Source organism: Paenibacillus allorhizosphaerae (genome assembly GCF_042659105.1).
Lineage (GTDB): Bacteria > Bacillota > Bacilli > Paenibacillales > NBRC-103111 > Paenibacillus_G > Paenibacillus_G allorhizosphaerae.
Genome location: NZ_JBHSRV010000001.1, coordinates 403,700 through 519,042, shown reverse-complemented (window position 1 = coordinate 519,042; position 115,343 = coordinate 403,700). Strand labels below are relative to the sequence as shown.

The 115,343-nt window shown below is 51.9% G+C and carries 91 protein-coding genes and 1 other annotated feature (1 of these 92 cut by a window edge); of the genes, 74 read left to right on the top strand and 17 right to left on the bottom strand.

Annotated elements, in window-relative coordinates; translation table 11 throughout:
- The 4 genes from ACFQI7_RS02140 to ACFQI7_RS02125 all read left to right on the top strand — a co-directional run.
- Positions 1-365, top strand: partial view of a family 43 glycosylhydrolase gene (locus ACFQI7_RS02140; RefSeq protein ID WP_230414591.1) — the 3' end only. The gene continues 1,789 nt to the left of window position 1, outside the view; 365 of the gene's 2,154 nt are visible here — the last part of the coding sequence; its start codon lies off the left edge, out of view; its stop codon occupies positions 363-365.
- A 186-nt stretch (positions 366-551) separates the two neighbouring features.
- Entirely contained in the window at positions 552-2,396 is a 1,845-nt protein-coding gene (locus tag ACFQI7_RS02135; protein WP_218096755.1) for a family 43 glycosylhydrolase, read from the top strand.
- 84 nt (positions 2,397-2,480) lie between these two features.
- Entirely contained in the window at positions 2,481-3,311 is an 831-nt protein-coding gene (locus ACFQI7_RS02130; RefSeq protein WP_230414590.1) for a helix-turn-helix domain-containing protein, read from the top strand.
- Between the two features lie 197 nt (positions 3,312-3,508).
- Positions 3,509-5,278 (top strand): glycoside hydrolase family 2 protein, encoded by a 1,770-nt coding sequence (locus tag ACFQI7_RS02125; protein ID WP_218096753.1) that lies wholly within the window; start codon positions 3,509-3,511, stop codon positions 5,276-5,278.
- Positions 5,279-5,589: 311 nt separating this feature from the next.
- Here ACFQI7_RS02125 and ACFQI7_RS02120 read toward each other — a convergent pair whose 3' ends face one another.
- Entirely contained in the window at positions 5,590-6,186 is a 597-nt protein-coding gene (locus ACFQI7_RS02120; RefSeq protein WP_218096752.1) for a CBO0543 family protein, read from the bottom strand.
- A 531-nt stretch (positions 6,187-6,717) separates the two neighbouring features.
- Between ACFQI7_RS02120 and ACFQI7_RS02115 the strand changes: the two genes are divergently transcribed.
- On the top strand, positions 6,718-7,113 hold the full coding sequence (locus ACFQI7_RS02115; RefSeq protein WP_218096751.1) for an HIT family protein: 396 nt from the start codon (positions 6,718-6,720) through the stop codon (positions 7,111-7,113).
- Between the two features lie 98 nt (positions 7,114-7,211).
- Here the strand turns inward: ACFQI7_RS02115 and ACFQI7_RS02110 are convergent, their stop codons facing one another.
- Entirely contained in the window at positions 7,212-8,651 is a 1,440-nt protein-coding gene (locus ACFQI7_RS02110; RefSeq protein ID WP_230414589.1) for an MDR family MFS transporter, read from the bottom strand.
- A gap of 187 nt (positions 8,652-8,838) precedes the next feature.
- Between ACFQI7_RS02110 and ACFQI7_RS02105 the strand changes: the two genes are divergently transcribed.
- Positions 8,839-9,258, top strand: a complete 420-nt coding sequence (locus tag ACFQI7_RS02105) for a MarR family winged helix-turn-helix transcriptional regulator (protein WP_218096750.1) — start codon at positions 8,839-8,841, stop codon at positions 9,256-9,258.
- Between the two features lies 1 nt (position 9,259).
- Here the strand turns inward: ACFQI7_RS02105 and ACFQI7_RS02100 are convergent, their stop codons facing one another.
- Complete coding sequence (locus tag ACFQI7_RS02100) at positions 9,260-9,685, bottom strand: MarR family winged helix-turn-helix transcriptional regulator (RefSeq protein ID WP_218096749.1); 426 nt, start codon at positions 9,683-9,685, stop codon at positions 9,260-9,262.
- 207 nt (positions 9,686-9,892) lie between these two features.
- On the opposite strand from ACFQI7_RS02100, the gene ACFQI7_RS02095 reads away from it, so the two are divergent.
- From ACFQI7_RS02095 to ACFQI7_RS01970, 26 genes are all read left to right on the top strand, one after another.
- Positions 9,893-10,720 carry an AraC family transcriptional regulator gene (locus ACFQI7_RS02095; RefSeq protein ID WP_218096748.1) on the top strand — a complete coding sequence of 276 codons (828 nt, stop codon included), beginning with the start codon at positions 9,893-9,895 and terminating at the stop codon, positions 10,718-10,720.
- A 127-nt stretch (positions 10,721-10,847) separates the two neighbouring features.
- Complete coding sequence (locus ACFQI7_RS02090) at positions 10,848-12,158, top strand: ABC transporter substrate-binding protein (protein ID WP_218096747.1); 1,311 nt, start codon at positions 10,848-10,850, stop codon at positions 12,156-12,158.
- A 237-nt stretch (positions 12,159-12,395) separates the two neighbouring features.
- Complete coding sequence (locus ACFQI7_RS02085) at positions 12,396-13,493, top strand: amidohydrolase family protein (protein WP_218096746.1); 1,098 nt, start codon at positions 12,396-12,398, stop codon at positions 13,491-13,493.
- A gap of 1 nt (position 13,494) precedes the next feature.
- Positions 13,495-13,866, top strand: coding sequence for a Rieske (2Fe-2S) protein (locus ACFQI7_RS02080; RefSeq protein ID WP_218096745.1), 372 nt, complete (start codon positions 13,495-13,497; stop codon positions 13,864-13,866).
- A gap of 46 nt (positions 13,867-13,912) precedes the next feature.
- Positions 13,913-14,965: an alpha/beta hydrolase family protein gene (locus tag ACFQI7_RS02075; protein WP_218096744.1), complete on the top strand. Its 1,053-nt coding sequence runs from the start codon at positions 13,913-13,915 to the stop codon at positions 14,963-14,965.
- A gap of 91 nt (positions 14,966-15,056) precedes the next feature.
- Positions 15,057-15,860, top strand: coding sequence for a DUF6528 family protein (locus ACFQI7_RS02070; protein WP_218096743.1), 804 nt, complete (start codon positions 15,057-15,059; stop codon positions 15,858-15,860).
- Positions 15,861-16,125: 265 nt separating this feature from the next.
- The gene (locus tag ACFQI7_RS02065) at positions 16,126-17,067 is read left to right on the top strand and encodes a metallophosphoesterase (protein WP_218096742.1); all 942 of its coding nucleotides are present in this window, start codon (positions 16,126-16,128) and stop codon (positions 17,065-17,067) included.
- A gap of 362 nt (positions 17,068-17,429) precedes the next feature.
- Positions 17,430-18,641: an ankyrin repeat domain-containing protein gene (locus tag ACFQI7_RS02060; protein ID WP_218096741.1), complete on the top strand. Its 1,212-nt coding sequence runs from the start codon at positions 17,430-17,432 to the stop codon at positions 18,639-18,641.
- A gap of 233 nt (positions 18,642-18,874) precedes the next feature.
- Positions 18,875-21,430 (top strand): glycosyl hydrolase family 95 catalytic domain-containing protein, encoded by a 2,556-nt coding sequence (locus ACFQI7_RS02055; RefSeq protein ID WP_218096740.1) that lies wholly within the window; start codon positions 18,875-18,877, stop codon positions 21,428-21,430.
- Between the two features lie 135 nt (positions 21,431-21,565).
- Entirely contained in the window at positions 21,566-23,485 is a 1,920-nt protein-coding gene (locus ACFQI7_RS02050; RefSeq protein WP_218096739.1) for a glycoside hydrolase family 97 protein, read from the top strand.
- 149 nt (positions 23,486-23,634) lie between these two features.
- Positions 23,635-24,828 carry a glucuronate isomerase gene (locus ACFQI7_RS02045; protein WP_218096738.1) on the top strand — a complete coding sequence of 398 codons (1,194 nt, stop codon included), beginning with the start codon at positions 23,635-23,637 and terminating at the stop codon, positions 24,826-24,828.
- Between the two features lie 328 nt (positions 24,829-25,156).
- On the top strand, positions 25,157-26,944 hold the full coding sequence (locus ACFQI7_RS02040; protein WP_218096737.1) for a sensor histidine kinase: 1,788 nt from the start codon (positions 25,157-25,159) through the stop codon (positions 26,942-26,944).
- Positions 26,922-28,400, top strand: coding sequence for a helix-turn-helix domain-containing protein (locus tag ACFQI7_RS02035; RefSeq protein ID WP_218096736.1), 1,479 nt, complete (start codon positions 26,922-26,924; stop codon positions 28,398-28,400). The genes ACFQI7_RS02040 and ACFQI7_RS02035 overlap by 23 nt, the downstream gene beginning before the upstream one ends.
- Before the next feature lie 288 nt (positions 28,401-28,688).
- Positions 28,689-29,549 carry an ABC transporter permease gene (locus tag ACFQI7_RS02030; protein WP_230414613.1) on the top strand — a complete coding sequence of 287 codons (861 nt, stop codon included), beginning with the start codon at positions 28,689-28,691 and terminating at the stop codon, positions 29,547-29,549.
- Positions 29,543-30,403, top strand: coding sequence for a carbohydrate ABC transporter permease (locus ACFQI7_RS02025; protein ID WP_218096734.1), 861 nt, complete (start codon positions 29,543-29,545; stop codon positions 30,401-30,403). Before ACFQI7_RS02030 ends, ACFQI7_RS02025 begins: the two co-directional genes overlap by 7 nt.
- 57 nt (positions 30,404-30,460) lie before the next feature.
- Complete coding sequence (locus ACFQI7_RS02020) at positions 30,461-31,996, top strand: type 2 periplasmic-binding domain-containing protein (RefSeq protein WP_218096733.1); 1,536 nt, start codon at positions 30,461-30,463, stop codon at positions 31,994-31,996.
- 178 nt (positions 31,997-32,174) lie between these two features.
- Complete coding sequence (locus ACFQI7_RS02015; protein WP_218096732.1) at positions 32,175-33,473, top strand: FAD-dependent oxidoreductase; 1,299 nt, start codon at positions 32,175-32,177, stop codon at positions 33,471-33,473.
- A 3-nt stretch (positions 33,474-33,476) separates the two neighbouring features.
- Entirely contained in the window at positions 33,477-35,033 is a 1,557-nt protein-coding gene (locus ACFQI7_RS02010) for an FAD-dependent oxidoreductase (protein WP_218096731.1), read from the top strand.
- A gap of 286 nt (positions 35,034-35,319) precedes the next feature.
- Positions 35,320-36,489 carry a glycoside hydrolase family 88 protein gene (locus ACFQI7_RS02005; RefSeq protein ID WP_218096730.1) on the top strand — a complete coding sequence of 390 codons (1,170 nt, stop codon included), beginning with the start codon at positions 35,320-35,322 and terminating at the stop codon, positions 36,487-36,489.
- 27 nt (positions 36,490-36,516) lie between these two features.
- The gene (locus tag ACFQI7_RS02000; protein WP_218096729.1) at positions 36,517-37,398 is read left to right on the top strand and encodes an AraC family transcriptional regulator; all 882 of its coding nucleotides are present in this window, start codon (positions 36,517-36,519) and stop codon (positions 37,396-37,398) included.
- Positions 37,399-37,687: 289 nt separating this feature from the next.
- Positions 37,688-39,025, top strand: coding sequence for an ABC transporter substrate-binding protein (locus tag ACFQI7_RS01995; RefSeq protein WP_218096728.1), 1,338 nt, complete (start codon positions 37,688-37,690; stop codon positions 39,023-39,025).
- 803 nt (positions 39,026-39,828) lie between these two features.
- Entirely contained in the window at positions 39,829-40,350 is a 522-nt protein-coding gene (locus tag ACFQI7_RS01990; RefSeq protein ID WP_218096727.1) for a sigma-70 family RNA polymerase sigma factor, read from the top strand.
- Positions 40,351-40,364: 14 nt separating this feature from the next.
- On the top strand, positions 40,365-41,519 hold the full coding sequence (locus ACFQI7_RS01985) for a hypothetical protein (protein WP_218096726.1): 1,155 nt from the start codon (positions 40,365-40,367) through the stop codon (positions 41,517-41,519).
- Complete coding sequence (locus ACFQI7_RS01980; protein ID WP_218096725.1) at positions 41,516-42,475, top strand: ABC transporter ATP-binding protein; 960 nt, start codon at positions 41,516-41,518, stop codon at positions 42,473-42,475. Before ACFQI7_RS01985 ends, ACFQI7_RS01980 begins: the two co-directional genes overlap by 4 nt.
- Positions 42,472-43,359: an ABC transporter permease gene (locus ACFQI7_RS01975; protein ID WP_218096724.1), complete on the top strand. Its 888-nt coding sequence runs from the start codon at positions 42,472-42,474 to the stop codon at positions 43,357-43,359. Before ACFQI7_RS01980 ends, ACFQI7_RS01975 begins: the two co-directional genes overlap by 4 nt.
- A gap of 211 nt (positions 43,360-43,570) precedes the next feature.
- On the top strand, positions 43,571-44,488 hold the full coding sequence (locus ACFQI7_RS01970) for an aldo/keto reductase (protein WP_218096723.1): 918 nt from the start codon (positions 43,571-43,573) through the stop codon (positions 44,486-44,488).
- A 15-nt stretch (positions 44,489-44,503) separates the two neighbouring features.
- Here the strand turns inward: ACFQI7_RS01970 and ACFQI7_RS01965 are convergent, their stop codons facing one another.
- On the bottom strand, positions 44,504-44,929 hold the full coding sequence (locus ACFQI7_RS01965) for a cupin domain-containing protein (RefSeq protein ID WP_218096722.1): 426 nt from the start codon (positions 44,927-44,929) through the stop codon (positions 44,504-44,506).
- 207 nt (positions 44,930-45,136) lie between these two features.
- Here ACFQI7_RS01965 and ACFQI7_RS01960 point away from each other — a divergent pair, with 207 nt between their 5' ends.
- Entirely contained in the window at positions 45,137-47,125 is a 1,989-nt protein-coding gene (locus ACFQI7_RS01960) for an alginate lyase family protein (RefSeq protein WP_218096721.1), read from the top strand.
- A gap of 190 nt (positions 47,126-47,315) precedes the next feature.
- Here the strand turns inward: ACFQI7_RS01960 and ACFQI7_RS01955 are convergent, their stop codons facing one another.
- On the bottom strand, positions 47,316-48,188 hold the full coding sequence (locus tag ACFQI7_RS01955; protein WP_218096720.1) for a pentapeptide repeat-containing protein: 873 nt from the start codon (positions 48,186-48,188) through the stop codon (positions 47,316-47,318).
- Positions 48,189-48,535: 347 nt separating this feature from the next.
- Between ACFQI7_RS01955 and ACFQI7_RS01950 the strand changes: the two genes are divergently transcribed.
- Together ACFQI7_RS01950 and ACFQI7_RS01945 are read left to right on the top strand one after the other, a co-directional pair.
- Positions 48,536-49,648, top strand: a complete 1,113-nt coding sequence (locus ACFQI7_RS01950; RefSeq protein WP_218096719.1) for a Gfo/Idh/MocA family protein — start codon at positions 48,536-48,538, stop codon at positions 49,646-49,648.
- Positions 49,649-49,887: 239 nt separating this feature from the next.
- The gene (locus tag ACFQI7_RS01945; RefSeq protein ID WP_218096990.1) at positions 49,888-50,709 is read left to right on the top strand and encodes a squalene/phytoene synthase family protein; all 822 of its coding nucleotides are present in this window, start codon (positions 49,888-49,890) and stop codon (positions 50,707-50,709) included.
- A gap of 199 nt (positions 50,710-50,908) precedes the next feature.
- Here ACFQI7_RS01945 and ACFQI7_RS01940 read toward each other — a convergent pair whose 3' ends face one another.
- The 3 genes from ACFQI7_RS01940 to ACFQI7_RS01930 all read right to left on the bottom strand — a co-directional run bounded on the left by ACFQI7_RS01940 (position 50,909) and on the right by ACFQI7_RS01930 (position 53,950).
- Positions 50,909-51,604 carry an RsiV family protein gene (locus ACFQI7_RS01940; protein WP_218096718.1) on the bottom strand — a complete coding sequence of 232 codons (696 nt, stop codon included), beginning with the start codon at positions 51,602-51,604 and terminating at the stop codon, positions 50,909-50,911.
- Positions 51,591-51,995 (bottom strand): RNA polymerase sigma factor, encoded by a 405-nt coding sequence (locus tag ACFQI7_RS01935; RefSeq protein ID WP_230414587.1) that lies wholly within the window; start codon positions 51,993-51,995, stop codon positions 51,591-51,593. Before ACFQI7_RS01935 ends, ACFQI7_RS01940 begins: the two co-directional genes overlap by 14 nt.
- 95 nt (positions 51,996-52,090) lie before the next feature.
- Entirely contained in the window at positions 52,091-53,950 is a 1,860-nt protein-coding gene (locus ACFQI7_RS01930) for an acyltransferase family protein (RefSeq protein WP_218096717.1), read from the bottom strand.
- Between the two features lie 473 nt (positions 53,951-54,423).
- On the opposite strand from ACFQI7_RS01930, the gene ACFQI7_RS01925 reads away from it, so the two are divergent.
- From ACFQI7_RS01925 to ACFQI7_RS01915, 3 genes are all read left to right on the top strand, one after another.
- Complete coding sequence (locus ACFQI7_RS01925) at positions 54,424-55,311, top strand: class I SAM-dependent methyltransferase (protein ID WP_218096715.1); 888 nt, start codon at positions 54,424-54,426, stop codon at positions 55,309-55,311.
- A gap of 365 nt (positions 55,312-55,676) precedes the next feature.
- On the top strand, positions 55,677-57,422 hold the full coding sequence (locus ACFQI7_RS01920) for an ABC transporter ATP-binding protein (protein ID WP_218096714.1): 1,746 nt from the start codon (positions 55,677-55,679) through the stop codon (positions 57,420-57,422).
- Positions 57,419-59,200: an ABC transporter ATP-binding protein gene (locus ACFQI7_RS01915; RefSeq protein ID WP_218096713.1), complete on the top strand. Its 1,782-nt coding sequence runs from the start codon at positions 57,419-57,421 to the stop codon at positions 59,198-59,200. The genes ACFQI7_RS01920 and ACFQI7_RS01915 overlap by 4 nt, the downstream gene beginning before the upstream one ends.
- Positions 59,201-59,340: 140 nt before the next feature.
- Here the strand turns inward: ACFQI7_RS01915 and ACFQI7_RS01910 are convergent, their stop codons facing one another.
- Positions 59,341-59,724 (bottom strand): nuclear transport factor 2 family protein, encoded by a 384-nt coding sequence (locus ACFQI7_RS01910; protein WP_218096712.1) that lies wholly within the window; start codon positions 59,722-59,724, stop codon positions 59,341-59,343.
- Between the two features lie 274 nt (positions 59,725-59,998).
- Here ACFQI7_RS01910 and ACFQI7_RS01905 point away from each other — a divergent pair, with 274 nt between their 5' ends.
- The 4 genes from ACFQI7_RS01905 (at position 59,999) to ACFQI7_RS01890 (ending at position 64,802) form a co-directional block, all read left to right on the top strand.
- On the top strand, positions 59,999-61,336 hold the full coding sequence (locus tag ACFQI7_RS01905; RefSeq protein ID WP_218096711.1) for an ABC transporter substrate-binding protein: 1,338 nt from the start codon (positions 59,999-60,001) through the stop codon (positions 61,334-61,336).
- Positions 61,337-61,557: 221 nt separating this feature from the next.
- On the top strand, positions 61,558-62,280 hold the full coding sequence (locus ACFQI7_RS01900; protein ID WP_218096710.1) for a metallophosphoesterase family protein: 723 nt from the start codon (positions 61,558-61,560) through the stop codon (positions 62,278-62,280).
- Between the two features lie 60 nt (positions 62,281-62,340).
- The gene (locus tag ACFQI7_RS01895; RefSeq protein ID WP_218096709.1) at positions 62,341-64,425 is read left to right on the top strand and encodes a glycoside hydrolase family 55 protein; all 2,085 of its coding nucleotides are present in this window, start codon (positions 62,341-62,343) and stop codon (positions 64,423-64,425) included.
- Positions 64,426-64,538: 113 nt separating this feature from the next.
- Positions 64,539-64,802, top strand: a complete 264-nt coding sequence (locus ACFQI7_RS01890; protein ID WP_218096708.1) for a hypothetical protein — start codon at positions 64,539-64,541, stop codon at positions 64,800-64,802.
- A gap of 151 nt (positions 64,803-64,953) precedes the next feature.
- Here the strand turns inward: ACFQI7_RS01890 and ACFQI7_RS01885 are convergent, their stop codons facing one another.
- Positions 64,954-66,318, bottom strand: coding sequence for an MATE family efflux transporter (locus ACFQI7_RS01885; protein ID WP_218096707.1), 1,365 nt, complete (start codon positions 66,316-66,318; stop codon positions 64,954-64,956).
- Between the two features lie 285 nt (positions 66,319-66,603).
- Here ACFQI7_RS01885 and ACFQI7_RS01880 point away from each other — a divergent pair, with 285 nt between their 5' ends.
- The 7 genes from ACFQI7_RS01880 (at position 66,604) to ACFQI7_RS01850 (ending at position 74,620) form a co-directional block, all read left to right on the top strand.
- Positions 66,604-67,344, top strand: coding sequence for a GntR family transcriptional regulator (locus tag ACFQI7_RS01880; protein ID WP_218096706.1), 741 nt, complete (start codon positions 66,604-66,606; stop codon positions 67,342-67,344).
- A 92-nt stretch (positions 67,345-67,436) separates the two neighbouring features.
- The gene (locus ACFQI7_RS01875) at positions 67,437-68,567 is read left to right on the top strand and encodes a mandelate racemase/muconate lactonizing enzyme family protein (RefSeq protein ID WP_329958199.1); all 1,131 of its coding nucleotides are present in this window, start codon (positions 67,437-67,439) and stop codon (positions 68,565-68,567) included.
- Positions 68,568-68,614: 47 nt separating this feature from the next.
- The gene (locus ACFQI7_RS01870) at positions 68,615-70,063 is read left to right on the top strand and encodes an aldehyde dehydrogenase family protein (RefSeq protein ID WP_218096704.1); all 1,449 of its coding nucleotides are present in this window, start codon (positions 68,615-68,617) and stop codon (positions 70,061-70,063) included.
- Between the two features lie 33 nt (positions 70,064-70,096).
- Entirely contained in the window at positions 70,097-70,996 is a 900-nt protein-coding gene (locus ACFQI7_RS01865; protein WP_218096703.1) for an NAD(P)-dependent oxidoreductase, read from the top strand.
- A gap of 33 nt (positions 70,997-71,029) precedes the next feature.
- Positions 71,030-71,752, top strand: coding sequence for a glycerophosphodiester phosphodiesterase (locus ACFQI7_RS01860; RefSeq protein WP_218096702.1), 723 nt, complete (start codon positions 71,030-71,032; stop codon positions 71,750-71,752).
- A 117-nt stretch (positions 71,753-71,869) separates the two neighbouring features.
- Positions 71,870-73,168, top strand: coding sequence for an ABC transporter substrate-binding protein (locus ACFQI7_RS01855; RefSeq protein ID WP_218096701.1), 1,299 nt, complete (start codon positions 71,870-71,872; stop codon positions 73,166-73,168).
- Positions 73,169-73,219: 51 nt separating this feature from the next.
- On the top strand, positions 73,220-74,620 hold the full coding sequence (locus ACFQI7_RS01850; protein ID WP_218096700.1) for an MBL fold metallo-hydrolase RNA specificity domain-containing protein: 1,401 nt from the start codon (positions 73,220-73,222) through the stop codon (positions 74,618-74,620).
- Positions 74,621-74,779: 159 nt separating this feature from the next.
- Here ACFQI7_RS01850 and ACFQI7_RS01845 read toward each other — a convergent pair whose 3' ends face one another.
- Positions 74,780-75,832 carry a LacI family DNA-binding transcriptional regulator gene (locus tag ACFQI7_RS01845; RefSeq protein WP_218096699.1) on the bottom strand — a complete coding sequence of 351 codons (1,053 nt, stop codon included), beginning with the start codon at positions 75,830-75,832 and terminating at the stop codon, positions 74,780-74,782.
- A gap of 147 nt (positions 75,833-75,979) precedes the next feature.
- On the opposite strand from ACFQI7_RS01845, the gene ACFQI7_RS01840 reads away from it, so the two are divergent.
- The 6 genes from ACFQI7_RS01840 to ACFQI7_RS01815 all read left to right on the top strand — a co-directional run bounded on the left by ACFQI7_RS01840 (position 75,980) and on the right by ACFQI7_RS01815 (position 84,193).
- The gene (locus ACFQI7_RS01840) at positions 75,980-77,539 is read left to right on the top strand and encodes an FAD-dependent oxidoreductase (protein ID WP_218096698.1); all 1,560 of its coding nucleotides are present in this window, start codon (positions 75,980-75,982) and stop codon (positions 77,537-77,539) included.
- Positions 77,540-77,558: 19 nt separating this feature from the next.
- On the top strand, positions 77,559-78,848 hold the full coding sequence (locus ACFQI7_RS01835; RefSeq protein ID WP_218096697.1) for an ABC transporter substrate-binding protein: 1,290 nt from the start codon (positions 77,559-77,561) through the stop codon (positions 78,846-78,848).
- 291 nt (positions 78,849-79,139) lie between these two features.
- Positions 79,140-80,201, top strand: coding sequence for an alpha/beta hydrolase family protein (locus ACFQI7_RS01830; protein ID WP_218096696.1), 1,062 nt, complete (start codon positions 79,140-79,142; stop codon positions 80,199-80,201).
- Positions 80,202-80,823: 622 nt separating this feature from the next.
- Positions 80,824-81,450 carry a chloramphenicol phosphotransferase CPT family protein gene (locus tag ACFQI7_RS01825; RefSeq protein ID WP_218096695.1) on the top strand — a complete coding sequence of 209 codons (627 nt, stop codon included), beginning with the start codon at positions 80,824-80,826 and terminating at the stop codon, positions 81,448-81,450.
- A 506-nt stretch (positions 81,451-81,956) separates the two neighbouring features.
- On the top strand, positions 81,957-83,192 hold the full coding sequence (locus ACFQI7_RS01820) for a cytochrome P450 (RefSeq protein WP_218096694.1): 1,236 nt from the start codon (positions 81,957-81,959) through the stop codon (positions 83,190-83,192).
- Positions 83,193-83,401: 209 nt separating this feature from the next.
- A complete protein-coding gene (locus ACFQI7_RS01815; protein ID WP_218096693.1) occupies positions 83,402-84,193 on the top strand; it encodes a nucleotidyltransferase domain-containing protein in 792 nt (263 codons plus the stop codon).
- 121 nt (positions 84,194-84,314) lie between these two features.
- Here ACFQI7_RS01815 and ACFQI7_RS01810 read toward each other — a convergent pair whose 3' ends face one another.
- Positions 84,315-85,364: an LLM class flavin-dependent oxidoreductase gene (locus tag ACFQI7_RS01810; RefSeq protein WP_218096989.1), complete on the bottom strand. Its 1,050-nt coding sequence runs from the start codon at positions 85,362-85,364 to the stop codon at positions 84,315-84,317.
- A gap of 164 nt (positions 85,365-85,528) precedes the next feature.
- Positions 85,529-86,167: a TetR/AcrR family transcriptional regulator gene (locus ACFQI7_RS01805; protein ID WP_218096692.1), complete on the bottom strand. Its 639-nt coding sequence runs from the start codon at positions 86,165-86,167 to the stop codon at positions 85,529-85,531.
- Between the two features lie 187 nt (positions 86,168-86,354).
- On the opposite strand from ACFQI7_RS01805, the gene ACFQI7_RS01800 reads away from it, so the two are divergent.
- Together ACFQI7_RS01800 and ACFQI7_RS01795 are read left to right on the top strand one after the other, a co-directional pair.
- Positions 86,355-88,553 (top strand): MMPL family transporter, encoded by a 2,199-nt coding sequence (locus ACFQI7_RS01800; RefSeq protein WP_218096691.1) that lies wholly within the window; start codon positions 86,355-86,357, stop codon positions 88,551-88,553.
- 53 nt (positions 88,554-88,606) lie between these two features.
- The gene (locus ACFQI7_RS01795) at positions 88,607-89,620 is read left to right on the top strand and encodes an SDR family oxidoreductase (RefSeq protein WP_329958193.1); all 1,014 of its coding nucleotides are present in this window, start codon (positions 88,607-88,609) and stop codon (positions 89,618-89,620) included.
- Between the two features lie 119 nt (positions 89,621-89,739).
- Here the strand turns inward: ACFQI7_RS01795 and ACFQI7_RS01790 are convergent, their stop codons facing one another.
- Positions 89,740-90,210 (bottom strand): DinB family protein, encoded by a 471-nt coding sequence (locus ACFQI7_RS01790; RefSeq protein ID WP_218096689.1) that lies wholly within the window; start codon positions 90,208-90,210, stop codon positions 89,740-89,742.
- A 261-nt stretch (positions 90,211-90,471) separates the two neighbouring features.
- On the opposite strand from ACFQI7_RS01790, the gene ACFQI7_RS01785 reads away from it, so the two are divergent.
- The 3 genes from ACFQI7_RS01785 (at position 90,472) to ACFQI7_RS01775 (ending at position 93,647) form a co-directional block, all read left to right on the top strand.
- Entirely contained in the window at positions 90,472-91,440 is a 969-nt protein-coding gene (locus tag ACFQI7_RS01785) for a Gfo/Idh/MocA family protein (protein WP_218096688.1), read from the top strand.
- A gap of 27 nt (positions 91,441-91,467) precedes the next feature.
- On the top strand, positions 91,468-92,235 hold the full coding sequence (locus ACFQI7_RS01780; RefSeq protein ID WP_218096687.1) for a TIM barrel protein: 768 nt from the start codon (positions 91,468-91,470) through the stop codon (positions 92,233-92,235).
- A 164-nt stretch (positions 92,236-92,399) separates the two neighbouring features.
- Positions 92,400-93,647, top strand: coding sequence for an MFS transporter (locus tag ACFQI7_RS01775; RefSeq protein WP_218096686.1), 1,248 nt, complete (start codon positions 92,400-92,402; stop codon positions 93,645-93,647).
- A gap of 529 nt (positions 93,648-94,176) precedes the next feature.
- On the opposite strand, the gene ligD is transcribed toward ACFQI7_RS01775, so the two are convergent.
- Positions 94,177-95,085, bottom strand: coding sequence for a non-homologous end-joining DNA ligase (gene ligD, locus ACFQI7_RS01770; RefSeq protein ID WP_218096685.1), 909 nt, complete (start codon positions 95,083-95,085; stop codon positions 94,177-94,179).
- Positions 95,086-95,153: 68 nt separating this feature from the next.
- On the opposite strand from ligD, the gene ACFQI7_RS01765 reads away from it, so the two are divergent.
- The 12 genes from ACFQI7_RS01765 (at position 95,154) to ACFQI7_RS01710 (ending at position 110,486) form a co-directional block, all read left to right on the top strand.
- On the top strand, positions 95,154-96,131 hold the full coding sequence (locus ACFQI7_RS01765) for an ATP-dependent DNA ligase (RefSeq protein ID WP_218096684.1): 978 nt from the start codon (positions 95,154-95,156) through the stop codon (positions 96,129-96,131).
- A gap of 113 nt (positions 96,132-96,244) precedes the next feature.
- Entirely contained in the window at positions 96,245-97,843 is a 1,599-nt protein-coding gene (locus ACFQI7_RS01760; protein WP_218096683.1) for a response regulator transcription factor, read from the top strand.
- The gene (locus ACFQI7_RS01755) at positions 97,830-99,599 is read left to right on the top strand and encodes a sensor histidine kinase (RefSeq protein ID WP_218096682.1); all 1,770 of its coding nucleotides are present in this window, start codon (positions 97,830-97,832) and stop codon (positions 99,597-99,599) included. Before ACFQI7_RS01760 ends, ACFQI7_RS01755 begins: the two co-directional genes overlap by 14 nt.
- 103 nt (positions 99,600-99,702) lie before the next feature.
- A complete protein-coding gene (locus ACFQI7_RS01750) occupies positions 99,703-101,064 on the top strand; it encodes an ABC transporter substrate-binding protein (protein WP_218096681.1) in 1,362 nt (453 codons plus the stop codon).
- 118 nt (positions 101,065-101,182) lie between these two features.
- Positions 101,183-102,130, top strand: coding sequence for a carbohydrate ABC transporter permease (locus ACFQI7_RS01745; RefSeq protein WP_230414584.1), 948 nt, complete (start codon positions 101,183-101,185; stop codon positions 102,128-102,130).
- On the top strand, positions 102,127-102,930 hold the full coding sequence (locus ACFQI7_RS01740; RefSeq protein ID WP_218096679.1) for a carbohydrate ABC transporter permease: 804 nt from the start codon (positions 102,127-102,129) through the stop codon (positions 102,928-102,930). Before ACFQI7_RS01745 ends, ACFQI7_RS01740 begins: the two co-directional genes overlap by 4 nt.
- A 235-nt stretch (positions 102,931-103,165) precedes the next feature.
- Positions 103,166-104,926 (top strand): ABC transporter ATP-binding protein, encoded by a 1,761-nt coding sequence (locus ACFQI7_RS01735; RefSeq protein WP_218096678.1) that lies wholly within the window; start codon positions 103,166-103,168, stop codon positions 104,924-104,926.
- A 15-nt stretch (positions 104,927-104,941) separates the two neighbouring features.
- Positions 104,942-106,999, top strand: a complete 2,058-nt coding sequence (locus ACFQI7_RS01730) for an ABC transporter ATP-binding protein (protein WP_218096677.1) — start codon at positions 104,942-104,944, stop codon at positions 106,997-106,999.
- A gap of 75 nt (positions 107,000-107,074) precedes the next feature.
- Positions 107,075-107,314, top strand: coding sequence for a hypothetical protein (locus ACFQI7_RS01725; protein WP_218096676.1), 240 nt, complete (start codon positions 107,075-107,077; stop codon positions 107,312-107,314).
- 441 nt (positions 107,315-107,755) lie between these two features.
- On the top strand, positions 107,756-108,205 hold the full coding sequence (locus ACFQI7_RS01720; RefSeq protein WP_218096675.1) for a MarR family winged helix-turn-helix transcriptional regulator: 450 nt from the start codon (positions 107,756-107,758) through the stop codon (positions 108,203-108,205).
- Between the two features lie 98 nt (positions 108,206-108,303).
- A complete protein-coding gene (locus tag ACFQI7_RS01715; protein WP_218096674.1) occupies positions 108,304-109,830 on the top strand; it encodes a DHA2 family efflux MFS transporter permease subunit in 1,527 nt (508 codons plus the stop codon).
- Between the two features lie 188 nt (positions 109,831-110,018).
- Positions 110,019-110,486 carry an SRPBCC family protein gene (locus tag ACFQI7_RS01710; RefSeq protein ID WP_218096673.1) on the top strand — a complete coding sequence of 156 codons (468 nt, stop codon included), beginning with the start codon at positions 110,019-110,021 and terminating at the stop codon, positions 110,484-110,486.
- A gap of 91 nt (positions 110,487-110,577) precedes the next feature.
- Here ACFQI7_RS01710 and ACFQI7_RS01705 read toward each other — a convergent pair whose 3' ends face one another.
- Both ACFQI7_RS01705 and ACFQI7_RS01700 read right to left on the bottom strand, forming a co-directional pair.
- Positions 110,578-111,804: an RNA polymerase sigma factor gene (locus tag ACFQI7_RS01705; protein WP_218096672.1), complete on the bottom strand. Its 1,227-nt coding sequence runs from the start codon at positions 111,802-111,804 to the stop codon at positions 110,578-110,580.
- 9 nt (positions 111,805-111,813) lie between these two features.
- Complete coding sequence (locus ACFQI7_RS01700; RefSeq protein ID WP_218096671.1) at positions 111,814-112,161, bottom strand: YciI family protein; 348 nt, start codon at positions 112,159-112,161, stop codon at positions 111,814-111,816.
- Between the two features lie 290 nt (positions 112,162-112,451).
- Between ACFQI7_RS01700 and ACFQI7_RS01695 the strand changes: the two genes are divergently transcribed.
- Together ACFQI7_RS01695 and ACFQI7_RS01690 are read left to right on the top strand one after the other, a co-directional pair.
- A complete protein-coding gene (locus ACFQI7_RS01695; RefSeq protein ID WP_218096670.1) occupies positions 112,452-113,249 on the top strand; it encodes a class I SAM-dependent methyltransferase in 798 nt (265 codons plus the stop codon).
- A gap of 76 nt (positions 113,250-113,325) precedes the next feature.
- Positions 113,326-113,576: a binding site (T-box leader), on the top strand.
- 74 nt (positions 113,577-113,650) lie between these two features.
- Positions 113,651-115,336, top strand: a complete 1,686-nt coding sequence (locus tag ACFQI7_RS01690) for a glutamine--tRNA ligase/YqeY domain fusion protein (protein ID WP_218096669.1) — start codon at positions 113,651-113,653, stop codon at positions 115,334-115,336.
- The last annotated feature ends 7 nt before the right edge of the window (positions 115,337-115,343 follow it).

Below are 115,343 nucleotides of genomic sequence, written 5' to 3'. Positions count from 1 at the left end.
AGACGACGGTGACGTTGGATACATATTCTTTTAAGATCGGCACGACGGTCCCACTCCTTTCATTGCCGCTAGGAACACATACGCTTGTGGTGTCTTCAGTCGACCTAGCCGGCAATTCAAGCAGTAAAACCGTGGTTTTCCATACCGTGGCAAGTATTAATTCATTAAAGGCATTAGTGACGCGTTTTGCGGGGAGCAAGGAAATCGATAATGCCGGCATTGCCAACAGCCTGCAGGTAAAATTGGAGAATGGCAATTTGCATAGTTTTATTAACGAAGTGCAAGCGCAAAATGGAAAACACATATCGAACGATGCGGCAAACTATTTACTTAGGGGCGCACGTTTCCTATTGTCCCAGCAATAATGAGAAGGAAGTATTAGAGGACCGTCAAAACCGGATTCGACCGTCGAATCCGGTTCATTTTCAGCTTGTTTACCTGCGTGAAGCAAGCGCTTTCGGTAACTTTCACAGTTGGTTTCGTTGTATCATTGTACTTGTTCGATCGCGATCGTAACAACCATCCTAATATGCCGGAGGTGTACGGAACTAATGCGCGCTGCTAAAGGAATCGGCTTGAAATTAACGGCGCTTGTTCTCATGCTTATGCTAATCCTGACTTCTTTTGGGGCTGATGATTCGTCCGCCGCATCCACTTCGACCTATTCGAATCCGATCAATACTGCCGGAGCGGATCCTTATGTGATGCTGCATACGGACGGATATTATTATTTTACCCGCACGTTAGGCAACAGATTGGATATTTGGAAATCGAGATCGCTGACCGCAATCGATCTGGGACAACGGAAAACGGTATGGACACGCCCTTCCGGCTTAAAAGACATCTGGGCTCCGGAAATCCATTATATTGAAGGTAAATGGTTCATCTATTATACGGCGAATACGGGCTGCGGAGATAAATGCCGCGGAGTGTACGTCCTGGAGAATGATTCCGCGGATCCGCTTTCGGGAGAATGGACCGACAAAGGAAAGCTGAACACGCAGTATTCCGGTCTGGACGGCACGGTATTTGACCATAACGGCCGATTGTACTTCCTGTATGCGGCATACGGGAATTGGTCCGGCGCTCATGGCAGTGCGATCGCCATAGCACCGATGTCCAATCCGTGGACGCTGGACGGCGAAAACGTGATTTTGACGAAGCCCGAATACGGCTGGGAGAAGAAAGGAATGCCGGTAAACGAAGGTGCAGTCATCCTAAAACGGAACGGAAAAATATTCCTCGTCTATTCCGCGAGCGCCTGCTGGGAGGACGATTATTCGCTCGGCATCCTGACTGCGAACGATACAAGCGATTTGCTTAATCCCGTATCGTGGACGAAGAGCGCGCAGCCGGTATTCGCCAAATCACCGAAAAACGGTGTGTTCGGCCCGGGCCATAACTCCTTCGTCCAATCCAAAGACGGCACTCAAGATCTGATCGTATACCACGGTAACAGCGGTCCCGGCAAAGGTTGCGGCGCCCGTCCGTCCCGTGTGCAGCCTTTTACATGGAACGATGACGGTTCTCCGAATTTCGGCGTACCGACGAACGGTCCGCTCTCCGTTCCGTCCGGCGACTACCGGATTGAAGCGGAGGAAGGCACGCCGGTTAAAGCGGAAGTGAAGGATAAGGCAGCCGCTTCCGGAGGTAAAATTGTGCGTCTGAATAACGAAAATAGCTCCTTGACGCTCAAGGATATCATTGTACCGGAGGAAGGGAACTACACATTATCGGTTCGATATTCGAACACCGCCGGCCCGGATGCTACAGTACAAGTTTCGGTGTACGGCAATCTAACGACGATGTCCTTCCCCCATACGGGAAGCAACCAGTTCGCAACAGCTTCATTACAAATCAATCTGAAAAAGGGCTATAACAACGTCATCGAATTCACGAAGGGCAAACATGCCGTCGAGATCGATTATATCGAGATGTCGGGAAGCAACACGTTCTCGGTCAAGTCCGGGGCTGAATATAAGCTCATCAACCCGGGCGGCGGCAAGGCGCTCGATGTGACCGGCGCAGGTACGGCCGATGGGACTTGGACCCGGATGTGGAACGATACCGACGGCGGGGCAGCACAGCGCTGGAAAATTGTCCGGAACGCGGACAAAACCTATTCGTTGATCAATCCAAACTCCGGCAAAGCGCTGACCGTCATGGATCCAGCTGCTTCTTGGGGAAGAGTGGCCGTCTCGGAGGATAAGGGGCTGGACACGCAAAAATGGAAGCTCGTCGACACCGGCAACGGCTATTGTAAATTGTTAAACGTGCGGACGGGCAAAGCACTCGACGTAGGCGGATCCAGCATCGACAGCGGAGCGAGCGTAGGGACTTGGCAGGATATCCCCGGCGGGGTCGCGCAATTTTGGCTCATGTACCGATTGGACTGAAGTTGTAAGCGCATCCAGAATCCATTACAATAAGGGAAAACCATTCACTTTAAAGGCATGGGATTCCCTATGAGCTGCGGATTTGTGGAAAGCATCGAATATTTTGCCCCTCATTCCTTTACGGGAGAGCAGGGAGCAGGACTGTTTCGTTCTCATTCGCATGGCGCCGACGAAATAACGCTTATTCTTGAGGGAGAAGGGTATTATACTTCGGCGGGGCAAAACGTATCGGTTGCGGCAGGCGACCTGATCCTGATTCCGGCCGGCATTCACCACGGATTCGTGTGCCTGAAAGCTTGGGCCGGGATCTCGGTACACTACGATTTCCGCGAAATCCCGGCCTACTGCCAATATTTGCTTCAGCGTGCATATAAGCAGCGTCCAAATCAAATTTTGAAATCGCGGTTATGCGGAGCTCATCACCATAGCGCCAAAGCGGCATTGCTGCAATTGGAGGAAGAAGGCCAGCGAGAGCGGCTGAACGAATTTTCGGACGATTTGATGCGCAATGCGCTAGAGACGCTGCTGCTGTCATACCATTCAAACGCGCCCCGAGCTTCGGAACCGGCTCTTACAGACGGGGATAGGGACGAACGGATGGTCCAGGACGTACTGCGAGAGATTCACAGGACTTATTTCACTTCCTTGAAGATAGCCGATTTGGCGGCGCGCCGCTTTCTATCCGAAAGCATTTTCCGCAAAAAATTTACGGAATGGGTCGGCGTACCACCGAAGCAGTACATCATCACTCTTCGCTTGAACGAAGCCAAAAGGCTGCTGAGAAATACCGACAAGCCGGTCGAGTTCATCGCTTCCGAAGTCGGATTTACTTCCTCGAGCCGCTTTCACGATCTGTTCATCAAGCATGCGGGCAAGACGCCGCTTGAGTGGCGCAAGAACTTCGATGCAAAATAGCTCAGTCCGGCCTTACGCCGGACTGAGCTATTTTTATTGCTGGACGCAGGAATATCAATGGCAGGATGAACTTTTTATATAACCAATTAGTTAACAATTAAACTTTTTGATTGACAAAAAAGAATGACTTGCCTATCATATTCACATGAAAGTAATTATATTAATTTATATGTTAATAAAATAAGAGGAGTGCAGACATGAATCAAGAGATGATCCAAAGACCGGAGTATCCGAGGCCACAGCTCGTAAGGGAGAAATGGCTTAACTTAAATGGAGCCTGGGAGTTTGAGTTCGATGATCACCGTGTAGGAGATGATCAGCAATGGGGCTCGGGCACCAAGGAATTTAGGAAACAAATTCAAGTTCCTTTTGCGTATCAGAGCCAATTAAGCGGAATTGGAGAGACCGGTTTTCACGATCTGGTGTGGTATAAGCGCAGCTTCACCATTCCTGCGGATTGGACCGGCAGCAGGATCATACTTCACTTCGGCGCGGTTGACTATGCGGCAACGGTGTGGGTGAACGGGAAAGAGGTCGCCTTTCATGAAGGGGGACATACACCGTTTCATGCAGACATAACAGCGTTTCTGCAGCAAGGAGAGAATACGGTTGTAGTTCGATCTGAGGATTTCAGCCGAGATGTCACTCTTCCTCGCGGAAAGCAATATTGGAAGGACAATTCAGCCTCTATATTCTATACACGGACAACCGGCATATGGCAGACGGTTTGGCTGGAGCCGGTCAACCAGTTGCATATTAAGAAACTCAAATTCAAGCCAGATATTGATAAGAACGAAATTCAAATCCGGACTTTCTTGAATCAAGCTCCAGCAGCCGATAAGATAGAGGCCCGCATCGATATTCGATTTAAAGATGAGTATTTCACCAGCACAACGTTAAGTTTTCATCATGCTGAAGAAACCAGAACCGTGGGGCTGCACGATTTTAACGATCACGGATTGGGGCGTTGGTGGTCGCCGCACAATCCTAACCTATATGACGTCACAATAACCTTGCTTGTGAATGGAGAGGCAGTGGACTCTCTGCAAAGCTATTTCGGCATGCGTAAAATATCCGTTGAAGCAGGCAAGGTCATGCTGAATAATCGGGTGTATTTCATGCGTCTTGTCCTTGATCAAGGTTATTTCCCGGACGGAAACCTGACAGCTCCAAACGATGAAGCACTGAAACGGGATATTGAATTGGCAAAGGAAATGGGCTTTAACGGAGCTCGTAAGCATCAGAAGATTGAAGACCCCCGTTTTCTATACTGGGCGGACAAATTAGGTTTTCTCGTATGGGGCGAAATGGCGAACGCTTATGATTACACGGAGGAGTACGTTCGGAAAATCACCGCTGAATGGCAGGAGGCCATTGAACGAGATTACAATCATCCTTCCCTTGTCGTCTGGGTACCCCTTAATGAAAGCTGGGGAGTCCCAAACATTCTGGTCGATAAGCGGCAGCAGCAGCATGCACTTGCAATGTACCACTTAACCAAGTCCTTAGATGATACTAGACTGGTTGTTTCTAACGACGGTTGGGAGCATATGCGAACGGATCTCTTGACCATTCACGACTACGAGTGGAGACGGGAAGAGCTGGAGGAGCAATATGCAACGCTGGAAAAAACGTTGGGTATGAAGCCTTCCCGCCGCGAGCTCCTGGTTGGAGGCAATGTGTATGAGAACCAGCCGATTCTTGTGACCGAATTTGGTGGTATTGCCTTTAAGAAAAACGAGCAGGAGGGTTGGGGTTATTCCGGAGCCGAGAATGAAGAGGATTTTCTTAAGAGGCTTGCTGATGTTGTCGAGCCACTGTTACAATCCCCACAGATTCAAGGCATTTGCTACACACAGCTAACCGACGTAGAACAAGAGATTAACGGGCTGCTGAGCTATGATCGTGTTCCCAAATCTTCACTGGAGAAAATTCGGAAAATATTTGGCGGGCGGGTCAAGTACTAATCGCGCAGACGTCGGCGAGATCCGGCGGCTGAAGCCAGCAAACCTATAAACCCCAAAGGTGAAATGGCAAGCTGCGGGAAGGGAGTCGGAGGGGGCCATACTACCGATGATCCGGTGGACAACATAACCCCGGGGAGGGAAGGGCGAGGGCCCAACAGTATGTTATAGCAGTCATACAATATGATACCCTTCATCGATGATAAAACCATCTTATCAATTTCAATGCCTCATTGCGTTCAAAAACGATAGAGGATCATAACAAAATCCCCATTTTTAGAGGGGAGGAGGATGAAACGCTAATAGCTATAAGCCTAGTTTATTTTTTCTTTCCTTCTAAACCAGTTAATGTTCAAATCATCGTCATGTTCATTGCGAGCTCTATTTTTTGATATGACATCAGTCAAGTACTTAACAACAATAGGTATGAAAAGCATTACTAAAAATGACCGGGTATATGTCCAAGTATTTAATTTATATATACCCAGAAGAACGAAAACCGGTTCACCAATGTAGGAAATAATAACCGAAAAAATTACGGTTGCCAATAAGAAAGATCTCCATCGTGTAAACCACTGATACATTAGCGCGATTATGCTGGGGATGGCAAAAAAATTTACGGCATTGAATCGAGCGCTGAACGGTACGAATTCGTACGGGTAACTCCACCAACCGAAATAAGTACCTGTTTCATCGAACAATCCAACAATTGATAAAGAAATTAAAAAAGCAATTGCAATGGCTGACGTTTTTCTCCGATCAGTAAGTAAGATTAACAACCCAAATAATACAGTGTTAAAAAGTAATATGATCCACCAATTAAAACTGAATAATTCATGGTTGATCCACTGATTTACATTCAAATTATTTAGTTGAGATCGCATAGATTCAAGTTCGTTTTGAGACATCATTATAACCTCCGCAACAATATTGCTACCTAGACATGAACAGTTTGTACTTATGATGGTTAATTTATACAAATATTTATTCTAGTTTATCGAAAAGCTTTGAATTGAGGTACATCACCCTGCGCGAAATAATAAATTTGCTGCATAATAACAAGTAAATGAACATACTTGGGGTGACATTAGATGCTGCGAAGAACAACAAATTCATTTGATCAAGAGTCACATGGACGCGCGATACTTCACGGAGGATGGGCATTCCGCCAACCAAACAAATTTAAAGGAAAATCCTGAAGCCAACGTAAAAGAAGCCGTATTGAAAGCGCTCGAGGAAGGCAATAACACTTGTTATACTTGGAAAGAGCTTGATTTTTTGTCGCGAACAAACCGATCTGCAGATATTGATCAAGGCATAACTGTATACTCGGATAGGAATTTGTATTAAAGCTCATCCGCATGACTTGCAGGATTACTTGAAAGCATGAGATTATTGTAAGAAGCTGATGCCTAATAAACCAAGCTGAAGGAGACCGAAACGTGGATCACTGTCCATTCTGCTGGCCGCAAGTAAGTAGTGAAACGATTATTGAAAGCAAGTACTGCGTGTTTATACGAAACGATGACGAAGTGCTGAAGGGCTCGGGCATGATCGTGCCGAAGGAACATCGTGAAACGGTATTTGATTTAACGGAAGAAGAAACGGTCGATACGTTTCGTCTGCTCAAGCAAGTCAAATTGCGCATGGACCAACTCTATAGGCCGGATGGTTACAATGTAGGCTGGAATTGTTATGAAGTCGGCGGACAGACCGTGTTCCATGCACATCTTCATATTATTCCGAGATTTGGCGACGAGCCGTTGGCAGGCAAGGGAATACGGCATCATTTGAAACAAAAGGAAAATAAAAGGTCGATCGAATTTGATAAAAAATGACATCCCACTGGAAAAATGCCCTTGCCGGTTATTCACGAATATCCGGAAAAGGCATTTTTTGCGTGCCTGGACTATCGGATGTGTTAAGAGATAACCGCCTAGCCGCTTTGCTCAGCAACAAGCTTTTGTTTGCTTCGTCTTTCCTTTAATATAAAGGTCAACGGGATGGCTGCCACGCAAATGACGGTGGCCGTCATGAACACATCCTGCACGCCTAAAGTCATGCCCATCTCTCTTGCGAGCGAGCTTCCGCCGAGTTCATTCTGATGCGTCAACGATCTGGCGGCGAGCATAGAGCTGAAAACGCCGATCGACAGTGCGCCGGTAGCCTGGCGCACCCAATTCGTCACCGACGAGGCGTGTCCCGACTTTTCCTTGGGGATCGAAGACATGCCGGCATTCATGACCGGCATAAACGCCAAGGCGATGCCGACATAGCGGAGCGTCATCCATGCCGCCACATACGTATGCGAAGCTTGCAGCGTGATATGGCTTAATTCCAAGTTGGATACGATCAGCAGCGCGATACCGCTCATAATAAGCCAGAAAGGCCCGATACGGGAGTACAATTTCCCGACGATAGGAGAGAACAGAGCCATCACCAGAGAGCCGGGCAGCAGCACGAGCGCCGTGTGCAGTGGGGTCGACTGCTGAATGTCCTGCAAAAACACGGGGATTAGAAACGTACCCGAGTATAACGAAGCCGTAATGATGCAATTGATGAGCAAGCTGTAAGTAAAGCGGCTCGATTGAAATACGCTCAGGTTGAGCAGCGGTTCTTCGAGTGAAAGTTCACGGCGAATAAAATAAGTCAGCGTCGATGCCCCTACAAGCAGGCAAGTCAGCGTTTTCCAGGAAGTCCATCCCCAGTGGTTCACTTCGCTGAACGACAAAATAAGGAGGGAGCTGCTGATCAGCACCGTTATGAAACCCGGCAAATCGAACGATTTGGATCGGAAAGCCCTCTGATAAGGCAAGCATTTGAACGCAACGGCAATGGCAGTAATGCCGATCGGCAAATTAAGCAGAAACAAAGATTGCCAGCCGAAATATTCGGTGAGCCAGCCTCCCAGGGTCGGTCCGAATGCAGGTGCCAGCATGGAAGATAAGCTCCACAAGCTCATTGCGAACGCCTGTCGCTCTTTTTCGATAAATTGGTAAATCATCGTCATGGTCGTCGGAATGATCAGACCGCTAAATACGCCTTGCATAATGCGAAACGATACAAGCGACTCAATGCTCCAAGCGACCGTACATAAGACGGAGAACAGGGTAAATCCTGTCAATGCTCCTATATACACTCGCTTATAGCTCCAGCGGTCGCCGAAATAACCGACAACCGGAGCAACAATCCCGGTTGCGAGCAAAAATCCGGTAATCATCCATTGAACCTCGCCCAGCTCGGCATGAAAATCCTTCAAAAAAATCGGAAAAGCTACGTTGATCGTTGTCGAACTGAGAATAGACATAAAATTTCCGAAAAAAATCGATAAAATAATGAACCAAAATGCCGATTTGCCTGATGCGCTGTGTGCCACTTCATCGCCGCCTTTTTTTGTTGAAAAGCTTCATCCTTGCAAATAAGAATACTCACCCGTACATACCAGGAGCTGCTTGAGATGCTGGGTTTCCTTGTATATAGTTGTATGATACAATCATTTGGCAGTATTTGTATTATACAACTACCGACCCATATGTCAATACATCCAAAAGGAATGATGAACCGTGAATAGGAACGACTTGGAATTGATCGATTACGAATTGGTTGTGTTAATCCGCAGAAGCACACTGGACAAGGAGTTGGGAGGGATGGACAGATCTACCTATACGCTGCTCACGCAGCTTTCCAAATCCGGCGGACCAACCAGCGTGAAAGCGCTCGCTGACGAGTTTCGGCTCGATATTTCGACCATCAGCAGACAAACGACGGTTTTGGAAGCTAAAGGGTATGTACAGCGGCTGCCGAACGTTGGAGACGGAAGGTCAAGTTATTTTCAAGTGACGGAGGAGGGGATGCGCAGATTGACGGAAGCCAAAAATGCCCGGTTGGCCAGACATGCGCAATTATTCAAAGAATGGTCCGATGAAGAGCGTAAACAATTCGGAGAACTGCTTGCTCGATTGAACCGCACTTTCGTAGAATGAGTTATTTGACGGAAGCCAGTTTCTCGAATGTAAGGATAAACGTTTCCAGCTCGCTTGGTTCCAAATGGGAAAGGTAATGCTCCAGCACCCGACTGTAATTATGAAGATCCTCTTCGAGAACATCTCTGCCTTGCGGCGTGATGGAAACGAATACATTTCGGCGGTCGTTATTGCCGTATTCGCGCGTAATGAGACCTTCGTGTACAAGCCGGGTAACGACCGTAGAAACGGTGCTCGGATTCGCCCCGAATCTTTTGGCGATGTCCGTCACTTTGCAAGGCTCTTCCTCCGAAATCAATTGAAGCAGGTGAAACTGGACTCTCGTTAATTTGGTTTTATATTGCGTTTGCATTTTCATTGCGATTTCGCGCTGCGTTTTCTGCATGGCGCTCCGTATACGAAAAGCATATTTATTATAATCATTCATAAACGTGCCTCCCTATGGCGTTGGTTTCATACGATTCGTGATCTGCGGCTATTTTGAGCAAGCCTCATAGCCTTATGTTTCTGGTGCGAAATATATGCTGTTTTAAGAATTCGCGATGAAGCGGCTTAATTCCTTTATTGCCGAGCAGAAGATTAAAAGGTATCGTTATCGTAGCAAAGGGACCCGTGTAATGAGGTGATCGTATCGATGGACTACGAGTTTCTGGAAAGTTTCACGCCAAGAATTCTCCATGTGAATCATAGAGAACAATCGTATTGGGAGGAGTTTCAGTACAAGCTCTATCGCGAATCGACGGTGATGCACCTGCTGGCCTACGTGTATACCGGAGAAGGCATGCTTGAGCTGGACCATAAAAAGACATCATTGTCCGAAGGGATGATCTTCCAGCATCGCCCGGGACAGCGCCTGCTGCTCACCACGAGTCCCGAGCGCCCCCTCGGCCATTATTCGTTCAGCTATCAGTACGGTTTGGTTCGTTGGGAGGGAGCGGATTCGGTATGGAACGATAAATCGGGTATATTGCCGATACCGGAGGTGTTCCGGGTACCGGACCGAAGCATGAAGGACGATTTCGAGAATGCGTTTAAGTTTTGGACGTCAAAAAACAAAGGATACGAGTGGCGTGTAAAGCTGGCAATGCTGGATATTGTAAATAAGATCGATCTACTGCTGGAAAACGACCCGGCTTCGAACACGGCGCCTCACAAATATATTGAGGAAGCGATCGGCCTCATGAAAGCGAATTATTCCAAACCCGTTTCCCGGGAATGGTTAGCCAAGCAGCTATCGCTTTCACCGGGCTATTTCTCGATCATATTCAAGAGGCATACCGGCTTCACTCCCATCGAGTATTTGCACAAAATCCGGATGGATGAAGCCAAAAAGCTTCTCAAGACGAGCCGACTGGCAATCAACGAAATCGCCCGCGAGGTCGGCCTCCCCGATCCGTTCTACTTCACCAGGCTGTTTACCGCTCATGTCGGAATTCCTCCGCGCGAGTTCCGGAACGGATGATCCTTAAGACATAACAATTGTCCAGTTTATCGAATTATTTCTCCATGTACGCATCGCTCGTACGGACGTTAAGATAGCCTTAGAACCCGAGGAGCAGGTTTGAGGGGAGCGAGGGGGAGTCGTTCAAATGCGGTGTAAACAAGCTATGATGTCGATCATTGCCCTTTTAATGGTAAGCGCTTGCAACGGTGCGGGCGGCCCGGGCCGGGAGACGCCGAAAGAAGAAGGGGCCGTGCCGGTGTCAAAGAAAGACCCTGTGGAGCTGACCATATACAACGTAGATAAACATCCCGAAGAACGATTCATGGTGGAATACGGCAACAAAATAAAGGAGATATTTCCGCATGTGACGGTGAAATATTTGACGGGCGATCTGGAAGCGCTCGTTACCTCGGGAACAGAGATCGATCTGATCCTCACGTCCATCGGGCTAACGAACAACGCGGTAATCAAGTACCATTTTCAGCACGACATTACGGACTTGATGAAGAAATACAACTACAACACGTCCCGCCTGGAACCGTCGACAGTAGCGATTCAAAAGGACCTCGCAAACGGCGGCATGTACGGGCTGCCGGTGCGAACGTCGACCATGGCTTTATTTTACAACAAAGACATATTCGATAAGTTCGGGGTTCCGTATCCGGCCGAGGGGATGACATGGGATGACCTGTATGAATTATCGAGGAAATTGACCCGGGTCGATTCGGGAGTCCAATATTACGGGTACATCATGTCGCCGGGACATATGCTCTCGCACAACCAGCTATCGCTTCCGGCTGTCAACTCCAAGACGAACGAAATCCTGTTCACGGGCGACAAATACGCCGCTCTGGTGCAAAACTGGCTTCGGTTCTTCAAGCTGCCCGGCATGGAAACGTACAAGGATGCGATGTCGACCAATACGGCTATTCATAAAGCGGCGTTTACCAAAACGCAAAATGCGGCGATGTTCGCTTTCTCGACGGTATGGCGCGATGCCGAGATGTCCGACGTGAACTGGGACGTCGTGCCGCTCCCGTCCTTTAAGGAAGCGAAAGGCGTAGGGCCGCAATCGTATCCTGCATACTTTTATTTGACGAGTCAAAGCAAGCATAAAGAGCAGGCATTCGAAATCATGTCGTATTTTACGACGGATGAGTTCCAGCTGTTCACCTCCCGCATGGGTCTTCCGCCGATCGTGACCAATCCCGACGTGCTGAAGGAATTCGGCAAAGGGAGCGAGTATGCCGAGTTTTATAAAGGCAAGAACATCAAAGCTTTGGTTCCCGCCAGCTATGCGGCCGCCATACCGAAAACGGAATATTCCAGCATCGCGGAAAAGCATGTAGTCGCGGCGATGAAGGAAATGATTTTCAATAATAAAGATACGAACTCAGCGCTCAGGGAATCCGCCGATGCCGCCAAAAAGGAAATCGAGTCCATTCAAGTAAAATAATCCACCACGCCGGACGTGTATCCATGAACGTTGCAGCATACGCCCCTTGGTGCATGGGAGAATGTCTTTCTCCGATGTTGCCGGGGGGCTGCCTTTTATATTGCAAGGTCATATGGGCTTGCCTGCACATAACAATTATCCAGTTATCGATAATTAATGTTCATGTACGCCGCAGCATTTTCGTTTTATTCTAATCTCAGACAACAATACACGACTTGTTCGGATGGAGGTAAAAACATGAGTAACCGACCGAAATTAATTGATGCCGATGTTCATAACGCCATTGCGAAATCGAAAGATTTGCTCCCTTATTTGCCGAGAGTCTGGCATGAACAATGGTCCGGCTCCGGCGCAGGTTCAATGTACGGCTGGTATTCGCCTATCGGCGTGATGCGCAAAGATGCGGTTCCGGAAGGTGGAGGGGCGGCGGGCAGCGACCCGCACTTTCTTCTCAAGCACCACCTGGAGCCTAACGAGATCGATTATGCGATCTTGACCGGCTCAGGCATCTTGGGCATTTCGCTGCACCCGGACCCGGATTTCGGCAATGCGGTCGCTTCCGCCTATAACGACTGGCTGGCGAATACGTGGCTGAAGGCCAGTCCGCGGTACAAAGGCTCGATTCTGATCAATCATTCCGATCCTGCGGCGGCGGCCAAAGAAATCGACAGAATGGCCGGCCACCCGGATATGATTCAAGTCATCATGTGCAGCGGCGCCCGCACATTGTACGGGCAGCGGTTTTATCATCCGATCTATGAAGCCGCCGAGCGCAACGGGCTTCCCGTCGCAATCCACCCGGGAACGGAAGGACGCGGGCCAGGCGGGGCTCCGACGCCATCCGGTTACCCTACAAGATATTTGGAATGGCATAACATTTTGCCGATCAACTACATGGCGCATGTGAACAGCCTTGTGTGTGAAGGCGTGTTCGAGAAGTTCCCGAAGCTCAAATTCGTGGCGATTGAAGGGGGCATCGCCTGGCTGCCGCATCTGATGTGGCGGATGGACAAAAATTATAAAGGGTTGCGCGACCAAGTGCCTTGGCTGAAACGGCTGCCGTCCGAATATATTACGGAACATATCCGTTTGACGACCCAGCCGATCGAGGAGCCGACTCATCCGGACCATATCAACCAGATTTTTGATATGATCGGCGCCGATCATATGGTGATGTTCTCCTCGGATTATCCCCACTGGGATTACGATAACCCGAAGGTGGCGCTGCGGCCGATCCGCAAGGCGCTCCGGGATAAAATATTCGCCGATAACGCGATCGCGCTGTACGGGCTTACTTCGGCGCCTTCGGCTGAACCGGAAGCGGAGGCGCGTTAACATGACGACAATGGTAAAAAGGAAGGTTTATGCGGCCCAAGTAAGCGACATTGTTCAAGCGGGGAGCAAACTCGTCGAAATCCGAGGGATCGATATCGGCATTTATTATGTAAATGGCGCGTATTATGCATGGCGGAACGTATGCCCGCACGCGGCTGCACCGATATGCAAGGGGAAGGTGTGCGGGACCAAGCTTCCTTCGGAGGTATATGAATACGAATTCGGCAAAGACGAGGAAATATTAAGATGTCCCTGGCACGGTTGGGAGTTTGACTTGCTCACCGGTAAACATATGGCCGATGACAAGGTCAAGCTTCGCGGCTATGAAGTGCTGGTCGAAGGGGAAGAGATTTATGTGTTGATGGCTCAATAAACGGAGGATACCCGTGTGCAGGATTATGCGATCGGAGGAATTCGCCATGTTTAATCCGTATGAAGACGAGGTAAGGCTAGCGAAAACGAGCCTTCGGCCGTTTCAATCGCCGTTCCAGGATTTCCGCTGCTATCCATCCTCCGTCACGCCGGGAATCCGTCTCGGCCTGAATATCATCAAGCCGGAGCGTCCCGGTCCCATGCTTGTGCAGCTGCATGGATGGCACATGAGCATGCCGAATCCGGTGCGACGCGAACACCCGGGAGAGCTGCCGTATCTCGTCGTGCAGGTCGATATGCGGGGCAGGGCATTTTCCGAAGGCAAGCCGGACTGCAACGGCTACGAGCTGATCGACATTTACGATGCTGTGCGCTTCGTGCAGAAGGAGTATGCGCAGCATCTCTTGTCCGCCGAGCCGCCAATATATTTGGAAGGTGGCAGCGGAGGCGGAGGGAATGTGCTGGCTGCAGTGGCCAAGTTTCCGGATTTGTTTGCGGCGGCGACGGCGTTCTACGGCGTATCGGACTATGCGGCCTGGTATGCGCAGGACGAAACGGGCGAGTTCCGCGACGAGCTGGACGTCTGGGTCGGCCGCAGTCCGGACGATGAGCCGGAGCGGTACGAAGCGCGCAGCGGACTGCGGCTGGCGGCCAACGTGCAGACGCCGCTGTACATGGCGCACGGCGACGGCGATATCCGGGTCCCGGTATCGCATTCCCGATCTTACGTGCGCGAGATGGAGCGGCTAGGCAAAAGGTCGCTTGTCCGCTATGACGAGTTGCCGGGAGTTGGGGGCCGCGGACATTTGACCGGCGCTTCCGAAGAACAACTCCGGTTGCTGGAAGCAGAATCGGAGCGGAATCGGTCAGCCCACACACAGCCGGCGAAGTTGGCTATTTCCGGATCATTGCTTGTCGGAGGCTACGTGTATACGCAGCACTTCCGGATTCAACTGGATGCCGTCGATGCGCTCGCGGAGGCGCATTATGATCTGACTTCCTGCCAAATCGCGATGTTCGCGCTCCTGCCTTACCCTTATCGGATTACGTGGGCGGACGGCAGCGAGGATCGAGGAATATGCAAGGTTTCGAAAATATAAAGATTTTATTGCCCCGCTACTCGATGGCGGGGCATTGTTATACTACATTCAAATCATGCTGTGTTTCGATGGTTGGGAGGTGTGGTCGCGTTTGACGGAATCTCGCCATTACTATTATCACTTCAGACATTCGCCAAGCGAATTGTCCAAACATCTTGCGTTTTATATTCATGCTATGGGTTGGGTCGCTTACCCGCGCACCTTTTCGACCGTCCGCAAGGCCGATTCCTTTTACGGGTATCAGCTCCAGTACGTGAGCCGGGGCAAAGGATTTTTTATTTGGATAGGGACGAAGTACCATGTCGGTCCCGACGATTTGTTATTTTTCGATTTGACGCAGGAGCATGCGTACTACTCTGATCCAGAGGATCCTTGGGAGCTCGTATGGATACACTTAGGCGGAGAACAGGCCAAAATGTATTTGTCCCTGCTTGAGCACCGTAAATCGCCGATCATTCGGATGGGAAAGAACGAGTTGATCAAGCATTGGTGTCAGGATTTGATTTATTTGTTCTCGCTGAGGCCAATCGGGCTTGAACTGATGGCGGCTTTGGCGATTACGCGGATGCTGACGGAAATTTCTGTAGCTTCGATGTCGGGGGATTCGGAAAAAGATGGTTCCAGGCCGTCGCAACTTGCCAGTGCCCATGGCGTTCAGTGGGATCCGAAGAATCAACTTCTTTGGGCACCGGGTTATGAATATTTGGTCAGTCTTGAGGTTGGCGGCACGGATGACAATCCCACCTTGTGCGAGAAAGTGAAGGTGGCTTTGCCGACCGCAGGCGGTCGTGACTTGCAGCCGGTATATGGGGATACGGATAGGTTATGGGTGACGACGAATAAGACTGTATATCAATATATAAAATTCACTAACACGTTCGATATTCATTTTTAAGGAAATCATTCCATAAGACGTGCCGGAGTTAAGAGTATTGGAACTCAACCGTCTGGTAAGGTCATTTTAACATTTCCCCAAAAAGGTATTTTGCATGATTGGAACACGAACGCTGTGACTATTGTGCCCGATAGGAGGATGACTCGGGATGACGCGGCCTTATATAAAGCGAGGCTATGGAACCCGGAATTTCAATAAATAAATGGCCAAGACGGACATACGTATAATGAGACGCAAGAAAAAAACGAAATTGGAGGAATGAGCAATGACGGACACTTTTTCGATCGCCGTAATTCCGGATACGCAAATCCTATCGGCTAAACACGAATCTGCTTTTACCGCATTGACCCGGTGGATTGCGGATCACGCGGAATCCTTGGATCTGAAGATGGTGCTGCATGTAGGGGACGTGGTGAACGCGGGAGAGACAAAGGAAGAGCAGTACCGGATCGCCCAGAATGCGCTCAATGTCATTCATGAAGCGGATATCCCTATGCTGATTGCCATAGGCAACCACGATTATGATAACCAGGTGAAAAACGACAGGAGTTCCCGTCTGTTCAATCAGTATTTCGGCAAATCAGTTTATGGCAACAAACCGTGGTTCGGCGCAACGTTCGAAGAAGGTAAATCCGAGAACAGCTATGCGAAGCTGAACATCGGGGGCGGCAATTTCATTTTCGTATCGCTGGAGTTCGGACCGAGAGACGAAGTGATTAACTGGTGCAACGAAGTTTTGCGCGCACATTCGGATCACGAAGCGATCATCATTACGCATAGCTACATGTATATGAAAGGGGAAAGAACGAAGCCCGGCAACACGCATAATCCGAAGATTTATCCCGGCGCGTCCGGAGCGAATGACGGGGAGGATCTGTGGCATAAATCGTTCAAGCATCACCCCAATCTGATCGCCGTATTCTCCGGTCATCATATCCCCCACAACCTCAGCTACCGAATCGATCTCGGCGAGAATGGCAACCCGGTGTTTCAATCGTTTCAAAATTGGCAAAGCGCGCCTAACGGAGGGGAGGGACGCCTGCGAATCGTCAAGTACCAGCCTTCCACCAAACAGCTGTGCCTGCAGGTGTTCAATCCGTTTTCGGGCGATTATGAAACGGAAGACGGATGCGAAATGAGTTTCCGGCTCACTGCCGAACACATAAGAGACGAAGTTAAATTTCCGAAGATAACCGCCGACGTGTAAAACCATAAGTACCCGGGCCTTATCCTGCAGGGAACACCAGGAAGTGGTCCCGGCTCGTCGGCGGTAACCCGCATGCGGTTTTAAGCCGTTGTTGGACATTCGTTCATCTACGGCTTTTTTGCGTGCTTGTCACCAGACGATTCACATGGAAAGGAGAATTTCGATACGATCACCAAAGTAGATGTCGAAAACATGTGGAAAGAGGGTACAAGCTCTAATGGGTATTTGGAGTTATCCATGGAGGGAGGATCGTTTGAAAAGATGTGGAATTAATTGCTATGAAAGACTGAAGGCCATCAATTGAAGCAAGACTGAACGGGCTTTCTTTGATTTTGCAATTTATCATGAAAGGAAGATCGTTTATGAGAATGCTGCATTTCAAGCCGCTGCCGGTTCATTCCGGCCCGGAGCAGTATGAGCGCCAAGCGAATAGTCTCTTGGAAACGTTGAAATCAGGGCAATCCGAAATTTCACGTTCTTTACACGGTGATTCGCCTTTTCTTGAAATCCCGGCACCGGCGATGGAAAACGGAGAGCTGCCCCTCCACGAGGCTCGGCTAATTATCGCCCGCGGATACGGTTTTGAGAGTTGGGAGGAGCTTACGCGCTTCGCGATGGAAGCTTCATGCGACCATTCGCCGGTTGCCGTGTTTGAATCGGCGGTTGAAGCGATTATCGCCGGCGATACCGCTGCACTCGAATCGCTGGTGGGGAAGCGTCCGTCATTGATTCGGGAGCGTTCGCTGCGCAGCCATCAAGCGACGCTGCTTCATTACATCGGAGCGAACGGCGTGGAAGCGTACCGCCAACGGACGCCGGGCAATGCCGTTCAGATCGCGGCATTATTGCTGCGTGCCGGTGCAGAGGTTGACGCGGTTGCCGCCATGTACGGCAAGGATACGTCGCTGAGCCTTGTGGCGACAAGCGTCCATCCGGCCCGTGCCGGCGTGCAGATCGCGCTCATGGAGACGCTGCTGGAGGCAGGCGCAGCGATAGACGGCGCTCCCGGAGATATGGCCATCGTCAATGCCTGCTTGGCCAACGGACGTCCCGAAGCCGCCGCTTTTCTTGCGGGGCGCGGAGCACGGCTCGATCTCGAGGGAGCGGCCGGGTTGGGACGACTCGATCGGGTCAAGAGCTTCTTCGACGAAGACGGACGCTTGAAAGCGAATGCCACGGTAGCGCAAATGGAGTCGGGCTTCATGTGGGCTTGCGAGTACGGCCGTATCGAAGTTGTCGAGTTTTTGCTCGATCATGGCGTTGAAGCCGGGATGCAGGCAAGGGGCATGACCGGCCTGCACTGGGCCGTTGTCGGCGGGCTGCCGGAAATCGTCAAGCTGCTCTTGAAGCGAGGCGCGCCGCTTGAGACGAAGAATACGTACGGCGCAACCGTGTTGGGACAAGCGGTCTGGGCCGCCAATCATAGCGATCCGGTATGCCATTGGCCGATTGTTGAGCCGGACTGGGGGACGACCATCCGCATGCTCATCGATGCGGGCGCCGATACGAACGCTTATCCGGGCTTGCAAGAACGCATGGACGAAGTGCTGCGAAGGTACGAAGCCAACTCGTAGTTCACCACAACGCCTAACCTTTCGGAATCGAAAGGGATAGGCGTTTTCTTTACCCTGTCAGCACGCAGGAAAAGATGCCCTGCGCCTGCGCGATCGGCATAAATAGATAGAATGAGGTAAAAAGAGGTGAGTATTAAGCATTGTAGCTCTCCGGATCCGAGGTATAATTTTTATAGTAAGCGCTGCCACTGATCTCCGTACATCAACTTTCAACCGATTGGGGTGTAAATGTGATGACGAGTAAGACCGGTATACCGCCTATGGATTATCGGAGCCTGGTTTCGCGAGCAGATTTGCATTACGACAAAACGGTTAAACGAAGTGAAGGCGGCTTGCCGATCGGCAATGGAACGATGGGAAGCTTGATTTGGACTTCGCCGTCCGCCGTCAAATTTCAAGTCAATCGCGTCGATGTGTACGCAGCCGATTGCTCGACTAACAGTTTTAATCAAAGACATTCGGATTACGGTTATGCTTGCGGTTTTGTCGACATCGATGTTGTCGACTATGGGGAGGATGCATTCCAAGACGAAGACATCGCACAGCATCTGAGCGTTTTCGATGCGCTGGCAACGATTCGCGGCGCAGGAGTGAAGGTTCAGACTTTCGCTGTGGCTCATCAGGATGTATTTGCGGTTCGCGTGGAAGACGACAGACCGTTTCCCCAAGGCATCAACGTCAAGTTGAAAATGCTCCGACCCGCCGAAGTCGTTACGAAAAATCATACGGCGATCTCGGAACTCGGCATTGTGAACGACATGATCGTATTGAAGCAACAGTTCAGGGAAGGACGGCATTATTGCAGTTCGGCCGTCGTTATCGGCATTAGCGGCAGGGATTCCGTCATCAGGCTGAATGACGAGCTCGGCGGAAAAGCGAAAGTGAACCATACCCGGACATCGATCGGTCTCGGGCAGCCGAATGAAACGGAAATGCGGCTTTGTCTCAAGCCCGGACCGGGACGAGCGGATATATTCATCGCAAGCGCCGCCACTTTTGACGAGGAAGAGGACATCGTTGCCAAAGCCGTGCAGCAGCTCGAGCAGGCAAGGAATGCGGGCTATGAGCGCTTGCTCGAGGAACATAAGGCTTGGTGGAATGCATATTGGTCCAAATCGTACATCGCCTTGCAAAGCGCGGACGGCTCGGCGGAATTTGTAGAGATGCATTATACGTATTACCTCTATTTGATGGCATCCAATTCCAGGGGCGGGAAGTTTCCGATGAACTTCGGCGGCATGCTGCTCAGTCCCCGAGGGGATGCGCGGCATTGGGGGGCCATGCAGTGGTGGAATAATTTGAATTTATATTATAACGCGATTTTGCCGTCGGGCCATTACGAGCTTCTCCAGCCTTATTTCAGCATGTTTTCGGGAATGTACGATTCTTGCGCCAAAGCGGCGGAACAGCAGTGGGGAAGCAAAGGGATTTACATTCCGGAGGTAGTCTGGTTCAACGGCCTGGAGGAACTGCCTGACGATATTGCGGCCGAGATGAGAGACTTGTACCTGCTTAGGAAACCATGGGAGCAAATGTCGGAGCGCTTTCGCGACTTTGCATACTCCAAGCACCCTCACGAAAGCCGGTGGAATTGGAAATATTACGAGAAGTTCGTCGACGGCAAGCTGGTCTACTCCGATAAAGGGTACGGTCCGTTCGGTTTCACGACGCACATGTTCGCCAATCAAGTCGGCGTGGCTTATCATTTCTGGATGTATTACGAATATACGCTGGACGAAACGTGGCTTCGCGAACGCGCCTATCCGATGATCAAAGGAGCGGCCGAGTTTTTCCGCCATTTTCCGAATTTGCGGAAAGAAGCGGACGGCAAGTACCATATCGTTCACACGATGAGCGATGAAAAATATGCCGACGGCAAAGATACGATGGACTCGATGTCGGCGATGCACGGCATACTGCCGGTCGTTCTAAGAGCGTCGGAATTATTAGGCGTCGATGAAGAACTGAGGCCGGCATGGAAGGAGCTTTATGAAAATCTTGCTCCGATTCCAACGAGTGATCACCCGGATGCCGTTCTGCGGACGGATGAGGGCGAACCGGCCGTATGGGTCGGCGCGATCGGACCCGTGCTGGATAACCGGAGTCATATTGATTTACGGCCAGCCCGTTTTTGCAGTCTGTGTACGCAAGAGACCGCTCATGATAATCCCGGGATGTACCAAACCGCGCTTGCGACGATAAAGTACCAGGAAGCCCGTCTTGCGGGCGACTGGAGCCGGGCTGCCTCGGAGATGTCGCCGATGGCGCGGGTGCTGGCCAACATGGGGCTGGCGGAGCCGTTCAAGCAAGTCGTCCTGGCTCAATTGAACTGCGTGAATGCCGAGCGAGAGTACTGCTATTTCAACGATACGGGCCGAATCAAATTTTTCGAGAACAGGCTTACCGTGAGGGAAGGGGTCAACTGCCTCAGCGCTCAGCGGCTCGGCAATGCCGCAGCAGGCTTGCAGCTTGCCTTATGTCAAAGCGAGCCTCCCGGACCGGGAAAAGATCCGATCATTCGGCTGTTTCCGGCGTGTCCCGGCGATTGGGACGCCGAATTTTCCTTATGGTGCCACGGGGGCTTCATCGTCACGTCCGCGAGACGGCAAGGAGCGATTCCTTTCGTTAAAATCAGTTCTACACTAGGCGGTACATGCCGCCTGCGTAATCCTTGGGGCGAACAACCGGTGCGGATCACCGGGGCGGCGGAGAAATCGATTCTATCCAGCGGTTCGCTGCTGCTGTTCGAAACATCCCCGGGCCGAGACATTATGGTGGAACCATCCTAGTTGACGCCTACAACAGAGCCGAGGCAGTCGGATGAGAATAGGCGTCTTTATCGCCATCCCAGTCATAAATTAAGCAGCAACGACCATCCATCAATCCAATATGATCTCACTATGATCTTGAAGGAGGCAAACAGGATGCAGCAAGGAACGAAACCGGCGATCGAATTGAATGAGGAGGAAAAGCCGTCTAGACGCACCCAGCGGGTAGTGCCGATGAATGAGGTCCGGGTCGCCAGTCCGGACGGCCGGGTGAAGTTCATCGTCGGCTCCAATCCGGAGCGGCTGAGCTTCAAGGTGACGCTCGATGAGGCCGTTGTCATAGAGCCATCCGCTATCCATATGATGCTGGACGGCTATCATCTCTCATCGGGTGTTATTTTCAATGGCTCGGAAACGTACAGCATGGACGAAACGTATGATTGGCACGGTGTCCACAGTACGGCGGTCAACCGTTGCAACGGTGTGAAACTACGTCTGACCCACGACCTCAGCATGACAGCTTACGTATTGGAAATCCGGGTGTTCGACGATGGCATAGCCTATCGCCATGTCATCGAAGGCGATGCCGGGGTGTCCCGCGTACCGGACGAAGCTTCCGAATTCGTTCTCCCGGCCGGCGCCACGATCTGGTATCACGGACTGGAAGGTCATTACGAGGCTGAGTATGTGAAAGAGAACGTATCGGACATTCGGGCGGGGGAATGGAGCGGCCCGCCGCTGACGTTTGAGCTGCCGAATCACGAAGGGTACGGGGCCATTACGGAAGCGAATCTCGTAAACTACAGCGGGATGGCTTTGGAATGCGACGGCAGACGCGGCTGGGTGGTCGGTCTTGCCCATCGGCATCCGATTAATTATCCGTATGAGCTTCGCTACGGGCGGGAAGAGGCGAAGCGCCTTGCAACGCCGGCATCGGTTAACGGCACGGTGACTACGCCATGGCGCGTTGTGCTTGTAGCACGCGATCTCAACATGCTTGTGAACAGCGATATTTTGCACAACCTGTGTCCTCCGGCGGAAACAAGACTGTTCCCTCAGCAGGTGAAGACGCCTTGGGTGGAGCCGGGCCTTGCCGTATGGGATTACGTGGATCGGAATTACGTATCCAGGGAAGGCATCAGCCAATTTGAATTGATGAAGGACTTCTCCCGCATGGGCCATGAGATCGGCGCCAAGTACCACATCCTCGAAGGCTTCGCCTATCGCTGGACGGATGAGGAAATCCGCGAATTCGTACAATATTCGAACGCTTTGGGCGTAAAAGTATTGTTCTGGCGGCACAGCAACCAGCTGCGGACGGCGGAGAGCCGGGATGAATTTTTCTCGCGGCTGCACCGCCTGGGCGTAAGCGGGGCCAAGATTGACTTTTTCGACCACGAGGCCAAAGAAAACATCGACCTTTACGAAGAGCTGCTCCGCTTGGCGGCCGAGTATGAGCTTGTGCTGAACTTCCACGGCTCGAACAAGCCGACCGGCCGCACCCGGACTTGGCCGAATGCGATGATCTATGAAGGAATCCGGGGGATGGAATCCGGCGGGCTGAAGCTGCGGGCGCGGCATGAGACAATTTTACCGTTTACGCGTTACTTGGCTGGGCCGGCGGATTACACGACGATGATTTTCACGGAGCGGCGGCGGGATTCGACCTGGGCGCACCAGATCGCTTGTCTGGCGACGTTCCACAGTCCGATCCTGACGATCGCGGCGCATCCGCAGAGCGTGCTCGACAGCGCAGCCGTAGATGTCATACGAAGCATGGAAGCGGTGTGGGACGAAACGATCGTACTGCCGGAGTCGAGCATCGGGGAATTGACGGTCTTTGCGCGGCGAAGCGGGGAGAAGTGGGTTCTTGCGGTCATGAGCGCAGGACCGGCAAGGTCGATTCGGGTGGATTTGTCTTTCCTCGGTGAAGGCGGATATAAGGCGACGCTCGTTCGCGATCATTTGCATAACGAAGAAGCGGTTGTCGTCGAGAACCACACGGCGCAGCGCGGCGATATGCTTGCGATCGAGCTGAACAGCGGCGGCGGATTCGTCGGACTGTTCACAAAGTAGCTTATGCCGGTATTAAGCCTTAGTTCAATCTGAATAGGTTGACTAGGGCTTGATACATTTGAAATTCCGAGTTAAATCGTTTACGGTAAGCGAGTAGGAGAAGGAGATAGAAAATACGTTACAAACGGATACGGGAGGAGAGGCGAACTATGCCTAATCAGACAAAAGACGCTTTCATGGAAGAAATCATGCAGATGAACGTATTGGATACGCACACCCATCTAGTCGGTGACAAGCTCCGCGCGACCGATTTTTGGCAAATCGCCCATTACTTCTGGCTCAATCGCGAGCTGCAGACGGGCGGGTATCCTGCGGATGCGGACAAGCTGCCGGAGCAGCAAAGGATCACAGCCTTTTTGTCCGCTTATCACGCTACCCGCAACACACTGATGAACTGGGTGTTCACGCAAATTTTCAAGCAGTTGTACGGCATTGAGATACGCGACGAACAATCCGTTAAGGCGGCGGATGCGGCGGTACGTGCAAGCGCGTCCAACCCCGGATGGGCTCAGACAGTTGCAGACAAGCTGGCCATTCGCAGGTTTGTCGTTAATATACATGAGCATGCGGCGTTTGAAGGAATGCGCGATCCTGGCATTCTTATACCGCGGATCGACGGAAAACTGAATACGTGGGTCAAAACGGTCTTCGAGTCCGATGAGCGGAACATGGCCTATGAACGAGCGAAGTCGGAGCTGACCGAGCTGCTTCAATCGTTTAAAAACGACGGCTGTCCCGGCGTGATGACGACGCTTCCGGCGTATGAAGCCAGAGCGGATAGGGATTACCATCTAAGCGAAGTGACGGAAAAATCGCAAATCATGATGATGCTGCTTCACGAATTATGCGCCGGAGCACAGAAGAACGGGCTGTTTGTTCAGTTTTTCCTCGGTGTGGAGCGGTCTTGGTGCGGAGAGCCGGTGCCGGTCAACGACACGGAGCGAATATTGAAGCTGACCGCATTGTTCGAGCGGTATGCGATTCCGTTCGAGCTCGTTGTCGCATCGGAGCTCAATAATCTTGATGTCGTACAGGCTGCGTGGAATTTTCCGAACGTTCATGTCGGCGGACTGTGGTGGTTCAACTTCAGGGGGAGCACGTACCGCGATGTAATGCAGTACAGGCTGGAAGCGATCTCGCCGATCAAGAGTTCGCTGATCGCTTCCGACGCCCGCTGTATCGAATGGAGCTACGGCAAAATTTTGCTCGTGAAAAAGCTGCTCGCCGAATTTCTATTCGAACGCATCGAGTCCGGCTGGGTGGACAAGGAAACGGCTCTGTTCGCGGCAAGGGAGTGGCTGTACGGCAGTGCCGCCAAGCGATATGGTATACTCGGGGACTGATCGACAGGTAAGCATGCAAATGAAAAAGCTTGAGAAATCAAGCTTTTTTTATATGCCTAATATCCTGGATCAAAAACAGCACTATCGTCGGGCAATGGCGCTATGGCCCAACTGCAGCAACAGCTGAGGCTGGCGTCTAATATAAAAACCATGGAATTTTGGCAAGCGGCTCCATGAAATTTTTACTTTACCGGTCTTGCATCGGTACAAGATGTAGCAAAGATAGCCTGTCCGTGCGATCTGGGCTAGTCAGGGAGGCTCTTTTCTTTTTTGTCCGAATATGATAGCGTTTACAACGAATAGCATACCAATTGCGGGGGTGCTTATCGTGAAAGACAAGATCGGTTTTTTCGCGCTTTCTTCTCTGAAAAATCGGCTTTTTCTCGCATTTTTGCTGCTTATTCTTCTGCCTTATTCCTTCCTTCAACTCCACAGCATCAACACCATCGAACGTTCGTTCGAGCGTCAAATTATCGGTCAGAACACGGAACAACTGGAACAGCTCAAAATTACGTTTGAAGATCTGCGAAGCACGGTTTTCCGCATTGCGATCCGCCTGGAGAAAGATCCGGCCGTTACCGGTGCGCTGAACATGAACTTACCCGTCGACCAAGAGGAAATTCGCAAGCAGTTGACGGGCTTATGGAATGAAATCAACAGCAAAATTCTTCCGTCTCCGTATGTCTTCTACACCTTGATGGATCGAAATGGAAACCAGTATTCGTCTTATTCCCCCAAGGATCCTATGACGTATGATACCGTGATGAACAAAGAAAAGAATGTAGCGCTGCGGAGCGAACAAACCGCTTACCTGTGGGTTCCCGATGAAGCGAGCGACCTGCGGATGGAGGATAGCAAGAGCCCTCGCCTCCTAACGTTGTATTTATTCATTCATGACGAGTTTGGAGGCCGGTCCGGCCTGCTGCGCATCGGCATTGATTTTCAGGCATGGCTGTCTTCCATGGCGCGGAGCTTCCCGATTACTCAAGATTTTTTTCTGGTGGACGGCAGCGGCATTATTCTCGGCGGAACGGGGGAACAGGCGGACCCGATGTTGACCGGGTTTGCCCGGTCGGATGCCGAACAATTGGAAAGTACGCACCGGTTGGAAGGCAAATACTTGTATAACCGGATGCCTGTGCCTGCCATGAAGTGGACGTTGGTCAGCCGGTTTCCGATCCAGCAGTTTTTCGGCGATGTCGGGCAGCTGAAACGGCAGACGCTCACGACTTTCCTACTTTTCACGCTCTTGTTCGTCGTCATTACGTTCTTCATCCTGTCGACGATTATCCGGCCGCTTCGCTTGCTTCAAAAAAAGATGGCGGAAGTCGCGGACAAACAGCTGGTAACGTATCTCCACACGGGGAATTACAAGGGTGAGGTGCTGCTGCTGGCGAAAGCGTTCAATCAGATGATCAGCGACTTGCAGGCGCTCATGCAGCGGCTCAAAGCGGAAGAAAGACAGAAGGAAGCGGTCCGGTTTCAAGTGCTCTTATCGCAGATGAACCCGCATTTTCTGCTCAACACGTTGAATGTGGTGAAATGGAACGTTCTCGGCAAAGGCGACGAAGAAACGGCCGCCATATGCGTTTCACTCGGCAAGCTGCTGGAAACGAGCTTGAACGATGAGGCGGATCTCGTTCATTTCCGGGTTGAGCGGGAGCTGACGGAAGCCTATGTTTCCATTCAATCGTTTCGGTACGACCAAAGCTTTGAAATTCGTTGGGAATGCGACGAAGGGCTTGCCTATGCCTTAGTCCCCAAACTCAGCTTGCAGCCGCTCGTCGAGAACGCGATTTTTCATGGATTGTCCAGCAAGGGGAAGGAAGGAATCATCTGGATTCGCGCAACGGTCAAGCAGAACCGCTGCTATCTGGAAGTGGAAGATAACGGAGCCGGCTGGGATCCGGCGAATTCTGTAAATGCCGCGCGCAAACGCAAAGGGATCGGTCTCAAAAATATGAAAGAGCGGCTCGAACTGCTGTTCAAGCAGCAGGCTACGCTCGAGATTCACCCGCTGCCGCAAGGAACCCGGGTCCGGCTCGGCTTTCCGCTGCTGATCGCAAAACCGTATCAAGAAGGAGGGATCGATCATGTGGAACGTGCTGCTCGTTGAAGACGAAGCTTTTGTGCGGCGCTCGCTCAAGCAGCTTGTCCCGTGGGAGGCGATGGGATTCACGATCGTCGGAGAAGCAGGGGACGGTCAAGAGGCGCTGGCGATGATGCATGCCTGTTCGCCGGATCTCGTCATCACCGATATTGTGATGCCGGTCATGGACGGTATCGAGCTCATGAAGCGAGCAAAAGAAGAAGGGCTCGAATCCGCGTTCGTCATGCTGACCTGCATGAACGAATTCGAGTATGCCCGGCAGGCGCTGGAACTCGGGGCGTCCGCTTACTTGCTGAAGCTGTCGATGAACGTGCAAGCGATCGAAGACACATTGTCCAAAGTGAGGCGGGAATTGGTGCGCGACTTACTGATGAGATCGCAGTCGCTCCAGCAGCCGTTCCAACAATTGTACCGTGACATTTGGCAGTCGATCGGCGAGGGGGAAATCGCAGATCACCGGCTGCAGATCGATGAAGAAGGCGGATTGGACGACCGCTTTCAGTCGGTTGGAATCGTTTCATTCCTGCACGGACCGGATCGCTTCACTTTGGAAAAGTTTATTGAGTTCGGCATGGTGTCGCCCGGCTGCCGTTCCGTGGTGCACGCGTACTCCCATTTCGGCCAAACGACGGTATTCGTTTGGAATCCCGTATCGTTCCTAGTGCATGCAAATCATAATAAGATTCCTTGGCCGGCGGTGTACGCGCCGCTCGTGAAGCGCAGCGAGCTGGCTGCGGCGTGGGGCCATGTGCTGCGTACGTTGGATCGTAACTGGTACGAGGGAACGACGAGTTTAATCCAGGCCGCCGATACAACCGATAAGGTCACGTCGGCATCCGCTTCGCTCCGCTGGGACACCGAGCGCGAATGGATTCAAAGCTTCGAGCAGCATAAGCCGGATGATTTCCGAAGCCGCCTGCAGGTAGGATGGAAGGACATGGCCGATCGCCGCTTCCCGATGGCTGTGGTGAAGGAAACGGCGCTTCGCATTGACCGGATTTTAGCACTCATCTCCGGAGGCAGCGGCACGCCGGAGGAAGACTACACCTCGTGTGTCCGTCATGAAGAGCTGGGACTGCGTCTGCTCTCCAGTGCAGAACGGTATGCGAACAAGTACGGTGAAGATAACGAATCGCTTACCGGGCATCCGGAAATCGACAAGGCGCTGGCCCATATACGCCGGCACTACCACGAGGATATGACGCTGAAGTCGATCGCAGCACTGGTCGCCATGGATGAAGCATATTTCAGCGCACTGTTCAAAAGAAAAACGGGCGTGACTTTGATGCATCATATACAGCAGGTCCGGATTGGCATGGCCAAAAAACTTCTGGAACAAACGAAACTGCCGGTTGCCGAAATCGGAGACAGGGTAGGCTTTCCGAACGCCAACTATTTCATTAAAATTTTCAGGCGGTGGACCGGGACGACTCCGAGCGAGTACCGCTCACGCGGCAACTAACAAAATTTGTTCCATTACTCCCTTAAAAATGTTCCTTATCCCTCTATCTTCCAAATGATATGGTAAATACAGAATACAAATTCGGGAAGAAAGCCGGTTTCAATATTTGCTACCGGCACCATGCGGGCAACCCGCTTGCAAGCGCAAACAGGACATAAGCCATGAAAGGATGTGAGGATGTTGCACCCTGACGCATGGAATTCGAAACCGGCTGCGGTATCGCCGACCGCCGGTGCAAGGTTAAGAAAAAGGCTGAAGGCGGTATGGGCGTACAAGGAATTTTATATCATGCTGCTGCCCGGCGTGATCTATTATTTGATTTATAAATATTTCCCCATGTATGGGGTCGTCATTGCGTTTAAAGACTATGACATGATGGAAGGCATCTTAGGCAGCCCGTGGGCCGACCCGTGGTACAAATATTTTCAACAATTTTACGAATCGCCTTATTTTTCCCAGATTATTACCAATACGCTGCTCATTAGCGTTTATAAACTGATATTCGGCATGGTGCCGCAGATTGTGTTGGCCATCTTGCTGAATGAGTGCCGGGTTCGCTGGTTTAAGTCGCTTGTGCAGACGCTAAGCTACATGCCGCACTTCTTGTCCTGGGTTATCATTTACGGCATATTGCTCATGTTTTTTTCCCAAGATTCCGGCATCGTCAACCGCTGGCTCGTGGACGCGGGCGGCAAGGCCGTTCCGTTCCTGACCTCGACCGACTGGTTCCGAAGCGTGCTGGTCGGCTCGGAAATATGGCAGAACCTCGGGTGGGGCGCCATCATTTATTTGGCCGCCATTGCCGGAATTGACCCGACGCTATATGAGGCCGGGCGGGTGGACGGCGCTAGCCGACTGCGTATGGTATGGCACATTACGCTGCCCGGTATCCGGCATGTCATCGTCCTGCTGCTCATTTTGCGGCTCGGCCATATGCTCGACGCGGGCTTCGAGCAAATTTACATTTTGTACAACATTCACGTTTATCCGGTAGCGGACATTTTGGACACCTGGGTGTTCAGGACGGGGCTGGAGCAATGGAATTACAGTCTGGCATCGGCCGTCGGTTTATTTAAATCGGCAATCGGTCTCATCCTGGTCTATATTTCAAATTCCTTGTCCAAACGTTGGGGGGAAAACATATGGTAAGCCGTGCGGAAGATAAGCTGTTCCAGGTCGTCAGCTATTTCATATTGGCCGTGGTCGGACTTGCCGCGGTCATCCCGCTCCTATATGTATTTTCCGTCTCGCTCACTCCCTTCGCAGAGGTGCTCCGGCACGGCGGGTACGTGCTGTTTCCGAAGGAAATCACCTTCAATGCGTACGAGAAGCTGATCGGCACCTCGACGATCCCGCGGTCGCTCGGAGTCACCGTATACATCACCGTCGTCGGCACAACGATCAACCTGCTCCTGACGACGCTTGTCGCTTATCCGCTCAGCCGCAAATATTTGCCGGGACGCAGCTTGTTCCTGATTATGGTCGTGTTCACGCTGCTGTTCAGCGGAGGCATTATTCCCACGTATTTGGTGGTGAAGGCGACGGGGTTGATCGACAGTTTATGGGCGCTTATTTTGCCGACGGCTGTGTCCAGCTTCAACGTACTGATCATGAAAAGCTTTTTTGAACAGCTGCCGGAAGAACTGTTCGAATCGGCTCGGATGGACGGTGCCAAAGAGTTCCGCATCTTGCTTCAGCTTACGGTGCCGCTGTCGCTTCCCGTGATGGTCACGGTAGGGCTGTTTTACGCGGTAGGGCATTGGAATTCTTTTTTCAACGCGATTATGTACGTGACCGACCGGTCGCTCTTTCCGCTGCAGGTCGTCGTCCGCGAGATCTTGATGCTTTCGCAGCAGCCGCTCGAAAATGCCGAAGATCAGGTTCCGACCGTCACGATGCAGATGGCCGCCGTCATCTTCGCCAGCTTGCCGGTTCTTGCGGTGTATCCGTTTCTGCAAAAGCATTTCACCAAAGGCATGCTGCTCGGTTCGATCAAAGGTTGAACGTCCGGCATACAGCCGGCATCAATAACAGATCCGATAAGAAGGAAGGGGAAGCGCATGAACAGGAGAGTATGGGGGACGTTCGGTTTATCGACCGCTTTGCTCGCAGTGAACGTACTGGCAGGATGCACGACGGGGGGTAATGCCGGATCCGATCCATCGGCAAAAGGAACAGGCAACCAGCCTTCTTCCGGCCCGATCAAATTGCAGATGGCGATGTCCGCTACGGGGCTGCCTGCACCGGATGCCGACGACATCAAGAAAACAATCGATCAAAAGCTCAATGTCGATCTGCAACTGACGGCGATTGCTTCGGGCGACGACTACAAGAACCAGATTCGCGTCCGGCTGTCGGGCGGTAATTTCCCGGACATCTTTTCGGTTGAGTTCTCGGATGTCAAAGAGTTTTCCGATAAAGGCTTGCTGCTGGACTTGATGCCTTATATGGACAAAGAACTGAAACCGGCGAAAGACTTCATCGTCGGACTAACGCCGAATATTTTGAAGAAAGTGACGGTGAACAATAAAATATATGCCGTTCCCCGGACGGCGGACGTACCTTTCTCATCGATGTGGGTACGGAAAGACTGGATTGAGAAGCTGAACCTGAAAACGCCCACGAATCTCGAGGAGTTTTTGGCGGTAGCCAAAGCGTTCACCGAGCAAGACCCGGACGGCAACGGCAAGAAGGATACGTACGGAATGACCGGAGCCAAATTCGACGGCTTCGCTACGATATTCGGAGCGTATGGCGTAGGCAGCCCCGGCTCGTTCTACGAGAAAGGCGGCAAAGTCATGAACTCGTACTATGACCCCGCCATGCCGGAAGCGCTCAAATATATCAAATCGCTGTTCGATGCGGGTGTGGTCGATCCCGAGATTATGACGAACAAGGGCAACGTTGAGGTGCAAAAGGCGTTCCAAGGGAAGGCCGGCTTTATCTTCAAAGGCTGGACGGACATTGCCAAAGACGAATTCGTTGAGCAGTACAAGGCGATTAACCCGAAAGCGGATTGGGTCCAGATGACGCCTTTGAAAGGGCCAGGAGGCCAATTCGACGGTTCCTACGATTATGACCGTCCGTCGCGCTATTGGGTCATTCCGAAAGCGCTGGAAAAAGACAAGGCGAAGCTGCAAAAGGTGTTCGATCTCATAAACTATGTTTCCGGGCAAGAGGGCAACCGTCTTGTGATGTACGGCCTTCCGGGCAAGCATTACAACCTGAAGGACGGCAAGATCGAACCCACTCCGCTTATGGCCAAAGAAGGCAATTATTTTAACGTCTACCAAATTACGGGGCGTCCGAACAAAGACTACTTGGCGATCAAATTCCCGAACCAGGCGGCAGCTACCGATTTTGCCATCAAAACGCCGCGTATCCATGCTTTCGACAGCTCCGTCATCCCGCCGACCGGCTTCAATAAAGCGGATGCGGATCGGTTTGCGGAGGAAGAAATGATCAAGTTCGTTACGGGAAAACGGCCGATCGCCGAATACGGAGATTTCCTGAAGACGTTCGACACTACGTTCAAGTACAAGACGTATGTGGACGCTGGGGAGAAACAGATCAAGGAGCAAGGCTTCGTAAAGTAAGCGCAAGTGCAAGCCGAATCAGGTTACGTATTATAAATGTTTTTACCGCAGGGGCTTGATACAAAAAGTAATGGTGCATCCTGCAGCATAATTAAAAATGTTCACCCCATATGTCCTGCTGGTGCATCCAAACGTGTTTGGGCCCCTGTTCACTTTCGTAATAGAGGAGGAGTTAGAGATGAACAAACAGTCATATGACGTCATTGTAGCCGGAGGCGGGCCCAGCGGAATCGCTGCGGCCGTGGCGGCAGCCCGGATGGGGGCAAGGACGCTTCTGGTCGAGCGCTACGGATTTCTCGGCGGCGCCGGCACGGCAATGATGGTCAACCCGTGGATGTCGTACTGGGCCTCGGGCGGCGCAAACGTTCAGCTTATATTTGGCGTGCTTCAGGAGCTCATTGACCGGATGACGTCGATGGGGATGTACGGGCATCCGAAGCAGAAGACCGCGTTCGATCCTGAAGCCTTGAAGGTTGCCGCAGAGCAGCTGTGCCAGGAAGCCGGCGTCAACCTGCTGTACCATTCCTTCCTCGGCGAAGCGAAGATGGACGAAAGCGGTATGCGGATCGAGGCGGTCCGATTCGCCAATAAGGCCGGCCTTGTCGACTTCAAGGCGAACATGTACGTCGATACGACCGGAGATGCGGATTTGGCTGCGCTGGCCGGAGCGATCGTGGAAAAAGGCAGAGCCGTGGACAGCTTGAGTCAGCCGATGACGCTCAATTTCCGGATGGCTAATGTCGATATGGACCGGCTGCAGACCAGGCAGGAAATTACGGCGCTGTATAAAGAAGCGAAAAGAAGGGGCGAAATCGACTGTCCGCGCGAAGATGTGCTGTGGTTCTACGCGAACCAGCCCGGCGTCATTCACTTCAATACGACAAGGGTCATTCGCAAGGACGCGACCAATCCGTGGGATTTGACGGAGGCGGAGATCGAGGGCCGGCGTCAAGTGCAGCAGCTTGTCCGCTTCTTGAAGGCGGAGGTACCGGGATTTGAAGATGCTTATCTGCAAACGACCGCCCCGCAGATCGGCGTACGGGAATCCCGCAGAGTCGTTGGCGAATACATGCTCACAGCGGATGAGCTGCTGGCCTCGTGCCGATTCGACGATGTGATCGCCCGGGGTGCCTACCCGGTCGATATTCATAACCCCGACGGCGAAGGTACGATTCTAAAGCATCTGCCGCCGGGGGAATGGTACGATATCCCGTTCCGCACGCTCGTGCCGAAAAAAGTTCAAAACCTGCTGATCGGCGGGCGCCCGATTTCCACTACGCATGAAGCGCACTCAGCCATTCGCGTTCAACCGATCGCCATGGCTATCGGCCAAGCGGCAGGTACGGCAGCGGCGCTGTGCGCGAAAGACGGGGTACTGCCGCGCGAGCTCGATGTCAGTAAAGTCCAGAAGGCGCTGACCGAGCAAGGGGCAGTGCTGGGCGCATCGAAGGAAACTCCGAGCGCAGCGGGGGAATAGCCGATGAAAGAGATGAGAGCGGATGTCATCGTCATCGGCGGCAGCTTGGGCGGCTGCGCCGCTGCGCAGGCGGCGGCGGAAGCCGGGCGCACTGTCATCTTAACGGAGGAAACCGACTGGATCGGCGGCCAGCTGACGAGCCAGGCCGTGCCGCCGGATGAGCACCGCTGGATCGAGCAGCACGGCGGCAATCGATCGTACCGCCGGTTCCGGGAAGGCGTTCGCCTCTACTACAAGCGGCACTTTCCGCTGACGGATACGGCGGCGGCGAACCCGCTGCTCAATCCCGGCACCGCGCTGGTCAGCCGCTTAAGCCATGAACCGCGCGCCGCGCTCGCGGTGCTGGAGACGATGCTGGCGCCGTATGTGCACAGCGGCAGGCTGACCATCCTGCGCGGCGCGCGGCCCGTTGCAGCGGAAACGGACGGCGACATCGTGCGCTCCGTCACGCTGGAGCGAGCGGGCGACGGCTTGCGCATCGTCCTCGCAGGCCCCTATGTGCTCGACGCCACCGATTGCGGCGATTTGCTGCCGCTGGCGCAGGCGGAATACGTTACGGGCGCCGAATCCGCCGCCGATACGGGAGAGCCCCATGCGGTGGACGGTCCGGCGATGCCCCATGACATGCAGGCGATTACGTACTGCTTTGCTATGGATTATTTGGAAGGGGAGGACCATACGATCCCCCGCCCGGCTCAGTATGCATTCTGGAAGTCGTACCGCGCCGATTTTTGGCCGGGGCATCAGCTCGGCTGGACTTACCCGAATCCGCGCACGCTGAGACCGGTAGACTTGTCGCTATTTCCCCAAGAGGGAAAGCTGTCGCTCTGGCACTACCGGCGCATTCTCGACCGGTCGCATTTTCAGCCCGGCTTGTTCGCAAGCGACATAACGCTCGTCAACTGCCCGCAGAACGATTACTGGCTCGGCCCGGTCATCGACGTTCCCGAGGAAGAACGGCGCAAGCATCTCGAAGGCGCCAAGCAGCTCAGCTTGTCGCTGTTATACTGGCTGCAGACCGAGGCACCCCGGCCGGACGGCGGAGCTGGATACCCAGGGCTCCGGCTGCGCCCGGATGTCGTCGGTACCGAGGACGGCTTGGCCAAGGCGCCGTATATCCGCGAATCGCGCCGAATCCGGGCGGAGTTTACGGTGCTGGAGCAGCATCTTAGCCCGGCAGCCCGAGCGGATGGGAAAGCGCAGCCGTTCGAGGACACCGTCGGCGTCGGCTATTACGCGATCGATTTGCATCCGAGCACGGGGAACCGGACGTATATCGATATCGAGTCGCTGCCGTTCCAAATCCCGCTCGGCGCGCTGATCCCCGTACGTATGGACAATTTGCTGCCGGCTTGCAAAAACATCGGCACGACGCATATCACTAACGGCTGCTATCGGCTTCATCCGGTGGAATGGAACATCGGCGAAGCAGCTGGGGCGCTTGCGGCCTTTTGCCTGGAGCACGGCGTAAGCCCGAGAGAAGTTCGGAACCGCAAGGACCGTTTGCAAGCGTTCCAACAAACGATGGCGGCTCGCGGCGCTGAGCTGTACTGGCCTTGATTCATACGACATGGCGTATATTGCACCCCTTAGCAATAGTTGGGATCCCCCCGACTAAAATCTAAGGGGTGTTTTGTGCATTCGTGCCATCAACTGCATCCATTGGCTCGAGGACTCCGGCCGGAGTTTTATTCCCGAGCATGATCGTTATAAAATTGAGCAATTTCCTCTCTTCTTCCTAGACAAAAGCCTATGTTATGATACCGAAAGGAAGCAAGTTTCTTTTATTAGAGCTTATGTTTTCCTGTGGAGACTACAGAACATTACCGAAAGTGGAGGTTTGGATGTGCACAACAGGCTGCGGCAGTCCGATGAATTGAAACGAAACATGGGCAAAGCGACGTTCAACGAAGCCGAGAAGGCGGCTCATTACGTGCTGAAAAAGCTTGACGACAACTTGAATCAATTTAGCCGCACATTTCCCGGGATTCATAGCGACAGACTAAGGTATCCGCACGGGGAGAACCATATGTGGGCGCACGGATTTTGGACGGGAATGTCATGGCTTGCTTACGATTTGACCGGAGACGATAAATACCGCCATGCGGCCGAAGCTCAATTGGAATCGTACGGCAATCGGTTTCAAATCAAAGTGAACGGGACCGGCGTGAATGACGGCCATGAAATGGGTATGGTTTACGTTCCTTCATGTGTATCCGCTTACAAACTGACCGGCAATCGGGATGCCCGTCAATGGGCTTTACAGGCCGCAGAGCTTCTAAGGAACAGAACGACGAAGAACGGGATGATCTATCAGTATAAAGTCGCCAGACGGTATCGAACCGTCATCGATACGGTTATGAACCTTCCATTGCTGCATTGGGCATATGCGGAAACCGGGGATGAACCGTATTTGAACGTATGCCTTAGTCACATTCAAAACGTTCTTCGGTTGAACCTTCGCGAAAACGGCATGATTTATCATGCGGTAGATGTGCATCAGGATACCGGTGAACCGGTCAACCGGATTGTCGGTTTCTCGCCAAGCTCTTGCTGGTCGCGCGGTATGGCATGGGGCATTTACGGCTTGGCGCTGCATTATAGCTACACATCGTGCAGGGAAAGCTTGCAAGCGGCAATCGCCATGACCGAGTACTACATCAGTCGGCTGCCGTCCGATCAAGTCTGCTGCTGGGATCTGTATTATACGGGCGAGCAGGATCAAAGGGACTCGTCCGCATCGGCAATAGCGGTTTGCGGAATGTTGGAGCTATTAAAACATATGGACGATCATGCGGAGCAAAAGCTGCTCATCGAACAGGCTGCTATACAGACGCTGCAATCTTTAACCCGTGACTATTTATCCGTAAACGAAATGGGGTGTAGCGGAGTTCTTTTACATGGCGTTTATAACCTTCCGATTTGGGCCGGCGTAGATGAGTGCTGTTTGTGGGGGGATTACTTTTATTTCGAAGCGTTAGTGAGATGTCTAAAAGACTGGAACAGCTACTGGTAATACAGGCCTTTCGGGAAGGTGGTCAACATGAAAATAGGTAAAAATATCCAGTTTAATCATGCACCTAGCGAAACCGCCAAAAAATTTCTATTATATCCGCTTTCCGTCGGAAACATGATTTGCGGCCCGTCTCTGGCGGTGGAACGCAATGACCATAATCTTTACGGCTACCAATTGAGCCTGGTGCTGAACGGTACGGGTCGTCTTGAGGCGAATAACCGTGTATGGACGATCCAACCCGGCCACTTCATTTATTTGGATATGAACAAGGGCTACAAATTATGCTCGGCGTCGGATCATAGCTTGGAGCTTTTATGGATTCATTTTGACGGAATACCGGCCCCCCATTACTTTGAGCTAGTGGAAGCTAGTGAGATAGCGGTATTTGAGGTTTCTATAGATCGTTTGCAAAAAATTCGCCAATCTTTACAGGAGATGTTGAATTTGCTGAACTATCGGCCTCCGTCCATGGAAGTACGTTCTTCCTTATTGATTACGCAGACGCTCTCCGAAATTGTGCTGGACAAAATGGAAGGGGCGGGTACTTGGGGTATGGAACGCAGCGCCTCGGTCTGCGATGAAATTTTTGTTTCTCTCCGCTATATGGAAGAAAGATATAACCAACCGCTTCGTTTGGATGAGGTGGCGGAAATAGCGGGGATGAGCACATTTCATTTTGCAAGACTTTTTAAGAAAAGCACTGGTTTTACCGTTATGGAGTATTTGATAAAATTCAGGGTTACCCAAGCCAAGAAGCTGTTATCTACGACCCAACTGCCTATTAGCGAAATCGCGGAAAGCACAGGGTTTCAGGATCAGAGTTATTTTGCGAAACTATACAAACGATATGAGAAAATAACGCCGAAGAGATACCGTGACGCACATGCGGATACAACGACTCCGACATAAGGAATTCGGTTTCGGCCTAACCGAGCAATAAAGTTATAATGCCGATAAGACCCTTTATACGTTCTGGCGTCAAGGGTCGTTAGCTTCAAAATTCATGCAAATAGAAACGACCGTTCCAACGGATGTCACGAAGCGTAATGAAGCAGAATAATTACAAAAGTAAGCAAGAATCTCTCTACAGGATCGAAGCAATTCTTGATAAGCTAACGATGAGCGCAATACTTGAATCCGGACTCGTATTCAGCGATCGATTTTTACTTGAACCATATGATGGCAAGGGGGAAAAAGCATGGTAAAAAAGCCAATTTTGATAGCGCTTTCCGTATCGTGTTCGCTTATGTTCCTATCCGCATGCGGCGGGACGGCGCCAACGTCCTCAGGCACGGACTCCAAAGATAAATCCACAGGCAAGCCGGAGGAGGCAAAGCCGATCACGCTCCAAGCCTACGCTTATTCGGGAGCTTTGGTCAAGGAGGATTTCGATAAGTATATCGCCGCGCCTCTGAAGCAAAAGTATCCGCACATAACGCTGGAATACGTTGCAAGCGGCAAAGGGACTTCGCCGAACGAGCTGGCCACGGCGGGAACGATGCCGGACATTATTATGACCGGCATGAGGCAGCTTTTGGTATTCCAGGAGCTGGACGTTCCTGCCGACCTGACGGGCCTCATGAAAACGAACCGGCTGGACCGATCCTTATACCGCAAGGAAGCGATCGACGCCATTGCCGACTATGGCTCGAAAGGCGAATTGTATGCTTTGCCGTTGTACGTGAATTTTTACGCGATGCTGTACAACAAAGATATATTTGACCGTTTTTCCGTCGAATACCCGAAGGACCAGATGACCTGGGATGAAGTGAAGTCGCTGGCCGCCAAGGTGTCGAAGGTGCAGGACGGGATTACATACAAAGGATTGCAGCCGGCGGATATCATCGATGTGTTTGCCGGAGGCTTATCGCTGTCCTATATGGATGAGCAGAATAAAAAAGCGAAAGTAACGACGGACGGCTGGAAAAAAGTTTTCGAAATCGCGAAAGAAATCAACTCCATCCCCGGCAATGAGCCGAAAGATCCGAAAAACATATGGAAAGGCTCCGACGATTTCTTCAAAGACAAAAATATTGCCATGATGCCGTATTTCGGAACCCGCGTACAAAAAGCGGCGCAATTGAACGATGAACTTGGATTCAACTGGGACGTCGTCTCTTTCCCCAGCTTCAAAGATTCTCCAGGGAAGTCCTCGGAGGTGGATGCGCAAGTATTGGCTTTGTCCAAAACAAGCAAACATCCTGACGAAGCCTTTAAGGTGATACAATATTTAACCTCGTCCGAAGAGGTTCAAGGCAATTTGGCGAAGATGGGGCGGGCGCTGCCGGCTCTGAATAACGAGAATCTGATGAAATCGTTCGGCGCGGACTACCCACTATTAAAGACAAAAAATATAAACGGCATTTTTAAAACGACACCGAGACAGCCGCATAAAGCGAGCCAATATGACGACATCGTAAGAAAATGGCTGAAAAACTCGTTCCTTGACCATCTAAGCGGAAAATACGATGTAAATACGGCTTTAAAGACGGCGGAAGAAGGAGCAGCGAAAGAAATTGAAAGCATGAAGAAATGATTGACATTGCCCGTTATTCGCTATGAGAGCTTTGTCGACTCGAATCTTGAATGTGCTGTTGATCCTATCCTTCACGATGGCCCGCGTTAATTGATTTTCTCCAACTGGTGCCGTCAAAGCAGAAGGGGAGGATGAATACGCATGCTGCGGCACAAATGGGCTGCCATGCTGAACTGCAGGATGAATAGGATCCGAACGATCCGGATATTGCCAAATAATTGGCGGATATCCGAAAGGCGGGGACGAATTCCGGAAGAACCGGCTACTGGGACACGTTCAACAAAGAGGCGGCCGGACGTACATATGGAGCGATCTGGCCAGTACAACCATATCCGCCCACATTCAAAGCGCCATAAGCGTCATTTCCAAAGCCATAACCTGCATCAAGCAGGCTATGGCTTTTTTGAAATATAAGAAAATAATCATTTGCAGACTGAGGAGCGTGGCTTCAGATTGAGTTCCGGATCGAAGATTGAGCAGCCATATCTAGAATTAAGCAGAAAGTAGATAGGAGAAGCAATGGGTATGGGGTGGATGAGCGTAGCGGCTGAATCCCAAATCCACACCTCCCATGTGCTAACGGATGGATAAGCACGCGAAAGAACCATCCGGACGGGTTTTTCCTATTTTAAAAATTTCAATCGTTCGTTGAAGGCTTGGGGGTTAAAATGATGCTTCCCTATGTTCGCTGTGTCCAAAAATAACCGGGTTTCCTTCGATCCAATATTCGTTTACACTGATGTGATACAAAATCGGGCTTGCGCCCGTCTTATATATAGCTGCAGCTGAAAGGAGGCTAACCAATGGAAATTCCGGAATCCGATTATTTTCGAACTGTTTTCTATACGCATTATCCCGCCGTCCGGCGAAAATTGATTGCCTTGGTGCGAGACGAAGCGGCTGCGGAGGATTTGGCGCAAGAAGTATTCTTACGCTTGTACCGCAATCCTCCCGACGATCTTGCCGTCATCGGCGCATGGCTGCACCGGGTGCTAACCCGGATCGCCTACGATCACCTGGCCAAACAATCGCGACAGCGGGCGCTTCAGGCCAAGCAGGAACAGTTGATGGCCTCTGAAACGCATCCGCCGTCAAACGAAGATCTGCTGCTGCGCAAGCTGGATCAGGAAGAAATTCGGGAACTGCTCGAGGAGCTGCCCGAGCGCGATAGACAAGTGCTGCTCCTGCGTTATTCAGGATACAGCTACGCCGAAATCGCCGAGCAGCTCCAGGTTCGTCCGCCGCTTGTCGGTACGCTGCTTCACCGGGCAACGACCCGTTTGAAACGGTTTGCGAAAGCACAACCTGAGCAATATTTGAATTAAAGGAGGAAAAAGCGATGTCTTCCGATATGAATGATAATCGAGATAAACAACGGACGGACGCAGCGTGGACAAGATTGCAATCCAGGCTGGCGACGGAACCTGTGCAGCCGAAGTGGACCAATGAGCTTGCCGTTCCGCAATCCGCAGAGGCGCAAACCGGTGAGGAACTTCGAATACAGCCTGTTGCAGCGAAACCGGCCGGTCCTTTGGAAGCCGTTCCTGCAGAGGCGTTATCCCGGAATACCGCGGATAAGAGCAGTATAGCTCCTTCGGAGCGGAAGCGGTTCGCCTGGTTCCGCAACCGCAGGAAGCAATGGATTGCAGCAACGGCTTGCTGCGTACTGGCCGCCCTTATCGCGTCCCCGTTCGAGAACGAGGCGCTCGCCGCCATTTTGAACAAATTCCGCATGCAGGAAGTGACGGTTGTTCAAGAAAACGATTTGCGCGATCTGTTCAACCAAATCTCGGCGGATGGGAAAACGCGGGAGCAAATCAACCAATTCGGCACGTTCACACAGACGGGCGGCAAATTGCAAGGACAATTTACGCCGGAGGAAGCGGCCAAAGCGCTCGGATTTAAGCTTGCGGTCCCCAAAGAGTTGAAGGACTCGAAGGAGACTTCGGTGTACGTATCTCCGTCCAACAAGCTGACGTTCGCGTTGCATGTGGATGAAGTGAACAAGGCGCTGAAGCGGCTCGGAGCGAAAAAGCTGCTCCCCGCATCGGTCAACGGAAAGCCGATCACTTTGGAGATTGGAGAAGGGGTTAACTACAACTTTTCGAATGGGGACAAGAAAAAGTACGCCTCCTTCTCGCAGCAGAACGTTCCGGTCGTCACGGTTGATCCGTCCATTCCGGTATCCGAGGCGCTCAGCGCGGTGCTCGATCTTCCGGTTTTGCCGGAGCATCTGAAGCAGGCGCTCAAGCAGAGCAATATGCTGAGCGGCGGCAGTGCGCCGTTTCCGGTGATCGCGAGCGGTCAGACGGAAACGATCCGTGTGAATGATGTAAATGTCACATTAGCTTTCGACGAGTCCAAGGATCGATCCTGGTCGCGATACAGTGCAACTTGGGTGAAGGACGGACAGCTGTTTAATTTCAACGGAGGCAACATGTATATGGACAAAGATGCCGTGCTGAAGAAGATCAAGGAGCTGATGGAGTCGTGAGCTCTCTCGCGATCGAAGCTTCGGAATTGACCAAAGATTACGGCAACGGCCGCGGCTGCCGCGGCGTAACCATTCAAGTGAAGGAAGGGGAAGCCTTTGGCTTCCTCGGCCCTAACGGGGCAGGCAAAAGCACGTTCGTCAAAATGCTCGTCGGCCTGATTCGGCCGACCGGCGGCTCCGCTGCCTTATTCGGTGAGCGGGTTGGTACGATCGAAGCGAAGCGGCTCATCGGGTATTTGCCGGAATTATACCGGTACCAGGAGTGGCTTACCGGCGAAGAGGTCGTCCGTCTGCATGCCAGGTTATGCGGGGTGAAGCCTCCGGAAGCGCAGCGGATCATCCCGCGATTGCTGGAGGAAGTCGGGATCGGCGCCCGCGGCCGCGACCGGGTGAAGCATTATTCCAAAGGAATGCAGCAGCGGCTCGGGCTGGCTTGCGCGCTGGTGAACGATCCGAAGATCGTATTTTTGGACGAGCCGTCGTCGGCGCTTGACCCGCTCGGACGCAGTGACGTCCGGCAAATTTTGCAGCGTCTCAAGGCGCAGGGCAAGACGCTGTTCCTCAATTCGCATTTATTGGAGGACGTAGAGATTTTATGCGATCGCGTGGCGCTGCTCAACAACGGGCATGTGCTGCATACCGGAACGGTCAGCGATGTGCTTCAGGAGAAGACGCGTTGGCATTTTCGTGTCGGCGGGTTTACGCCGCTTCTGCTCCAATGGCTCAGGGAGGCAAGCGCGCTTCCCGTATCGCAAGCGGATCTTCCCGTACCGGACGGCAGCGATACTGTATGGCTGGCCGCAGAGCTGGACAACGAGGAGCAGGCGGGATGGCTGAATACGCTCATGATTGAGCAGGGAATAACGCTATATGAAGTTTCGAAAGCGAGAACGAGGCTGGAGGAATGGTTCGTCAGCGCCGTATCCGGACTAAGCCACAGGGGGGAGCGGCCATGATCACGATTATCGGCATGACCTGGAAAGAGATGCTGCGCAAAAAAGTAATGCTGCTAACCCTACTGATGACCGTTGTCTTTTTGATCGCCTTCTGGTTTGTGGCATCGACGCTTGGCAATCGTTTCCTTGGAATCAGCACGCGCATAGATCCGGAAAGCGCTGAATTCCTGATTGAACGTTACGTTACAGGCGGGGTTATCCTGACGCTCGGCTTTTTTTTCGGTTCGTTCGTTGTCGCGTTTTTATCGATCTTCAGCTCCTTCTCCGTCATCGCGGGAGAGGCGGAGCAGGGAGTGCTTCAGGCGCTGCTGCCTCGCCCGATCCCGCGCTGGCAATGGTATGCGGGACGTTGGATCGGATTCGTAAGCCTAGGCATCGGCTACGCCTTGCTGCTGTTCTGTTCCATTCTCGCCGTCACGCGAATGCATGCGACGATTCCGTCCGATCTTGGTTCCTTGACGTTGTCGTTCCTGCTCTTTGCGTCCGTTGTCCCTATACTCATATCCATTTCGATGCTTGGATCGTGCTACTTCTCCGCGCTGGGCAACGGCGTATTCATGACGATGCTGTTCGGCGTCGGATGGCTTGGGGGAATGATCGAGAAGCTGGCCGGCAGCTTTCCGCTGGACCAAGTCGTCATCAAACCGCTCATGACGATTGCGGGCGTCATGTCGCTGCTCATGCCGGCGGACGCCATTCAGAGACGGATGCTTGCCGAGATGTTCAACTTGTCCGAGCTGCAAGGGATCGTGAACCTGAACCGCTCTCTGGGGCCGTTTGCGTTCAATCAAGTTCCTTCGAACGCCTTCTTGCTGTATGCAGCCGCGTATACGCTGCTCGCGCTTCTCGCAGGTTTTTGGCTGTTCAAGCGCAAAGATTTGTAACAAAAAAACATTTGAGGCAGCCGCAAGCTTCCGTCAAATGTTTTTTTGTTGCTATTTTTCGGGAACGGTCCTTATCATATTCAGCCATCCCAATTGCGCTATTGGTGAATTCTATCATTGTTGAAATTTACTATACATATATGAGACAATTGTAAGGGTGAACATATCGGACAATGAGAGTGCAGAACCCCGAAGGAGGATGGACAATTATATGAGAACGATTAAGCTTGGAAGCAGCGCATTAGAAGTTCCGGTTATTGCGGTCGGCTGCATGCGAATTAAATCGCTGGGCAAAAACGAGGCCGAGCGTTTCGTCCGGACGGCGTTGGAAGAAGGTGCGAATTTCTTCGATCATGCCGATATTTACGGCGGCGGTACCTGTGAAGAAATATTCGCGGAGGCCATCGGCATGAACGATGATATCCGCGAGAAGATCATCCTGCAATCGAAGTGCGGCATTCGGAAGGGCATGTTCGACTTCTCCAAAGAACATATATTGGAGTCGGTGGACGGCATCTTGAAGCGGCTGAAAACCGATTATCTGGACGTACTGCTCCTTCACCGTCCGGATGCGCTGGTAGAGCCGGAAGAGGTCGCCGAGGCTTTTGATCTTCTGGAGAGCTCGGGAAAAGTGCGCCATTTCGGCGTTTCCAATCAAAATCCGATGCAAATTCAGTTGTTGAAAAAGGCGGTGAAGCAGCCGCTTGTGGCCAACCAGCTGCAACTCAGCATCACCAACGCCACCATGATCTCCAGCGGCATGAATGTGAACATGGCGAACGACTCCGCCGTGAACCGGGACGGAAGCGTACTTGACTTCTGCAGGCTGAACGACATTACCATTCAGCCTTGGTCGCCTTTCCAATTCGGATTTTTTGAAGGCGTATTCCTTGGAAACGAGAAGTTCCCGGAACTGAACCGGAAGATCGATGAAATCGCGGCAAAATACGAAGTAAGCAATACGACCATCGCTATCGCATGGCTGTTGCGCCATCCTGCACACATGCAGCCGGTCACCGGTACGATGACTGTAGACCGGTTAAAAGATTGCTGCAAAGCAAGCGACGTTTATTTGACACGCCAAGAATGGTATGAAATTTATCGCGCGGCAGGCAACGTGCTTCCTTAACCGCTTGAGCTCCCCTTATGATGGGGAGTTTTTGTTTTCCCATTCGGCCTCGAGCTCAGGTAGAAGGAGGACGCTTTCCTGTTCATTCGGATCCGTACGGGCGATCAGGGCGGAGCAGGGCTCGGTCTGGCTTGGATTGTAAGGCAAATGAGGAGTCCCGGCCGGAATGTACAGAAAGTCTCCCTCTTCCAATTCCATATGCAGCTCGAGCTTCTCCCCATACCACATGGCGGATTTTCCCTTGAGCATATAAATCGCTGTCTCATGATCTTCATGAAGATGAGCTTTCGCCCGCTTGCCCGGAGGAATCGTTAATAGATGCATGCAAATGCCCTGAGAGCCGACGCTTTCTTTTGAAATGGCTTCGGCGTAGTCCAATCCTTGCTTGCCATGATAAGTCCCGGACGTACGAATAAGACGACAAGTACGTGTTTCGGCCATTTTCCGGTACACCTCCATAAGAATCGGAAATATATGAAAGATTTCGACACCAGTTGCGGATAAGGTCATGAAAGTTCGTCGGTATATGATTATGTTAAAGCGTGCAGGAAACATGTGCGACCATGGGGAATCATTTGTATAAAAGATATTTTACAAAAAATCACATCAAGCTCACGTTGCATTGATTATGACCGGAGGTATGTCAAGTTGCATAGTTCAATATACAGTCCCGAATTTTTTAAACAGATTCAGGAGAAGTGCGGCAAAGCGGAGTGGGCTCGGCAAGCGCTGCAGAAGCTGAGGAAGCAAGCCGAGGAACGCTGGGACCGTCCGTTCGATATTCCGCTGCTTGGCGGCGGCTGGAGCCATGACTATAATTGCCCGAACGAGGGAGACCGGCTCGTGCTTATCGATCGTCACCACCACCGTTGTCCGAGCTGCGGTCAAGTCTGGAGCGGAAGTCCATGGGATGAAGTGGCCGTCAGTCACGAGCACGGATATTACAGCTCGGGGACCAGGCTCATGGCGCTGTTGTTCGGCATAACGGGTGAGGAGCGTGCGGCGGAATGGGCGAAGCGGGTGCTGTTGTTTTATGCGGCGCATTACAATGAATTTGCCCTGCACGACCGATTTGGCGGTGCATCCAAAGTAGGCGGCAAAGTCATGTGCCAGACGCTGTCGGAGTCCAGCTGGCTGCTGCCGATGGCGCAGGCTTACTGCATTTTGAAGCTGCATGGGGTTTTGTCTGCGGAAGAGCGTCAGATGATTGAACAAGGCTTGCTGCTGCAAGTCGTGCCGCTGCTCGACGGCAATCCGATGGGTGTCTCCAACTGGCAGTCGTATCACAATGCCGCCAAAGCTTGGATTGCCGCGGCTACCGGACGACAGGACTTATTGGAACAGGCGGTCAACGATCCGGACAACGGCTTCTTGTTCCAGATGGAGAGCAGCTTATCGGACGACGGTTTCTGGTATGAAGGCGCTTGGGGGTATCATTTTTACACGTTAGGTGCTCAAGTCCAATTGGTTATGGCCGCACAGTTCATGGGTTTGCCTTTGTATGGAAACAACCGATTTCAATCGATGTTCCGCGCGCCGCTGCAATGTATGTTCCCGGACGGTACGCTGCCGCCGGTACATGACTCAGGCACTGTCAATGTGAATCAGTATGCTCCTTTGTATGAATTTTCAAGCGGCTTCTTTGACGTGGGACATGAGGTGATTGCCGCTTCTTCCCGCGATTCTGTCGAAGCGATATTGTTTGGAACGAGCGATACGACCGGCGGCAAGCAAGAGGAAAGCCGTTCAGCTGCGCTCGTCGAGTTGAAAAAAGCAGGCATGATGTTCATGAAGCAGCATTCGTCCTTGCAAACGGCAATGATCGATTATGGAATGCACGGAGGTTATCACGGGCATCGAGATAAGCTGAGCTTGCTTTATTATGCAGGCGGCCATCCATGGCTGAGCGATGCAGGGATGCTGCCGTATGGGAATGCGATGCATGAAGCCTTTTTTAAGCAAACGGTTGCCCATAACACGGTAACGCTCGGCGGACGCTCGCAATCGGAGGCGGAAGGCCGCGTTGTAAAGGCGGAGCAGGCGGATAACGGCTGGATCTATTTGGAGACCATGACGGAAGAGGCTTATTCCGGTGCAATCCTTCGCAGGTCCAATATATTGACTGACAAGCTGCTGGTGGATGTATTTGAAGTCAGCTCTGATCGCGAGCAGGATGTGGATTGGATCATGCATACGAAGGGATTGCCCCTCACGCAGCCAGATCGAGAAACGGCGATCGATACGGATTCGGGATTTCGGATCGGGACAAAGGATGGATATGAATTTCTCGAGCATTCCATGAGATGGAATCCAGAGAATGCCATGTCATGGTGTCGAACGTGGAAATGGGATAATGCCGGGTTCAGCGGGGATCGATTTGAAGTATACGGGCTGGTACAGCCGGAGGGTGAGACCGAAGAAATCATGCTGGCGGAATCCCCGGCGATGCCGTCAATCGGCAAGCACAGTACGCTGATCCGGAGACGCCGAGGCGTGAAAAGTACCCGGTTCATTACGATTCTTCGCGCTTGCCGCGAAGGGGAAGGCAGTCTGAAGGTGGAATTGGTCGGTGAAAAGACAAACTCGGGATCGATGATTCGGATTACGTTCCCGGATGGATCGATCCAGAACCTATAGGGTGAAAACATGGTAGCCGCTAAGCCCCATGGTCAAGTTTCCGGTTTGGTCCTATGAGCCAATGAACTTGATTATGCGGGTTTGGCGGCTCCATTCATTTCATGATTGTTGACCGTTCTGATGGATCAAGGAAAGCTTCAATGGATGCAAGAATGTATCATCATCGAATGACTTCGATCAGAAGTTTTTGTTAAACCTCTGCAGCAAACCAGTGTGCCGGTGCCGAGAGGGACGGCGGCAGCTTCGTGGCGGCATTTCCTTTCGCTGCATTGATCTGGGCTTGGGTAAGGAATATCGTGTCGGTCAGATCGGCTCCTCGCAGGTCCGCGTCGCGGAAGTCAGCCCCGATCAGATCAGCCGCCCGCAAATCCGCATCTCTCAAATCGGCGGCTATCAGGTAGGCTCCTCGCAAGTTAGCGCCCCTCAAGTCTGCGCCTTTCAGCTTGGCTCCGATCAGATCGGCGCCATGGCCGTACGTTTTTCGCCGGCCGGCCGGAACGTTCAGTGAGCGAGCGGCTTCAGCCCGTACAAGTTCGCTGACACGCAAGAGCAGTGCATTTACCTCCGCCCGGTGTGACGCCACATCCAGACTCATAATGGCGTCGGGATCAAGGAGAGTGAGGCGTTCCGTCTCGACGAGCGCAGAGCGGAGCGCATCCTGCAGCGAATGGGCCGGTTTAAGGGTGACTGCTTCGCTAAGGTACCAGAGCAGCTCATGGAGCTGCCGCATGACCGGGAATACGTCGAACATTACTTTCGCCGACTCCGGTGATTGCCGCCAATCACGTTTGCCGAAAGTCACTTGCGAAACTTGCTGCCCGGCGCCGAAACAGTCAAACACGGTACAGCCGCGAAACCCTTGCTGCCTGAGGCTGCTGTGTATGCCGCAGCGAAAGTCCGATTGCAAGTTGCGGCAGGGCTGCCCGGCGTCCTTGTCCACTGCGAAATCGGCCGAAGCGGCGAACGGCAGGGCTACGCAGCATAAACCGAAACAACGCTCGCAGTCGGCTTGCAGATCAAGACGGCTCTCGTAGGATCTTGCTTTATGATTCTCTGGCATCATATGTTCTCCTTAATCTTCTTCGTATATCAATAACGAATAGTCTAGCACTAGAGTGCGGCGAAGACATAACGATCTCGTTCGTGTACGCAATCAATTTTGCAATTCTTATATGGTAGTACGGATTGTGCTCTTCGTCAATCCTGGCTGAAAGCCGTATATGTGTAATTCTATTGTACCGGAGCGAGTCATGACAGTTCTGCCAAGATGGAAAAATATTACTTTATTTATTTAAAAAAGAGGATTTGCCCTCAAGGAAATCGAATATGTGAATTCAACTATAACGAAATTACCGGCATGAGTCGAGCGCTGCACAAGGATATGACAAGCGTTGTCGAGGAGAAATGACGATGAAGGTAATCAAGCTCGGGATGATAGGCTGCGGCCATGTAAGCGACCGGTATTTTGCGCAGGTCGCCAAACTCGACGGCGTCCGTTTCGCGGCCACTTGTGCGAAGCGGCTTGAGAATGCGGAACGCAAAGCGATGGCTTACGGCGTGCCTCGCTGGTATGACGATTACAATCAAATGATGGATAAGGAAGAGCTGGATGCCGTCGTCGTCACGACGCCGCACTCCCTACATACGGAGCCGGTGCTGGCCGCCCTTGAGCGAGGGCTTCACGTGTTAAACGAGAAGCCGATGGCTACTTCCTTCGAGGACTGCACCCGCATGGTTACGCTGGCGGAGGAAAAAAAGGCTATTTTCATGAGTTTGCCCTTCAATTTGTCTCCGACGTTCCTGGCCGCTTCCGAGTATGTCCACGAACGGTATATCGGTAAAATAACCGGTGCCGAAGCGCAGCTTTCTTTGCCCGGGCCGTGGAGGGATAACTGGTACTATAATAAATCGATCGCCCACGGCGGGGCGGTGCTCGATTGTCTGGTATATCCGGTCAGCCGCCTCGTTTCGCTGTTGGGACCGGCGATAGGGATCATGGCCGAAGTCAATACGCTCATTCCAAACCGGATCGTCGGGGAAGGGAAGAGAGTGAAAAGCGATGTTGACGACAATGCAACGCTGATCCTAGAATTTGCCGGAGGACAGCATGCCGTCATTCGTACTTTGTGGGGAACATCGTTCAAGCAGAATAATACGTTGATTTACGGGCGAAGCGGAACGATTGCGATGCACGACTGCGGATACCCGCTCGTTATTCATTCCCCTACGCAAGCACTGCCTGATGCCGAACAAGTGACTTGGCGCGGCCTGACCGATTGCTACGTCCCTCAAGGGAAGATCGCATCGTTTCCGAACGAGGACTTCATGAGCCACTTCGTCCGCTGCCTCCGCGCCGGAACACAGCCTGTGCAGACGGGAAGACAGCAGCTGCATGTCCATGAGATCATGTTCGGTGCTTACCACTCGGCGGAAACGGGTAATCGCTACACGCTAAAGACGACGTTTACACCTTGGGACAAGTTGGATCAAGGCATCTTTGATACCCGCAGTGACTTTATTTAATCGCGCGAGGCGCGGAATCGGAGCTTCGACACAGCAGAAATAAGCTTCGCGATCGTGTCTTAGACGCCGTAATTTCATAAATTTCATTAGGCTGCCGGGGTGTACCGGCTGCCAATTTGGCGTGACCAAAACAGTTTGCCGAAATAGGGGGCATGCATCCGCTGAAAAATAGCCAGTCTAAATAACATATGGTATGATGAAATAATAAAACTTTTATGAAGGTAAAGCCTAGCTTACTAATGGAGGGGTCACTCATCATTAACAACATCTTGAATACTGCCATGACCATGCTAAAAAGTACGAGCCGAACTTTTTATATTCCTATTAGTCGGTTGGAACCGGGACTGAAAGAAGCGGTGTCATCCGCCTATTTATGTATGCGCGCTATAGACGAAATCGAGGATCATAGTGAGCTTGCCCGGCAGACGAAAGCGGAATTGCTGGACGGCATCAGCCAGGCTCTCCAATCGCAACGCCTTCAGGATATTTCCAAGCTATTGTCACCTTATGAAACGACCTTGCCGCCGGTTACGTTACAGCTGGAAGACTGGCTGCTATTTTGCCCGGAGTCGATCGCACCGAACGTATATCGCTACATTGCGATGATGTCCGAACAAATGGCCGGATGGGTACGCAGCAATTGGACGATTCATACGGAAGAAGATCTGGACCGGTACACATACAGCGTGGCTGGGATGGTGGGCGAAATGCTGTCGGAGCTATGGGAATGGCATGACGGCACAAAGTCGGATTTAACTAAGGCGGTAGCGTTCGGCAGAGGTTTGCAAGCGGTTAATATCATTCGCAATCGGACGGAAGATTTGGAACGCGGAGTAGATTATTACCCGGACGGCTGGGGGCTGGAGGAAATGCTCCGGTACACGCGGCGCAATTTGCAGACGGCCGATGCTTACATTGCCGATCTGAAGAAAGGTCCGGCTCTGGAGTTTTGCAAAATACCGCTGGCATTGGCTCATGCGACGGTTAAAATCATTGCCGTCGGCGGAAGCAAATTAACGAGGGCGAATGTGCTCGATATCGTAAGCCGGGTAACGAAATAATTCAGAGAGCCGGGGGAAGTCTCGCTGCCGGCGGCTGCCGATACGTTCGGCAGCTTTTTTTGCATCAAGGGGGCTGGACAACGGCACTGATGAAGTTTGCCTATACCATGCTTCGACCAAGCAAAAAGCCGGTTTTCCATATTGCGGAAACCGGCTTTTATCATTAGAGGTTCGCTCCAATTGTTACTAACGAACCGACTTATTTTACATAATTGCGGCTGAGCAGCAGGTCAGCGATGACTTCCGTCGGAATGATGAACTCTTGGACGCCCATATAACCGGGTGCTACTTCATACTTATTAAAAGAAATAACAAGATGGCCGTCGGCGTTAATGAAAAAGTTTTGATCGGCGCGAATGTTCTTGAACGTTTCTACCGGGACTTTGCCATCATATGTTTTGACGGGATCGGCTTTCATTTGATCTTTCATCTTTTTCTTAATGTTGTCGCTGATCACTTCGATGTATCGATCATCCTTGAACAGCAGGGGCAGCGTCAGCAGGATCTGATTTTTCTTATCGATCGTATCATACTTGCGTTCCTCTGAGGATGAGCCGGCGCTCGTTACGACGTATCGGGCAATGGCGAATATATCGTCGGTATCGGTCTTTACAATATACCCCGCATCTACGCCGAAATGACCATTTACGGCAGACCCCATGTCCTTTTGAAATTGATCGTACAGCGCCTTGCCTTCCGCCAAATATTTCTCATTCAAGCCCAGCTCTAACGCCTTGTCATTCAGGTTGCTGATGCCCGGAACTTTAATATCGGCATGGTGATGATCGTCTTTCACGATATATTGTCTGATGGTGAGCACTTTAATGAACGGACCGACGCCGGGGATTGCGGAGAAAGCTTGCGCCGCGGAAGTGCTGACGTTAATGCCGATCAAAAATAGAAGGACAGCCGCGCCGGCTGCTGAGATCCATCTGGTTGACCGTATTCACGTTAACATGCAATACTTCAGCCACTTCTTCGATCTTCAAATCTTCGAAAAAGCGGAGCACCACCGCGCTTCTATATATTTCGGGCAATTCCGCAAGCGTTTTTTCGATATCGACGTCTGAATATACATCCTCGGAACTGTTCATAAACGCGTGAAGCTTCTCATCCTCCATAGGCTGGACTTTTTTTCGTTTTCTCGTAAAGTCGAGCGCTGTATGAACGACGATGCGGTAAAACCAGCTTTTCACTGCAGCCGGATCTTTGAGGGAAGCCTTCGTTTTCATCGCTCTGTAGATCGCATCCTGCACGATATCCAGCGCGTCGTCTTTATTTCTCACATAACTGTAACCAGTCGATAAATGTTTTCTTTATGATTCGTAATAAATTGTACCAGTACGGATTTGTCGTCGAACATCTTCATCGTGTTTCGCTCCTATTGTAGTACGGCTTCGCTGACGAGAGCAGCATAAAATTTGGAACCTTCCAACGTTAAATGAACCCCGTCAGCGGCAAAAAATGAGTCTTTCCCCATGCTAGCGGCATACCAATCCCCGATCTTCGCATTCGGGAATTCCGCAGCGACCTCCTCTAACGTCGCGTTGACCGTGCCTTGCCACTTTCTGGGGACGCGTGTGTTCACCAGCACGATCTGTTTCACCTCCTTTAGCGAGGTGAGCAGCTGACGTAATTGCTTCTTGCTGAAGGCCCCGTTCGTCCCAAGCTCGATAATTACTCGATCACCAAGTGTCCCGTTCGTCTTGAGTCGGTTCACCACTTCTTGCGCTTGGGACATTTGCCTGCCGACCTTGCCGTCAATGATAATACCGGGCATTAACTTTTCCAAATGCGGTGCAGCATCCAGGATGACGGAATCGCCGATCGCCGTTATTCCTTTACTTGTTTCGGCTACCTCTTCCGATCTGCCAAGGTTCGCCGCCGGCTTCTTATCTTCGGAAGCTTGGGAAGCGGATAGGTTGGCGGACGGCTCTTCGGCAGCGACTGTACCTGAAGGGGATTCTGCTTTTGCCTTCTTTGGTGCTTCATCGGCGATGGACCATTGCTCGGCAGACGGTTGTTCGGCGATCAAGCTGCCGGAACAAGAGATGAGAAACAGGCTCAAACCAAATGCGCTAGATAAAAGCACATATCGAGGCTTGAACTCCGGCCGGCTGCGTAAATTCCGCCCATGAGATGCCCACGAGCCGCGTCGAACCGGTTCCTCAATGAGTTGCCACGATGCGGCAGCCAGCAGAAAGGTCAACGCCAGTTGGAAAATGGCTCTGTTTCCGTTCAATCCATCCGTATTCACTGCCGGACTCGTAAGGATCAGTACGGGAAAATGCCAAAGGTACAGACTGTAAGAGCGTTTGCCGATCCAACGCAGCGGCTTGCTTCCCATCGCCTTGGCAAAAAAGCTTGCCGGGTGTGCAAGGACTGCCGTAACGACTGCCGACAACAAGGCGAACAGCGCCAATCCGCCGCGATAAAGAAAGTCGTTGTATTCACTTACCGTCCATATCATCCATAGGAGTCCGATTAGACCGGCACCGCCGATGAAGTCGAGCACGGAGCGGGATCGGGGGGAAAGCGTCTCGGACAACCTGCGGCTAGGCCATACAACCGCTGCAACCGCTCCGACGATCAGAGCGGACGCTCGCGTGTCCGTGCCATAGTACACGCGGCTTGGATCGTTCCCGGGGACGTAGATAACCGCCATGGCTACAGCCGAGACCGCCGCTCCGATCAGCATGCACAAAATCAGTTTGCCGCGTTGCGGCACAAAGCGTAAGAAGAGCGCAAGGACAAGCGGCCATGCGATATAAAATTGCTCCTCAATGGCGAGCGACCAAAGATGACCGATCGGGGAAGGCGGACCGAAACTTTCAAAGTAGGATACATGATGAAAAATAAGCCACCAATTGTTGAAGTACAACGTCGCGGAAATGAAGTCGCCTTGCAGTGCAGCGAGACGTGTACGATCAACCCATAGCAGCCAAACGCCTACGACGGCAAGCATGAACAGCATCGCCGGCATCAACCTCCGCATGCGCCGAACCCAAAAATCTATCAGATCGATCCGTCTATTGCTTCGCCATTGTCCGATCAATTGATCGGTAATAAGGTAACCGGACAATGTGAAAAAAATACCAACGCCAAGAAACCCGCCGGGAGCCCAAGAAGGATGTAGATGGTAGGCGATGACCACGAGGACCGATAGGGCCCGCAGCCCGTCCAAGCCCGGCATATAGCGGCTATTTGCCGCACCGGCATGGACATCCTGTGCTTTTGACATAATATGTAACCTCCTGCTGCTAGACGCAATGATGTTTTGTATTGAAACGTGATATGTGCAAGACGAACGAGGGTATATAAAAAGTTTGGGAACAGGCGAAAAAAATGAACGGAAGAGAGCAGAACCCGGGGGAGAACGACAACGGACTGAAGAGAAGAGCGGTAAGGGGCGGGCATGGGGCTATAGGCGATGATGCAGGTGTCAGGTCCGGAACCGCCGGTACGAACAAAAAAACGCCAAGCGGCTCGAGATCGAGTGCTTAGCGTTTTTGATTAAAATATAAAGAAACGCCACAATTCGTTGTGGAGTTCAGGGTTTAGGCACAATTTAAGCAAGGGGGTCGTTTCCAATCCCTTACAATAGTATTATAACGCACGGGAAAACATAAGTCTACAATTTTTTGGAAAAATCCTTTATTTTAATAACAAGGCGCGAATTGCCTTGGGCCACAATATAGCTAAGGAGCGTGTGCATTGGATACGTACTATTGGGATACCCGAATCGATTATTTACGCAGCTCGAGAGACTTGTATTACAATGACGATTACATCGAATTTTTAGTGAAGATGGTTTGGAAGATTGAAGCTCCCGTTCATTTGATTGATTTTGGCTGCGGATATGGTTACCTGGGATTGAAGCTTTTGCCTTTGCTGCCTGACGGTTCGACTTATACGGGCGTTGATCTGGGGGAGAAGCTGCTCGATGAAGCAAGATCGGTTTTTCAGTCGCTTCCGTACGAGAGCGAGTTCATAAGAGCTGATATTCAAGAGGTGAAGCTGGAGCGGAAGTACGATATTGCTCTTTGTCACGCAGTACTGCTGCATATGCCGAATCCGGTTGATGTGCTCAAAAAAATGATCGACTGCGTAGTCAATCAAGGGAGAATCATTACGTTCGAGCCGCATTGGATCGGGAATATGGCGAATTATTATTTGCACGGGCACGATCATTCGCGACTGGTCCATCTGGGAATTCTTCAAAAGCTGTATGAGCAGGACACGAAACGCAGCGGCAAAGACGGCAACATAGGCGCGAAGGTGCCGATTTACTTAAGCGAATTGGGATTGACGGACATCGAAAGCAGAGTAAGCGATAAGGTAATCTTCCTGCATCCGAATATGGATCCGAGCCGCAAAATGAACCTGTATCAACGTTTGCAGGAGAGCGGCCACGCCGAAGCTCCAAGCCAAGAACGGGAAGCCTTTATAAGCCAATTGATGGAGCGGGGGGCCAGATTTCAGGAAGCGCAGGAACAGTATGAAAATGAGCTGTATTTATCCAAACAATTCCACTCAGAGTCTTTTTTCACGTATGCGTGCAATATGAAAATTACTTTCGGAACGGTATCGAGAGATTCGTAGCAGGTGACTGGGATTCTCTATGATTCGTATGAACGTTGGGAAACGCTAAATGTTAATGATGGGTTCGCTCTAAAAGTTAATGTAATTAATTATTAATGTGAATAAATATATATTTTGGGCAGCGTAACAACTGCAAAGGTTATCTTCATCCAATGTATTTAAAACTCGATCGGAAGCTTTTCTTTTATTTAAACTCTACCTGTCACGAGATTGAAATTTGTGTATTATGGTAATCATGATGCGATCGGTATTGTCCTTGTTGCCCTTCAGGCTGCTTGCCTGGAGGTTTGTTTTTCTCCGGCCGGCGGTGAAAGGATGCGTCACCGGTGGATCGGATCCGATTCGTATGCAAAGGAGTATAAAATATGCAGCAGAACAAGCAATTATCGATTTTTTGGCTGTTTCGTTACCTTCAGCCGGTCAAAGGGAGACTCGCGATTTTGCTAAGCATGCTGCTCTCTTCCACGGCGCTTCAGCTGATCAATCCGCAAATCGTGAAGCAATTTATCGACACCGCCGACGCCAAAGGGGTCGTCTCCGGACTGCTCAGTCTTGCCGGTCTGTACCTCGTCGTCGCCGTTTGCAATCAGCTGTTGACGGTAGCCGTCAGTTACTTGGGCAACGACGTGGCTTGGCGAGCGACGAATCGGCTACGGGCCGATTTGCTGCAGCATTGCCTTCGGCTCGATATGCGTTTTCATAACCTGAAAACGCCTGGGGAAATGATCGAGCGCGTCGACGGCGACGTAACGAACATGTCGAATTTTTTCTCCATGTTTATTGTCCAGATCATTGGCAGTTTCGTGCTGCTGGCGGGCATTCTGGGTTACATGTTCGTAACGAATTGGCCGATTGCCGTTGTGATGACCTTGTTCACAGGTATTTCCATAGGGGTTATGGTGTACGTTCGAGATTTGGGCGTCAACGCGACGCAGGCCGAGCGCCAAGCGAAAGCCGCCTTGCTCGGACTGATCGAAGAGCGTATCGCCGGCATTGAAGACGTGCAGGCCAACGGAGGCGTTCCGTACGTAATGAACCGGTTTCATCGCGCGATGCGCTCCTTGTTCCTGACCGGGCGAAAAGCATGGATGCTCCGCGTCGTTCCGTGGAACGCGACGGTTGTTCTATTTACAATTGCAGTAACGGTGGTGCTCATGCTGGGTGTCTATTTGTACTTGAAAGGCCAAGTCACGCTGGGCACGCTGTTTCTGTTCTATCAATACACGCAAATGTTGAACGATCCGATCGAACAGCTCGGCAATCAGGTGCAGGAGTTTCAAAAGGCGAAGTCGGGCATGCGCCGCTCTCGTGAAATACTATCCATGCAAAGCGAAATTATGGAAGGAGAGGGTGACACGATTCCAGCAGGGGCTCTCAGCGTGGAGTTTGAGCAGGTGAGCTTCAGCTATAACAAGGACAGCCGCGTTCTGCATAACATCAGCTTTTCCTTGAAACCTGGCGAACGCCTCGGCCTTATCGGTCGCACCGGCAGCGGAAAGACCAGCATCAGCCGTTTGCTGCTGCGCATGTACAACACCGATAGCGGCGTCATACGTGTGGGCGGTGTAGACATCCGCACCTTAAAGCTGGAGGCATTGTACCGCCGGGTCGGTATGGTCACACAAGACGTACAGCTGTTTGACGGGACGCTCCGGGACAATCTGACGCTGTTCTATAGCGGCGTATCGGATCAAGACATTCTCGCGACGACAGAGAAGCTTGGATTGCGATCCTGGATCGACGAATTGCCGAACGGGCTGGACACGCATTTGTCCGCGGGCGGAGGTTCCTTATCTGCCGGAGAAGCGCAGCTGTTTGCGCTGACGCGCGTGTTTTTGACCAAGCCGAGCCTTGTTATATTGGATGAACCGTCTTCGAGGCTTGATGCAGCGACGGAAGCTGCCCTGCAAGGCGCCGTGGATCAACTGATGGAACAATGCACCGCCATCGTGATTGCGCATCGATTGTCTACGCTGGAGAGAGTAGACAAGATCATGGTGCTCGGCCAAGGACGCATTCTGGAATTCGGCGAACGGGGAGCGCTCGCGCAGGAACCGTCCTCTCATTTTGCACAACTATTACGAACGGATCGTCAGGAGGAATTGGCATGACCGTAGGTCGGTTTGTTGGACATCTGCTGCGTTACCGGCTGTCGTTGTTTGTGATCAACGGGGTGCTGTGGTGTGTGTTTCACTCAATTCCGGTGCTGTTCGGTATTGGGATGCAGTGGTTTTTCGACCGCGCTACCGGGGAGTCCCATCACTTTTTGTGGCTGGCGGCCCCGCTGCTCATTGTAGCGCTCATGCGTGTAGGACGGGTCGGCATGTTTTTCATTGCATTTTACGAATGGATTACTTACACCTATCATCTGCAAGCGATATTGCGTACCAATATGTTAATCGGCATTATGCAGTGGCCCGGCCGCAATTTGCCCGCTTCTCCGGGCGAAGCGATGACCCGCTTCCGGGAAGATGTCGACGAAGTGGTGGAGTATGTGGAATCGTGGGTTGATTTTTGGGGGAAGCTGGCGTATGCGGTCATTGCGATCATCATTATGGCCAAGATTAACTGGTTGATCACGTTCGTCGCCATTTCGCCTCTTGTGATCGTGACGCTGCTCAACAATTTGTCAGGCAACCGGGCAAGGCGTTACAGCCGCCTTAACCGTGAAGCGACCGGCCGGATCACCGGGTTTATCGCCGAGACGTTCGGCGCCGTGCAAGCCGTGAAACTGGGGCAGGCCGAGCGGCATGTCCTGAACCGGTTTCTGACGCTTAACGAAGCGCGAAGACAGGCGGCGCTCAAAGACAATTTGTTCAAGCAGTGGATGCGCTCGCTGAATCAACACGTGCTGAGCATCAGCACCGGCATCATTTTGTTGATGTGTGCCGCTGAGATGCAGGCCGGCCGGTTCACCGTAGGCGACTTTGCACTTTTTACGATGTATGTAGGCTCGTTCGCTTCCAGCATTTCGTTGTTCGGCTACATGGTGTTCCAGCATAAACGACTGAAAGTGGCCATAGACCGGATGCGGGTACTGTTCCGCCCAGGCCAGGAAGACCGTATTGTGGAACATAATGCTATTTACCTGGACGATTCGCCGCCGGATGTGCCGGCAATCGACAAAAGTGCGGCGGAACAGCTGCAAAGTCTGGAAGTGAAAGGGCTCTCGTATCAATATCCGAACTCTGGGAACGGCATTGCCGATATCAGCTTCCGTCTGGAGCGCGGCAAATTTTTGGTCGTTACGGGTCGAATCGGTTCGGGCAAATCGACTTTGGTGCGGACGCTTCTGGGCCTTTTGCCGAAAACGAACGGAACGGTCGCATGGAACGGGAAAACGGTGGAACATCCGGCGACGTTCCTTATCCCGCCGAGAGCGGCTTACACGCCGCAGGTGCCGCGGCTGTTCAGCGACCCGCTGCGCGAAAACATTACGCAAGGCAGCGCCGCATCAACGGATTCGCTCGAACATGCCGTCCGTCTGGCTGTGATGGAACAAGACATCAAGCAGCTCAAGCATGGGCTTGATACGATGGTCGGCCCGCGGGGCGTGATGCTCTCCGGCGGACAAATTCAGCGCGCCGCCACCGCGCGGATGATGCTGACGCAATCGGACCTGTTTCTTTTTGACGATTTATCGAGCGCGCTCGATGTTGAAACGGAAAAGCTGCTGTGGGAGCGATTGTTTCATGAGCGGGACGTTACTTGTATCGCCGTATCTCACCGCAGGGCGGCACTGGCTCGGGCGGATCATATCATCGTGATGAAGAACGGACGAATCGAAGCCGAAGGAACGTTATCCGAGCTGCTGGCGACGAGTGCAGAGATGCAATTGCTATGGCAGGGAGAAGAATCGCAAAAGGAAGAGGCGGAGCAAACCGCATAAATAGCGGTACAGATTCTGAAGCACATGATTATACCGATGGAAGAAAGGCTCCTTTACGCAGCGCAGTGCGAAAGGAGCCTTTTTCGTGTGCTACTAATACGACTGCAACAGGCGAGCTGGGGTAAGTATGAATTTTGAAATTAACTGTGATCCTCAATTCGTATGATTCGCCCATGTTCCATTTGAAATAACGATGTGCCTTTCAGTTCAATCTTGTCTCCAGCCTTTAATCCGTTCGGCAAGTCGATTGCCACTATTGCTTCATAATCGACGTGTACCGCGATCTTGTCATCCGCATTCTCAAAATGCGTAATCTTCTGTCTGCGGCTGGAGAACATCGCTGTGGATTGCTGTGCCAGCTCTCGAAACGGTTGGATGCCTTTTGTTTCCACGTTCATTTCGCCACCGGAGAAATTTTGGAAAACAATGTCCTCATGCAGAAGGTTGACCATGCCTTCGATATCAAACGAGTTGTAGGCTTCAACATATTGCTCGATTATTTTTCGGCTTTCTTCACGAATCATAGTCATACTCCTCTCAAGGCACGATTTTACGGAAAATCAATAAATTCTTTATGGTTCTCGAAAACACCTTTATTTGGAATCGGATATTTTGTCGATAAAAAAGGGTTGAATATAAAAGCGTTTTCATTTAGGATGTATATGAAACGTTTCGGAAACGTTGCTAAATGGAATAGACTGACGGGGTTTCAAGGAGCGAAGATGTAAGCGTTTTACCAAATGGGTGGGATCAAGTGAGCAATAAGTAGTCTGTATCTCTACTAGGGAGGAACGGAACATGATGAAAATGTTCAGGGGACGAAGGAAGCTGGCTGTGGTGGTTGTATCTATTCCGGTAATACTCGCTTTAGCGTCAGGTTGTTCCAAAGAAACAGGCTCCGGGAAGGCACCAGCGCCGAGCGGGGCCGAGTCGTTCGACATGTCCAAACCCGTTAAGCTCAGTTTATACATGGGACTCCTGCAGCCCGATGAATGGATTCAGAAATATATCATCGGACCGGTTCAAAAGAAGTACCCGAATATCAGCATCGACATCGTAAGGAAAGCGAAAGGGACCAATCCGGACGAACTTGTCGTCGCAGGAACATTCCCGGATCTCATCTACGAGAGCATTCCGAGATATACGGTGTACAAAGACCTGGGGCTGCTATACGATATGAACGATATGATCAAAAAGTACAAATTCGATGTGAGCAAGCTGAACCCAGTCGTCGTTGATGCTTTGAAAGTGTGGGGCAGCAACGGAGAGCTGTACCATATGCCGCTCTGGATGAATTTCACGGCGTTGTACTATAACAAAGACATTTTCGACAAGTTCGGCGTTGCGTATCCGAAGGACGGCATGATCTGGGATGAGGCGATCGAGCTTTCCAAGAAATTGACGAAAACGCAGGATAACGTTGCTTTCAAAGGATTGGATCCTACCAGCATTACGGGAATGGCGCATCAGCTCGGATTAAACTTCGTCGATCCCAAAACGAATCAGGCGCTGCTGGATAACGACGGGTTCAAAAGAATATTCCAAACGTTCCTAACCGCCTATAAAATACCGGGGAACGAAACCCGGGGCGTCTCCAGAGATACGTTCCTGAAAGACCGGACCTTGGCGATGTATCCATTTTATGCGGATATGGTAACACTGCTTGCCGATTCGGCGGCAAAAGGGGCGCCGATCAATTGGGATATGGCGTCGCTGCCCGGTTTTCCCGAACGGCCGGGAATCGGATATGAGGTCGACTCCCATAACTTGTCGATTTCAAGCAGCAGCCAAAACAAAGACGCGGCGTTTATGGTTGTATCGCATTTGACTTCGCTTGAGCCGCAGCTGGAATTGAGCAAGGCCGGTTATTTGCCCGTGACCACCGATCCCGAACCGCTCAAGAGCTTTGGGACGAACCAGCCGGAATTAAAAGGGAAGCATCTCGACGCCATATTCAAAACGAAACCGGCCGCGTTCCATAAATTCACTCCATACGATTCGCTTGCTACAGGCAAGCTGAGCCCGGCGCTGGCCGAAGCCGAGAAAGGCAAAGACATCAATACCGCATTACGGGAAGCAAATGAAGCGGCCAATAAAGCGATTCAGGAAAAATTGGCAGGCACCTCGACCAAATAGCGGATTCATGCTTCGTTTTCATGGACCATTGCACTTGTTCAAAGACAAGGGCGTTGGTCCATTTTTGTAATGAAAAGTCGAAATCGTGATGTTTTTTATCGATTCCGGCATAGGAACGATAGAGGCGAATTGATATAATATATGGTGAAATTGAAGTACAACGCCAGAAATCGCGACAAATTTGGATTAAACTTTTTTTTGCGGGAATAGGGGGAAGTCAAATGAAATTGGCGTTCATTTCGGATATTCATGGGAATGCCGTTGCACTTGAGGCGGTATTGGAGGATGTTCGGAACAAATCGGTTGACCGGATCTATGTTCTTGGCGATATATGTTATCGCGGGCCGGATCCGAAGCGATCGCTGGAGCGGGTACGTTCGTTACAAACCGAAGTGATCAAAGGAAATGCGGATGAATGGGTCGTGCGCGGCATTCGTCCCGGAGAAGTGCCGGAGCAGGCGATCGATATGATGAACCGGGAACGCGATTGGACATTGTCGCGATTGGATCCGCAGGACGTCGATTATTTGAATCAGCTTCCGACGGAGCTCAAGTTACAAATCGAAGGCGTATCGATCAGCGCATTTCATGCGACGCCGGATAGCTTATTTGAGGTGATTCCACCGTATGCGGACGATGAGGAGATCAAAGCCAAGCTTATGTCGGCATCGGTCACGGATGTATACGTCTATGCCCATATTCATAAACCGTATATCCGGTATTTGGACGGCAAAGTCGTCATCAACACGGGAAGCGTCGGATTGCCCTTTGACGGGATGACCAAGGCGTCGTATGCGATCGTCGAGGTGGAGAAGGGGCGCATCCGTACGTCGGTGGAGCGGGTTTGCTTCCCGATCGACGAAGTGATTCGCCAGTACGAGGAAGCGCAGTACCCCAACTCGGTTATGATGGCCAAAATCATAAGGAATGCAAGTGTTAAGTGATGAGAACGGATTCATCTACATATTTCGTTAGATTACACTCGTAACGGCCGGGGAGGCACTATGAAACGCAAATCGCATTTATCCGGAACAACCATCGGCTTATCCTTGGCCTCCATCCTGTGTTTGACCTCCCTAATCGGCTGTGAATCAAGCTCAGGCGTGAAGAACGATCAGGCGGCAGCGAGCCAGCCGACGGCACAGCCTGCTTCGGCAACAAACACCAACGGAACCGAGACGCCGCTCAAGCTGCTAACGGGCGACGTGCTGTCGCTTGCCGTTGAACATCCGAAAATAAAAGCGAAGATCGGGGAACCCGCCATTCTGTCGCCGGATGACGGTTACCCGAAGCTCAAACTTAAACCGAAGGTTGATGGAACGGTCTCTGCGATCGTCCTGTTCGAGGACGGCAGTACGGCGGCTCAATTTGCTGCGAAAAATGCGACGTCCGGCCAGGAAGTCACCTTGGAAACGTCAGGCAAACCGCAAAAGCCGGGCCGGTACGATATACAGATCAAACTGTCGGCACAAGGTTATGAGGAAGCAACGGATCATATCGCTTTCACCGTTATGACGCCGGAGCAGCAGAGCAAAAATCAGGCTCAGGCCGTCTATCTTGATGACAAAGGTAAGCTGAAGTATGCGCCGGATTACAAAGGGAACACGATCCCCGATTTTTCCAACGCGGGTTATATGGGAGGCGGCGTGAAGCTGCCGGACGTGCAGGTGAAAGCGACGGTCGAACCCGGCGACGGTGACGACGGGGCGCGTATTCAAGCCGCGATCGATCAGGTGTCCAAGCTGGAACGCGATAAAGACGGCTTTCGAGGAGCCGTGCTCTTGAAGAAAGGCAGTTACCAAATCGCAGGCTCGATCAAGATCAGCAGCAGCGGCGTTGTACTGCGCGGGGAAGGGCAGGGAGAGGACGGTACGGTGCTGCTTGCCGCCGGAACGGCTAAACGGGCGCTAGTTCAGGTAGCCGGAAGTTCGGGTGCGAAGCTTGTGACCGAACCTCCGCGCGTTATCACCGATCTGTACGTGCCGGTCGGTTCGCGCAGCTTTCATGTGCAATCCGTAAAAGGATTGAAGGTAGGCGACACGGTGTTCGTGCGGAAAATCGGAAATAAAGATTTTATATCGTTTTTAAAAATGGACCGCATTACGCTGAGGCCGGGCAAACCGAGCGAGACGAAAATGTGGGATCCGTTCAACCTTGATTTTGACCGGGTCGTCACGGCGATTGACGGCAATCGAATTACGGTGGACGCCCCGCTGACGGATGCGATTGACAGCAGATGGGGTGGCGGGACGGTCATTCGTTCGCAAGACGGGGGACGAATCGAAAAGGTCGGCATCGAGAATCTTCGCGGCGATACCGAATACAACAAGGAAGTCAAAAAAACGGACAAAGGCAAATCGTATTTGGCTGACGAGAACCATGCGAACGATTTTATATCGATGAATAATCTGAAGAACGGCTGGGTAAGAGATTTTACCGCCACTCACTTTTCAATTTCCGCCGTCAACATCGGGAAAGGAGCCAAGTGGATTACGGTCCAGGATGCCAAAAATCTCGATATGATCAGCGTGCTGACGGGCGGCTTGCGCTACCCGTTTAACGTGAACGGGGAGCTTATCCTTGTGCAGCGCGCCTATTCCGAATCGGCCCGTCATGCTTTTGTACTCGGATCGCAGGTGAAGGGACCGAATGTGTTCCTGCAAGGGGTCTCGCATGAAAACTACGCCACCAGCGAACCGCATCACCGGTGGTCCGTCGGCGGTCTCTTCGACAACGTCAGTGCGCCGATCGCCATCCAGGACCGTCAATATTACGGTTCGGGACACGGTTGGGCCGGTGCGAACTATGTGCTGTGGAACACAAGCGGACCGGTTGTTGCGCAGAACCCGCCGACGGCTGCGACGTGGGTGATCGGCCATGTCGGCGCCAAGAGCAAAGGCGCTTTCGAACCGCGGGATCCGGCATTCATGGCTTCGTACGGCAATCATGTCGAGCCCAGAAGCTTATACTTGAAACAGTTGGAAGACCGGCTTGGCGCCAAGGCGCTGGAAGCCATCGGAACGTATTCGTTCCCGGACACATTCGATGAGAATGCGCAGGACGTAATGAGCGGGGACGATAATAGCTAACCTGTGGTGACGAGGGAAATGCCCCAAATTTAATTTAACTGAAAAAAACCGGTTCAAACCGCTTCAGGAAAGGAGTACAATAGCCTTATTTCTTTACAGGCGGTGAGTGGGGGATGCTGGAACATCAATTTTTCGAGCTGTATCTAGCCTACGGGCAGCCCCAGGGAATGACGGTCGAGATTACGATTACCGAGCTGACCGGGCTGTGGCAGTGTTCGGAGCGGAATGTGAAGATGGGTATGATGAATCACGAACATGTCATTTTATTTTTGCTGTTTAAGGAGCTTCAAACGTTATATAACCCTTCGGTCCGCGGTGTTTCCGTCAATTCTCTCGGTTGGATCGATTTTAAAGACATTTGGCTGCAAAGCGTATAACTCGGGACATGTGAGCAAGGAGCGGTTCAATTCGATCAAGTGGCATCATATCAAAGGGAAGGTGACCGGACTTCGATGAGGCGCCTTCCCTTTGTGCGTGCTGGAACCGATAAAATTCTGCGTCTCTTCCATACACTACGCTACATCAAAGCTACATGGCAGCGGATGCCGACTTCGACTCAGCCTTCACCAGCACCTTGCTCTCCCATGCGCGGCTTCTCCAGCGATACAGTAAAATTAATCCCCGTACCCATTCGTCAATAATAAACACGATCCAAATCCCGATCAGTCCGTAACCGAAATGAAGGCCCAGCAAGTAAGTGAGAGGAATGCAAAGACCCCATATCGCGAGAACGCCGGTGATCACGATAAACCGGGCATCGCCGCTTGCTCTAAGCGCTTCGCCGATCACGATATTCAGACAGCGGCCAGGCTCCAGTATGAACCCCAGGCAGAGCAGAGCGGCACCCAGCGAGATGATGTCCGCTTCCTGCGTGAACAGGCCGAGCAGCCGCTCCCGGAAGGTGACAATGACCGTAACGGCGCACAAGCACAGCAGCATACTTAATCGCAGGCTGCGATACAACTGACGATACGCCGCTTCCTTTTCTCCGGCGCCTACAAGGCGGCCGATAATGATCATCGTACCGCGGCCTAGCGAAATGGCGAGCACCATGATGAAATACATAATATTTTGTGTATAAATGCGTGTGGACAGCAATTCGGCGCCTAGCGATGTGATGAAATAAGTCGTTACGAGCTGGCTGGCCGAGTAGGATAGCTGATTGCTGCCAGTAGGGATGCCGATGGCAAGGATCTTTTTCAAATCTTCCTTCCTGCATTTCAAAAATTGTTTCCAGCCGATGTGCAGCCGCACGACCTTGCGCAATATAACGCAATACGCGGCTAGCGCCACACATTGACTGATGGCGGCGGAGATGGCGACGCCGGGGACGCCGAGCTTCGGGAATCCGCCCGGCCCGAAGATGAACAAGTAATTCCCTGTCAAATTCAGCAGATTCATGCCGATGCTGACCATCATCGTATAACGCGTAAAGCCATGAACCTGGGTAATGGCCGAGATTGTCAAATTCACGGCTTGCATGAACAGCGCTCCGCCGACGATGACCAGATATACGCGGGCTTGCTCCAGCAAGTCCGGCTGCAGTCCGAACAGACCGAGCAGCGGTCTGCTGAAGCTGACCATGCCGATACTGACGACAAGCCCGAACACAAAGTTAAGCGCAATGGCGCCGGCGGCAAAACGTTTGACATCTTCCGTCTTTCCCGCACCCAAATATTGCGAGATGACGATCGCGGTGCCGGCGGAGACGACCTGCAGCAGCAAAAAGGTAAACAAGATCAATTGATTGGAAACGCCGACGGAAGCGACGGCGGCATCGGATACTTTGCTGACCATGAACGTATCCGCCGTTCTCATGAACATTTGCAGAGACGATTCTATAAACAACGGCCAAGTGATCGCGAATAAGGCCATCTTTTTCGGAGGAGACATGGTGTTTACCTTCTTCCCGATAGTTCTGTTTCTCTCGGTCTCATTATAAGCCAGATCGCCGATCTTTGCCGTAAAAAGTTGGCGAAGACTCGCGATTATATAATAATGATGGTGCATGGTCCTTCCAAACGGTAGAAACGGATGGGGATTGTCGTAGCCAACGTTGTTCTATCGACTGCCTGCTGTTCAAAATTGAACTAATCATTGACAAATATATTGGAATGTTATAACTTTGGGACATTGACATATTGTTATAACAATATAATAAAATAGCAGGAGCGCTGGATGAATAAACACAACAAAAAATTGGATTCCAAGAGTCCTCTTCCTCTGCACTATCAATTGCAGGAAATTATTAGGTTTGAAGCGTTAAACGGCGATTTAGCGGATAAAAACGGAAAAATGCCTACGGAAATCGAGCTGATGGCCCGATTCGAAGTCAGCCGCATTACGGTACGCCAAGCGCTTTCCAAATTGGTCGATCAAGGGTTGCTTCACCGGGAAAGAGGAAAGGGAACTTTCCTGAAAACGAATCATGCCGAACATTGGACCGGACAACTGCTCGGATTTTCCGAGACCATTACCGCCTCGGGCTTTACACCTGGGGGAAAGACGCTGAAATACGGGGTAGCCAAAACGCTTGCAGACGAAATCAAAAGCAAGCTTATGGTCCAAACGGCTTGGGAATTGAAGCGGCTCCGTTACGCCGATGATTTGCCTATTGCGATTGAACATTCCTATTTTCCGGAAGCGATCGGCATGCGGCTGGAGCAGCAGGAGTTGGGCTCCGTGCTGACTTACGCCTATATGGAGAAAGAGCTCGGAGTGACGCTGCGCAACGGTACGCAGAACATCAGCGCAAAGAATGCCGGCAAGCAGGAGGCCAAAATGCTCGGAATCGTCGAAGGAACGGCTTTGCTTTCTATTACACGAATCATATATGCCGCTGATCAAACCCCTGTAGAATATTTGGAAGCCGTGTATCGGCCGGATTATTTCCAGTACACCGTTCAGTTGCAGCGTTAAGCTCGAATGCGAAAGGCCATGGGATGAAATGCGTGTGTTGACATGAAGGCGGTTTAGAGCCGGAGTTTACATCTTGATCGGAGGGATAGCATATTAAAATCAATAAAGTAGAGCCCATTGTTCTGCATATACCACTGGAAAAGCCGGTAGTCACATCTTTCGGCAAAATGGATGCGAGGACGACGGTTCTTGTTAAAGTCGAAACGGATACGGGCGAATATGGAATTGGGGAAATATGGAATAACTTTCCCTCCTGGGGTGTTTACGAGAAAGTAACGACGTTGAAGCATGGCATTACACCTTTACTCATCGGTGAAGACCCGCTCGATATCGGGGAGATAAACGCCAAGTTATTTCGTGCACTTACCGTGCTCGGTCTGCAGTGGGGTGCGCTGGGGCCTATTTACCAGAGCATCAGCGGGATCGATATGGCTTTGTGGGACTTGAAAGGGAAGCATATGGGCAAACCGGTTGCCCAGCTTCTCGGCGGGCATGATCGCCAGCCCGTTCAGGTTTATGCCAGCGGCATCGGGCCCGGCGAGATCGAGAATTTGATCGAAAGCCATCAGGAAATGGGCGTCTCCGCCTTTAAACTGAAGGTAGGGAAAAACGACGAGCAGGATTTCCGTAATTTGCAGAAAATGCGCGGCATGCTGCAGCCCGATGACAAGATCATGATCGATGCCAATCAAGCGTGGGATAGAGAAAACGCCATTCGCAATTTGCAGCGATTCAAAGCTTTTAATCTTACTTGGATTGAGGAACCGCTGCGCTGCGATGACTTCAACGGATACCGCTTCGTTCGCGAAAGCACGGGAATTCCCGTGGCGGCAGGCGAGAATCTGTACGGCGAGCGGCATGCAAGAATGGCTCTGGAAAACCGGGCCCTCGATATCATTCAGCCCGACCTGAGCAAAAACGGCGGCATTTCGGAGTGCAGGGCCATGGCGGATATCGCCCGCAGTGCAGACGTTCCGTTTGCACCGCATTTTTTAGGCGGGGCCGTTTGTCTTGCCGCCAGTCTGCATTTTTTTTCCGCCGTTCCCGGCGGGGTCCTATTGGAGCTCGATGCGAATCCGAATCCTTTTCGCGAAAAGCTTTTTACGACTCCCTTTGTCGTGAAAGACGGGAAGCTAGCCGTTCCGCAAGGGCCGGGCCTCGGCATGGAACTGGATCCGGAGTTTGTCGAGCATTACCGAATTGACGTTTCTTCGCTAGGATGATTTGAATTCGTTCACAATGACTTAAGATGAGGAAAGGAGCCGTCGACATGGCCGAATATTACGGTAATTTTATTGGCGGAAACTATGTTACCCCGAGGCGAGCTTCGTGGTTCGATTCTGTAAATCCGGCAAACAGGGAAGAGTGTCTTGGAATGTTCGTCGACTCCGGCAGACAGGAAGTGGCGGAGGCGGTGGATTCCATCGTAAGCGCCGCACCGCAGTGGGCAGGCACGTCGGGAACGGAACGTGCCGCCATTTTGCAAATGGCGCTAGTCGCTTTGGCCGAGAGAAAGGAAGAGCTTGCCCGAGTGATGACGAGGGAGCAAGGGAAACCGCTCCAGGAGTCGTTGAATGAAATCGGCAAATCGATCAGCGAGGCCCAGTTCATGCTCGGAGAAGGGTACCGCTTGAATGGCTATACGACGATGAGTGAAAAGCCGGGGACGTGGGCACAAACGGTAAGGGTGCCAGTTGGCCCCGTTGCGGCAATCACCCCGTGGAATTTCCCCGTGCTCACGCCGATGCGCAAGCTGATGCCCGCGCTGATCACAGGCAATACGGCCGTGCTGAAGCCGTCGGAGTACACGCCTCTAACCGGGCTGAAGCTTGTGGAGATATTAAACTCCCGGGGCCTGCCCAAAGGCGTGTTGAATGCGGTTACAGGAGGCCGATCCACGGGAGAAGCTTTGGTGAAGCACCACGCGATCAAAGCGATTACATTCACCGGATCGACGGCGGCCGGCCGATCCATCTATAAGCTTGCGGCGGAGCGTTTGGTCCGGGTGCAGGCGGAGATGGGGGGCAAAAACCCGGCCGTCGTATGGGATCCTCCAAGCATGCAAGAGGCGGTGAAGCATATTGTTAGTGCGGCGTTTCTGTGCTCGGGGCAGCGCTGTACGGCAATCAGCCGCGTCATCGTGCGCAAGGCGGATACGGCGGAGATCGAGCAGGCGTTCGCCGCCGCTTTATCCGAGCTGCGCCCCGGCAATGGCCTGGAGAATGGAGTGACGCTCGGTCCTTTGACGAACGAAGCTCAGTTGTCCAAGGTGAGCGGTTTCGTGCAGCGCGCGGTTCAAGAAGGTGCCCGCTTGGTATTGGGAGGCGAACCTTTGAAAGAAGGCGAATTTGCCAAAGGCTTCTTTTTCCCGGCAACCTTGCTGGCGGATGTAACGGGCGAGATGGAAATCGCCAGAGAGGAAGTTTTCGGGCCGGTTCTCATCGTACAGGCTGTAGAAACGTTTGAAGAAGCTTTGGCGATGGCCAATAACGTGGAATACGGGTTGACCGCAGCGATATTTACGAAGGATCTGTCGGTGGCGGGACGTTTCGTAGACGGCATTCAAGCCGGCATGGTTCACGTCAATCACGGTACGGCTCCGGAAAGTCATATGCCGTTTGGCGGCGTCAAAGCTTCGGGCGTAGGTCCCGGCTCGGTGGGCCCGACAACGAAGGATTTCTTTACCGATATCAAGTCCGTATATCTCAAACATTCGTAAAATATCCGTATTGCATAGAGGGAGGAAGTCTGTATGCCGAAGAAAGTCGGCTTTATCGGACTCGGAGCGATGGGCAGACCGATGTCCAAAAATGTTATCGCAAAAGGAAAGTACGAACTAACGGTTTACGATTTGTTCGATAAGGCGGTCGAGGAATTAGTCTCGCACGGAGCGCGAGCAGCAACTTCCGCTGCAGAGGTGGCGGAGAACAGCGACATCGTGATTACGATGCTTCCGAATTCGCCCGACGTGGAAGCCGCCGTGCTCGGACCTAGCGGGGTGCTCAGCGGACTGCGTCCGGGATCGGTCCTGATCGATATGAGCACGATCGATCCGGCGACGACGCGAAAAATCGCGGATGCGGTTCACACGAAAGGGTGCAGGATGCTTGACGCGCCGGTAGGCCGTTCCACAGCTAACGCGGAGGATGGGACGCTGCTCATTATGGCGGGCGGCGACGAGGATTTGTTCGAGGAATGCAAGCCGATCCTGTCGTGCATGGGCAGCGACTTGGTGCATTGCGGTCCGATCGGGTCAGGGGAAATCGTTAAGATCGTTAATAATATGCTTACCGGAATTATTGTCACAGCCAATGCGGAAGCGTTGACGCTCGGGGTAAAAGCGGGAGTGAAGCTGGAAACGCTGCTTCAGGTGCTGCGCAGCACGGCTGCCAATAACGGGCATCTGCACGCTACTTATCCCGTTAAGGCGCTTAAGGGAGATTTCAGTCCCGGCTTTGCCGTTCGACTCGCTTACAAGGATATGAACCTAGCGCTGAGTCTCGGGGGACAGCTGAATGTCCCGCTTTCCGTGGCTGCCTCAAGCACACAACTGTTTAATATGGCACGGGGACTAGGACACGATAATCACGACTATACTTCCGTCATCTCTGTAGTAGAGGAATGTGCCGGAATAAAGGTTAGAACAGAATAGCCCGAGTAGGGATAGCGGAAAGGAAGGATTTCCATGGCTAGGATTAGAGGCATTGCGCATCGCGGGTTTCCGGCCCGATATCCGGAAAATACGATTTCGTCGTTCCAAGCGGCGCTTGACGCATCCTTCAGTCATATGGAGCTGGACGTGCATTTAAGCAAGGACGGCGTTCCGGTCGTGATGCATGACCATACCCTTCAGCGAATGAGCAACGGCAAAGGACCAATCAAGAACTTTACGTTCGAGCAATTGCAGCAGCTCAAGGTAGGCGAAGCGGAAACGATTCCAACCTTGGAACAGGTGTTCCGGCTGGCTCAAGGTCGCATCACCGTATTGGTAGAGTTAAAGCAAACCGGCAAGTTGTATGAAGGCTTGGAAGAAAAAGTGCTGGAAGTCATTACCGGACTCGATATGGTCGATCAAGTCATTATTACTTCGTTCGACCATTACGCCTTGGTCAAGATGCGTCGTCTGAACGGCGACGTACCGATCGGTTTGCTCATGAGCGGATCGTCTCCCGCCGTGTTTCCCTTTATGAAGGAAATTTCCTCCCGGTACATGTCGATTCCTCACGCCTATTTGACGGAAGAATATGCTGATATTTGCCATGAGAACGGCGTACAGCTCATCACGAGGCCGATCGACACGGAAGAGACGATGAACAAAATGCTGCGTTTCCCCGCAGTGCTGGCCTCAACGAATCAATTGGAACGTTGGGAGCGGTTTTACATTGAACATCGGGACCGGCTTCAGTAAAAATGCGGCACGAAGCGCTTGGTGAACGGAGCGCAAAGGATCAGCTTCAGCTTGCGGCTTTGTAAGTCACAATGGTGTAAGCGTAATTTATTTGACCATAGGCGAGGGGATAGCGGTATGGTTAACAAATTCAATTCGCTTGTAATGTTGACGACAATCGTGACGCTGGTTTTATCGGGCTGCCAAGCGGCCAAACCCGGAGTAGAGCAAGATTCGCCGGTCTCGTCGAATCCTGTTACTCTGAAAATTTTCGTTCATGCCGTTCGATTGACCGATACGGAATATCAGAAATTCATCCTTGAGCCATTAAAAAAGACGCATCCGAACATCACGATGGAGCGGCTCGAAGGAAAGCTGGAGGATCTTATCGTAGCTGGCAATATACCTGACTTGATCTTGACTGACAACGATTGGTATTCGGCGCTGACAACCCTCGATCTGCAGCAGGATTTAACGGATCTGATCAAGGAATTCAGGCTGGACGTGAATACATTTGTTCCGGAGTCCATACAAGCGGTGAAGCAGCTGAGCGACAGCGGCAAGATGTACGCCATTCCTTTCAGCTTAAATGTCGGGGCATTATTTTATAACAAGGATTTGTTTGACAGGTTTGGAATCCCGTACCCGAAGGACGACATGACTTGGAAGGAAGTGCTTGACCTGTCCAAAAAACTGACGCGCAATGTGGACGGGGTTCAATACATCGGATGGGAGCCCGGCTTTCCGGATGCGATTGCAAGTCCGTATTCCCAGCCTTTTGTCGATCCGAAAACAAACAAAGCAGTGGTGGATACCGATGTATACCGGAAAGTGTTCGAACTGATGAAGCAAGTGTACGAACAGCCCGGCTTTATCGGAGCTAACAATAAATTTACATATGCGCCCAAGGAATTTATCGTGGACAAAAAAGTAGGCATGATGACCGAATGGTCGATCAAGATGATCGGGGATCTAGTCGAAGCCATCGAGCAAGGCGCAAGTTTCAATTGGGATATGGTGACGATTCCGAACTTTGAGGATAAAGCCGGTAAAGGACGCCATATGTTGGCAAGCATGATGATCATTACAAAAAACAGCCCTTACAAAAAGCAAGCGATGCATGTAATCCAGACCGTAACGTCGCCGGAAGCGCAACGGATCCAGGCAAGAAACGCGCGCGTACCCGTACTGAATGACGAAGCGATCAAGAAAGAATACGGTAAGGATATCCCCTGGATGGCGGCGAAGAACGTAGCCAGTCTCTTCAAGTTCAAAGCGTCGCCAACGCCTAAGCCTAATTTGTACGACAAAGAAGTTCAACCGTTTATAAGGCAAACACGCAAAGCGATTGCCATCGACAACAAGGATATTAACACCGCGCTTCGCGAAGCGCAGGAGGCAGCCGACAAGCGGCTTCAGGAGCTAAGAGCTAAATAATGGGCATCGTATGGTTGTTCAAGCAAAGTCCAGGATGAGGAGGAATCGGAGATGAGCTCGGATCGATTGACGTTTTTTAACGGGACCGTCGGGACGGGGGTTCAAGTTTTATACGGGAATGGCGGCACCGGACTGCTGTTTGATTTTGGCATACCGCATCGGGGGTTGATCGACGCTTTTAATGTGGCGACATTTGACCCGATAAGGTTGTTTCCACGCAGGGGGGCCCGGCAGTTATTGCTCGGCGGGATGGCCCCCCCCATTATGGAGCTGTACGACGAAGCTCAGATCGACCAACCCTTGAAGAGATCGGTCCAACAGCTGTGGGGGAACAAAAGCTTTCCGGAGTATGACAGCCTCAGCGTCTATATCAGCCACGTCCATCAGGATCATATAGCCATCTTGCCGTATGCCCGTGAAGGATTGAAGGTATATATGAGCAGGGATACGCACTCCCTGTATCGAGGCATCGTAGCCTCGGGAGAATACGGGGATACGAAAGCGGCTATTGTACCGTTAGATCATTTAACCAAAGTCGATTTCGGCGGTTTTATCATGCATATGATTGAAATGGATCATGACGCGACGGGAGCGGCCGGTATATTGATCGAGAGCTCTGAATTCAAAATTGCTTTTACGGGCGATTGGACCCGCAACGGATATCATCCGGAACGGATTGACCGGTTCATCGAGCTTTGCCGCACCAAAGAGGTGGATGTATTGATTACCGAATCGACCCACCCGAAGCCGGGGCCCGAGCGCGCGACCGAGCCGGACGTTGTGAAAAAATATATCAATATAGTAAAAGAAGCCGAAGGCATGGTGTATTTCCAATCGCTTCCGAGAAATGTGGAACGGATGACGAATTGTATCCACGAAGCCGTTACAGCCGGACGTCATGTAGCTTTGGATTACGGTTTGGCCGTGCTTTGGAGCGAAACGCTGCGATCCGGGATCAAGGCGCTCGAGGGTCATCCGGTATTCGATGTCATGGACACCGTTCGTATCGTCGAAGCAACGGTACCTGACGGTATGCCGCTGCCTTTTGGGGCGATCACTGTGGAGGAAATGATCAGGCGCAAAAGCGAACTTGTTTATTTCCTGACCTATCCGAGCTTACCGATGTTAATCGAGCTGGAAACGATGGGGGATCGCAGCGCACGCTCGCATTATATCGTAGGAAATAGCCCCATGAACCCGGATCAACAAGTATACCTGGAGAAATACGTTGCCCAATTCGGTATGGCTTTGCATAAGATCGGTACTTCAGGCCATGCCTCGGCAGCAGCGTTAAGCGATCTGATCAAACGGATTTCTCCAAAAGCGGTGATCCCTATGCATAGCGGTAATCCACGGGCGTTGGATACGGCCGGAGTGCCGGTCTACTATCCTGAAAGAGGCGAAACGATTGCGGTTCGCGAACTTATTGCATCGGCCGCAAAGCAGTCGTAGTGTCCCCGGTTCGTTTCAATATTTCCCCGATTTCCGGCTTCATTTCCCGGGCAACCGCAAAAAGCGATATTTTCTGCCATCCAAGTCAGTTTGTCCCGAACGATGCATGAAATTGACATTCTTGTCGAAGGGACGATGAACGAAGCAGAGCCGCATCCGTCAAAGGATGCGGCTCTTTCTCGCTTGTACCGTGGAGCCATCGTAAAAGTGGCCCTGCAATAAAATATGCTCGTAAGGCAGATGCGGGTTCGCCATGCGCCACAGCATCCGTGCGGCTGCTCGATTTCCCGCTTCCTTTATCAAAAGCAACGGCCGGGACAGTTCGGGCACGAAGGCGTTCTCAGCGTTCTCCAGACTGATCAGCGACATATCCTGCGGTATTTGTTTGCCGATTTGGCTGCATGCATTATAAACCCAGACAAGATCTTGGCTCAATGCGACTAGAATCGCCGACGGTTGAAATTGCAGCAGCTTGCCGTTGAGCTGTGCCATCCAATTTTCTTGCCCTCCCAACCCTTCGGTCATATGGTGTTTGGGGTCCACATGGATCCCCGCCGCCGTCATCGCCGTCACGAACGACTGCCAACGCAGGATAAAACCTCGATGGATGCTTATATTGCCAACATACATGATTTGGGTATGGCCCTTGGCCAGCAAATGCCGCACCGATTGGTGAATGGCGGTACCGACATCCCAGACGACGCTGTCCACTGTTGCCGCAGGCCCCGGGAAATTAATCAGAATACGCGGAATCGGATGCCGAAGCAGATGCTCTTCCTGTTTCTTCCCAACCATCGGGGTAATAAATACGCCGTCGCAATACTCTAATTGATGAAGTTTCGACCAATTTTGCAGCGTGTCGGATTCGAGGTGATACGGAATCGTGACGGTCTCAATCGAATGGCCGTATTCCGCCAGCTTTTCCTGCACTCCGCTCAAAATCAACAGAATCATGTCGGACGTTTGGGCTTTGTCGGAAATGACCATTTTAAATCGAAACGGCTTGCGGGGATGTAGCGGGATCCGTTCGACCGCATGAACGCGTTCCTGATCTTTGGTTCGGTATCCGATCTCCTGGGCGACTTTATGGACATGATTTCGGGTTTCCTCCGACATGCCGGGCAATCCGCGCAGCGCTTTGGATACGGTGTGGACCGACAGCCCCGACTGACGTGACAATTCTTGCAGCGTTACTGATTTTTTCTTGCGCATGAGGGTCTCCTTCAACTTGTTGTCATTGAATTTGATTGTAATTAAAATGAAAGTTTTCTTCAACTAGTTATGAAAGTTGAATTTGAATAAAATCAAATTAAAGCGGATACAAAAAATACTTTAAAACAAAGTACAAGGAGAAAAGCCATGCACAGCATCGACTTCGGTAAGATTAAGTATGACGCCGGTTCGGACCCCGAATCCAGCCCGCAGCTGATTCAAGCGGATTTATGCATCTACGGGGGAACTTCGGCCGGGATTGCGGCAGCCGTTCAAGCGAGCCGGATGGGGCTCAAGGTGGTCATAGCCGAGTTCGGCCGTCATTTGGGCGGACTCACGACAGGCGGACTGGGTGCGACGGATATCGGCAATAAAGCAGCGATTGGAGGGATTTCCCGCGAATTTTACAGTGCGGTCGGCAAGCATTACGGGAGTGCGGAGCCGGATGGGACGAAGTGGACCTTCGAACCGAGTGTGGCCAAGCGGATTTATGAGGAGTGGCTGCAATCGGCGGGGGTACCCGTTTATTACGATCAACATCTAGACCGGGTGGAAATGAAGGATGGGAACATATCGCTTCTGGTCATGACAAGCGGCAACCGGTTCAGCGCGCCGGTGTTTATCGATGCCACGTACGAAGGCGATTTGCTGGCACGCGCCGGTGTGGCTTATCATGTCGGACGAGAAGCGAATTCTGTGTATCGGGAGACGCTCAACGGCGTTCATTACGGACATCCGAACCATAATTTTAAAGCATGGGTCGATCCATACGTCATTCCGGGCAAACCGGACAGCGGATTGCTGCCGGGCGTGACGGATGCGCCCGTACTGCGGCAAGGGGATGGCGATTCGAGCGTGCAGGCGTACAACTTCCGCATATGCCTCACGAACGTGCTTGAGAACCGGATCCCGTTTCCGCAGCCGCCCGGCTACGATCCGCAAACGTATACTTTGCTTGCGAGGTATATTGAAGCCGGCGTGTGGGACGCGTTGCGCCTGCTCAAAATGATGCCGAACGGCAAAACCGACCTGAATAATTTCGGTGCGGTTTCCACCGATCATATCGGGGGCGGCGACAAGTGGCCGGAAGGCGACGCGCGGACGCGGGAGCGTCTATTCCAGGAGCATCTCCGGCACAATATGGGGATGCTGTACTTCCTGTGCAATGACGAACGGGTACCCGAGCCGATACGTCGGGAAGTCAGCCAATGGGGGCTGCCTGCAGACGAGTATCCGGATAGCAGCCACTGGACGCCGCAGCTGTATGTGCGTGAAGCACGGCGCATGGTATCGGAAGTCGTCATGACCGAGCACCATTGCCGAGGATACGCGGTTGTCGAAGATCCGGTCGGACTCGCGGCTTATACGATGGATTCGCATAACTGCCGCAGGCTCGTTATCGACGGAAGATGCATAAACGAAGGGAATGTGGAGGTGGCGCCGAGCGCGCCTTATCCGATTTCGTATCGCGCCATCGTACCGAAAGGAAAGCAATGCACCAACCTGCTCGTGCCCGTATGCTTGTCCGCCTCCCATATTGCTTTCGGCTCGATCCGGATGGAGCCGGTATTCATGATCCTCGGCCAATCGGCGGCAACCGCAGCCGCACTTGCTTTGGAAGCGGGGTGCGCCGTGCAGGAAGTGGACTATGCGAAGCTGCGAAAGAGGCTGCTGGAAGACAAACAGGTTATTGCGTGGAACAATTGATAAAATAGGGGATAGTCATATGACTGGAATGACGAGATTGTGTCAGACAGGTTGTATATTGGCGTTAAGTACGTTTCTTGCCGCATGCACGCAAAACGGCGTCGTCAAGCAGGGCGGCGATGCGGAATCCGCATCTGGCGCATCCTTGTCCGATCCGATCACGCTGCACTACTACACGAACGATAATACAAAGTGGCTGGAGCTTGAGCAGCAGCTGATCGCCAAAAAATATCCGAACGTAACCTTGAAAGTAACGCTTGCGAAAGATAGCACTGTGGATCAACTGATTGCGGCCGGAGAAATCCCGGATTTCCTCTCGTTTAGCCTCGGCTCGTTTTGGGATATGAAAAACGCCGGGCTGATTTCCGACTTGGCTCCGCTGATGAAAAAATACCGGTTCGATGAGAGCCGGTTCATTCCCGGCGTGATGGAAAGCGTGCGATCTTATTCCGACAGCGGGGAAATGCTGTTTTTGCCGTTTGAACTCAACAGCAACGTATTATTTTACAACAAAACGATCTTCGACAAATTCGGCGTCTCTTACCCTCTGGACGGGATGACCTGGGAGCAAATGTATGATCTCGCGCGCAAGGTATCCCGCATTGACAACGGTACGGAGTATCAGGGATTTATTTTTCAGCATCAAAATTTGGTGTGGAAAAACCAGCTGGGCCTGCCTTTCGTCGATCCGAAGACGAATAAAGCGGCCGTCAATACGCCGGAATGGAAACGGTGGTTGGAGGTCATGGGCGGATTTTACTTCATCCCAAACAACGATTACAAAAATTTGACTTTTTACAAGGAACAGACGGTAGCGATGTGGACCGGACCGAACATCGTGTCATCCGTGATCGAAGCGGCGAATGCCGGTCTGAATTGGGATGTGACCGCACTGCCGCAGTTTGCCGGCAGCCCGGCCGGAGGTACGCAAATGATTGCGCCGTTTTATGCGCTTCCTCCCGGCAGCAAGCACAAAGAGGAAGCGTTCCAGCTGATTTCTTATTTGCTGTCGGATGAAGTGCAAGTCGCCAAGGCGAGACAAGGCAAAGTTCCGATTATGAACAGCCCGGCTGCGGTTCAAGGATTTGCCGCCGATCTGCCCGGAGTTGCCGGGAAAAATATGGGCGCCTTCCTGAAGGATAAAATCGGCAAGCCGGCGGTCGTGACGAAGTACGACGGCATCGCCAAAGACGTATTCTATAAAACGGCGCTCGGCAAAGATTTTTATACGCGGGCGAAAGACGTGAACACGATTCTCCGCGAGGTGGAAGAAGAAATTAACCGGAAAATAGCGGAAACGCAAAAATAACGGCGGGACATAAGATCATTGTCTTTACGAAAAACGGGGTATCAGCGAAGCGAAGGACGAAGATGAAGCGTAACCTTTTCAGAGAAGATTAACGATATTAAATATTCAGGACATCAAGTAGCAAACGGGGAAAGATATGCCTTTTTTTTGCAAGGCAAAGATATCAACACCACGCTGCGTGATTTGGAAGAAACGATTAATAAAAAACATTGCCAAAATGAAATAATTTCACGTGCTTCGGCTCGGAACATGCGGCCTGGGAGTCAGAATACGGATCGGAGGATGAGATCGTTGACGGAGTCGATTTTATTCGCAACAAGCCGGTATATGCAAAACTTGCGGGAGACTGTACCGCGGGAGTTTGATTATACGCGGGTGCCGGATCATGGAGACTGGAAGCAATGGCAGCGAACGTTCCGCGATCGTCTGACGGAAGTAACGGGACTCGCGCACATAAGAGCGCATCACCGCGGTCTTCCGCTGTCTCCAAGAACGGAAGAGGTGACCCGATTTGCCGGTTACCGCCGAGAAAAAATGTATATCGCTTCAGAGCCCGGAGTGGAAATCCCGTTCTATCTGCTGATCCCGGAGCAAGGCAATGGGCCGTTCCCGCTGGTGTTGACCCCACACGGGCATGGCAGACGCGGCAAAGAAGTGTATGTCGGCAACTTCTCCAGCGATAAGGAGCAGGAGAGCGCGCTGGCCGGGGAGCGGGACATCGCCCTGCAGGCCGTGGCGGAAGGGTATGCCGTGATCGCGATGGATGTACGGGGATTTTGGGAAATGTCGCGAGAGGAAGAGTTTGTCAAAGGCAAGACCAGCTCTTGCGATGAACTGCAAAAGCGCGCATTCCTGTTTGGGAGAACGCTGATCGGGGAACGGGTGCACGACATGGGGCGGCTGATCGACTATGCCTCCATGCGCACCGACATCGATACGAACCGGATTGCGATTACCGGCAATTCGGGGGGCGGAACCGTATCGTTTTTTACTGCGGCACTGGATGAACGCATCTCGGTTTGCGTGCCGGGTTCGTGCTTTTGTACGTTTGTCGGCTCCGTTATGAACGTACCCCATTGTTTGTGCAACGTGATCCCGGGCATGATGCAATTGGGGGAAATGTACGATATTGTGGGCTTGATCGCGCCGCGACCAGCGCTATTCGTCCATGGAATTCATGATCACGACTTTCCAATCGAGTATACGCGGGAAGCTTTCGCACATGCGAAGATCATTTACGAAGCAATGGAACCTCATCTTTCCGAACACTGCGAGCTGTTTGAAGGAAACGGCGGACACCGTTATTACAAGGAACGCGTCTGGCCCTTTATCCGGCACCATTTCGGACTATGAAAAGGAAATCTTCCTAAAAGCGATATGGCCTGTTCGATTGGATCGCTTCCGATATTTCCGGTTGTCAGTATTGTAAGCACTTACAAGCCTACCGGATTCGGCTTCTGAATGCGAGATCCGGTACGGATCGGCCAATGCGATCCTCAATTCATCGCCCACGGAAAAATACAATAACATTCAAGGCAATCAAATGTTGTTCGCCACTACCATACTGGAATCAAACGGGATCAACGATTCCGGTGCCGGGACATTCATCCAGAACATGTCGCCTTTACGGTAGGGTAAGCGAGAAGGACTCGGATGAGCTCAATGGCGATACCACCCGGCAGGTCGCGCCAAGTCGAATCGAATGTCTGTAAAAAGGCTTGATGTAGGTACTGCGTATGTTGCAGAACGTGAATAAAGAGAGGGGGCAGCCGCTTTAGCGGCCGCTCCCTCTCTTTCGAACTGTGGTTGCAATCTTGGCCAAGTCTATCCGTTCTTCTCTTAAAACAAGTATACCATATATCGGAAGAAATGTTCAGTCTGTAATTTATTGGAGGTTTGCAGGTATAATTCAAGTACGGATTGGAAGAGGACATCGATGCGGATGTGAAAATGCAAAAGAATAGGGAGGAAGCGCATGCTACAAACAGATACGCCTGGCCAAATCGTAATACTGAACGGTACTCCGCGATCCGGTAAGTCCAGCATTGCCGCCGTGATCCAGAATACGTTCGAAGGAGTATGGATGAATATGGGTGTCGATCGGTTCATGCAGATGACCCCTGAACGTTATCAACCCGGGATCGGGCTGCGGCCCGGGGGAGAGCGTCCCGATCTTGAGCCTCTCATTGCAACCTTGTACCGCGCCATGTATGAGTCGATTGCCGCGCACAGCCGCTTGGGGCTCAACGTCGTAGTGGATGTCGGTCATCACGATGTCTATTCGATACCGCGAGGAATTCTCCCAAACTGCGCTCTGCAATTGAAAGGACTACCGGTATTGTTCGTCGGCGTACGCTGCCCGCTCGAGGTAGTCATGGAAAGACGGCGGGCTACGTGGGGGGCAAGCACTCCAGACGATGGTTCGGTGCCTAAGCCGGTTCGTTTGTGGCAGCAAGCCGTACATGAGCCAGGGATATACGACATTGAGGTCGATACCTCGGCGATGAGCTCAGAGGAATGTGCCGCCGTCATCCGAAACCGGCTCAACGATGATGCGCCATCAACCGCTTTCCGGCGACTTGAGGCGTTGGCTACCGGTTAGAGGAACGGGCAAGCGACGAAGGTTGCTGTTTAGTTGTCCCCGTTCTCAAGACATGCATCGGGCGAACGTCACCTATGATGAAGAATGTACCGGGAATGAACGCTCAAGTATCTGGAGAGCAGGCTGTTTCCGTTCTCGGTCAAAACAGGAGAAAGGATGGAATATACTTCCGACCTTTCTCCTGTTCGTATTTTTTGCGCCTTTTTCACTCTGCGGCACCATCTATTTATGCAGCAGCATGAGCGCATACGCAACGCAAGGCGGCTGCTTTCCCGCTGAACGAGAGCGGAGCGAATCTCTCCCCATCATATGCACACGCGAATGTTGCGAAGGTGAACAAAACAAAGGGGCGTCCCGAGCTAAGATGAATCTTAGCGTCAGGATGCTCCTTTGTTTTGAGTGATCACCGTCAAATTCGTGTACACAAATCAAGGAAGCGGGATAATTTTCACGCCCTGGGCAGCAAGGATGATATTTCAAGTTTGTGGGAAAAGTATTAGAAACAAATGGTATTTACCGAGAGGAGAATTGCTGTGGAAACCAAAAAGTCGGAGCGATACGCCAACATTATTCCAGTCGCCGAATTGAATACGAAGGAAAAAAGACTTCTTCCGTTTCCCGTATACAACTTGCTGCGCCGATTGACGCCGGTTCGATTCGACGAAAGCCGCAGTACATGGGATGTGTTCCGGTATGAGGACGTTCACCGGATTTTGAAGGACCCCGCCGCATTTTCTTCCGTCCGCATGCTGTCCGATAAAGAAAGGGAAACCATCTTAACGATGGACCCCCCGCGGCACAGTCAGATGAGGGCGCTAGTCAACAAAGCGTTTACGCCGAAAATCATCTCCGAACTGGAGCCGCACATTCGTTCCATTACGAACGATTTGCTGAACGCCGTACTGGATAAAGGCGCGATGGATATGGTGCATGATTTGGCCGTACCGCTGCCGGTCATCGTTATTGCCGAGCTGCTTGGCGTCCCGTCGAAGGACCGCGACCTGTTCAAGGAATGGTCCGATATTTTGGTGAAAGGACCGGAGGAAAATACGGATGAAGCGTTTTATCAAGTGATGGCGGAAAAAGGCCAAGCCACGGAACAGTTGAATGCCTACTTCGCCCAAATTGTCGAGCAGCGCCGACTTGAGCCGCAAGAAGATCTTATTTCACTGTTGTTATCGGCGGAAATCGAAGGGCAGAAGCTGACCGATAAAGAAATCCTCGGCTTCTCCATCCTGCTGCTGGCAGCCGGAAACGAAACGACAACCAATCTCATCACGAACGCCGTTCGCATCCTGACGGAAAAAACGGATGTGCAGCAGCAATTGAGGCACAATCCCGAGCTGGTGGCGTCCTTCATTGAGGAAGTGCTGCGCTTTTATCCACCCATTCAGGCCATTGGCAGGGTCGCCGCCGCAGATATCGAGATTGGCGGGAAATCAATTAAAAAAGGCGATCAAGTCGTTTCCTGGGTGGCATCCGCCAATCGCGACGAAACGAAATTCGCCGATCCCGAGACGTTTATCATCGACCGCAAACCGAACGCTCACCTTTCCTTCGGCTTCGGCATTCATTTTTGTCTCGGCGCGCCGCTGGCCAGGTTGGAAGGTCAGATCGCTCTGCGCACGATCATCGAGCGGATGGGGGACATTCGTTTGGCAGCGGACGCGGACCTTACACCCATTCAAAGTCCGTTTGTTTATGGCGTTAAGCATTATCCGGTTGTATTCCAACCGCTCTAATCGTAACCGGGAACCAGCGGCACTGCGAGGTTGCGCGGAATAGTCACAGCCTAACGCTAAGCAAGCGTATGATATGCATTTTTTTTCATTGTACGAAATTTGTGGCGGAGGAAAGTTTCCATCTCACGGAAACTTTCCAAAGTACCATGAAGGAAGGAGTGGTACAATGAAAAGCATCTAATGCATCTGCAGGCTGGGGGGAATCGGCTATGAAAATAAACCGCGATACGGTTCTTCGCGAAATGGCGACCGCGCTTGAATCGGAAGAGTTCATCCTTGCTTTATGGCTTGAAGGTTCGGACGGCACCGGCAGCCTGGACGAATATTCCGACATCGATGTGGTTTGTTACACGAAAGAAGGATTTACAGTCGAGGCTATACAGCGACTGGACGATTGCATGCGCCGAATGGGACAAGTGGATATCGAGTATGAGCAGCCCGGGCGTCCGGACAATAACCGCTATAAAGTATATCATCTGCAAGAGACGTCGGCGCATCTTCTCATTGACGTGACGATTCAAAGCGAAAGCTTTCCCGTATCGTTCCAGCGCGAGGATCAAACGGTCGTACCGGTCGTATTATTCGATAAAACGTCGATCGTCCAATATCATAACATCGATCCTGTGTCTCACCGGACATCGCTTCGTTCTCAGCTGACGGAAGCGCTGGGAGTTTACAGTCAGCGAAGCCGGGCGATTAAATATACGCATCGCGGTCTTTTTTTGGAGTCGTTGATTTATTATCAAAAATACGTCTTGAAGCCGCTGGTCGATGTGCTGCGGATGATCCATACGCCGTTCCAGGCCGATTGCTTCCTCGTACACGCAACGCGGGATTTTCCGGCGGAAGTGACAGTAACGCTGGAGCATTTGTACGGCGTACAATCCGTACAAGACATTGCAGAGCGAATCGACGCGGCAGATGAGCTGTTTCGTAAGGCGGTGGCTCAGGCCGAGCGTCTGCTTGCACAAATGGACGAGAGCGGCCATGCAGGAAACTGATGCGGACGATGCCGACGAAATGCAAATCCAAGCAAGAAGTGTGCGCAACCTTCACGGTCCGCACACTTTTTTATAGCCGGTATGGAACAATCAGTGCCTTGCTACATGGTAAGCAGGCCGGTTATTGCTTTGATTCGTTTCGCGCCAGCTCCTTGCGTACGATAGGTGCCACTCTCGTGCCGAGCAGCTCGATGGCGCGCATAACATCGCGGTGCGGCATGGTGCCGACGTTGATATGCAGGAAAAAGCGATTGACCCCCAAATTTTTACGCAGCAAAATGATTTTCTCCGCCACATATTCAGGATCGCCTACATAGAGCGCACCCCGAGGGCTGCGTGCGGCATCGAATGTCGCGCGGCTGTAACTGCCCCAACCCCGCTCGCGTCCGATGACGTTCATTTGGGCTTGCGTCGAAGGGAAGAACAAGTCTGCCGCCTGTTCGGTCGTTTCCCCGACAAATCCGTGCGAATGCGTTGCGATCGACAGCTTGTCCGGATCATGTCCGGCTTTCGCGGCTGCTTCCTTGTAGAGGGCGACAAGAGGCCGGAAGCTTTCCGGCATGCCGCCGATGATGGCGAATGCGATCGGAAGGCCCAGCGTGCCTGCGCGAATCGCGGACTCCGGATTGCCGCCGCTTGCGATCCAGACCGGCAGCGGATTTTGGACGGAGCGCGGATAGACGCCAAGGTTGCGGATTACGGGACGATGACCACCGCGCCACGTTACTTTCTCCGAAGCCCGGATCGCAAGCAGCAGCTCCAGTTTTTCCTCGAACAATTCGTCGTAATCATCAAGGCTGTATCCGAACAGCGGGAAAGATTCAATGAACGAACCCCGGCCGGCCATAATTTCAGCGCGCCCGTTCGAGATGCCGTCTAAGGTGGAGAACTGTTGATACACGCGTACCGGGTCGTCGGAGGACAGCACGGTCACCGCGCTTGTAAGCCGGATCCGTTTGGTCATGGCCGCCGCGGCTGCCAAGACGACGGCAGGTGCGGTCCCCGCGTAATCGGAACGATGATGCTCCCCGATGCCGTACACATCCAGTCCGACCTGATCGGCCAGCACGATTTCCTCGACCGCGTCGCGCAACCGTTCGGCATGGCTGATCACTTCCCCGGTAACCGGGTCCGGCGTAGCCTCCAAAAACGTACTAATTCCTATTTCCATACGGCTATTTTGATCCGACATGTTGATTCTCCTCCTTCAATACCTACAGTTTACTCATTTTTTTATCGTTTCTCAACTTTAGTAAGCGAATAGCAGGCTGAAGTCGGAGGGAGGGTACCACGGCGTACGATTTCAAACGCAAATAAGCCCAGAGAAAACAATGGTTATGAGATTTGTTGAATAATCAACGAAATTTCCTTTTCCATCAGCGAGTCGTCCACGGTGTCCAATTGATCCGCTGCAATCAGTTGATATTTTTTCAACGCGTAAAAATCGAGCAGCGATTTTTTCAACGTCAGATCGAACTGGATCGTGAACGAAGGCTCCAATATGCGCCGAAGCACGACATCGTCCTGCACCATAAACAGAGTGGCGTTGATCGGATTGAATATGCCTTCGGCAGCGCCGGCTTCGAAAAATTTGGCCAAACTTTTAATCCGCTCCTGCTGCGCAAGCATGAGGCTGTCATGTAAATGCGGATAAATTTCTTTGAGATCATGCAATAAAAAATCGGGCGTATAGATAACGGCTTTCAAGGAATGCTCGTACGTTCTCTGGAAACGCTCGCCATACGAAACGTTTGGATTCATCAACAGGCCGTCGGCGCGTTTGAAATAGTCCACGCAATGTTCCACGAACATGGCAATGATTTCGTCCTTGGACGAGAAATACTTATACAGCGTTGCTTTGCTGATATCCATATGTCTGGCCATGTCATCCATGTTGAGTTGACTGAAGCGGTTTTTCCGAAGCACCGGTTTGATTTTATCGAAATATTTGTTTTTGCTCTTGGCTTTATCCATTTCGTGTTTCCTCCTGCTAATGTCCGGTATTCAATTAGTATAGCATACAGCACGCAATATGAAACGAACTGAACGTATTATAACAAATTAAACTAATATTATACAAATCAGTTTACATCGTTCAATTAATGTTGTATATTTTGGTTGATCTTGTAATCGATAAGCAGATGAAAGCGAGAGTGATTGAATGATGGAGCAAAGTTTGTTTGCCGCCCTGGGTCGAACGGCAGCAAAGCGAAGATGGGGTGTTCTGCTTGTTACCGTCCTGTTCGTCGCGTTTGCGGGGATATGGGGGAGCGGCGCATTGGGCAGACTTGCCGGGGGAGCGGGGTTCGACGATCCGCAAAGCGATTCGGCCAAAGCGGACGTCATCCTGGCCGGACCTCTCGGCCGTTACGTTTCGGATGTTGTCGTGCTGTATGAGCATCCGGATATGACCGTAGACGATCCCGGCTTTGCCGGGCCGGTCCGTAAGGCGTTAACCGCCATTCCGGCGGATGCGGCCGTGAGGATGAGCTCGTATTGGACCAGTGGAGACGAAGCCTTCGTCTCCGGAGACCGGCATGCAGGCTATGTCACGCTTCAGCTTCCCTCGGACGATGAGCAGGAGCGCGTCCGGCAATTCAAGGCACTCAAAAATTTGTTTCAGGTCGAAGGCTTGACGGTGAAGTTCGGCGGGTTGACGCCTATGACCGAGCAAGTGAACGCACAGACCGGCAGAGATATTGCACTTGCCGAGATGCTGTCGATTCCGCTGCTTCTTATCCTGCTGGTGCTCATCTTCCGAAGCGCCGTCGCTGCGTCTATGCCGCTTGTCATCGGGGTGATCGTTGCCGTAGGTTCGTTCGCGGTTCTGCGATCGTTGACCGCAATCGTGGATATTTCGACCTTTTCCATTAACGTCATTACGATGCTCGGATTGGGACTTGCGATCGATTACGCGCTGTTTATGGTAAGCCGTTACCGGGAGGAGCTGGCCCATGGACTTACCGTCGACGATGCGATTGTGAGGACGATGGCGACGGCGGGGCGCACCGTTGCGTTCTCTGGCGTAACCGTAGCCGTATCCGTCGCTTGCCTTGTCGTGTTTCCGTCGAGATTTCTCAGCTCGATGGGCATCAGCGGCATGGCCGCGGTCTTGTTCGCCGTTCTAAGCACATTGATCGTGCTCCCTGCGCTGCTGCGGTTTGCCGGCCACCGGATCAACGCGCTGCGCATTCCGCTGCCATCGATGGCAAGAGCAAAGGCTGCGAACGCTTCGTTCGATGAAACCAGGGGCAGATGGTATCGCACAGCACACGCCGTCATGCGCAGGCCGCTGCTTAGCACGATGGGGATCGTCATCCTGCTCGTTGCGCTCGGCTCGCCGTTTCTCGGCGTGAACTGGGCGAGACCGGGAGATTGGGTACTGCCTGTTGATGCGGACGCCCGGGCGGTGACGGAGAAATTGCGAACCGACTTTCAGAGCGATCCGGCCCGAATCATAACGGTTGTCCTGGAGACGAAAGAGTCGCCGACTTCGCCGGCGATGCAAGGCGCGTTGCAGCAATATATGAACCGGCTTCTAATCGTGGAAGGCATCGAAAGCGCAAAACTGACAGGCGTTCACGGCAATAGCGCTCGGCTCACGCTCGGCTATTCGCCGGATCCGCAGTCACGCGAGGCCGCTCGAATGGTGGAGCAGCTTCGCGCCGAAACGGCGCCGCAAGGCAGCGAATCGTTGTTCACGGGCATGCCCGTCTCCCGGGTGGATATTGTGGAGATGATCGCTTCCCGACTGCCGTGGATGATGCTGTTCGTAGCCGTCGTTTCCTTCATCATTTTGTTCCTTGCCTTCGGATCGCTGCTGCTGCCGCTCAAATCGATCGTAATGAACTTGCTGTCGCTTTCGGCGGCATTCGGTGCGATCAAGCTCATTTTTCAAGACGGGTATTTCGCGGAGGCGCTTCAGTTCGTACCGGTCGGTGCCGTGGACGTCAATTTTCCCGTCCTCATCGTCGCGATTGCCTTCGGGCTTTCGATGGACTACGAATTGTTCCTGCTTTCCAGGATACGCGAGCAATGGGTGAACTCGGGCGATCCCGTCGAGTCGGTTGCCCTGGGCGTTCAGCGAACGGCCGGCATCATTACTAACGCGGCGCTGCTGCTGCTTGTGGTCGTAGGCGGCTTCATCGTATCGAGCATCACCTTCATGAAGATGATCGGCGTCGGGCTCGTGATCGCCATTATCGTCGACGTCACCATCGTTCGCGGTCTGCTCGTTCCGGCTACGATGCGTTTGCTCGGCAAGTGGGCCTGGTGGTCGCCGGGCTCGATGATGCGATGGTGGGATCGTTACGGCTTCAGGGAAGGGAGCGGCGCTTTGCAGGAAAGGAGAAGTCCGTGAACTGCTGATGCTCGCAATAGCGCAGCTCGAAGAAAAAAACATGGAGAGAGAGGGTGTTCGTCATACGTGCTTTTGTGACTGGGAGTACAGGATTGCTTGGTAATAATCTCGTACGGTTGTTACTTCAGGAGGGGTTTGAGGTTCGGGCGCTTGCCCGGAGCCGGAATAAAGCGGAAGCCATTCTCGGCGGTACCGGCGCAGACATTGTCGTCGGCGACATGAACGACATCGACGCGTTTGCTCCGGCGATGAAAGGCTGTGACGTGCTGTTTCATACGGCCGCCTATTTTCGCGAAGCTTTCGCCGGCAGAAGCAATCATTGGCCGATGCTGCAGCGGATCAACGTTGACAATACCGTGAGGCTATTCGAACAGGCTCAGCGGCATGGCGTCGGAAAAGTAATTCACACGAGCAGCAACGCCGCGATCCGCAAACGTTCGGACGGCAAAGCGAGCGAGGAAAGCGATGTGCTGCTGTCGAGCGAAGCGCCAACCCCGTACGCCCGCAGCAAAATACTCGGGGACAAAGCGATTGCCGAATACGCCCACAAATCGCAATTGCCCGTTACCACCGTGCTGCCGGCTTGGATGTTCGGCCCCGGCGACGCCGCTCCGACGAGCAGCGGGAAGTTCGTGCTTGATTATATGAACCGGCGGCTGCAAGGCGTGTTCGATTCCGGTTTCGACGTCGTCGATGCGAGGGATGTCGCAGCGGCCATGCTCGCTGCCGCAAGCAGGGGGAAGGCGGGCGAGCGTTACATTATCGCTGCGCATCATGCCAGTTTGGCCGAACTGGGCCAAACCCTCAAGCTTGTTACGGGCGTGGAGGAACCGAAGCGCAGCGTTTCGAGGCCAATGATCTATGCGGTGGCATGGCTGTCGGAAACGATGGCGGCCTTGTCGGGAAAGGAAACGAACCTGACCGTTGACTCCGTCCGCGTGCTTACCGGGAAGCTTCGCACGAGCTCGGATAAAGCGAAGCGTGAACTGGGCATTCAATTACGCCCGCTGGAAGAGACACTGCGCGACACGGCCGAATGGCTCCGCTTGAACCCGTTAGGCGTGTAATGACAGCGCAGCAAATGCAAAAACCTCCAATTTCACTTCAACAAGTGAGAGCGGAGGTTTTGCTTGCGGGATATGTTTATTGATCAGGCTGATCGAAGTTGCTCAATAAACAGGTTTACCTATGGGGTAAGCAGCGCTTTATACTGCTTGATTGCATTGAAGTGCATCCCTTCGTGATACAAAGAAAAATTCACAAACTCGCCAATCGTCTCAAGCGTCAATCCGCTGGAAGTGGTGTAAGGCGAAGGAGACGATTCCCCGAGTCGTCCTTTCAAGTTTTGCCTGATACGCTGCGGTTGATTTCGCAGCAAGTCCGTTACTTCCGCTAAAGACGGTGCAGTCCCGGTCCAGGAGGCCGGTGCGCTACCCGGAGCAAACAGCGATTTATACGATTCCGGAAGCTCTGCGTCGAATCCGTGGATCAAAAATGCAAATCGTTCTTGCACCAAGTAAATGTGTCCGGCCTGCCATAAGATATGGTTGCGGAACTTGTCCGGTATGGATGCCGCTATATGATCCTTAACACCGTCAAGCACCTTGAGTGTTTGCTTCCGTACAAATTCCAACTGCTTGAATACGATAGCTTCCATTTGATCCACTCCTTTGATTTTGAAAAAAAATCCAAAAGTAAATGTTAGTATAACATAATTGCGGAAAGGAGCACAGCCAAGCGAAGCGAAAAAAAGAACTCGCAGCTTGTTCATTCCAAATGATACAATATAGTTGGAACGATCTGCAGACGCCATTAGCTGTAAATCGCATTCTATCTATCACCTGAGAATGAAGTTCATATTTGTTTAGTCTATTGAATATAGTAGCTAACATATTGTCCATTCCGGGAGGCTGGGAAAATGACGTTAAAGATCGGATTTATCGGCACAGGCGGAATCGCCAAAAACCATCTGAGCAATTTGGCTAAAATGGAAGGCGTTACGGTAAGCTCGTTTTGCGATATTGCGTTGGAAAGAGCGGAGCAAGCCGCTCGGCAATGGCCTCATGCGAAAGCGTTTACGCGAATCGCGGACATGCTGGACGACCAGAAGCTGGACGGCGTGTACATCTGCATCCCGCCTATGGCGCACGGGGAAGCGGAAGAGAGCCTGACCGAGCGGGGGATTCCGTTTCTGGTGGAAAAACCGCTCGGTATCGATCAAGAGCTGCCTGACCGCATCGTTGAACTAATCAAGGCCAAATCGTTGACGACATCCGTCGGTTTTCATTGGCGTTATCACGATTCGACGCGGAAAGCGCGGCAATTGCTGGCGGAAAGCGAAGCGGGGATGGCGCTCGGTTACTGGATGGGCGGGATGCCGATGGTTACGTGGTGGAGAGTGCAGCAAGGCTCGGGCGGCCAGTTTGTCGAGCAAACGACGCATATTACCGATCTGCTGCGTTACTTGTGCGGCGATGTCGTTGAAGTGTATGCGGCCTACGGTCATCGCGTCATGCAGCGGAAGGTGGAAGGAACCGATGTGGCGGATGTCGGCACCGTTACGATGAAACTGCATAACGGCATGGTCGCAACCGTCTCCAACACCTGTCTGCTTCCAGTAGGGCACCATGTTGGGCTCGATGTGTATACGGATCAAGGGATATTGGAAATTCGAGGCGGGAACCTGAAGGAAATTCGCAAAGACCGCGTCACGGAATACAAAGGCTCGACCAACGCTTATTTTGCGGAAGATGTGGCGTTTCTGGACGCGATTCGCACCGGAGACGCGTCCGGCATCCTGTCGACCTATGAAGATGCAATCAAGACGCATAAAGTGACGGTGGCCGCCAACGAATCGGCCGTAACCGGCCATCCGGTGAAGCTGTGACATGTGGGAAGGAAGGGGCGACGATAGATGAAGTATTCGCTTTGTATAGGAGCTTATAAAGGCAAGGACGCGGTGTATCATCTTGAAAAAATCAAGGAGCACGGTCTGCACGGCCTGGAGTATTACGGTTGGTGGAATCTCGAAGACTTGAAGCAGACGGCGAAAGAACAGGAGCGAATCGGCGTCGGTATTATCGCCACGTGCACGAAATTTTTCAATCTGGTGGATGCGTCCAAGCGGGAGCAGTATATCGATGCGTTGAAAGAAACGATCGAAGCTTGCCGTATTCTCGGCGTGAAATCGATCATTACCCAGACCGGCAACGAGATCGAGGGAGTGGCGCGCGAGCTTCAGCACGAGGCGATGGTCGAAACGCTGAAAAGATGCGCACCGCTTTGCGAGAGCGCGGACATTGTGCTGGAGATTGAGCCCTTGAACGGGCTTGTGAACCATAAGGGCCATTATTTGCAGCGTTCAGACGAAGCGGTCGACGTAATCGACAAAGTGGCGAGCAGTCATGTTAAGCTCGTTTTTGACGTATATCATCAGCAAATAACCGAAGGCAACGTCATTCGCAACGCTACCGGATATATCGAGCGGATCAACCATTACCATATTGCCGATAACCCGGGAAGAAAGCAGCCCGGAACCGGGGAGCTGAACTATATCAATATATTGAAAGCGATTAAAGAAACCGGATTCAGCGGTTTTGTCGGTCTGGAATGCGGCTATACGATCGATACGGACGAAGCGATCGAGCAGTTCAAGAGCGACATCCTGTCAAACCTCGGTTGATCGCATGAGGGAGACGGACCGTGTCACAACAGGTTAGCCGAGATCGTGGGCTAACCTTTTTTATGCGCACATCTAAAGGATGAAAAAATAGGGTTACAGCACAGCCGCCCATCCGCTATAATGACCTGTGTATGGAACGGGTATACATCGCGGGGGGACAGACGATGAGGATTGAAATGGGACGTGTGATGCAGCAGATCAGGGGCGCCGTGCCCAGCGAAAAGAGGTTGTCCAAAGAAGCGGTAACATCTATCGTGCTGCACGGTTTCTTTCAATTCGGCGCTTCGATGTCCAGCGTTTTCCTGACATTGTACTTGTGGCGCTTGACGCACAGCCTGCTTGTGAGCGGGATGTTCAACATCGTTGTTTTTCTGTTCACGCCTGTCGGCTTTGCGCTCGCGGGATGGTTTGCGAAGCGGAAAGACCGCATGGTAGCTTACCGGATCGGAATCGTCGGGTTCGTGTTCTTCTACTTGCTCGTCATTTTATCCGGAGCAGCGGTGGCGAAATATTATGTTCTGTTCGCCGTCATCAATGCGTTGGCGTCCTCTTTCTATTGGACGGCCTATTTGACGCTGATGTACGAAGTGTCGAACGAACAAAACCGGATGAGGTATTTGTCTCTCAATATGATCGCCTTTACGTTGGCCGGTTTGGCGGGTCCGGCTCTGGCCGGATTGATCATCAGCCGGATGGACGGATTGAAAGGCTACATGATCGTCTTTGCGTTTGCTTTTGTCATGTTTTTGCTGACAACGATCGGGAGCTTGCGCATCAAGACGCTTCAGTCGCATCACCGCGCTTACTATTTGCATCTGATGTTTCTGCCGTTTCGCAAAAATCGGAATTGGCGATGGTCGTTGATTGCGTATTACATCTATGCCATGCTTCAAGGCCTGATGATGTTTTTGCCTAACTTGCTGCTTTACCAGGCGACGCCGCGTGAAGACCTGGTCGGTTACTTGGGGGTTCTGTTTTCCGGCTTGGCTGTGTTGACCGGGTACGGATTCGGCAAATGGGGGAAGCTCCGATTTTCCAAACGTTACTTGGCGCTCGCGGCAACCGGGTATATAGTGGGAGCGTCGCTGCTGTTATGGAAACTGGATATCGTCACGATTGTCATTTATATGGTGTTGTATTCAAGCTTCAACGTAATTCAGGGAAACATCCTGACGAACCATTATTACAGAATCATAGGTGAGCTGCCGTTAAAAGGAGCGCTGCGTATCGAATCGATCGTGATGCGAGAGTTGTTTGTCAATGTCGGCCGGATCACGGCCATATTGGTGCTGCTGGCGACCGCAAGTAATTTAACCGGACCTATGCTTCCGCTGGTGCTGCTCGCTGCGGCGATGTTTCAGTTCGTTGTAGTCTTTTTAGTCGGAGAGCGCGGGAAAGGCGGAGAGAAATAATCCGTACGTTCGTTTGCGTATCGAGAGTTTATGGTTCCCATGCAATTATATTCCCGCATCCAAAAAGCCGCAGATTTTGATTTGCGGCTTTTATTGCATTATGCTGGTGGCTATAACACCGGAGTAACCGCGATACCGGTTGCTCCTTTCACCACTGATGCTCCCTAGAAGTCCGATTTTCCAATCGTTTTGAGATTGCCTTCGTTTTGAATAATCGTATGGATCCAAACGTTCAATTTCATATACGGATAATAGTCCGTCCTCCAATCCTCCAGACGATCCCTATTTTGTAGCGGAAAAATTGACCGATTCCTAAAATGTCCGCTTGTTTTGACAGGATTTTTTTGGAACATTTGATGAAACCGATTCGTAAGCACCGACTCAAGCTCTCGTTTGATATTGTCCAGAGTGGTCTCGCCTCTTATTTCTCGAATGGTTACTTTCAAGTTGATGCGGCTGTTAAAAGTAGCGATTTTCCCGTTAACGAGCTGTTGTGGGACATCCTGTTGCTGACGATCACCACCGCGTGTTAGCGGCGAGCCTTGACGAACCGTATGATCTCATCCAGCGAATTAATATTACGGGCTTTATCGGTAGTGATCGGGCTGAACAGATCGCCGAGCGTTTGCAGCCGCGCAACTACCGATTGCATGGTGAAATCAACCGGTCGTATTCCGCGCTCAATTTCTTCCCACAGTAGAGGCGTCGAGACGGTTGCTTCTTTCCTGGCTCTGACGGAATAAGGAGCCGGCATCGTCCGTCCGCGCCAGAGCTGCATATAATCGAGGTACAGCTTGCCTCCGCGGCGGCGGACGACACGGTCCAAAGTAACGAGGCCGGGAAGCTGCTGCTGAATGAACTCGGCTACAAAACGGTTCACTAACCGAGTGTCTTCAAACGGATATTTCGGCACGATCGGTACATAAATTTGCAGACCGGTGGCACCCGAAGTCTTGGGAACGCTGGTGAGCGTCAAGGAGTCAAGAACCGCCTTAATCCGAAGCGCGACTTCGCTCGCCATGACAAAGCTATGCTCATCAGGGGGATCCAAATCCAGCACAAGCTCCGTGGGAAAATCTTTTCGCTGGTATGTATCGAATGGGACATGAAGCTCCAGGGCAGCCATGTTTGCAACCCACACCAATGTGGCGGCATTATTCAATAAAATTCGTTCTTTTTCCTGATAAACGATCCGCGGCACCCAATTGTGAGCATGTCCATGGATGGAACGCTCTTCCAACCGTTTTCCCTCGATCCCCTCCGGGTAACGCCAGATCATGAGCATGCGGTCTTTCGCATAAGACAGAAGATAGGGCGCGACTGCACTTAAGTAGGCGATATATTGTTTTTTGCTTATACGCGCAGCGGGCCATAGAAGTTTATCGGGGTTCGTAATCGTTAGCTCTTTGCCTTCCACGTTTACCGTGAGGTCATTCATCCCGTAAGCTCCAATCCGGATCGTCTTTTATCATATTTTGCACAAATATGGTAAAGGCTATGTGTACGATGAACGCGAGCGGAGGTCGGACAGCCTTGAAGCCAATCATTCCTTTTGAACCGGTTAGACAAGAAATAATTCCTACGGGAGACCAATGGATATATCAAATCAAGTGGGATGGAGTTCGTATTCTCGCTTATGCTGACGGCAATGGCATCGCGTTATATAACCGCAAGCTGCATGAACGGACTGAGCACTATCCGGAGCTTCATGACATTTCTTCGTACTCGCGAACGAATTGTTTTATATTGGATGGAGAAATCATTGCGCTGGCCGAAGACGGAAAGCCGTCCTTCCATGAGGTGATGCGAAGAGACGGGCTCCGGCGAATGGAAAGAGTGGATCAAGTAAAGAAGCACGTGCCCGTATATTACATGGTGTTTGATATTTTATACCATAACGGGAGCTGGGTACATCAGCGGCCGCTGCATGAGCGGTTAAAGCTGCTGGGCGATATGCTCCTTCCGAACCCGGTTGTTCAGCAGGTGACGCCGCAAACCGATGGTCATGCCCTGTTCGAGCTGATGAAACAACAACGGATGGAAGGAATCGTATGCAAACGCCTCGACAGCGGCTACGAAATCGCGGGGAAAAACGCAAATTGGGTAAAAGTCAAAAACTACGGCGATATCATCGCAGCGATCGGCGGGTTCACGCTTAGCGGAAATATCGTCAATGCGGTGCTGCTTGGACTGTATGATAAGGAAGGTCGGTTCTGGTATATCGGACATACCGGAACCGGGAGACTGTCGAAGCCGGAGTGGCGCGAATTGACGGAGAAACTTAAGCCTCATGTCATTCGCGAGTCACCCTTCGCGAATAAACCGGAAAGGCATCATAACGTTTATTGGGTGCTGCCGACACTCTGCGCCAAGATTATGTACACCGAGTGGAGGCTGCAAGAGGGACGGTCGTTAAGGCAGCCGAGCATTCAGGCTTTTGTGGAGAAGCCTGCAAGGGAGTGCGTTTTCCCGATGGATATGTAAACACTGTAGAGCAGCGAATACGGTTACGGAAGGTTACAGCATCGTGATATAATAATGGCGCCTACAATCGATTGCGTACGATGTAAAAAAATTGCAAGGTGTGGAGTGGTGCCATGGATCGGATCAAAGTCATTATAGTCGACGACGAGGTGCTGGCGATTCGTCATATCAAGCAAATGATCGATTGGGAAGCTCTTGGATTTGAGGTGGTAGCGGAATCGACGTTTCCCGAAAAAGCGCTGGAGTTGGTGCTCCGGCATCAACCGCATATTGCCTTCGTGGACATCCGGATGCCCGTTCTGGACGGGCTGGCTTTCAGCCGGCAAGCGCTGGAGATCGCAAGAGAGCTGAAAATCGTTCTGCTGACCGCCTATAAGGAATTTGAATATGCCAAGGAAGCGGTCAAAATCGGAGTGTATGATTACTTGGTCAAACATGAATTGAAAGCCGATCAATTGGAAAAAGAGATGCTCAAAATCAAAAGCGATCTGGAGCGTGAGCAAAAACGCGATTTATGGGTTAGGCGTCAGTTATTTGTTGACTTATTGTCCGGACGCGATTTGCCTAGCGATCAAATTGCACTGCTAAAGAGCGCCGAACGGCCTTACCGGTACGAATTTATAATGGTACAGCGGGACCAGCCGTTCCCGGTGCTGACGCTTCCTTCGGAACAGTCACCGCCTGCTTCGCCGCTGCCATCCCCTGTGCCGCCGAATATGGAAAGCGATTCCTATTATGTTTTGGAAACGCTTCCTATTCGCGATGGACGTTGGGGCGTCGTCCTTGGGGCCGCCGTACGTCTGCAAAGCGAAAGGCAGCGGATGGATCGGCTGCTCGCCGTCGCAGGGGCCATGCGACGTTATTGTAAGGAGCAGCACGGCACGAACGTCACGCTGGCGGCGTCCCGCTCCTTCGAGGAGCTGAACAAGCTGGCTTCGGCGTACCGCGAGACGGAACGGGCGATCCAAGCATCCGTTTTTTTGCGGAGCAGCACGCTCCTTATGCCGGAAGATGTTGACTCCGATGCGAAAGAGCCGCCTCTGCAGATGGTCCCGGCCGCAGAGGTTGCGGCGGTCGCGGAGACGCTCGCGACGGGCGATGCGGACGGGCTGCGTACGGCGATCATAGCCGCTTTCGAATCCGCGACGAAGCGGCGGCGGCCGGAACGGCTGCGCGCCGTGTGCGATGAACTGACGGAGACGCTGGAGCGATACCGGAAGTCCCGCAGCCTGCAGCGGTTTGACCTTTGGGTGGCCGAAGAAGGGAGAAGCGACCCGTCGCGCTGGCATCACGTCGATTCGATCCGGGATTGGTTCATCGGCGTGTTTATGGAAACGCTCCGCGAGGCGGAGAACGCTGCGAATGCCGGGTATTCGCGCAAAATCCGGCATACGCTGGAATACATGCATGCCCATTATGCCGAGGAGCTGACCGCCGAATATTTGGCCGAACGCGTCGGAGTGAGCGGCGACCGCCTGCGGCATCTGTTCAAGGAAGAGACCGGCTTCACGATTCTTGAATATATGACGCGAATCCGGATCGGGCACGCCAAACAATTGCTGGAGACGGGCAACTACAAAATATACGAGATTGCGCTGAAAACCGGCTATAAAAGCAGCCAATATTTCAGCCAAGTGTTCCGCAAGATGACGGGCGTCAATCCGCTGGAATATGCCGAAGGGAAAGGAGCTGGCAGCGTTGATCAAGATTAGAACGAAAATTATCGCCAGCACGGCGCTCGTCGTGATCATTTCACTGTCGTTGAGCGGCTTTTTTACCTATCTTTACGTGACGCGGATCATTCGGGAGCAGTCGGTGGGCGACACGAAGACGAAGCTGTCGCAAACGGCGTCGCAAATCCGGAGGTTTCAGGAGCAGGCGATCAAGACGGCCGAATACATTATTTCCGACGAAGAAATCAATACGCTGCTCATTCCGAGAGAGAGCCTGTCGCTGGAGGAAGCGCACTTCATTAAGGAAGGCGTCAAAGAAAAGCTCAAGCGGTTTACGTCCTTGAACACGACGATTTACAATATTATGATCGTCCGCAGCGACGGGCAAGTGTTCTCGAACAACAGCGGCTTCGAATCGTACTTTGCCGATTACTTAAAGGAACGTTGGTTCACGGATATGAAGCAGCGCGGTACGAGCACCGGATTTTCCGTTCCGCACGAATTGAACCGGGCGAACATGGGCGGCGGCAATCAGATGGTGATCAGCTATACTGCCCATTACAAAAATTTGCTCGATCGTTCGTCAGCCGAGTACGATCTGGTGCTCGATATCGCGTATTCGGAGATCAGTCAAGCGTTTGGCCAGGGCATGGCCGCTTTCGAACAGGTCATGCTGCTGAACGGGGAGGGCCAGCCGCTCTACGGCAGCAAGCCGCCAGAGGACAAGAGGTTCACCGATATGATTGCCAAGACGTTCACGAACGGCAAGTCCTATGCGGAAAATCGCGACCATATCGTGCTGACCGACGATTCGATGAAAGACTGGGTGCAGGTTGCCGTCATCTCCAAAAGCAGGTTGTTCGATAAAATCAACAACATCCTGTACATGTATTTGATCATTATCGTCTCTAGTCTTGTCGTGACGCTCGCTATCATGCTGCCCATCATCTGGAGCATCACGAATCCGATATCTCGCCTGACCCAGGCGATGAAGCGTGTTTCCGTCGGCGATTTGAACACGAGCATCATGATCCGAAGCGGCGATGAAATGGAAATTCTCGGCGCCGGTTTTAACAAGATGGTGATCGAGCTGAAGGAGCGGATCGCATCTTCGGTTCGGGACGAAGAGACGAAACGTCGGATGCAGATCGATTTGCTTATGTCGCAAATAAATCCTCATTTTGTATATAACACTCTCAACACCGTCATTTATTTGTCGCATGACGAACGCAACCGCGATGTAGCCAAAATTACGGAAAATTTGATCGCCATTTTGCAAGATACGATCAAAACCGGCAAAGGTGCGGAATTTGCGACGGTAGCCGAAGAGGTGGAGATTATCCGGAACTACATCGGCATCCAGCAGTACCGGTATCCGGAGCGGTTTACGGTCGAATGGCAGATCGGCGAAGAAACGGCGCAAGCCGTCCTGCCGCGCATGATGATTCAGCCGCTGGTGGAAAACGCCTTGTTTCATGGTATACAGCCGTCCGAGGAGCCGGGCCTGATTCGCATCCGCACGTATTGCGAAGAGGGACAACTGGTCGTCGGCATTGAGGATAACGGGGTCGGCATGGATGCGTCCGCGCTGCAGCGTCTCATCGACGGCTCCAAATCCGGACATCCGACGAATCACACGAGAGGCATCGGCCTGTCCAACATAAAGGAACGGCTGCAGCATCATTACGGCTCGTCTTTTCATGTCGATATCCGCAGCAAGCCGATGGATGGCACGTCCGTTTTGATCCGGCTGCCGTTTGAGCTTCCGATTACAGAAGAAACTGCCGGATATTGAACAAAATAACCGGATTGTTGCATTGGCTGACCGAACCGAATTCGGTAATATGATTGGTGTAAGCGCTTACTGCGAGTGGAGGATATCGAATGGAGGAAAACGAATGGCGAAACGAAAAACAAAGCTGTATTTGTTTTTGTTGTTGACCTTCATGCTGGTTGCGTCCGTGGCGGCGGGATGCAGCGGAGGCGATTCGAAACCGGCGGGGGGCGAGGCGGCCTCTTCCGGCGACGGCAAGGGGAACGCAGCCAATCCGAATGAGTTGAAAGCGACGATCAAAGTATGGGATTGGGACGAAACGTTCCAAAAAACGATGATCCCGGAGTTCAACAAAAAGTATCCGAATATTAAAGTGGAATATACGGTCGTCAATCCGAACGATTATTTGCAAAAGCTGCAAAGCGGCATTGCGTCCGGCTCGGATGTGCCCGATGTCATCTTAAGCGAGATGGCTTATCGAGGCAAACTGTTCGACCTGGATGTGCTCGATAACATCGAGAAAGCGCCGTACAATTTCAAAAGGGCGGAGCTGCTCGACTATTTGATTCCGCTGCTGACGAATTCGAAGGGGGAGCTGGTCGGCGTCGATCAGCAAATTACGCCGGCCGGTCTTGCGTATCGCCGGGACTTGGCAAAGCAGTATTTGGGCACCGATGACCCGGCGCAGCTGGAGAAATTGCTGCCGGACTGGAACGCCTTTATCGCCAAAGGCATCGAGGTCAAAGAAAAGAGCGGCGGCAAGGTGACGATGTTTGCCGGGCTGAGCGATGCGTTCGGCGTGCTGCGCGGGCAAAACGCGATGGAATACATCAAAGGCAAAGAAATCGACTTGACCAAACGGATGAAAGGCCCGCTGGATACATTATTCAAAATGCGCAATGCCGGCATATTAGGCAAATACGAGATGAGTTCTCCGGCCTGGTCGAGCTCGCTGTCCAAGGGCGAGAACATTTTTTACGGCATGGCCCCTTGGGGACCGAAATGGAACATTTCGGCTAACGACAAGGACGGCAAAGGACGCTGGGGCTTGGTCAAAGCGCCTGGCGGAGGCTACACGCTCGGTGGCACGGCTGTCAGCATATATAAGGATAGCAAACAAAAACAGGCGGCGTGGGCGTTTATTAACTTCTGTTATGTTTCCGACGAAGGGACCAAAATCGCGCTGGAGAAATTCGGTTTTACGCCGGGCATCAAATCGTTTTATACGAAAAATGCTGATCTCGTCAACAAAGGCTCCGAATTTGACGCTTTTTTCGGCGGGCAAAATTTGACGAAATATTTTATCGACAAAATCGTTCCGGACTTGAAGGGGCAGGCGCAAACGAAATATGAATCGATCGTAGACGGCGCGTTCAAGACGCTGTACCCGCTATGGACCCAGGATACGAGCATCGATGCGGACAAGGCGCTGGAGAAATTCAAGGCCGAAGTGAAGAGCAAAGCTCCCGATGCCGTATTGAAGTAACGCCATTTATCGCAAAAAGGGAAACGGTGCCCGAGCCTAGGCCATCCCGCTCTATCGCAAGCGGATGGAACAAGGGGCCGTTTCCCAACTATATTCGGGAACCGGTGGGGGTGTGGACTTGAAGACAGAAACCGTTGCTAAGCGTTGGGGGCTGGCGATCCGCAATCCCGGCATACGCGTATGGCCCTATTTGTTCGTACTGCCGTTTGTAGCGCTCTATATCCTGTTTCATTTATACCCTGTCGCCTACTCGCTTTATTTAAGCTTGAACGAGTGGAACGGCGTCGGCCCGAAGACGTTTATCGGACTGGACAATTACGTGCAGCTGCTGACAAACGATCCGCTGTTTTACAAGTCGCTGTACAACACGTTCGTCATTATGCTGATGTCTCTGCCAGCAACGCTCGTGCTCGGAATGCTGCTCGCATTCTGGACGTTTCATCTGACGCGGGGCCGCCGTTTTTTTCAAACGGTCAACATGCTGCCGTACATTACGACGCCCGTCGCGATCGGCTTTATTTTCTCGTTTCTGTTCGATTGGCAGACCGGTACGGTCAATCAGGTGCTCCTTCGTCTCGGGTTGATGGAGGAAGGCTATTATTGGCTGCAAAATCCGTGGTCGTCGCGAATCATCATTGCGATCATGATCATATGGCGGTATCTCGGCTATTTCATGGCCATTTATTTGGCCGGGATGACGGCTGTGCCGCAAGAAATATTCGAAGCGGCGAAAGTGGACGGTTCGACCGGGTTTCATACGTTTACGCGAATTACGCTTCCGCTGCTCCGAAACATTACGGTGTTTCTCGTCGTAACGTCTGTCATCGGCGGCCTTCAGTTGTTCGACGAACCGAAGTTGCTGTACGGCGGCTGGTCGGGAGCAAGCTCGATCGGCGGACCGGATAACGCTGCATTGACCGTCATCTGGAAATTCGTGGACGATTCGTTTATTTCCAATACGAGGTTCGGGTATGGCGCATCCATCGCCTATACGCTGTTCGTCATTATCGTCATTTTGTCGATTCTGAGCTACAAATTGACATCCGGTAAGGAGGAAACGTCATGAAGGTGCTGAAATGGACGTTCCTGCTGCTCGTCACCGCGATCTCGCTCGTGCCGTTTTACGTAATGCTGACGATGTCGACCTATTATAATGAAGATATTTTCAAAGGGCTGCCGCTGTGGCCGAGCGATTATTTGCCGGAAAATTTGAAGACGGTGTTTGCGACCAATTTTTTTCGAGTGTATGCAAATAGCCTTATCGTCTCCGTATGCTCGGTTGTGCTCTCGGTACTCATCAGTGCGCTGGCCGGTTATGCGGTCGCCAAATATGAATTTCGCATGAAGCGGTTCATGAATTATTTTATTATCATTACATTGATGGTACCGTCTCAAGTCGGATTGATCGGCTATATTATCCAAATGAAGCATATGGGGCTTGGCAATACGTTATTTCCGATTATCTTGATTTGGACGGCGTTCCCGTTCGGGGCGTTTTTCATGACGCAGTACATCAAGGACTCGGTGCCTAGCGAAATGATCGAATGCGCGCGGATCGACGGCTGCTCGGAGCCGGGCATTTTATTCCGCATCGTCTTTCCGTTGATCGTGCCGGGCTTGTCCACCCTCGCCACGCTCGTCTTCTTGTGGTCGTGGAATAATTACTTGCTGCCGCTCGTCACCATTAACAATTCGAAATGGTATACGATCCCGGTGTTCGTGTCGAATCTCGGCATCGTGCATCGTACCGATTATGCCGCGCGGATGGCGGCACTGGCCATGTCGACGATTCCCGTATTGATCGTCTTCCTGCTCGGCTCGAAAACGTTCATTAAAGGCATCACGGCCGGAGCCATAAAAGGATAAAGGTGCTTCTCCGGGATATGCATTACGCTGCATCGTGCATCAGTCGCTTTCAATCCAAAGTTTCATGCACGTCGAAGTTGTTTCGAACCTTCATGGAATCAAGAACCAGCACTACGAGGCTGCCGAATGCTATCGGCGGCCTATTGCTGCGTAATCGGGCAAAGCGGTTTACAAAAGCTGGATTTGTTGTTAATGTGACTAAATGAGGAATGATTATCGAACGAAAGGCTAGGGCATGAGTATGAGAGAGCTTTGGACGCTTAAAGAGTTTATATGGCGGTTCCGCTACCGGTACGCGATCGGCATTCTTTCCATCATCATTACCGATGTATGCCAACTGTGCATCCCGTGGGTTCTCGGGCGGTTTACCGACGACGTGAAAGACGGGAGCATCGCCTCGTCCCAATTGTGGACGTATATCGGTTATTTGCTCATTGCAAGCGCCGGTATTTTCATCTTCAGGTACATGTGGCGGGTCATGATCTTCGGGGCGGCACGGACGCTGGAGTATGAGATGAGAAATCGGCTGTTCGCGCATTATCAGAAGCTGTCGGCATCCTGGTACAACCGACGCAAGACCGGCGATCTGATGGCTCTGGCGACGAACGATTTGCAAGCGCTTCGATTTACGTTCGGCGGCGGCGTTGTAACGGCTTTCGACTCGCTGATCTTGCTCAGCACCGCCATCGTCATGATGACGATTACGGTCGATTGGCGGCTAACCATCGTCGGGCTGTTGCCGTTGCCGGTGATGGCCTTCATTGCCCTGCGGTTCGGGTCGCAAATCCATGAGCGATTCCGCGACGCGCAGCAAGCGTTCTCCGGTTTGACGGATCGGGTACAGGAGAACATTTCCGGCATGCGGGTGGTGAAAGCTTTTGCCCAGGAGGAAACGGAGGTTCACAAGTTCGCGTCGATGAACGAGCATAACTTCGAACGCAATATGAGCGTGGCTCGTCTCCAGGCGCTGTTCAATCCGCTGGTGCAATGGATTACCGGCGTCAGTCTGCTGCTTGTGCTCGGTTATGGCGGCATTCTCGTCGTACAAGAGCGGATCACGCTCGGCGAATTTGTCACGTTCAATGCTTATATGGGTTTGCTCGCGGGACCGATCATGGCGATTGGATGGATGATCAACATATTTCAACGCGGAGCCGCTTCGATGAGCCGAATTAATGAAATATTGAACACCCGAGGCGAGATTGCCGACGATGCGGATCAAGTGAAGCCGATTCACCAATTGACGGGATCGATTCACATTTCCGATCTGTCGTTCCGTTACCCGGGCGCCGATTCGAATGCGCTGCATCGTATCAACCTCGATATCAAGCAGGGGCAGACGGTCGCGATTATCGGACGAACCGGAAGCGGCAAATCGACCTTGGTCAACCTGCTCGTCCGGCTCTACGATTACAAAGAGGGCGGCATTCTTATCGACGGCCACGTGCTGCGGGAAATTCCCCTGTCCGTGCTGCGGCGCGATATCGGTTTTGTACCGCAGGAAAACTTCCTGTTCTCCGAAACGATTCGCGACAACATCGCGTTCGGTACGGATGAGGCCCCGTTCGAGAACGTTAGGAAAGCGGCCGACGACGCGCAGGTGCTGGACAACATCGTCGATTTCCCGGATCGATTCGATACGATGCTCGGCGAGCGGGGCGTAACGCTGTCCGGTGGGCAAAAGCAGCGCATCTCCATTGCCAGGGCGATGATCAAAGATCCGGCGATCCTCATTTTGGATGACAGCTTGTCGGCTGTCGATACAAAAACGGAAGAAGCGATCCTAAGCCGGCTGAAAAGCAACCGCCGCAACAAGACGACGATCATGATCGCGCACCGGGTGTCTACGGTTCAGCATGCCGATCAGATCATCGTGATGGAGGACGGAGCGATCGTAGAGCGGGGCAGCCACGAGGAGCTGCTGGCGCTGCATGGACATTACCGGAATTTGTACGAAAAGCAGCTGTTGGAAGAACAGGTCGCCGGGGAATCGTGAGGAAGGTGAGAAGACATGAGTATTCATGAGGAGAAACAACTGACGCAAGCTTACGATCTCGGTTTGATGGGCCGCTTGCTTCGTTATGCGAAACCGCATGCCAAACGGCTCATGCTGTCGGTATGTCTGGTCGTCTTGATCACGATTGCCGATCTTTGCGGACCGTATTTGATCAAAATCGCCATTGACGACCATATCAACGGCTTGTCGCTGCCGATGGTCGATGTGGGTGGGACGGAGGCGGCGACCGTGGCGCCCGCCGTTTCATATGGCAATCTGGTGCTCGTAAGAGAGCGGGAGCTGGATGGCAAATTTCCGGCGGAACAGCTTCAGAACAAGCAGCGGTATCGGATCGTCAAGACCGGTTCAACGTCCGAGCTGGTGCAGCTAACCGCAAACGGAGGGACAACGCCCGTCGCGCAGCTCAGCAAAGCGGACGTAGATCGATTCCGCAATCAGGACATTCAAGCGTTGTATCGATTGTCCGGCTTTTATTTGCTGCTCGTATCCGTGACGTTTATTTTGAACTATACGCAAACATACACGTTAAATCTGATTGCGCAAAAAATTATTTACACATTAAGAGCAAACTTGTTCGCCCATCTGCAGCGGCTTTCGTTCAGCTTCTTCGACCGAAACCCGGTGGGCCGTCTCGTGACCCGGATTACGAACGACACGCAGACGCTCAACGACATGTACAGCAACGTCATGATTAACTTGATCAAAGACATATTTATGCTCATCGGCATTATGGTTGTCATGCTAAATCTGAATGTACGCCTGGCACTCGTATCGTTCCTGACGCTGCCGCTCATTATCGCCGCTACGATCGTTTACCGCAAATATGCGCGCGAAGCGATGCGCGAGGTCCGGATCAAGCTGGCGCAAATCAATGCGACATTGAACGAAAATATTACCGGGATGCGCGTGGTGCAAATTTTCCACCGGGAAAAGCAGCAAAACCGGAAGGTGGAAGCGATCAACCGCAGCCATTTTGACGCGAATACGAAGGAGCTCCATGTGTCTTCGCTGTATCGCCCGGTCATGGACTTTGTCTACGCTATCGGTTTGGCGCTCCTGATCTGGTTCGGCGGCGGGCAGATGGTGCAAGGCGCGGTGGAGTTCGGCGTTCTCTACGCTTTTGTGGACTACATCAACCGCTTTTTCAAGCCGATTCAGGATTTGGCCGAGAAGTTTACGATTTTGCAGCAGTCGATGGTGTCGTCCGAGCGAATTTTCGAGCTGTTGGACGAGAAGGACGATTTGCCGGAGCCGGCTCATCCTCGCCATCTGGATAACGTCGCGGGAAGCATCGTCTTCGAGCAAGTGTCGTTTGCATATAATCCCGGGGAGTGGGTGCTCAAAGACATCGATTTGACCATCAAACCGGGAGAGACCGTCGCCTTTGTCGGCGCGACGGGCGCAGGCAAAAGCTCGATTATTAGTTTATTATGCCGGTTTTACGATGTGCAGAAAGGCTCGATCCGTCTCGACGGCGTAGATATCCGCGAATTGCCCAAGCAGGAGCTGCGCAATTATATCGGGCTCGTACAGCAGGATGTGTTTCTGTTCTCCGAGGACATTAAGACGAATATCCGGCTTGGCAACGACACGCTAAAGGACGAGGACATCCGGAACATTTGCGAATACGTCAATGCGGACGTGTTTATCGAGAAGCTGCCGCGCGGCTACGACGAGCCCGTGATGGAACGGGGCGCCAATTTATCCGCTGGACAACGCCAACTGATTGCGATCGCGAGAACGCTCGCTTTTAACCCGTCGATCTTGATCTTGGATGAGGCTACGGCGAATATCGATACGGAAACCGAGCTGCTCATTCAGGATGCATTCCAAAAAATTTCCTCCGGCCGAACGACCATTATCGTAGCGCACCGGCTGTCGACCATTCAGCATGCCGACAAGATCGTCGTCCTGCATAAGGGTACCATCCGCGAAATGGGGACGCATCAGGAGCTGCTGCTGAAAAACGGGCTATACCGGAAGCTTTACGAGCTTCAGTATCGGGAGTCTTATACTGAAAAAGCCGAGCAAGCCGAAAAAGCCGCTACTTGACGGCTTATGGCCTACCCGACTCTTTATATCCTGACGCTTGCCGACAAAGTACACGAGGTATGGAAGTCGCCCATCATGGTCGATGCAGAAGGGGGGGATCCGGAGGCGCAAAGAAAGTGGGGGGTAGGCGTTGCCGAGGCCAGTACGAAGGCGTTTCGCCAGTGGATTGTCAACGTGGCGTGCGATAACCTGGTTGCGCTGTTTTGCGGTCACGTGCATTTCCCGCATCGGGACGCATTCGCAGCCGGCCGTTATCAGTATGTGACCGGTCCCGGCTTCACTGGCGGGTATCGTAAAATTATGATCGTACCATAAGCGCGGCCGCATGTTTGATTTCCGCCGGCGATCGCTTCCACCACAATTTAGGATGTAAGACGCTGGCTGCCCGCATGTTCTCCGGGTGGCCTTTTCTAATGTGCAGGACAGGAATGCTCCATTGACGGGACCGTTCGGGGAAGTGGCGACATACCATTGACGTGTGCAGGATATATTAAATGCGATCAGGTCGTCCGGACTTTAATTAAATTGAAGCACATCGAAGAAATGTTTGCGGCGGACGGAACATGCTGGGTGGATGAATCTATGGACGGAACGGGAATGCTCTCCAATCAGAAGCTGGACGAATGATGCGACTGGAAGTCCAATCTTTTGCCGCTTTTCTCCGGCAATGATTGGGAAAGGTTGACGAACCATCAAAAAACTTTTATCATATTAATTACTTACCCTAAGTAATTATTTTTTGAAAGGAGGCCGAACATGGAACAGAACGTTTCGCTGTTTTTTCATATGAATCAAATGTACCGCCAATACATCGATCAGTTAAATCAGCTATTGAGCAAGTACAATTTATATAGTTCCCAGTGGGCGATTTTGTATTTGCTGCATTATCGCGGATCTAACACCTTGAACGAAGTAGCGCAAATGCGAAACGTGGAAGGTCCGACCATTACGCGTCTGACGAATAAATTGAAAGATCTGGGCTATGTTATAACGGTTCATGGCGAAGATCGGCGTACCAAGAAAATTACGGTCACGGATCACGGCGTTGAAATCATAAAAAAAATCGAGTCCGAAATCGCGGAGTTTCAAAACAAGATCACGCAAGGCATTCCGACCGAAGGGATGGAAATGATGAACGCTTATATTGCGACGATTCATGACAATTTAAAAAAACAAAAAGGGTGTCATGATTGGGTGCAATCGTAAGTCGTCATTCGCAGGATTCACCGCTTTTCATCTGGATATTCTGTATTAGATAAAGAGAAGCTAATTGTAAAAGGTGGAGAAGGAGAGATGAACTTGTTATGAGCAACGATACGGAACTGCAGTCCAAACCGGATGGAGCGCTGAAAAGAGGTCCCATACTGTTTGCCATGCTGCTCGGCGCATTCGTTGCGTTTTTGAACCAAACGCTGCTGAATGTTGCCTTGCCAAGCATTATGAAAGATCTGAACACGAATGAGACAACCGTTCAGTGGCTAAGTACAGGGTTTATGCTCGTCAACGGTGTTTTAATGCCGATCACAGCCTACTTGATGGCTAAATTTTCAACAAGACAAATATTCATTACTGGCATGTCTCTATTTACTTTAGGAACATTGCTTTGTGCGATTAGCCCTACTTTTTCGGTTCTGCTGGGAGGAAGGCTGATCCAGGCGGCTGGTGCAGGGATTATGATGCCGCTGCTGTCCGTCGTTATTTTGAATATTTATCCCCTTGAGCAGCGCGGGCGGGCGATGGGGACCATCGGTCTTGCTATGATCCTAGCTCCGGCAATCGGTCCGACGCTATCCGGCTTTATTGTTGAACATTATAACTGGAGAGTATTGTTTTATATCATTTTGCCAATCTCCTTTATTTCTATACTGGTTGGGGTTAAATTCATCAAGAACGTAACGGCGCAAAGCAATCCGAGCCTTGATATGCCGTCGGTCTTGCTTTCGACCATTGGATTTGGCGGTCTGCTGTACGGATTCAGCGATGCGGGCGCCAAAGGCTGGAGCGATCCCGTCGTCGTCATCTGTCTGGTGGCGGGTGCGATCGCGCTGCTGCTTTTTGTATTAAGACAATTCAAGCTGGAAACGCCATTGCTGGAGTTCCGTGTATTCAAATACAACATGTACTCGCTGAACTCGATTATTCTCATCGTAGTCAATATGGCCTTGTTCTCGGGTATGATTTTACTCCCGATTTATCTTCAAAATACGCGGGGCATCAGCGCACTCGATTCCGGATTATTGATGCTCCCGGGCGCAATTATTATGGGGATCATGTCACCGGTAACGGGCGCGTTATTCGATAAATTCGGGGCCAAATGGCTTAGCATCATAGGTCTGGCGATTACTATCGTAACGACGTGGGAGTTTAGCACATTGTCGATGGAAACGTCGTACGTACATCTGCTCGTTATGTATTCTTTCCGGATGTTCGGGATGTCGCTGCTCATGATGCCGATTCAAACGGCCGCGCTGAACGATATACCTCAAAAGCTGAACGCACACGGAACCGTTATGCTTAACACGCTGCGTACGGTGTTCGGAGCGATCGGCACCGCCATTTTCATAACGCTGTACAGCACCGAAATGAAAAATTATTTGTTTAACGAGACGGGAATCAGCATGGACGACAAAGCGGCCTTGGGCAGACTTGCAATGGAATCGCCAGAAGTATTGGCTCAAGCGAGCATCTACGGTACGAATTACTCGTTCATCGTGGCAACCGCCCTGACCGTCGTAGCGTTGGTGTTTGCACTGTTCATAAAACGATCTGTGCCTAAAGACGCGAAAGGCGTTCCGATGAAAACAGCTAAATTAAGCGGAGAAAGAGGCTGAAGAAAACACCAAACGGTTCATCATCGTATCATGAAAGGATGGATTAACGGGACGGTCGTTACGGCAGACGGTGGATGGACGGCATATTAAAACAAGTTGCTATCCTCGGATAAGCAATCCATAAGAAATCATATCAATGGATGCATGGTATGATGAAGAGGATATTGTACCATGAAAGGAGCCGTTCAATGCAAACCTTGAATTATATTCCCGTTGTCAAAACGGAAATGCTCATTCGCAGACCGGCTGCAGCCGTGTTTGAAGCTTTTGTCGACCCTGCCATTACTATAAAATTTTGGTTCACCAAAAGCAGCGGGAAACTGGAAGCGGGTAAGCGTGTCCGTTGGGATTGGGAGATGTACGGCGTAGGAGATGACATCTACGTAAAAGAAATCGAGCAAAACCGGCGCATTGTGATCGAATCGTCGGACGGCACCACGGTCGAGTGGATCTTTACCCCTCGCAGCGATAACGAAACGATCGTAACGATTACGAACTCCGGATTTACGGGAACCGGGGACGAAGTGGTCATTCGGGCATTGGATTCAACGGAAGGGTACACGATGGTGCTGTGCGGATTAAAGGCGCTGCTTGAGCATAACGTTGTCCTCAATCTTGTAGCGGATAAGGCCCCGGATGCCCATGTTCAACGTTAAAATTATTGTTCATTAGTATTAGCTTTGGAAAAACGGCAGGCGAACCGATTGGTTCGCTTGCCGTTTTTTTAAGATCAGAGATTGCGCGGCTTCATCCAGCGTGATCCGCCTGCCGCTTCAGAAACTCGCGCACGGACGGGTCGGCGCAAAGACCGATGGCACGGCTGTAAGCGGTGCGGGCTTCTTCGTGCCGTTCCATTCGCATGAGCAAATGAGCGGCAAGCGCCCAATACGGTTGGTAGCTCACGACTTGTGCGGACGGGATCGCTTCCAGCAGCGCCCATCCGTGCTGAGGCCCTTGCGCTTCGGCCATAGCGGCGGCTCGGCCAACCGCTGCCCCAATGGTAGGGGCCAAGCGAACGAGCCCTTCATACAACAGGGCGATTTCGTCCCATGCGGTGCGACCAGACCATGCGCGCTGGGCATGCACCGATTGGATCGCCGCCAGAAGCTGGAAGCGGCCGACGCGACCTACTTGTGCGGCACGGTGGAGGCAGCGCTCCGCCTCCGCGATCATCGTTTCCGACCAAAGCGTCATATCTTGCTCGGAGAGGGGAACGTAGTTTCCCCCTACATCGCGGCGGGCGTCGCGGCGTGCTTCGCAGTGCAGCATAAGCGCCAGCAATGCTTGTGCCTCGGGCTCTTCAGGCATAAAGCGCACGAGCAGCCTTCCCAAGTAAATCGCCTCTTCAGCCAATCCTTTGCGGCGCTCGTCAACTCCCGTCACGTCGTCCCAACCGCTGCCGTAAGCGGCATATATCGCTTCAAGTACCGAGTCGAGGCGTTCCGGCCATTGTTCGGGGTGAGGCATTTCGAACTTAACGTCTTTGGCGCGTAAGTTCGCTTTCACTCGGGTGAGCCGTTGGCCCATCGTGGACGGCTTCACGATGAAGGAGGACGCGATGCGTGCCGCATCGATTCCCAATACCGTTTGAAGCATCAGCGGAGTACGCACGCTCGGATCGATGGATGGGTGGGTGCACATCAACAGCATCTTGAGACGTTCGTCAGGAAAGTCCATGCCGGAAGAAGACCGCTGCTGCACTTCCTCCGACATAGCTTGCAGCGCAGGCATAACCCTCTCGTGTATGCGCCCGCGACGAGCGCGATCGATAAGCCGCCGCCGCGCCGTTGTAAGAAGCCAAGCCTCCGGCTTGTCCGGAACGCCAATGCGAGGCCATGTTTCTAAAGCTATAAGGAAGGCGTCGGCCAGCGCATCTTCGGCCGCTTCCACGTCACGCCATCGTACGGACAAGTAGGCTACCAACCTGCCGTACGATTCGCGAGCTGTCAACTCAATAATGTGTTGTGTGTTCATGGTATGTTGTTATTTGATCTGCGGAATGTTTTGCCTTACTTCGACGGCATTGACCGGACTGCGTGCCGCCCACTCCAACGCTTTGTCAAGATCCGGCACGTCGATAATGAATAAACCGCCGATTTGCTCTTTCGTCTCGGTAACCGGCCCATCCTGCACCAACAGCTCACCGTCTCGGCGCCGTAAGGTTGTGGCCGTTTCCGGAGGGTAGAGGCCGGAACTGCTCACAACAATTCCTGCTTCGCGCAAAGCTTTTACATAATGGGTCCAGCCGGCCAAATACGCCTGCTGACGCGACGGATCGGTGCGTGCTGAGAAATCCTCCGGGTTTTCATAAAATAGCAATGTGTAGTGCATCGTTTTATTTCTCCTCTCGAATGGGTTTGAGCGCGTTATGTTGTCCACTCAATCTAATGACGAACGAGCGCCAACGACTTCTACATGTTTCGGAAAATTTTGTGGAAGCATAAAGTAAAGATACCATGTTTAGATGTGACGTGTGGAATATTTCCTTTGAAACTCACGGCAGCTGCGTCCTTCGAAACGGGTCTACGGAGAACACCGGAATAATCAAATGTTAAACATTTTTTACTTTCAAATATACGGCTCGGTACTGTATGATGAGGTGCGGAGAGGAGTCAACATCATTGGAACCATTTCAACAAAATCAAACTTCATGGAATACCGGAGCCTACCAGGCTTGGGTTAACCGTTTCGGTTTCCCGAGCGAAGCGGCTGTCAAACTGAGAGAAAACCCTGCGAAGCGAATCGGCAAAGCGCTCGATTACATGGGGGACATAAGAGACAAGAAAATCGCCAACTTGCTGGGCTCGAACGGGAATAAAGCCGTTGCATTCGCTTTACTCGGCGCGAACGTCACGGTGGTCGATTTTTCTGCGGAAAACGAAAAATATGCCATGGAGCTGGCAAAAGAGTCGGATGTTCATCTTACATACATTCAGTCCGATGTACTAAACTTACCGGCGCATGTATTGACGGGCGATTTCGATTTTGTATATATGGAACACGGCATCCTTCATTACTTTCTGGATTTGAACCCGCTGCTCCATGTGGTCCAGGCGCTTCTTCGCAAAGGCGGTACGCTGGTCCTTCAAGATTTCCATCCCGTATCGACCAAATTGATCAGTTCCAAAGGAACCACGGCAAACATTCGAAAACATAAAGTGACCGGAGATTACTTCGATTCGTCGCTTGTGGAAAAGGAAGTTGCTTTCTCCAAATTTCTGGCGGCCGAGGGCAGTGAACGCGGTGAAGGCAGCGTACAAACCGTGCGTCTGCGCAACTGGACTCTTGGAGAAATCGTTACATCGATTGCAAATGCGGGCTTGTACGTGAAAGTGCTGGAAGAGCTTCCTAATCTTTCTTCAGACGTATTTGATAAGGGCATCCCCAAAACATTCACGATCGTCGCGGAGAAATTGTAGGGGAGGCGCCATATGAAGTGTATGTGAATAACAGTTTACACAAATGGCCATCATTTGTTATTATAATAAGCAAATTCAAAACGCGATGACGAGAAGAGTAGGGAACAACGTTCTTGCACAGAGAGCTCCGGCAGCTGAAAAGGAGCGAAGAACTTCTCCCGAACCAAGCCTCTGAGCAGCATGTCGGAACCACCAGAGGGGATGGCATGACGGGAGCTCCCGTTACTGAGCTAGAGTATAACATGGATACGCCATGCGTACTTGAAGAGGTTAATATGGCGACATATTAATGAAACTGGGTGGTACCGCGATAACTTCGTCCCTGAGACATGAAATTAGTCTTGGAGATGAGGTTTTTTTGTTTTTTCATCGCTTCATACATTCGTTAGGAGGAGCCGACCATGGGTAACGAGAAGGAACATGCTGCGGAAAATTTTATGGTTAAGCTGATTGCCGAGGAGCTTGAGGCCGTACCTTTCGAAAGGGACATGTGCACGAGATTTCCTCCCGAGCCTAACGGCTATCTTCATATCGGGAGCGCATACGCCATTCACACGAATTATTCGATCGCCCGGCGGTTTAACGGCACGTTCCATTTGCGTTTTGACGATACGAACCCGCTAAAAGAAAATATCGAATACGTGAATGCGATCATTGAAGACATCAAATGGCTCGGCTACGATCCGGGAGAGCATATTTATTACGGTTCGGATTACTCGGACAAAATCTATAACGCTGCGGTCACCTTGATCAAGCAAGGGAAAGCTTATGTGTGTGATTTGTCGCCGGAGGAAGTAACCGAGTATCGGGGGACGCTGACGGAGCCGGGCAAAAACAGTCCTTATCGGGACCGGCCGGCCGAGGAAAATCTGGAGCTGTTCGCCAAAATGAAAAACGGTGACTATCCCGCCTCCTCCAAAGTGCTTCGCGCCAAGATTGACATGGCTTCGCCCAACATCAATCTGCGTGATCCTGTCATCTACCGGATTATCCATGCCGAGCATTACAGAACGGGAAATGGCTGGTGCATTTATCCGATGTACGATTTTGCCCATCCGATTCAAGACATGATCGAGGGGATTACGTATTCTTTATGCTCCATCGAATTCAAGGACCACCGTCCATTGTACGATTGGGTCCTTAGAGAGCTTGAGATCAAGGAGCCTCCACGGCAAAGAGAGTTCGGCCGGCTCAGCTTAACGGGCGTCGTCACGAGCAAACGGTTTTTGCGGCAGCTGGTGGAAGAAGGATTGGTAGACGGCTGGGACGATCCACGGCTTCCGACGATTCGCGGCTTGAGAAGAAGAGGGTTCACGCCGGAGAGCATACGCAGTTTTATTGAAGAAATCGGCAGCATCCGAACGCAAAGCACGGTGCACATCTCCTTGCTGGATCATTGTCTGCGGCAGGATCTGAAGGAAAAGACGATCAGCGTGATGGCCGTTTTGCAGCCTTTGAAGGTCGTCATAACGAACTATCCTGAGAATGAGACGGAGCTGCTGCTCATCGAGAACAATAGCGAGAACGAGTCGCTTGGCAAACGAGAGGTACCGTTTTCCAGAACGATCTATATCGAGCGGGACGATTTCACGGAGCAGCCGCCGAAAGGATTTCACCGCTTGAGTCCGGGTGCGGAGGTGAGGCTGAAAGGGGCTTACTTCATCAAGTGCGAAGAAGTGATGAAGGACCCGAATACCGGCGAAATTACGGAGCTTCATTGTACGTATGACCCGATTACCAAAAGCGGCACCGGCTTTACCGGACGCAAAGTGAAAGGGACGATTCACTGGGTTTCAGCTACGCATGCAACCAAAGCAGACATTCATTTGTACGAGAAATTGCTGCTCGAACAGGATATTCCGGATGAGGACGGTGCGGATTGGACGGATGTGGTCAATCCCGATTCGCTCGTTACCGTAACGGACGGTTTATTGGAGCCGTTCGCCCGGCATGCCCGTCCGGAACAAAAGTTTCAATTTTTCCGTCACGGTTATTTCAGCGTAGATCACAAGTTCACTACGAGCGAGCGGCTCGTGTTCAACAGGATCGTGCCTCTAAAGGATAGCTGGAATAAATCGTTGAAATAAAGTATAT

Excerpts from the sequence above, each read along its gene's own strand:
- ACFQI7_RS02095 (WP_218096748.1), top strand. The coding sequence starts at position 9,893 with ATGGACTACGAGTTTCTGGAAAGTTTCACGCCAAGAATTCTCCATGTG.
- ACFQI7_RS01825 (WP_218096695.1), top strand. The coding sequence starts at position 80,824 with ATGCTACAAACAGATACGCCTGGCCAAATCGTAATACTGAACGGTACT.
- ACFQI7_RS01740 (WP_218096679.1), top strand. The coding sequence starts at position 102,127 with ATGAAGGTGCTGAAATGGACGTTCCTGCTGCTCGTCACCGCGATCTCG.
- ACFQI7_RS01835 (WP_218096697.1), top strand. The coding sequence starts at position 77,559 with ATGACTGGAATGACGAGATTGTGTCAGACAGGTTGTATATTGGCGTTA.
- ACFQI7_RS01975 (WP_218096724.1), top strand. The coding sequence starts at position 42,472 with ATGATCACGATTATCGGCATGACCTGGAAAGAGATGCTGCGCAAAAAA.
- ACFQI7_RS02135 (WP_218096755.1), top strand. The coding sequence starts at position 552 with ATGCGCGCTGCTAAAGGAATCGGCTTGAAATTAACGGCGCTTGTTCTC.
- ACFQI7_RS02085 (WP_218096746.1), top strand. The coding sequence starts at position 12,396 with ATGAGTAACCGACCGAAATTAATTGATGCCGATGTTCATAACGCCATT.
- ACFQI7_RS01725 (WP_218096676.1), top strand. The coding sequence starts at position 107,075 with ATGGTCGATGCAGAAGGGGGGGATCCGGAGGCGCAAAGAAAGTGGGGG.
- ACFQI7_RS01965 (WP_218096722.1), bottom strand. The coding sequence starts at position 44,929 with ATGGCCGAAACACGTACTTGTCGTCTTATTCGTACGTCCGGGACTTAT.
- ACFQI7_RS01860 (WP_218096702.1), top strand. The coding sequence starts at position 71,030 with ATGGCTAGGATTAGAGGCATTGCGCATCGCGGGTTTCCGGCCCGATAT.
- ACFQI7_RS01775 (WP_218096686.1), top strand. The coding sequence starts at position 92,400 with ATGAGGATTGAAATGGGACGTGTGATGCAGCAGATCAGGGGCGCCGTG.
- ACFQI7_RS01990 (WP_218096727.1), top strand. The coding sequence starts at position 39,829 with ATGGAAATTCCGGAATCCGATTATTTTCGAACTGTTTTCTATACGCAT.
- ACFQI7_RS01840 (WP_218096698.1), top strand. The coding sequence starts at position 75,980 with ATGCACAGCATCGACTTCGGTAAGATTAAGTATGACGCCGGTTCGGAC.
- ACFQI7_RS02000 (WP_218096729.1), top strand. The coding sequence starts at position 36,517 with ATGAAAATAGGTAAAAATATCCAGTTTAATCATGCACCTAGCGAAACC.
- ACFQI7_RS01930 (WP_218096717.1), bottom strand. The coding sequence starts at position 53,950 with ATGTCAAAAGCACAGGATGTCCATGCCGGTGCGGCAAATAGCCGCTAT.
- ACFQI7_RS01815 (WP_218096693.1), top strand. The coding sequence starts at position 83,402 with ATGAAAATAAACCGCGATACGGTTCTTCGCGAAATGGCGACCGCGCTT.
- ACFQI7_RS01910 (WP_218096712.1), bottom strand. The coding sequence starts at position 59,724 with ATGATTCGTGAAGAAAGCCGAAAAATAATCGAGCAATATGTTGAAGCC.
- ACFQI7_RS01880 (WP_218096706.1), top strand. The coding sequence starts at position 66,604 with ATGAATAAACACAACAAAAAATTGGATTCCAAGAGTCCTCTTCCTCTG.
- ACFQI7_RS01865 (WP_218096703.1), top strand. The coding sequence starts at position 70,097 with ATGCCGAAGAAAGTCGGCTTTATCGGACTCGGAGCGATGGGCAGACCG.
- ACFQI7_RS01800 (WP_218096691.1), top strand. The coding sequence starts at position 86,355 with ATGATGGAGCAAAGTTTGTTTGCCGCCCTGGGTCGAACGGCAGCAAAG.
- ACFQI7_RS02125 (WP_218096753.1), top strand. The coding sequence starts at position 3,509 with ATGAATCAAGAGATGATCCAAAGACCGGAGTATCCGAGGCCACAGCTC.
- ACFQI7_RS01950 (WP_218096719.1), top strand. The coding sequence starts at position 48,536 with ATGAAGGTAATCAAGCTCGGGATGATAGGCTGCGGCCATGTAAGCGAC.
- ligD (WP_218096685.1), bottom strand. The coding sequence starts at position 95,085 with ATGAATGACCTCACGGTAAACGTGGAAGGCAAAGAGCTAACGATTACG.
- ACFQI7_RS01785 (WP_218096688.1), top strand. The coding sequence starts at position 90,472 with ATGACGTTAAAGATCGGATTTATCGGCACAGGCGGAATCGCCAAAAAC.
- ACFQI7_RS01895 (WP_218096709.1), top strand. The coding sequence starts at position 62,341 with ATGAAACGCAAATCGCATTTATCCGGAACAACCATCGGCTTATCCTTG.
- ACFQI7_RS01920 (WP_218096714.1), top strand. The coding sequence starts at position 55,677 with ATGCAGCAGAACAAGCAATTATCGATTTTTTGGCTGTTTCGTTACCTT.
- ACFQI7_RS01855 (WP_218096701.1), top strand. The coding sequence starts at position 71,870 with ATGGTTAACAAATTCAATTCGCTTGTAATGTTGACGACAATCGTGACG.
- ACFQI7_RS01905 (WP_218096711.1), top strand. The coding sequence starts at position 59,999 with ATGATGAAAATGTTCAGGGGACGAAGGAAGCTGGCTGTGGTGGTTGTA.
- ACFQI7_RS02120 (WP_218096752.1), bottom strand. The coding sequence starts at position 6,186 with ATGATGTCTCAAAACGAACTTGAATCTATGCGATCTCAACTAAATAAT.
- ACFQI7_RS02010 (WP_218096731.1), top strand. The coding sequence starts at position 33,477 with ATGAAAGAGATGAGAGCGGATGTCATCGTCATCGGCGGCAGCTTGGGC.
- ACFQI7_RS01985 (WP_218096726.1), top strand. The coding sequence starts at position 40,365 with ATGTCTTCCGATATGAATGATAATCGAGATAAACAACGGACGGACGCA.
- ACFQI7_RS01890 (WP_218096708.1), top strand. The coding sequence starts at position 64,539 with ATGCTGGAACATCAATTTTTCGAGCTGTATCTAGCCTACGGGCAGCCC.
- ACFQI7_RS01790 (WP_218096689.1), bottom strand. The coding sequence starts at position 90,210 with ATGGAAGCTATCGTATTCAAGCAGTTGGAATTTGTACGGAAGCAAACA.
- ACFQI7_RS01760 (WP_218096683.1), top strand. The coding sequence starts at position 96,245 with ATGGATCGGATCAAAGTCATTATAGTCGACGACGAGGTGCTGGCGATT.
- ACFQI7_RS02050 (WP_218096739.1), top strand. The coding sequence starts at position 21,566 with ATGCAGCAAGGAACGAAACCGGCGATCGAATTGAATGAGGAGGAAAAG.
- ACFQI7_RS01945 (WP_218096990.1), top strand. The coding sequence starts at position 49,888 with ATGGAGGGGTCACTCATCATTAACAACATCTTGAATACTGCCATGACC.
- ACFQI7_RS02100 (WP_218096749.1), bottom strand. The coding sequence starts at position 9,685 with ATGAATGATTATAATAAATATGCTTTTCGTATACGGAGCGCCATGCAG.
- ACFQI7_RS02025 (WP_218096734.1), top strand. The coding sequence starts at position 29,543 with ATGGTAAGCCGTGCGGAAGATAAGCTGTTCCAGGTCGTCAGCTATTTC.
- ACFQI7_RS01705 (WP_218096672.1), bottom strand. The coding sequence starts at position 111,804 with ATGAACACACAACACATTATTGAGTTGACAGCTCGCGAATCGTACGGC.
- ACFQI7_RS01870 (WP_218096704.1), top strand. The coding sequence starts at position 68,615 with ATGGCCGAATATTACGGTAATTTTATTGGCGGAAACTATGTTACCCCG.
- ACFQI7_RS01995 (WP_218096728.1), top strand. The coding sequence starts at position 37,688 with ATGGTAAAAAAGCCAATTTTGATAGCGCTTTCCGTATCGTGTTCGCTT.
- ACFQI7_RS02060 (WP_218096741.1), top strand. The coding sequence starts at position 17,430 with ATGAGAATGCTGCATTTCAAGCCGCTGCCGGTTCATTCCGGCCCGGAG.
- ACFQI7_RS01820 (WP_218096694.1), top strand. The coding sequence starts at position 81,957 with ATGGTATTTACCGAGAGGAGAATTGCTGTGGAAACCAAAAAGTCGGAG.
- ACFQI7_RS01690 (WP_218096669.1), top strand. The coding sequence starts at position 113,651 with ATGGGTAACGAGAAGGAACATGCTGCGGAAAATTTTATGGTTAAGCTG.
- ACFQI7_RS01845 (WP_218096699.1), bottom strand. The coding sequence starts at position 75,832 with ATGCGCAAGAAAAAATCAGTAACGCTGCAAGAATTGTCACGTCAGTCG.
- ACFQI7_RS02035 (WP_218096736.1), top strand. The coding sequence starts at position 26,922 with ATGTGGAACGTGCTGCTCGTTGAAGACGAAGCTTTTGTGCGGCGCTCG.
- ACFQI7_RS02090 (WP_218096747.1), top strand. The coding sequence starts at position 10,848 with ATGCGGTGTAAACAAGCTATGATGTCGATCATTGCCCTTTTAATGGTA.
- ACFQI7_RS01810 (WP_218096989.1), bottom strand. The coding sequence starts at position 85,364 with ATGGAAATAGGAATTAGTACGTTTTTGGAGGCTACGCCGGACCCGGTT.
- ACFQI7_RS02045 (WP_218096738.1), top strand. The coding sequence starts at position 23,635 with ATGCCTAATCAGACAAAAGACGCTTTCATGGAAGAAATCATGCAGATG.
- ACFQI7_RS01850 (WP_218096700.1), top strand. The coding sequence starts at position 73,220 with ATGAGCTCGGATCGATTGACGTTTTTTAACGGGACCGTCGGGACGGGG.
- ACFQI7_RS02065 (WP_218096742.1), top strand. The coding sequence starts at position 16,126 with ATGACGGACACTTTTTCGATCGCCGTAATTCCGGATACGCAAATCCTA.
- ACFQI7_RS01885 (WP_218096707.1), bottom strand. The coding sequence starts at position 66,318 with ATGTCTCCTCCGAAAAAGATGGCCTTATTCGCGATCACTTGGCCGTTG.
- ACFQI7_RS01765 (WP_218096684.1), top strand. The coding sequence starts at position 95,154 with ATGAACGCGAGCGGAGGTCGGACAGCCTTGAAGCCAATCATTCCTTTT.
- ACFQI7_RS02075 (WP_218096744.1), top strand. The coding sequence starts at position 13,913 with ATGTTTAATCCGTATGAAGACGAGGTAAGGCTAGCGAAAACGAGCCTT.
- ACFQI7_RS01730 (WP_218096677.1), top strand. The coding sequence starts at position 104,942 with ATGAGTATTCATGAGGAGAAACAACTGACGCAAGCTTACGATCTCGGT.
- ACFQI7_RS01970 (WP_218096723.1), top strand. The coding sequence starts at position 43,571 with ATGAGAACGATTAAGCTTGGAAGCAGCGCATTAGAAGTTCCGGTTATT.
- ACFQI7_RS01805 (WP_218096692.1), bottom strand. The coding sequence starts at position 86,167 with ATGGATAAAGCCAAGAGCAAAAACAAATATTTCGATAAAATCAAACCG.
- ACFQI7_RS01710 (WP_218096673.1), top strand. The coding sequence starts at position 110,019 with ATGCAAACCTTGAATTATATTCCCGTTGTCAAAACGGAAATGCTCATT.
- ACFQI7_RS02080 (WP_218096745.1), top strand. The coding sequence starts at position 13,495 with ATGACGACAATGGTAAAAAGGAAGGTTTATGCGGCCCAAGTAAGCGAC.
- ACFQI7_RS01700 (WP_218096671.1), bottom strand. The coding sequence starts at position 112,161 with ATGCACTACACATTGCTATTTTATGAAAACCCGGAGGATTTCTCAGCA.
- ACFQI7_RS02030 (WP_230414613.1), top strand. The coding sequence starts at position 28,689 with ATGCTGCTGCCCGGCGTGATCTATTATTTGATTTATAAATATTTCCCC.
- ACFQI7_RS01750 (WP_218096681.1), top strand. The coding sequence starts at position 99,703 with ATGGCGAAACGAAAAACAAAGCTGTATTTGTTTTTGTTGTTGACCTTC.
- ACFQI7_RS01720 (WP_218096675.1), top strand. The coding sequence starts at position 107,756 with ATGGAACAGAACGTTTCGCTGTTTTTTCATATGAATCAAATGTACCGC.
- ACFQI7_RS02055 (WP_218096740.1), top strand. The coding sequence starts at position 18,875 with ATGACGAGTAAGACCGGTATACCGCCTATGGATTATCGGAGCCTGGTT.
- ACFQI7_RS02015 (WP_218096732.1), top strand. The coding sequence starts at position 32,175 with ATGAACAAACAGTCATATGACGTCATTGTAGCCGGAGGCGGGCCCAGC.
- ACFQI7_RS01715 (WP_218096674.1), top strand. The coding sequence starts at position 108,304 with ATGAGCAACGATACGGAACTGCAGTCCAAACCGGATGGAGCGCTGAAA.
- ACFQI7_RS01915 (WP_218096713.1), top strand. The coding sequence starts at position 57,419 with ATGACCGTAGGTCGGTTTGTTGGACATCTGCTGCGTTACCGGCTGTCG.
- ACFQI7_RS01780 (WP_218096687.1), top strand. The coding sequence starts at position 91,468 with ATGAAGTATTCGCTTTGTATAGGAGCTTATAAAGGCAAGGACGCGGTG.
- ACFQI7_RS01955 (WP_218096720.1), bottom strand. The coding sequence starts at position 48,188 with ATGATGCCAGAGAATCATAAAGCAAGATCCTACGAGAGCCGTCTTGAT.
- ACFQI7_RS01735 (WP_218096678.1), top strand. The coding sequence starts at position 103,166 with ATGAGTATGAGAGAGCTTTGGACGCTTAAAGAGTTTATATGGCGGTTC.
- ACFQI7_RS02020 (WP_218096733.1), top strand. The coding sequence starts at position 30,461 with ATGAACAGGAGAGTATGGGGGACGTTCGGTTTATCGACCGCTTTGCTC.
- ACFQI7_RS01900 (WP_218096710.1), top strand. The coding sequence starts at position 61,558 with ATGAAATTGGCGTTCATTTCGGATATTCATGGGAATGCCGTTGCACTT.